The organism is Pandoraea commovens, assembly GCF_902459615.1.
In the GTDB taxonomy this organism is placed as follows: Bacteria; Pseudomonadota; Gammaproteobacteria; order Burkholderiales; family Burkholderiaceae; genus Pandoraea; species Pandoraea commovens.
On sequence record NZ_CABPSA010000002.1, the window covers coordinates 346,029 to 460,630 of the forward strand.

Here is a 114,602-nt window from a genome sequence, read left to right on the forward strand (position 1 = left end):
TTTCAGGGAATCATCCCAAATGTTGATGAATCGACGAGGTTGGGCGATTTTCCGAAGCGAGGGGATGTGGACTGTGTCTCAAACAAAAAGCCCCTCGAATCCTGCGACCCGAGGGGCTATCACCCGTCAAACCGGCATCAAACCAAAAGCGCTAATGACTGATCATCCACGGCCTGCCTGCCGGACGCTTAAGCCCCTCTGACGCCGCTGCCCCAGCGAGAGCAACCTTCCCTCCCGAGCAACAGCGACACCCCGCCCGATGTCTCGGTGCGGCGCCATCCCCAGACTGACGCGGCGCATTCGCAGCGCGTTCATTCGTCGCATGCGCAGAACGGCTTGCATTCCCCATCAGCGCCAACGCTGGCGCGGTGATCACTCTCGACCCTTCCCCTCCACACTCGGGGCAATGACACGGGTCATCCCGATCTGCAATCCGTCGCATCACCGCAAACGTCCCGCAGTCCGCACATTCGAAGTCGTATATCGGCATTGCTATCTCCGTCACGTTCGACGCATCAGGACTTCGCCAAATCCGGCGAACACGGCATATCGACGCCACCCTTCACGTGCTTCACCGGACCATCCGCGTTCGGGCGGATATCGAAGTCGAAGATCTGCGTGGGCAGCCAGAGCGTTGCGCAAGCATTCGGAATATCGACGACACCACTGATATGCCCTTGCACCGGCGCGCATCCCAGAATCGAATACGCCTGCGCACCCGAGTAGCCGAACTTCTTCAGATACTCGATGGCGTTCAGACACGCCTGGCGATAGGCGACCGTCACATCCAGATAGTGCTGGCCGCCCTTCTCATCGACGGAGATGCCTTCAAAGATCAGGTAGTCGTTGTACGTCGGCGTGATCGGACTCGGCTGGAACACCGGATTCCGAATGGCGTACTTCTCCATTCCGCCTTTAATCACGTTCACGCGCATGTGCACCCAGCCAGCCATTTCAATCGCGCCGCAGAACGTGATCTCTCCATCGCCCTGGCTGAAGTGAAGATCGCCAACAGACAGCCCGGCGCCATCCACATACACCGGGAAGAAAATCTTCGAGCCGCGTGACAAATCTTTGATGTCGCAGTTGCCGCCATGCTCGCGCGGCGGTACTGTCCGCGCACCGGACGCCGCCGCTTTCTCCTTCGCCGCACCCGACAATTTCCCCATGTGCGCGGTCGCGGCAAACGGCGGGTTCGCGAGCGGCGGCACCCGCTGCGGTTCCTTCGCGATCAAGCCGGTCTCACGCGCATTCCACGTCTCAAGCAACTTCGGATCCGGCAAACAACCGATCAATCCCGGGTGAATCAGCCCCGCGAAATTCACACCCGGAATGTGGCGCGAACTCGTGTACAGCCCGTGAAAGTCCCAGATCGATTTCTGTGCGTGCGGATAGTGATCCGTCAGAAATCCGCCGCCGTTCGTCTTCGAGAAGAAGCCGTTGAATCCCCACTGACTGTCCGCCTTCGCGCCGATGTCCAGCAGATCCACCACGAGCAAGTCGCCCGGCTCCGCGCCTTTCACACCGACAGGACCGGACAAGAAATGGACGATGGAAAGATCGATGTCGCGAACGTCGTCCGCGCTGTCATTGTTCTTGATGAAGCCGCCGGTCCAGTCGTAGGTTTCGAGAATGAAGTCGTCGCCGGGTTTGACCCAGCAGGCCATTGGAATGTCCGGATGCCAACGGTTGTGGACTTGCTCGTTTTCGTAGGCGGATTGGTTCAGGTCGACCTTGATGAGAGTTTCTGCCATTGCGCTCGCTCCTGGTAATGGGCCAGTGGGGGACACCAGCGATCAAACAGACGCCTGATGGCGTCGGATTCACACAGAGAGGTATTCGAGAACTGCGGACATCAACAACACAGCCAAAGACTGATGCGAAGAACGGACGTGAAAAATCGATGTATGGAGATAAATAGGTAAATTGCCATCGGGCAGCACAATTACTTTGCACTACGTCGAATAACAGCACAAACCACCGTATTTCCCCTGATATTTTTGTTTTCCGATCATATCGCGATCCTAATTGGTGCAAAATACTTTCTCTGCACAAGAATAAGCACCATCGATGGGCATCCGAGATGAAATATCAATCACTTGACGATTTTCTGCGCTCCACCGCCGAGCGCAACCCCGGCCAACCGGAATTCCTGCAAGCTGTCACAGAGGTGATGGAAAGCCTCTGGCCATTCATATCGCAACATCCCAAATACGCCGAGCATGGTCTGCTGGACCGTCTGGTCGAGCCGGAGCGCGCCGTCATGTTCCGTGTCTCGTGGGTTGACGATCATGGCGACGTGCAGGTCAATCGCGGGTATCGCATTCAGCACAGCTCCGCCATCGGTCCGTACAAAGGTGGCCTGCGGTTCCATCCGTCCGTCAATCTCTCGATCCTGAAATTCCTGGCCTTCGAGCAGACTTTCAAGAACGCGCTCACCACGCTGCCGATGGGCGGCGGTAAAGGCGGCTCCGACTTCGATCCGAAGGGCAAGAGCCCCGGCGAAGTCATGCGCTTCTGTCAGGCGTTCGTCACCGAACTCTTCCGTCATGTCGGCAGCGATACCGATGTGCCTGCGGGCGACATCGGCGTCGGTGGTCGCGAAGTCGGCTTCATGGCGGGCATGATGAAGAAGCTTTCGAACCGCGCCGATTGCGTCTTCACCGGGAAAGGGTTGTCCTTCGGTGGCTCGCTGATTCGTCCTGAAGCTACCGGCTACGGCACCGTGTATTTCGCAGAAGAAATGCTCAAGCAGACGGGCCGCAGCTTCGAAGGCTTGCGCGTGAGCGTCTCCGGCTCGGGCAACGTCGCGCAGTACGCCGTGGAGAAGGCGATGGCCCTTGGCGCGAAGGTCGTCACCGTGTCGGATTCGAGTGGCACGGTCGTGGATGAAGACGGCTTCACCAGTGAAAAACTCGCTGAGCTGATGGATGTGAAGAACCATCACTACGGACGCGTGAGCGACTACGCTAAACGCACCGGGAGCAAGTTCCTGGCGGGCGAGCGCCCGTGGCACATTCCGGTCGACGTTGCGCTGCCCTGCGCCACGCAGAACGAACTCAACGCTGACGATGCCGAAACGCTCATCGGAAACGGTGTGATCTGCGTCGCGGAAGGCGCCAACATGCCGTCGACGAACGAAGCGGCGAAGCGCTTCGAGAGCAAGGGGATTCTGTACGCACCGGGAAAGGCCAGCAATGCCGGTGGTGTCGCGACGTCAGGGCTTGAGATGAGCCAGAACGCCATGCGCATCTCGTGGCCGCGCGAGGAAGTCGATGCGCGTTTGCACGACATCATGCGAAGCATCCACGAAGTCTGTCTGCACCATGGCCGTCGTGCGGATGGCTCGGTGAGCTACGTCAACGGGGCCAACGTCGCCGGCTTCGTGAAGGTCGCCGATGCCATGTTGGCGCAAGGCGTGATCTGATCGGGACGTTCGTATCGCAACACAAAAGCGCTGTCGTAAAAGGCAGCGCTTTTTCATTTGCGGAAGATGTGGCGTAACATACGCGACATCCCTTCCTTTCGGCCGGAGTCCATCAGAATGAACAAGTAATGCCGGATGTGCTTTTGCATCACGTCCTCTCGCTGCCTGTCACGCGAGCGCATTGCTTTTAGTTTTGATGATCGAGTTTCGGCCGAAGACTGACGCCCTCATTGTCAGTCCTGTCGCCTTCGCGCATCGTCTGCGTTTCGCGCTTTCAACGGCAGTTTTCCGTCCTTTCAACTGGAAGACACCATGCCTGAATCATCCCCCCACCTCCCCGACGTCGCAGAATACAACCGCACTGCATGGGATCGCCAGTCGGCGAAGCAATGCGAATGGTCGCGTCCGGTCAGTGAACACGTTATCGCCGCTGCACGCGAAGGCGACTGGCGCGTGCATCTCACGCCGTCGCTGCTGCCCGACGGATGGTTGCCGAACAACGTTCGCGGACTTCGCATTCTGTGCCTAGCGTCTGGCGGCGGTCAGCAAGCGCCTGTGCTTAGCGCTGCCGGTGCAGACGTCACCGTGATGGACATCTCGTCAGCGCAACTCGCCCAGGACGACATGGTCGCGCAACGCGACGGCCTGACGCTCACGACGCTGCAAGGCGACATGCGTGACCTTTCGATGTTTGAAGACGCTTCATTCGACATCGTCTTCCATCCGATATCGAATCAATACGTGCCGGATATTCGCCCTGTCTGGCACGAATGCTTTCGCGTGCTTCGCCCGGGCGGTCGACTGCTCAGCAGCTTCTTTAATCCGGTGGTCTTTGTCGCTGACCGAAATCCCGAGGACGCGAAGCAGGGCATCATTCGCCCGCGCTTCAAAGTGCCGTATTCGGACGTCCGCGATCTGACGCCCGACGAACTCGCCGCGAAGCAATCCGCTGGCGACGCGCTCGTCTTCGGTCATAGCCTCAGCGAGCAGATCGCCGGACAACTCGAAGCGGGGTTTGTATTGAAGGGCTTTCTGGAAGACGAGCAACCGAATCCACGCTTTGTCATCGACCGGTTCATGCCGACATTCATCGCGACCTACGCGATGAAGCTCTGACGTCGATTCGCCCCCACATCACCCCTGCACCGGTATCCAGATCTCCAGCGTTCCCGTGCCGGTGACGGGGTCGAAATCGGCGCTGTAGCGCTCGAAGTCGGGCGCGTCGGCGGCTTGTAGTCCCGACTGCGGCAGCCACTGGTGCCAGATCGTGTAGACGGTCTTGTGAATCGTCGAGATGTGCCCCTTGTGTTCGAACACGGCGAAGCGTACCGACGGAATCTCCACACAGCGGAACGACGCGGGCAAACGATCGCGACGCGTCACTTCCACCCCAGCGATATATTCGAATCCACCGTCGCCATCGGGGTTGCAGCACACCCCGTACGTCACATCGTTCACCTGATCCGGCACGTGACCGATATGAGGGCCGAAGGCTTGCCAAAGCGCGGGAATGCCCTCGTTGGTCGCGAACGTAAAACGGTCGCTCATGCCTGCAATCAACATGGGCACGGGTGTCTCGAAGCGCGGCGCGGGCAAGGCGACGAACTCAATCTCTTTCATGCGAAGGGCCTCCACGAGTCTCAAACCATCAAGGTGACGACGCGCGCGCAACCGCTCGGGCGTGATGCCGAAAGCGTCGGAGAACGCGCGTGTGAACGCCTCGTGAGAGCCATAACCGGCATCGAGCGCTACGCCGAGAATGTCCGGTGCACCGTCGGCCAGCGCGTACGCCGCACGCGTCAGACGACGGGCGCGCACATATCGCATCACCGGCCATCCCGTCGTGACGGAGAACAGGCGCGAGAGCGAGAAGCGAGTCATCTCGCTCGCGTCGGCGATGTGATCGAGCGTCAGCGCGTCACCCAACCGGACTTCGATAAACCAGAGCGCTTTGGCAACCGGATGCATGGTAATTCCGAGAACGTGTCGGCGTGACTATAGGGCAACGCTAATGCGCTGATTTGATCGTTCTTGCGTGCCAAGCTCATTCGCTGGATTTCATCAATCGCCAGAGCGTCGTGCGGCCGATCCCCAGCGCGCGGGCGGCGGCGGCGCGATTGCCGCTGGCGGCTTGCAAGGCGGCAAGGGCGGCTTCGCGCGAGACGGCTTCACGTGGGCCAGCGTCCGCCGATGAGGATGCCAGCGACGGGTCATCGCCCCTGCGCTTCTGCGCACCGAGTCGCGCCAACTCCGGAAACACCTCGTGAAGCGTCTGTGCGTGACGCGCGACGTCGGTATCGAGGTAGATGGCCGCACGCGCCAGCAGATTTTCCAGTTCGCGCACGTTGCCCGGCCAGTCATAGCGATCGAACAGCGGTGCGAGCACGTCGAGAATGGGCTTCGACGCTCGCGCGTCCAATCCGTAATGCGCAGCGCTTCGCGCAAGCAATGTCTGCGCGAGCAGACGAATGTCGTCGCGACGCTCCCTCAGTGCAGGCAACGTCACTTGCAGAAGATTCAGACGGAAGTAGAGATCGGCACGGAAGCGTCCCTCGGCGACCAGCGCGTTGAGATCTCGATGCGTGGCGGCGATCACGCGCACGTCTACCGGCACCGGACGCCCCGAGCCCAGCCGCATTACCTCGCGCTCCTGCAATACGCGCAGCAGTCGGCTTTGCATCGCCGCTGGCATCTCGCCGATCTCGTCGAGAAAGATGGTCCCCGTGTGCGCGATCTCGAACAGCCCGGCCTTACCACCGCGGCGCGCCCCCGTGAACGCCCCCTCATCGTGCCCGAACAACTCGCTCTCGATCAGTCCCTCCGGTAACGCCGCACAGTTGAAGGCGACGAACGGATTGCCGCGTCTTGCGCTCGCGTTGTGAATCCCCTGCGCCACCAGCTCTTTCCCTGTGCCGCTCTCGCCCGTCAGCAGTACCGTCGCGTCGTGCGCGGCCCCCGCGCGGGCGAGACGTCGCACCTTCTCGATCTGCGGCGAGTCGCCGACCAGTTCGACAAGCTCGTGCTTCGCCACGAGATGCTTCGGACGCTGCGTCGTGCGAAGCGACCGGTCGATGCGCTGCGCCATCTGTGCGTCCTGCACGGTGACCACTGCCCCCGAGCGCATGCCGTGCTCGTAGATCGGCACGCAACTCGTGATTAACGCGCGCCCGTCGATATGCGCCAGCCGCTCCTCGACGGCAACGCCATCGTCCGACAACTCGCGGAGCAACGGTCCAAGCTTGCGCGTGAGTTCGAACTGGCGCGCGCCGTGCGTGGCGACCCGCTCGGCGTCGACCCCCAGCAGCGTGAACATCGCCGGATTCACCGCTTCGAGCTGACCGTTGTCGTCGAACGCCGCGACGCCGTCGCGCATATGCGCCACGATGGTGTTCAGACGCATGCGTTTCGATTCTTTCTCGCGACTCACGCGGGCGAGTTCCACCGAGCGCTCGAAGGCTTCTTCCACCGCGCCGAGCGAGTAGAGGAAGACGTGTTCAAGCCCGGCCTCCTGCGCGAAATCGCACGCCATGCCGGGGCCGATGATGACCTTGCAGCCCTGCGCCGCCAGCGTGTCGACGGCGTCCTGCACCTCGTCGACGGAGCGGTACGCGCGCTGACGGATCTGGATCCTGAGCAACTGCCCGAGGTCGTCCAGTTCGCGTGAGACGGTCTCGTGCAGCACGAGACCGAGCGGCTGGTCGGGCCAGGTCGTCGTCGCACGCGTGATGGCGCTGAGCACGTCGAAGCCGTTGACCTTGACCGTCACGACCGGCACGGCGAGGTTCTCGCGCAGATACGCGCCGTTCGACCCGGCGGCGAGCACCACGTCGACCGCCCCCGACTCCACATACGACTGCAACGCCGTGACCGCCGCGCCATAGCCTTCACGTACGGAGTAGAAGCGCGCGCGGTCGGTGTAACGCGGGGCGACCGTTTCGCAAAGCGTCTGCAAGCGGCTGATGCTCACGAGCGCGATGCCCGGGCGACGGGATCGAGGATCGAGTGGCGCGGGCGCGACGTGGTGTGGCGGCACCGCACCGGAATGGCTGGGGGGCATGACGTTGTCTCCGGACTGCTCTGACGGCTCGATGGAACGTTTCAAAAAGTGTTTCATGAAACGTTCCAAATTTTGTTCGCCGATTTTGCCACATCCGCAGAAAACGGACTTCCTAGCGCAAGTCGCTGATTCGACGACGGAATTTTCGGCATTCTCAAGTGATGCCGCGCCTGGCACGCAGATTGCGAACGGTATCTCCATTTACCGATAACTCACACGGAGACCGTCATCATGACTACTGCGACTGCACAACGCCGCGCCGAATTCCGCCGTAAGGTCGAGGCCCGACAGGGTCTGCTTGTGCCCGGCGCTTTCAATGCCCTTTCGGCACGCGTCATCGAAGACGCCGGTTTCGAGGCGCTTTATCTGACCGGCGCGGGCGTCACCAACATGTCGCTCGGTCTGCCCGATCTGGCATTCGTCGGACTGTCCGAGATGGCCGAACACACGGCGCGCGTGCGCGATGCCGTGTCGCTGCCGATCATCGTCGACGCCGACACCGGCTTCGGCAACGCGCTGAACGTGCGTCACACGGTGCGCGTGCTGGAGCGCAGCGGTGCGGATGCCATCCAGTTCGAAGATCAGGTGCTGCCCAAGAAGTGCGGCCATTTCAACGGTAAGGCCGTGATCTCTGCCGACGAGATGGTGGGCAAGCTCCACGCCGCCGTCGATGCTCGCGAAGACGGCAACCTGCAAATCATCGCGCGCACCGATGCAGCTGCCGTCGAAGGGATCGAAGCGGCTATCGAGCGCGGCCGTCGTTTCATCGAAGCCGGTGCCGACATCCTCTTCATCGAAGCGACGGAGACGCTGGCCGACATCGAACGTCTGCCCGCCCTGTTCGACCGTCCGCAACTGATCAACATCGTCATCGGCGGAAAGACGCCGACGCAATCGCAGCCGCGTCTGGCCGAACTGGGCTACGGCATCGTGCTGTACGCGAACGCCGCGCTGCAAAGCGCCGTGCTCGGAATGCAGAAAGCGCTCGGCACGCTGCGCGACAGCGGGCGTCTGGACGAAGACCCGTCGCTCGTGGTGCCGTTTGCGGAGCGTCAGCGTCTGGTGAACAAGCCGTTCTACGACGCCCTCGACAAAAAGTACGCCGCCGACTGACCGGTACCGCTTTCGACATTCGCAAGTAGGTGACGCATCGATTCGGGTGCGTCGCCGGTTCTATCCCAAGCCGCACCGCAATGCCGCAATTCCGCATCACTGCAAGACGGCATCAAACAAAAAGTATCGGAGACAGATTGTGACGCCCCCCTCGGATTCCCTCACCGCACGTCAACCGCATTCCCGCAACGCTTCCACCGCCACCACTCGCGCCCCCGTCAAGATAGGCTCCATCGTCGGCGGCCTTGCGGGCAACCTGATCGAGTGGTACGACTTTCTCGCCTACAGCATCTTCTCGATCTATTTCGCGAAGGCCTTTTTCCCCGGCGACAACCCGACCGTCCAGCTGATGAACACGGCAGCCATTGCGGCGGTCGGTTATGTGGCGCGTCCGTTGGGTAGCTGGCTCATCGGCCTGTACGCCGACCGTCGCGGCCGCAAGGCGGCCCTCACGGGCTCGGTGCTGGCGATGAGCGTCGGCTCGATGATGATCGCGCTCACGCCCGGTTACGCGACTATCGGCATCTTCGCGCCTATCGTGCTGATCGCGGCACGCCTGCTGCAAGGTCTGTCGATGGGCGGCGAGTACGGCACCAGCGCGACGTATCTGAGCGAAGTCGCGCCGGAGAACCGCAAGGGCTTCTTCCTCGGCTTCCTGCAAGTGAGCGTGGTGGCGGGGCAACTCGTCGCACTGGGGCTCATGCTGGTGATGCAGCGCTGGTTGCTGACGGCCGAGCAGATCGAACACTGGGGATGGCGTATTCCGTTCGTGCTGGGCGGCGTGCTGGCGCTGTTCGCGTTGTACATGCGTCGCAACGTGACGGAGAGCGAGGCGTTCGTCGACAGCGCGAAGAAGCGCGAGACGTCGATTGCACGCGAGGTGTTCGCACACTGGCGTCAGATTCTGCTTGCCATCGGTATCACCATCGGCGGCACGGTCGCGTTCTACACGTTCACCGTCTACATGCAGAAGTTCCTGGTGAACTCGGTCGGCCTCACGAAAGAGACGTCGACGTTCGTCTCCACGCTCGCCCTGCTGCTGTACATGCCGCTGCAACCGCTGTTCGGGCTGCTGTCGGACGTGATCGGCCGTCGCAAGGTGCTGATGATCTTCGGCGTGAGCACCACGCTCTTCTCCGTGCCGCTCTTCACGGCGCTCGCCCACACGAAAGACCCGCTGGTGGCGTTTGCACTGTCGTTCGCCGGACTGGTGATGCTCTCGGGCTTTACATCGGTGCACATGCTGGCGAAAACCGAACTGTTCCCGCCGCGCATTCGTGCCCTTGCCGTGGGCTTCCCGTACGCGCTGACGACAGCGATTCTCGGCGGCACGACGGAGTTCGTGGCGCTGCGCTTCAAGGCGAGCGGTCACGAGTCGTATTTCTATTGGTACGTGACGATCTGCGCGGCGATCTCGCTCGTCGTCTATCTCAAGATGCCGGAGACGCGCGGTCGCAAGTTCGACTGAGACCTTTCCCGCGCGTTTTGACGGGCAGATTCCCAGCTTCCGCCGGATTCGCGAAATCCGGTGACGGATCCGCAAAGTGCGTTGGCCCACGCGTGGCATCGTGGGCCGACTATTGCTGCGGAGTTCCGCCCATGATGCCGTCGCCGATCCTCGACCTCAGTCTTGTCCTGCCCTCCGATGCGGAGGAGTTGTGCCGCGGGAGTCTGACGCCAGATGTGGCGTGCGATCTCGAAGGTGCGTTCAATGTCCCCGGACCGTCGTGGTCACTGCCATTTCCGACCGTGCCGCCTGACACCGACACGGCGTTTCGATTCCAGACCGATTTTCTGGGACTGGGCGACGATGCGTACAACGACATCATCACGCAATGGATCTGCGCCGTGCAGCACGGGAGCGGCACGTCAGCCTGGCGCGCGTTCGTTGCCCGATGGCAAATGCGTATTCCGGGCGAGCATGGCCGCTACACGCTGTTCGGGTTTCTGATGCAGAAGTTCGGCAGGATCGACATGCGCCTTCGCCCCGCCGCGCTCGAATGCTTTCTGACGGATGGCCCCGACGGGCGTGCGGCGGTGCAACGTCACTGGCACCGGGTCGGCCTGGGGACGTTCTCGCGCGAGCACTGGCCGCGGGTGCAACGGCTGCTGCGCCGGGCAGGCATGCTGCGGTGACTGGCACCGAAGAAGCGTGACGCAGAAAACGAAAAAGGCAGAAGACCTTTCGATCTTCTGCCTTCTGAAACCTTGGTGCCGACGGCGAGACTCGAACTCGCACAGCTTTCGCCACTACCCCCTCAAGATAGCGTGTCTACCAATTTCACCACGTCGGCTTTGTCCTGCAAGGGAGCGCGATTGTAACGGGAAAATTGGATTTTGTGAATGCTTCGCGCGCCGCGCAACCGTCTTGCGCGCGCGACGCGCTCACTACCGACACACCGCCTGGGGAGATATACGTGCGGTATATCTCAGGCCGCCAGCCGTTGCGACCCGCTGACAACCGTCAGCGCCGGTGTGTGGATGCCGCCGAAGCCGTGCGAATCCATGGCGTGTCCTTCGCGCAGACGGAAGCGGGCCACCGTCTCCGCCAGCATGCGCGCCTGCTCGCTGAGCATGGCTGATGCGGCCGCCGACTCTTCCACCAGCGCGGCGTTCTGCTGCGTCGCCTGATCCATCTCCGACACCGACCGGTCGATCTGGCTGATGCCCGCGCTTTGCTCGGTCATCGCGCCGTGAATCTCGCTCACCAGACGCTGGACGCGCGTGATGCCGTCGACGATCTCATGCATCGTGGTGCCGGCCGCCTGCACGCGTTCCGTGCCGCTCTTCACGTTCTGAACCGACGTCTCGATCAGGCCCTTGATTTCCTGTGCGGCGGCGGCGCTGCGTTGTGCCAGCGTACGCACTTCGCCCGCGACCACGGCAAAGCCGCGGCCCTGCTCGCCCGCGCGTGCCGCTTCCACGGCGGCGTTGAGCGCCAGGATGTTCGTCTGGAAGGCAATGCCGTCGATCACGCTGATGATTTCCGTAATGCGCTCCGACGACTGCGTAATGGCGGCCATCGTGCCCACGGCGTCGGTGACGACCTGGCCTCCGCGTGCGGCGGCGGCGCTCGCGTCGTTGGCCAGTCGCGTCGCATGCTCGGCGGTGTCGGCCGTCTGCTTGACGCTCGACGTCAGTTCGGTGAGCGCGGACGACGTCTCCTGCAACGATCCGGCCGATGCTTCGGTGCGCTGCGACAGATCGCGGTTGCCCATTTCGATCTCGCTCGTGGCCGACGTCATCGACGATACGCCGGTGCGCACATCGAGCATGACCGTGCTGATCTTATCAACGAAGGCGTTGAACGACTTCGAGATCTGCGCGACTTCGTCATGACCGGTGACGTCCAGACGTTGGGTCATGTCGCCGTCGCCCGAGCCGATGGTGTCCATCGCATCGCGCACGATCGACAGGCGCTTGAAGGCGCGCGACGTGAAGATCGAGGCGATGAGCAGGGCGACGAGCGTGAGCACCACCAGCGTGACGATGGTAGCCGTGAGCACGTGCGTGAGACCCGACGTGGCTTCCGCGCGGTCGAGCGCGACCACCAGATACCAGTCGGTGCCGGGAATGCGCTTGGCCTTGAGCAGCTTGACCGCGCCGGACAGGTCCATCGATACCGGCGCCGCGCCGTCGGCGGCCATGCCGGGCAGCGAGTCGGCGGTGAGCGTGGCGGAGACGTCGGTCGACGGCTTGAGCGAGTACTTGCTGTCCGGGTGAGCGATCACCTGACCGTCGCTGGCGACGACCAGCGCGAGGCTCGACGGCGTGGGGTGAACGGCCTTGATGATGTCCTGCACGCCGGTAAGCGCAACCGCACCGCTGATCGCACCGGTCGTCTGACCGTCGCGCACGAGCGGCGCAGTGAAGGCCACGTAAGGAATGCCCGTCGACGAATCGCCGTACGGCTTGGTGACGGTCAGCTTACCGGCTGCGACCGCGCTCTTGTACCAGGGGCGCGCGGTCGGATCGTAGTCCGCCGGGGTGGGCGCGGTGGAGAAGAACGTTTTGTCCGACCAGCCGATGCTGGTGATCGGGAAGTCGTTGGTCTTGCCCATGAGCTTCACGAGGCCGGTGGGGTCACCCTTTTCCACCACTTGCGACGTGGCGACGACCGCCTGCGCCTTGTCGGCCGCCCAGCGCTCGACGGTGCCCGCGTTGCCGTTAGCCACGGCCGAGAGCGTGTGCTCGATGCTGGACATCATGCTGTCGCGCACGATCACGTAGGTCGTGACGCCTGAGAGGATCAGCGCGCCCACGACCGTCAGACAGGTGATGAGCAGAATCCGGGTTCGCAACGAAGTGACTTTCATGGGCTTTCATCGGTAGGCCCGCGTGCGAGCCGTTGATTGGGGGCGGCCGCTCAGGCGATTTGGGGGCACCCGAGCAGCGAAACAGTGATTCCATTACGTCCTTGCTCTCTGGGCTTACGGCTGGGTGGCGCAATAACTTTAGTGAGCAGGAATCAACGCCCGTGTGCTGCGCTTCAACGGCGGGTCCGATGCCCTTCAACGGTGCTTTCTACCGGTAGCTTTCTATTTCTCATTTCGGTCGTTGAAACGTAGATGACTTTGCGTTTGTGTCACCGTCCTCGTGATCGCCTTCATCGATGAATGGCGAATCGGTATCGGGGGTGCCCTTTCGCAACGCAAGGCGCGCGTCGTTCGCAAGCGCTTCGTAGCGCTTGCGGAAGCGGGTCAGTTCCTTTTCGTCGAGTTCTTCGAGATCGAGCAGGGCGTTGTGTGCGCCTTCCATTGCACGGATCAGCTCGTCGAGTTTGATGTGCATGGCCGCCGTATCGCGGTTCTGGGTGTTCTGAATGAGGAAGACCATCAGAAAGGTGACGATGGTGGTCGAGGTGTTGATGACCAATTGCCACGTGTCGCTGTAGCCGAACAGCGGTCCGGTCACCGCCCAGATCAGCACCAGTGCGACCGCCAGGACAAACGAGGCCGGACGCCCGGTCAGTGTGGATAGGTAGCTCGAAAACTTCGAAAACCATTTGCCATTCATGACCGTCTCCCGTGGATTGAAGCGATAGACGGATGATGGCATAGGTGCGTCGGGCGTTGAATTCGCAATGCCTAAGCGCGTTCGCAATATCCAAGGGTTTCCCCAGACCGCTAACGCGCCAATGTCACAAGCGACTCCCTACGGCTTCAGGTTGCCAAAGGCACGGGGCATAAAGCGAAAGTGCGCCGCGCTATTGGTGCCAATCTGAAACTCCCATCTGTACGAGGAGTTGAGTCATGCCAATGGTTGAAAGCGCGAATGCGAATACGGCGGCTTATGCCGCGCAAGTGTCGTCCCAGCCCGTCAAGTCGGAGGCCAGTCCACAGGAACATCCAACGATGGCCCGTGATCTGTGTTTTGTGTGTCACGGGCAGTGTCACTCGATTCTGTGCCCGCCCTGCGGAACTGGAGACATCCAGCTATTGGTGACGACGCACTCAGTCGGGATTCGCCACCTTGCTGTGTCGATGAAGATGGATCCGAACCCGACTGGCACAGACGAGTCGGGGAAGGCGATCGATGAGACGAAAGAAGGTCAGGATAGCGGCCACATAGAAGATTCGTACGTCGACATTGAAACTGCAAAGACAGAGATGCAGAAGGTGATTCATCGGCGATATGGACACATCGATAGTGAAAGTGCCGAGACGACCGAGGTGCCGGAATCGTTTATCACGTTGACTGAAAATGGGAAGCGAGCGGTTTTCGCGTCCACCGTTGATTGGGTGCTTTCGAACTCCAGTGAACTAACGCCAAAATGGTTTGCAGTGATTCTTGACCTCGCTGCGGAAGAGGGGCTCGTTGGCCACTTCGCCAACACCGTTTCACAGCACACGTATGACAAGCTGGACGAGCTAGCGGAAAACCAATTGGTGAAATCCGTGATCAATACGTTCGGTATGCGAATCAAATAATTTCAAGTCTATTCCTGGTTCGCCACGTGGTTACGTCGGCAAACCTTGTCATGCGCCCAATCCCGATCTATCGCCAAGGAGTCAAATCATGCAACAGATTTCCGTGAATTCAGCCGCCTACGCTGCACCACTTGTCCCCCAGGATGCCGACCCAAACAAGGTTGGCACGTCGATTTCGCAAATAGGAGCCGACCTGCGTCGGGCAGGCCACGGAGTGAATGAGTCGATGAAGATATTGCCCGGAGATACGGATGTCGTTGTCGTAATACCGGTGGATCGGCTAGGAAGTAGAGAACTCTCCTTCAGGATACTCCTGGGCCAGGAGGGCAATGGCGCAGGAAGCGTGCTGCAGGACGAGAAGAAAGCGAACGAAGGTGACGAAGTCAGTGATGCCAAAGACTCGAATGAGGCAATCGAACTGGCGAAAGAGGACGTGAAGAAGGCAATTCGAGAGCGCTATTACGGAAAGGACGTCAGGTCGGACCCCGCTTCGGTCCGGGGTCTGAGCGATGACGGAAAGCGGCAAGTTTTCGAGGCCATTGTCAATTGGACGTTCGAAGGCTTTGACGACAATACGAATGCCTGGGTGGCCGCGTTGGCCGAGCTTGCCGCCGATAGTGGCTTGTGCGAATACCTGAGCAATACCGTGCCGCAATCCACGTACAACGAGCTGAGCGGCACCCAGCAGTTTGCGTTAGCGAAAGCCGTCGTCGACGCGGCTGGGATGGTCGTGAAGTAAGTCGGAGCGCGTGGGCGAAGAATCGAAAAGCCCCGCGGCTGTAACCGAAAGTGCGGCGTTTTCGCCGTCACTTACTGGAACTCCCAATCACTTAGGAATCGAATCATGGAAAACGCCATCAATTCAGGCCTCTCGCCGATTCAGCCCCATTCCCCGCCAGAGGACGTGCAGAGATCATCTTCCGAGGGGGCCGGTGTTGCCGGAAATCTTGTCGGGGCGAAGCAGGCCTCGTCAGATGCGGCGCTGCGACCGGGCTCAACGTACATAGGGGATCCGTTGCCGCTTCAGAACGTAGATTTTTCGAAAATCCTCGACGTATGGAAGCAGGTGTCCGATCGACCGACGAAGGGGAGCCTCGAGTCGCAAGTCGCCGAGCTCAAGGCCGCCATTGGCGCTGAGCTAGCTTCGTCACAAGACATGAAGGCATCGGCCAAATCGCTGATGAGGGAACTGTTGTGGCGCATCGACGAACTCCCCGAGAACCTCCGAGGCAGGGGGCTGGAGACGGTCCTGGAATCCTTTGAGCAACTGATGTCGAAAGCCTGGTTTGACGACGTACTGCCGCAAGTCATCGCTAGTTTCGACGGACCGGAATGGCTTGAAAAATTTCCGGAGAGCGCGCGCAGGACCGTTCAGCTCTTTATGGACAGTGTTGAGAACAGCTGACGGCATCATTCGCGCACCGTAGTTCTCGCAAGACGGCGCCATACGCATGGCGCCGTTCTCGCGGCGATTGGTGTACGTCACAGGTCGCGACACTGGCGCGACGTGAAGCTGGTGGAGCTCCCATGCAACCGGGGCTCCCAATCTCTCAGGAGTTGAATCATGGAAAACGTCACAAGTTCGGGCCTTTCGCCGATTCAGCCCCCCTGCGAGCCGGATGCCGCGCAGGGGCCGTCGTTCACACGAACGGGCGTTGCCGGAGACCTTGCCCGGGCGAGGCAGGCATCGTCGGATGCGAAGCTGCAACCGTACGCATCGTCTCTACGGGAGCCGCCGATCCTTCGGGATGTCGATTTTTCGAAGATCTATGACGTATGGACAGAAGTGTCCGAAAGGCCGGAGCAGGAGAGCACCGAGTCGCAGATCAGCGAGCTTAAGGGCGCCATTGGGGTTGAGATCATTTCATCGCAGAACATGAACGCAACGGCCAAAGCGGTCATGGCGGAACTGTTGTGGAACATCGACAAACTCCCGGAGCACGACCGTAGCAGAGGGCTGGAGATGGTTCTGGACGCGTTTGATGAGCTGTTGGAAAAATCGTGGTTTGACGCCTTGATTTTGGAAGTTCTCGCCGACTTCGACGGACCGGAATGGCTCGGCAAATTTCCGGAGAGCGAGCGCAAGACCGTTCAACTCTTTCTGGATGCCGTCAAAGAGAGCTGAAGCCGTAAGTCGCGAGAGGTATGCCGGGGTCCTGTGACCTATCGCGCGAATGCTGCGGGAAATGCGAGGGTCGTCGCCCGACATCCCTCGGCCAGTTCATCGTCGTGTGTCGAGAACAGAACGCAGTGATCTTTGCCGAGCATAGAAAACAAATCGATCAGCACCGCGCGTGAAGGGCCGTCGAGGCCACCGGTAGGTTCGTCTGCCAGGATCACTCGCGGTGTACCGAACAATATCGCCGTCAGATAGAACTTGCGACGCGTGCCCGTCGACATCTGCTCGAAGCGCTTCTCCATGTGCGGCATCAGGCTGAAGCGCTCGGCGAGATCAAGGACGCCTTCGCTCACCGTCACCTGACGTTGTGCCGCACGTTGCTCAAGGAAGCCACGTCCGGTTTGCATGGGTTCCGTCATGCAATCGAACGGCACCACGGCGAGCGCGGCCTTGGCAACGTGCGGCGCGCTCTGCATCGAATGCCCATCGATCCACACCTTGCCACAGCCCGTATCCACTGTGCCTGCGAGCATGCCGAGCAGCGTGGTCTTGCCACCGCCGCCTTCATCGCGCAATGCGAAGCAACCGGGGCCAGCATCGAAACGCAGGCTCTCGAAAAGCGTGAAACCGTCGAAACGTTGGGTGAGCCCTTCGAAGCGAAGCAGTGACGCGTGGTGCATGACTTCGCTCATTTCAGATAAGCCTTGATGACGTGAAGTAAGGGGGCCAGTTCGGCTTCGCGCTGCGCCTGATCCGGTTCGTTGATGACGTGATCGACGAGATGTCCCTCGATGACAGCGCCCATCAGCCCGTTGATCGCACCGCGAATTGCAGCGATCTGCTGAAGGATTTCGACGCAGTCGCCCTCTTCGCTCAACTGCCGCTCCAACGCCTGCGTCTGCCCTTGAATGCGACGCACCCGTGCCAATAGCTTGTTCTTGTCCCGAATCGTATGCACGGCTTGTCGCGCCCCTGTCCAATGAAAATCGAATGAAAAAATCCTAACACAAATATACTGGTGGGGGGTATATTGCGAGACATCGCACAACCCTACCGAGTTTCCTGAAATGGCTGATTTCCCAACCCTTCTCCAGCAAGGCAGTGCCTGGCTGTTCATTCCGAGCGCGATATTGCTCGGCGCGTTACACGGTTTGGAGCCTGGCCATTCCAAGACGATGATGGCGGCGTTCATCGTTGCGATTCGCGGCACCGTCGGACAGGCGGTGTTGCTCGGTCTTTCGGCAACGGTGTCACATACGGCGGTGGTCTGGCTCGTCGCCATGGCGGGCATGTATTTCGGGCGCAACTGGAACCCCGAAGCGTCCGAGCCGTACTTCGAAGTGGTCTCGGGCGTTCTGATTCTCATGGTTGCGGGATGGATGCTGTGGCGCACATGGCGCGACGGTCATCGTGCGCACGCGCATCATCATGCCGACCATGACCACGACCACGACCACGACCACGACCACGACCATCGGCATGCTCACCCGCAGGTGCTGACAGCCATCGGCGACGGCTATCAGGACGCCCACGAGCGTGCACACGCCCGCGACATCGAGAAGCGCTTCGCCGGACGCGAAGTCACGACAGGCCAGATCGTCATGTTCGGTCTGACGGGGGGGCTCGTGCCCTGTCCTGCGTCGATCACCGTGCTGCTGCTGTGCCTGCAACTCAAGCGCTTCGCACTGGGTGCGGGATTGGTACTGTGCTTCAGCATCGGACTGGCGATGACGATGGTGGCGTCCGGCGCGCTGGCAGCGCTGAGCGTGCGCCATGTGTCGCGCCGCTGGAGCGGGTTTGGCGAGTTCGCGCGCAAAGCACCGTACTTCTCGGGCGCGGTGATCGTGTTGGTCGGTGTGTACGTCATCTATCGGGGCGCGTCGCACCTGCTGCTGAACGTTTGATTTGCGCAGCTTGAAGCGATCGACAGGCGAACGCATCGAGAAGCGCAATCGGGATTGGGCGAAGTATCGGCAATCATCAAGGCGAAGGCCCCAACGTGGATTCGCCGCAAGATGAATCCGACAGGCCCATGTCGGCAACCCAAAGAGCGTAGACCAATCGGAACCACTATGAAATCTCCATTCACCGAAGGAGATAGATCATGGAATCGATTTCATCTGATTTGGGCCCCAACAAGACATTGTTGGCGGCCGAAATCGTCAACGAGCGTGCCGATGGCCACTCCGCCACGGCACAGACAGTCCCCTCGGATCTGACGCTCGCCGCCCCAGCGCCGCCGGATGTGGCGAAGGGCGAATCGCCGGAACTGGTTTCCCGCTACTGGATGTACGACAAATCAAGCAGTGAGTACGAAGGCCTCAAGGCCGATTTTCAGAGGGCTCTAAAGTTAAGTGGAAATGCGGCAGACAAAAATGAAGTGCGAGACGGATTGGAGCTGATGCGCAGCAGTCCAGCGCTGTTTCGAGGCTTCCCTGCAGGTGACTATCATGAACTGTTGCGCAAATCATGCGATCGCGGGGAGAGTCGATTGAGTCGGTTGATGGAATTTTCCGCCATCACAGGATCCGATTCACAGTGGCCGATGCGTCGAGAAATTTTTTACGAACTCGATTATTCCCTTCGTTATGAAGACCGGCCGGAGATGAGGGAAATTCTGGCGCGAGACTTAAAACGTTCTCTGGATGAGTGCTTCAGAACGATGCGGGGCGTCGACGAAGATTCATTGCGCAAATTTGTATTTGGTCTGCTTACCGATATCATTGAAATTAGGAGGCATCAACGTCTTAACGCTCTGATGAAATATTGCGAAATTATTCCGGATAAAATCAAGGAAATCCCCCAGTCGGATCTTCAGGAGTTACCGGAAATTCTCGCGCTTAACGGAGCGGATGCTTCCGAAGCAATCAAATGTCTTGGAAAAGCTACCGGTTACGTTTTTCTACCCCACGGGATATTGGTGGGTTGGAAGGAAATTCCAAGTCTGAACCCGGATATTCCCGAAGATCAAAGAAAGCGAACCGATTTTGCTGACGAACTGAGGCAAAGAATTGACAAGATTGTTGGCGACGGACGAGACGCGAATCTTGTTCTGAGGGAGGTCGTTCTGAAGCTGGCCCACATGGACGAAGAGACTCAATCGGCCGGTGTCAAACTGCTATGCGAATTCTTCAAAAATGATCTTTCAAGTATGTTTGCTGCATCTGGAGATAGAAAATCGCTTGGAATAATCGCAAGTTATTGTGAAAAAGCCAGGTCGGAGTTCGATGAAATATCAGAAGAAATTAATGATAGATTGAGATCGAATGGGCAGATGGGTTTGCAGGAGAGTTTCAAGGATTCTGTGCAGGAAAGGGTCAGAGATTATAGTAATTGGAGTCGCAATAGAGATCGATATTTAAGGGAAATTAGATTTAACCTAGGAAGTTTGTTATACGGCAAGAGCGACGATGAGAAACGCGCCGCCGGAATAGACGTTCTCCTTGGTTTCAGTGAGTGGGCGGACGGTTATGAAAAGCTCTTATGCCTACAAGATTTCGCAAGAATCCTGTCCGCAGACCATCGAGGAACCATTGTAGATATTGTCGGCGAGAATGCGGCGAAGGAATGGTTGTTGGGGAATTTCCCGGTGTCCAACAGAGACTTCGAGTTTGCCAGGATGCAGTTAGGTCTCGACGAGAAAGAAACGGCGCCGGAGGAGGTTGGTGAGGAGTTTGTCATTCCGTATAACCCCTCGGAAAGAGTGAAATGGGCCGAAAGAGAGCTTATGTCAATTTGTAATAGGGGGATGAACGGCAGCGGTACCGCGTTTCAGATGCATTCTTCCTTCAACAATATGTCGTGGCAGGACAGAGCGGATGCGATGCAGTTGACGGTCAACTGGACAATGCAGCCGTTGAATAACGACACCCTCAAGAAGTTGAAGGCGATGGCGGCTTCGGTGGACCTTCGGGGGCTCATGGCCAACACGGTCACGAAGCGGAAATTTGCAGAAGTAACGGATGAGAACCTTAGGTCGTACATGCAGCAGCGCAACATGGTGCGGTCGAACTAAAACGCACGCAGCGTTCGTCGGCTCGCTTGGCGTCAGCACAGTGGAGTCGGCGTATCCACCGCATTCGATTCGTGCAGTCAACGCACAAATGCTGTGCGCGGCGCCCTCTGGTTCGACGAAGGGCGCGTATCTACACTGAGCTCCTCTCAAACACCGATGGAGGACTCTCATCATGATGCAGCCCCTGCTCAAAGCCCTGAAACTCGCGACGATCGGACTGTCGCTCTCGATGGCGGCTTCCGTCGCCACTGCGGGCGAATCGAAAAAATCGCCCGCACCGACGATCCGCGCCATGCTCGGCGCGACGCCCGTCGATCATCTCGATCCGAAGCGCACGGCAGTGCTCGTGATCGACTTCCAGAACGAATACTTCACCGGCCGCATGCCGATTCGGGACCGCGCGTCGGCGCTTGCCAATACGCAGAAGTTGCTAGCGCTGGCGGATCGCACCGGTATGCCTGTCATCCAGATTCAGCACGTCGCCCCTGCTGGCGCCGCTGTCTTCGCCAAGGATGGCAAGACGGTGGGCTTCGCGCCGGGCGCTGCGCCGCGCGCTCGCGACATCGTATTGCAAAAGACGTCCGTCAGCGTCTTCGCGAGTACGGATATCGATGCGCAGCTCAAGAAGCTCGGTGTCGATACGCTGCTGATCACCGGCCTGATGACGCATGCGTGCGTCGCAGGTGCGGCACGTGACGCGGCCCCGCTGGGCTATCGCGTCGTGGTAGCATCGGACGCAACGGCAACCCGTGACATCGTGCGTGCCGACGGCACTCGTGTGAAGAGCGACGCACTGCATCGCGCGGCCCTCGCGGAGATCGAAGATACCTTTGGCGACGTTATGACGACCGGGCAGATCCTTAAGCTGCCGGTGCGCTAAACCCGGTCCCAGCGCCAATCCCTTGCTTCAGCGGCTCGACGGCTCGACGACATGGATCAATTGCTGGCAATGCGCATCTTTCACGCACTCGTCGAAGCACGCAGCTTCTCGGCGGCGGGTGAGATGCTGGGCATGTCGCATTCGAGTGTGTCGCGTCAGTTGAAGCAGACGGAAAGTGCGCTGGGTGTGGCGCTGGTCAATCGCAGCACGCGTCAGTTTTCGCTCACGCCCGCCGGTGAAAGGTATCACCGGCATTGCATCGATATCATCGCGCGCGTGGACGCCATGACGCACGCCATGACCGACGAGCGCGAACAGCCCAGCGGCCCGTTGCGCGTGACGGTGCCGCTGGCCATCGGCACGCTCGAACTTCCCTCATGGTTGCCTGCGTTTCGTCTGCGCTATCCGGATATCGAGCTGATGCTGTCATGCAGCGATCAGTACGTGGATCTGCTCGCAGAAGGGTTTGACGTCGCGCTGCGGATCAGCGGCACGCCGTTGGCCGACAGCAGCCTTCAGGCAAAATTACTGACGGCATCGGAGACGGTGCTCGTCGCGTCTCCCGGTTATCTCGCGCAAGCGGGACTACCGCGCACGCCGGAAGCCTTGGCGTCGCATCAGTGTCTGCGCTTTGCAAGGGCCAATTCGCCCGACGCCTGGACGATCACCGCGCCGGACGCGCAGATACATCGTGTATCGCTCTCTGACGCATTCGCCACCGACGCCATCACCGCGCTCTTCGCCGCAGCGCTCGCAGGGACGGGCATCGCGGCATTCACCGAGCGCACGGTGCGCGCCGAACTCGCGCGCGGCACGCTCGTGCGCGTGCTGCCGCAATGCACGCTCGGTCGCAGCCACTATTACGCGCTTTATCCGCAAACACGCCACGTCAATCCGAAGGTGCGCGCGTTCATCGGCTTCATGGCCGAGCACTATCGCGAGTCGTGAGCGCACCAGTGGCGCGCTGAGCGCGACGGCCAGACAAACTTGCGCACCTCGTGCAAGAATCCGGGAATTCGCTCCGATCCCGCGAGGCTGTTCTCATGACCGATCCGAAAGACATCGCCCCCGAAAGCACCGCCGCACGTGTGGCGCTGTGGCGCGCGTTGCATCTCGAAGTCGACGCCGAGCCACCTGTGCTCGCCGATGACGTCGGCCTGCGTCTGCTCGCGCCCCCGGACGACTGGCGCGAGCGCGGCGACATGCATCCGGCGTTCACACGGCCGTTTCGCGCGTCCATCGTCGCGCGTGCACGGTACATCGAAGACCTCGTCATCGCCGAAATGAAGCGCGGTGTGCGGCAGTACGTCATTCTCGGCGCGGGGCTGGACAGTTTCGCGCAACGTCATCCCGAACTCGCCGGATCGCTCTCGATTTTCGAAGTCGACAAACCGGGACCGCAGCGCTGGAAACACGACCGTCTCGTGGCTTTGGGCTACGGCGTGCAGGACTGGCTGCATTTCGTCCCCGTGGATTTCGAGGCGGGAGAGTCGTGGCGCGACGCGTTGTTGCAGCATGGCTTCGACGCGAGCCAGCCCGCCGTGATCGTTTCGACGGGTGTGAGCATGTATCTGACGCGTGAAGCCAACGGGGCGACGTTGCGCGAGGTGGCGTCGTTCGCGGGCGACGGATCGACGCTGGCGATGACGTTTCTGTTACCGCTGGAAATGGCGGATCCGGAGGTGCGTCCCGGGTTGGAGATGGCCGAGAAAGGTGCGCGCGCGAGCGGCACGCCGTTCATCAGCTTCTTCACGCCGGACGACATGATGGCGTTCGCTCGGGAGAACGGCTTTGCCGACGCGCAACACGTGTCTGCCACCACACTCACAGCGCGGTACTTCGCCAACCGTACCGACGGCCTGCATCCCCCGGCGAACGCCGAGGAGTTGCTGATCGCCACGACGTAGTGCGAAGGTCGAGCAGTTTTTTCGATGTCCTGTACTGCGAAACGTGCGTGTTCGCGATATGCTGCCCCGGCGGTGCGGTTTGCCGCACATATTCAGAAAAGTCCACCGGAGGGACCGCATGACGCTGACTGAACTTCTCATCCCTACATTCCTGCACATGCTGCGTGGCCAGTCCGCGTGGCTCGACAAGGCGGCCGCGCACGAGCAAGCGCAAGGCAAGGACGCCGATGCGCTGATGACGCTGCGTCTCGCACCGGACATGTACCCGCTCGCCGCGCAGGCGCGCTTCGCGAGCTACCTGTCTATGGAGCCGGTGCATCGTCTGCGTGGCGAACCCATTCCGGAAGCGACGAAGGAGATTCAACGCGAGGGCTGGAACAGCGCCCAGCGTCCCGGCACCTTCGCCGAAGCCAAGGCGCGCCTTGCCACCGCCATCACATTCCTCGAAGCGCTGCCGGGCAACGCGCTCGACGCCGGTGAATACATCGATATCGCGCTTGAGTTGCCCAACGGCGTAGTGTTCGACATGACCGGCGAGCAATACGCGCGCGACTGGGCGCTCGCGCAGTTCTACTTCCACACCAATACGGCCTACAGCATCCTGCGTCAGCACGGCGTGGAACTCGGCAAGGGCGAGTACGTGGCGCATGCGCTCGCGTACCTGCGTCCGGGCACGCTGCCCAAGGGCTGAGTACTCCCTGGCGGAATGGACAAAGGGCGGAAGCTTCTCCGCCCTCCGCCCTCCGCCCTTCTCGCTTCTCACGTCCTACTTCTCGCGATACTCAAAACACACAACGCAGCGCGATCAGCGCACCTGCCTGAACGCCAGACGAAGATCATGAGTCAGCGCGTCCGGTTGCTCCCACGCAGCGAAGTGCCCACCCTTGGCCGGACGGTTGTAATAGATCAGGTTAGGGAATGCCTTTTTCGCCCAGCTCTCCGGCGCTTGATACAGCTCGTCCGGGAAGGCGCTGACGGCGACCGGGATCTTGATGCCCTTCGGCGCGAAGAACGCAAACTTGTTCTCCCAGTACAGCCGCGCTGACGATACCGCCGTATTCGTGAGCCAGTACAGCGTGATGTTGTCGAGTACGTCGTCGCGCGTCAGACCTTCCTGCTTACCGTCGAATACGCGTGCAATGAGTTCGTAGCTGCGCGCATCGTGGTCCAGCATCCATGCCGCCAGACCGACGGGCGAATCCTCGATGCCGTACAACGTCTGCGGACGTGCCGTCATCTCCTGCGCATAGGCGAGGCCATGCGAGTAGAAGAAATCGAGTTGCTCGTAGGCGCGCTTTTCATCCGCCGACAGATTGGCCGGTGCCGGTTTGTGGGCGTCGAGCGAGCGCTGGATCTCGTCGGGCACGGCACCGGGCATGTTCGTGTGAATCGCCAGGAGTCCCGCCGGCGCTTGCACGGCCATCTGCTCGGTCACGGCATCGCCCCAGTCGCCACCCTGCGCGACGTAATGCTGATACCCAAGCCTGTGCATCAACTCCGCCCATGCTCGGGCAATGTGCGCCGGGTCCCAGCCCAGTTCGTTGGGTTTGCCCGAGAAGCCATAGCCCGGCAGCGAAGGAATCACGACGTCGAACGCGTCGTCGGCGCTGCCGCCGTGTGCCGTCGGATTCGTGAGCGGATCGATCAGCTTCAGTTGCTCGATGACCGACCCCGGCCACCCGTGCGTCACGATGATGGGTAATGCGTTCTTGTTCTTTGAGCGCACGTGGATGAAATGGATGTCCACGCCATCGATGTTCGTCACGAACTGCGGCAACGCATTCAGCTTCGATTCCACGCGACGCCAGTCGTAGTCGTTCGCCCAGTACTGCGCCAGCTTCTTCATCGTCTCCAACTGCACGCCCTGCGTGCCGTCGTTCACCAGTTCGCGGCTCGGCCATTTGGTGGCGGCGATGCGCTGGCGCAAGTCCTTCAACGATTGCGCCGACGCATGGAACTGGAAAGGACGGATCGACGTGTCGATGGCTTGTGTCGACGCGCCTGCCGCAGGCGTTGTCTGCGTCACTTCAATCGGCTGCGCCGCATTCGCCCATGCGGGCATGGAGAGGCCGATGGACGCGAGCGCAGCCGTTACCGCCAGCGCACGCATCGAACGCGCAGGACCGGCGCGACGGGGGAGTTTTGCTGAATGCATTTTCTGTGTCTCGGGGGGAAGAGGCGTCAGACGAGATTGAGTTCGACGTCGATGTTGTTGCGCGTGGCCTTCGAGTACGGGCACGTCTGGTGCGCAGCGTCGATGAGCGACAGGGCGACGTCGCGCTCAAGTCCCGGCAGGCTGACGTTCAGGCGTGCCTTCAGGAAGTACGCGCCGTCTTCATTGGCGAGATCGACTTCGGCGTCGACGGCCGTGCCGACCGGCAGTTGAATCTTCAACTTGCCAGCGGCGAGCCCCATCGCGCCAATGAAGCAGGCGGACCAGCCCGCAGCGAAAAGTTGCTCAGGGTTCGTGCCGGGACCGCTCGATCCGGGCGACGACAGTTGGACGTCGAGCTTGCCGTCGGAACTGCGGGCCGAACCGTCGCGGCCGCCGGTGGTGTGGGTTTTGCCGGTGTAGAGGATCTTGCTAGCCATGATGTTTTCCTTTCGATTTGGGTTGAGATTGCCTGCGAATCTTATTTTATTCGCATCCGATTTGATCGGATGCGATGAATAATGCGATAGGCGAAATCAAAAGTCAACACCTTCCGATTAAATCGGATGCGATGTATATTGTGACGAAATCGAACGAACCCACGAGAACTGAACATCATGAGCAAATCGAAGCCCACCGAGACCGCGTTGCCAAACCTCAGCGACTTCATGTGTTTCGCGGTGTACTCGGCCAATCTGGCCTATGGGCGTGCCTACAAGTCCATTCTTGACGAGCTGGGTGTGACCTATACGCAATGGATTGCGATCGTGGCGCTGTGGGAGGAAGACAATGTTTCCGTCAAACGGTTGGGCGAGAAGCTGTTCCTGGAGTCGAACACACTCACGCCTATCCTGAAGAAGCTCGAAGAACTCGGCTATCTGCGTCGTCGGCGCGATCCCGCCGACGAGCGGCAGGTCATCGTCAGCCTGACCGAAGAAGGGAAGCAACTGCGCAAGAAGGGTGCACAGCGCGATCTGATTGCGGCGACCGGTCTCGATCCCGAGGAATTCGACCGCACGCAAAAGACCATCGCGAAAATGCGCGACAGCCTGCTCAAACACGCTAACGGCGATTGACCGGCCGAGCGTCGTCGGCCCCGCATCGCGCTTGCATCACTCGCCGATCAAAAACGGCGGCCCGAAGCGCGTCGCAATGTGTTCCGTCGACTCGAACAATTCGCGCAAGACCTGACTGGTGCACGTCGGTTGTACGTAAAGATAGAACGCGACGTCGGGCAGACGCGGCAGCCCGTCGGCCTCCGAGAGCACGCGCATGTTGGCGTCGAGCAATTCGGTGGTGCGCGCTGTCACGCCAAGGCCTGCGCTGATCGCAGCCTTGATGCCGGTGAGCGTCGGTGAGATGAAGCTCGTGCGCCACGCAATGCCCGCCGCATTCAGCCGTTCGATGGACAGACGTCGGAACAGACTCAGCTCGTCCGCCATCACGAGCGGCACGGGGGCCGACGAGTTGAAGATGAAGTCGTCGGCGCAGATCCACACCATCGGCGAGGTGCGCAACTTGATGCCGGGAAAGCCTTCGTCGTAGCGCGTCGAGATCGCGAGATCGAGTTCGTTGTCGCGCAGCGCGTCCATCAGATGCGGGCTGCGTCCGACGATGATCTCCAGCTGCAATTCCGCCGAGAGTTTCGACAGCCGTCGCAGCATGCTCGGCAGAATCGACTCCGCCACATCGTGCGGCGAGCCGATGCGCAACTTCTCCGCCGGTCCACGCGTTTGCATGACCTGCACCGCCTGATCGTTGAGCGCGAGAATCTTGTTGGCATACGCGACGAGACGCACGCCGTCCGTCGTCATCGTCTTCTGCCGCCCCTGCTTTTCGAACAGCGGGCAACCCATTTCCTGCTCAAGCCGCTGCATCTGCTGCGTGATGGCCGATTGTGTACGACCCACGCGCGTGGCCGCCGCCGCAAACGTTTCATGCTGCGCAATTGCGACGAAAGTCCGCAGCAGATCGATATCGAGATTTCGCATGGTCGTCCGCCCAGATACTTCAGAAACGTTAATGTTTCCCGGATAAAAATTAAATTGTTCTGAGCAATTTTGGTGGATAACCTGCCTGACACTCAAGCAATATTTATGTGACCGGGGGTGGAAGCCGGCATTGATCGGTCCCCCGCTAATCGATTCGCGTCATTTGCTTTCGCGCATACGACAATGAATCGACACCCTTCGGTCAAACCCAAGGAGACTCAGGATCATGTGGCAACGACACCTTGCTGGCGCGCTGTTCGCAACACTCGCCATGACGGGCATCACGAACCTGGCACACGCCGACCAGTTGGCTGACATCAAGGCGCGCGGCACGCTCGTTTGCGGCACGCAAAACGCCAGCGAACCGTACGCCTTCCCCGATGCCGCCACGCGCAAGATCGTCGGTTTCGACGTCGACGTGTGCACCGCGCTCGCGAAAGGCCTCGGTGTGAAGCTCGAACACCGCGCCCTGTCGACCGACGCCCGTATCCCCGAACTCAAGACGCGTCGCGTCGATGTGCTTGCCGCTGCCGTCGCCTGGATGCCTGCCCGCGCCGCGCAGGTCGACTTCAGCGATCAGTACTTCGTCGCCCCGATTCGCGTGTTGGTGCGCGCCGACTCGCCGGTGCAGACACTCGATCAGCTCTCGGGCAAGAAGATCGCCGCCTCGGAAGGCTCCAGCTCGGCGGCGGTGTCGGTGACGCGCCTGCCCGACTCGAATCTGCTGACGTTCCACGACATCTCGTCGGCGTTCCTCGCGCTGCAACAAGGCAAGGTCGAAGGGCTGGTGGCCGGACAACTGATCCTTGCGCGCTTCGCCAACGAAGCGGCAGCCAAGGGCGGACAGCAATACCGTCTGCTGACCAAGCCGGTGTTCGAAGAGCGCTGGGGCGTGGTGATGAACAAGGGCGAGCCGGCGCTGCGTGACGCCGTGAACAAGATTCTGGTCGACTACGACAAGACGAACGGCTTGCAGGACAGCTTCGAGAAATGGCTCGGCAGCAAGTCCGTGTACAAGTTCACGCGCGACTACAAGGTCGAGCCGATCAAGGTGCAGTGAGCGAGACGTCGCACAATGTTCGATCTCTCGTTTCTGCTTGAAGACGGTTACCTGAAGCTGTTTCGCGACGGCGTACTGACCACGCTCAAGCTGTTCGTGGTCTCGGGAATGCTGGCCATCGTCGTGGGCATCGTGCTCACGACGTTGCGCGCCCTGCCGGTGAAGCTCTTCAAGGGCTTCGTGATCGTGGTGGTGGAGTATCACCGCAACGTGCCGGTGCTGGTGCAGATTCTCGTCTGGTACTTCGGCGTGCCGCAATTGCTGCCGGACGGTCTGCGCGACTGGATCAACGCGGGCAACACCGAGTTCTTCTTCGCGACGGTCGCGCTGGCGCTCAACGCCGGTGCGTTCATCTCGGAAGACCTGCGCTCGGGCCTGCGTGCGATTCCGCATACGCAGCAGGAAGCCGCGTGGTCCATCGGTCTCACGTACTTGCAGTCGTTCCGCTACGTGATCCTGCCGCAAGGCATTCGCGTGGCGCTGCCTGCGTTGCTCAACCAGTCGTTGCTGCTCTTCAAGAATAGCTCGCTCGCGATGGCGATCGGTGTGCATGAGTTGCTGTATCGCACGCGTCAGATCGACAACCTGACGTTCCGTACCTTCGACGTGTTTCTGGTGGCCACGATTCTGTATCTGATCGGCACGCTCGCGCTCATGGCGCTCTCCGAGCACTTCTCCAAGCGCCGCACGGCGCCCTCGGGAGTCTGACGATGTTCGAGATTCTTCACGACTATCTCGCACTGTTCCTCGTCGGCAGCTGGCCCAACGGACCGCTCGGCGGTGTGGCAATCACGCTGATTCTGTCGGCGCTGGGTTTGGTGATTTCGTTTCCGATTTCGGTGGTGATCGGTCTGGCGCAGGTCTCGCCGTGGCGCTGGATGCGACGCCTCGCCGGTATCTGGACACGCTTCGTGCGTGGCATTCCGTTGCTGATGATCATCTTCTGGGCGTACTTCGCGGTGCCGTTGCTGGTGGGCGCCGAGGTCTCGGCGTTCACTACGGCCGTGTGCGCGATCATCGTCTACGAAAGCGCGTTCCTGTCGCAGATCGTGCGCGCAGGTCTCGAAGGGCTGCCGCGCGGACAGATGGAAGCCGCGCGCTCGAACGGCCTGTCGTGGCTGCAAAGCATGCGTTACGTGCAACTGCCGCAGGCGCTCGCGAATATGCTGCCGTCCATCGTCAACCAGTTCGTGTCGATCATCAAGGCGACGTCCCTCGCCTACGTGATCGGTGTGCCGGAACTGACGTACTCGGCGGCGCAGGTCAATACGATCACGCTGACCAAGCCGCTGCAAACATTCCTCGTGCTCGCAGCGTTCTATTTTGTGTTGTGTTTCGCCATTTCCCGATTCGCAGGCTGGCTGGAGCGACGTATCGCCCGCCAGCGTGCGGGACTGGCGTAAGCGCAGGATTCAAGACGGTTTAAGAAGGAGAGCGCGATCATGACCATGCTCGCATTCGAAAAAGTCGACAAGTTCTACGGCGAACATCATGTGCTCAAGGGCATCGACGCGACCATCGGGCGCGGCGAAGTCGTTGTGGTTTGTGGCCCGTCCGGCTCCGGCAAGTCGACGCTGATTCGCACGGTGACACGACTCGAAGCCATCCAGAAGGGACGCATTCTCTTCGAGGGCAAGGACGTCAATGCCCGCGACATGAAGATCAATCAGTTGCGCGCACGCATCGGCTTCGTCTTCCAGAGTTTCAACCTGTTTCAGAACCTGTCGGTGCGACAGAACCTGATCCTGGGGCCGACGAAGGTGCTCGGCATGTCGCGCGACGAAGCGGTCGCGCAGGCCGAAGCGCTGCTCACGAAAGTGGGCCTCGCCCACAAGATTGACGCGATGCCCGCGAACCTCTCGGGCGGCCAGCAGCAGCGCGTGGCCATTGCGCGAGCGCTGGCGATGAAGCCGCCGCTCATGCTGTTCGACGAACCGACGAGCGCGCTCGATCCGGAGATGGTGCAGGAAGTGCTGCAAGTCATGCGCTCGCTCGCGGACGAAGGCCTCACGATGATGATCGTCACGCACGAAATGGGCTTCGCACGCGACGTGTCGAGCCGCGTGTGGTTCATGGATCAGGGCCAGTTGCTCGAAGACGCACCGCCGTCGGAGTTCTTCAGTCAGCCGAAGCACGCGCGTGCGCAGAGATTCCTGCAAGACGTGCTGCGGCCGTCGCCGATGATCAGCGTGCCGCGCGATGCGGTGCCTGCCTGATCGCGTCCCCTCACATAACAAAGCAAAGCACTACGGAGAAGACTTTCATCATGTCCACGACTCAACTTCCCGAACAACGTCAGGCCGCTGTGAGCGACGCCATTGCCGCCATGAAGGCCGCGCTGGCCCCGGCGGGCGAGACGCGTCCCGCACTGGCCGAAGTGCTCGAACAGGTCAAGGCGCTCGCCGCACGCACCGCGCTCTGGAGCGAAGCCGACTTCCCGCCGCCGACCGACGGCGAGCTGCAAGCGCGCTATCTGATTCATGAAGATGCCGACAAGACCTACGCTCTGTATCTGAACGTCATGCGTCCGGGCAAGAAGATCACGCCGCACAACCACACGACGTGGGCGTGCATCGCGGCGGTCGATGGCGTGGAATACAACTACGTCTATCGCCGTACCGACGACGGCAAGACGCCCGGCGTCGGCACGCTCGAAGTGAGCGACACCGTCGTGGTCGACCCGGGCCACGGCATTGCGCTGGCGTCGGACGACATTCACGCGGTCGAGATTCAGGGCGACGCGCCGATCCGCCATCTGCACATGTACGGCCGTGCGCTGGAGACGCTGACCGAACGCATCACGTTCGATCTCGCCAAGGGCACGTACCAGGTGATGGACATCGGCGTGAAGACGCGCCGCTGATTCCCTGGCTTCGTCACCTCTTGACCTCCTGACCTCTTGATGCAGCACTGACCGTCGGCACACGTATCGCCGACGGCAAGCGACAAGACTCACCGACGGCGCGACTCTGTTCGCGTCACCCGAAGCACACCGCCCATGCCACTGGCACGAGCGGTGCGGGCCTGCTCATGCCTACGTTTTCGCGTGCCTTCGCGCGCGCTGACATGCGGCAGGCGAAATTGATCAACGACCTAACGTTACGACACCGGCTATGACTTCGTTCACCCCTCATTTTGTGTCGCCAGCCCTGCTCAAGGACTGGCTGCACGACGGCACCGAGATCGCCGTGTTCGACGTGCGCGAGCACGGCCAGTACGGCGAAGCGCATCTCTTCTACGGCGTGACGCTGCCCTACAGTCGTCTTGAACTCGACATCGTGCGTCTGGCGCCGCGTCGCGACGCACGCATCGTCGTCTACGACACCGACCAAAGCGTGGCGGTGCTGGCGGCGCAGCGTCTCGATGCGCTGGGTTATTCGGATGTGTACGTACTGGAAGGCGGCACGCAAGCGTGGCAAGCGGCGGGTTTTACGCTGTTCGCCGGGGTGAACGTGCCGTCGAAGACGTTCGGCGAACTCGTCGAGATGGCGTATCACACGCCGCGTGTCACGGCGCGCGAGTTGGCGGCCATGCGTGAGCGCGGCGACAACGTGGTGATTCTCGACGGACGTCCCGTCAACGAATATCTGAAGATGACGATTCCGTCGTCCATCTGCTGCCCGAACGGCGAACTGGGTTATCGCATTCGCGATCTGGTGCCGGATACGACCACGCCCATCGTCGTGAATTGCGCGGGTCGTACGCGCAGCATCATCGGCGCGCAGACGCTCATCAACCTCGGCATCCCCAATCCGGTGATGGCGCTGGAGAACGGCACGCAGGGCTGGTATCTGGAAGACCTCCCGCTGGAGCATGGCAGCACGCGTCGTTATCCCGACGCCGTGTCGCCGGCCAGCGTCACGCAAATGCGTGAAGCCAGCGGTGCGCTCGCCGAGCGCTTCGCCGTGCCCGAAGTCGATGCGTCGACGTTCGCACAATGGGCGAAGGATACGTCGCGCACGCTGTTCCTGTGCGACGTGCGCACCCCCGAGGAATATGCCGCAGGCACGCTGCCGGGGGCGCAGCATACGCCGGGTGGCCAATTGATTCAGGCGACGGATCAGTACGTGGGTGTGCGTCATGCGCGCGTGGTGCTGTTCGACAACGACGGCGTGCGCGCACCCATCGTCGCGAGCTGGTTGCGTCAGCTGGGTCACGATGCTTACGTGTTGCGCGACGGTCTTAACAGCGGGGCATCGCTGGCTGCGCCGACGCCGGGTGTTGAGACGACGCTGCCGGAGATCGACGTCGCGACGCTGAAGACGGCACTGGCCGATGGCAGCGCGACGGTGATCGACGTGCGTCCGAGCATGAGCTTCCGCCGTGAGCACGCGACGGGTGCGCGATGGGCGATTCGTCCGCGTCTGCCGAAGCTGCCCGCGTCCGGCAATGTGGTGCTGATCGCCGACGAGCGCGGGGTGGCCGAGTTGTTCGCGGCGGATTGGCGTCGTGAAAACGCGCAGGATTCGCGCACGTTCTCGTTGCTTGCGGGTGGGTTCAAGGCATGGGCTGCTGCCGGACTGCCTGTCGAAGCGACGCCAGACTCGCCGCCGGACGCCGATTGCATCGACTACCTGTTCTTCGTGCATGACCGTCACGATGGCAACAAAGCGGCTGCGCGTCAGTATCTGGCGTGGGAAACCGGCCTGCTCGCGCAACTGGACGAGCATGAGCGCGGTGCTTTCCGTATTGGTGACGCCGCCGTCGCCAAGTAAGCTGTGACTTTCGGCGCGCAGGTGACCGCCCCGGTCCTGCGCGCCAGTGCTGCTTGACCTGAACCGTCCGAACCGCTCTCTCTAAGCCAGACCATGTCCCGACAATCCCCCCCGTCTTCCTCGCCTGATTCGTCCACGCCTTGCGCTGAACACGATGCGCCGCAGCATGGCCGCTCGGGTCGCGTTGCAACGCGCCTTGTTAAGGGCGGTATGGATACTGCCGTCATTGGTGGTCGTGCCGTCAACCCGCCTGTGGTGCGTGCGTCCACGGTGCTGTTCGAATCGATGGATGACCTGAACGATGCGCGTCGTCGTCGTGGCACCGAGCGCATGTTCACGTACGGCGCGCGTGGCAACCCGACGGGCTTCGCGCTCGAAGATGTCGTCGCCGGGCTGGAGGGCGGATATCGTGCGCGACTGTTCCCGACGGGGCTGGCGGCGATCTCGATGGTGTTTCTTGCCTATGTGCGTCCCGGCGACCATGTGTTGATCGCGGATTGCGTGTATCAACCGGTGCGCCATTTCGTCGAGACGTTCCTCAAGCCGTGGGGTGTGCACGTCACGTTCTTTCGTGCGGACGGTAGCGACGCCGCCGAGCACATGACCGCGCGCACGAAGATGATCTACGTGGAAGCCCCCGGCTCGCTCGTCTACGAGATGTGCGACATTCCGGCGCTGGCCGATCTGGCGCATCGCCACGGGGCGCTGCTCGTTGCGGACAACACGTGGGGATCGGGCGTGCAATGCCGACCGCTGATGCTCGGAGCGGACATCTCCGTGATGGCCGCGACGAAGTACCTGAGCGGCCATTCCGACGTGATGATGGGCACTGTCACCACGACACAGGAAGTCTGGCAGACGCTCTCGACGATGGCCGACGCGCAAGGCGTGGCCGTGAGTCCCGACGATGCTTATCTGGTGTTGCGTGGCACGCGTACGTTGGCGGCGCGTCTGGCGATGCACGAGCGCAATGCGCTGGAGGTGGTGCATTGGCTGGATGGATTGCCCGATGTCGCGCGTGTGTTCTGTCTGGCACTGCCGACGGACCCGGGGCACGCGTTGTGGCGTCGGGATTGTCTGGGCACGAACGGGCTGGTGTCGTTCGAGTTTGCCAACGCGACGCCCGTGCAGGCGGACCGCTTCGTCGATTCGCTGAAGCTTTTCGGCATCGGTGCGTCGTGGGGCGGCTTTGAGAGTCTGGCGACGGTATCGAACGTGGTCGGCACCCGCACGTGCGAAGACTGGTCACATGCCGGTCCCATCGTCCGTCTGCACATCGGTCTGGAAGATCCGCAGGATCTGATCGATGATCTCGCTGCGGCGTTTGAGACGGTGTTTGGGAAGTGATGTACCGGTCGCGCGCGGCGGGTTGGCGCGCGACCTAACCGAGCTGCGCGATTACTTCGCAGGTGCTGCCGGTGCGGGACGGCTGCCGTCGAGCGTCGTCAGAATCTGATGGGCGGCGCGCAGCCGTTCTTCCATCGGGTAATTCTTGTTGGCGAGTAACACGATCGCCATCTGCTTCGACGGGACGAAGGCCACATACGTGCCGAACCCGCTCGTCGATCCCGTCTTGTTGACCCACGACACCGGCGCCGGTGCCATCGGTGGCGTGAGTTCGCGCGCAGGGGTCGATTCCGTCGACATCCGCGTGGAGTTGCCCTCGATCAGCGCTTCGATCGTGACGGGATACGGATACTGTTCCCACGCGAGGTCTTGCGTCATCGGCGCATCGAAGAAGTAACTTGTGCGCGTCGCGTAGATCGCGTGACGCAGACGCCGGTCATAGACCGCCTCGCCGAGGTTGGCGTTGACGAAGCGCAACAGGTCGGAGGCGGTTGTCTTCACACCGTATGCCTCCTGCTCGAACACACCGGGCGAGACGCGAATCGGCTTGCCGTTCTTATATCCCCACGCGTAGTTTGCTTGCTGATCTTCCGGCACCTTGATGAAGGTGTGCTTCAGGTCGAGCGGCTTGAAGACGTGATCCGACATGAGCGTGGCGAAATCGCCGTGCATGGCCCGAGCGGTAATCCAGCCGAGCGCGCCGATGCTGATGTTCGAGTACGTGCGCGCGGTGCCGGTCGGCTGGGCGGGCTTCCACGCTTTGAGGTATTGCGTCATCTCCTCGATGTTGGTGACGTTGTCCGGCACTTGTTGCGGCATGCCGCCGGTGGTGTGCGTGCCGAGATTCAGCAGTTTGACGTCGCCGAACGGCGTGCCCGCGAACTCGGGGGCGCGACGGCTGACTTTGTCGGTCAGGGAGAGTGAGCCCGCGGCTTGCGCGTACGTCGCGAGCGTAGCGGTGAACGTCTTGCTGACGGAGCCGATCTCGAACAGGGTGTCGTCGGTGACGGGCTTGTTGGCGGCCTTGTCTGCGACACCGTAATCGAAGACATAGGACTGCCCGTCGAAGATGATGCCGACGGCCATGCCGGGAATGTCCTGACGCGTCATCAGCGGCGCGATGGTCTTATCGACGAGCGATTTGATCTCGTCTTGCCGGGGATTCGTCTGAACTTGCGCACCGGCCTCGGCGGCATAACTGCGCGCACTGAAAGCCATCCAGCTAATAGCGGCGGTCGCCGCAAGGGCGGCAAACAGGGTGATATGGGGTTTGGTCATCGACGCTCATCTCCGTTGAGGGCTCACCGGGGCGTACATTCTGCATCGCCGTGAGCTGTGGACGAAGCGTAAACCCAAAGGGGATCGGGTTTGTGGTGGTTGCATGTAACCGTTGTAACGGTTGCAACGCTCTGTTGAACTTACGTTCGTGCTCGACGGCATTTCTCAAAATGCCTAAGTTGTCGTTTGACAACCGTTGACGTCCTGACTAACCTTTCGCAGTTGCCAATGATTCGCCCGAGACACTCCAACAAGGATATAGAGAAAGCCATTTGCTACGCCGAGGCGCGTGGCTGGGCAGTGAAGGTACGCCCCGGAAGGGGGCACGCGTGGGGGTCCTTGTTTTGCCCCGACAACGATTCCACCTGTCGCAACGGTCGATTCTGCATCAACAGTATTTGGTGTACGCCGAAGGATGCTGACGATCACGTCAATCAATTGAAGCGCGCAATCGACAACTGCGTGAGAACCAAGAATCTAGAAGCTCCGCAAGATACGGAGTCGGCCAAGTTCTTGAGTGAAGCTTCTTGAACGAGATACCCGATGAAATACGAATTCACATTGACGTACAAATTAGATCCGGCGGATTCGGATCTGGATGATTTGATCGAGCGTTTAGGCGAAGCGAGATGCACCGATGCACTGGTAGGAATGGGACTCGCCGGGCATTTGTGTCTTGATTTCACCCGTAATTCCACATCTGCCGAACAAGCGATGCTAAGCGCGATCTCCGATGTAAATCGCGCGATTCCGTCCGCGAAACTCGTTGAGGCGGGGCCGGACTTTGTTGGACTGACCGACGCCGCCGATCTTGTCGGTGTGACACGACAAAATTTGCGGAAACTCATGGTTATGCATTGGGCTGCATTCCCTTCGCCAGTCCATGCCGGGAGTACGTCGATTTGGCACCTTGCTCTAGTCCTGCAATTTCTTGAGGCGCGCAGGTACAAGTTCGGGCGCCCTTTGATTGATATCGCAGTAGTCGCCATGCAGGTGAACCGCGCCAGAGAAGCCGTGCTGATGGGACAGCCCGTCGACGCCAGATTCGCCACGGCCAACCTTGGATTCAAGGCGTGAGCGCCGACCTTGACTCGAAGGCCTCAACCGCACTCCCGATTGATTTTGGAAAGACGAAAAAAAACCGCCCTCAAGGGGCGGCAACACGCTGAAATCAAACAGGGGGAGGGGGGAACTACTTTTCAGCGCGCGGGTATGAACGGTAGAAAGTGTGGCGTGCGATTACAGCGCCGGTTCGGGTTCGCGGTTCTCGGCCTCGCGCATGACGCGGATCGCTTCGGCGGAGATCATCGCATCGGCGTTGAGCGGCGGGATGTCGCCGAACAACGGGCGATAAACGAAATCGCCCACGTCGATGGTCTCGTTCGTCAACGCGCATACGCCCGGATGGTGCGCCTTGCGGATGCGCCAGATCTGCGCGCCGTAGTTGCCGCCGGTGGCGTCGTTCCACGACACCGTGATCGTCAGCTCGCTGGAAATCTCCAGCACGCGCACGATAGGCGCGCGGCGCGTGTACGGGATCACCGGTCGGCAGACGACCGGCTCGGCGTCGAGCATGGCAACGGTGTGCTGCCACACGCCCTGATCACGCGATGCACGTGACGAGCGTGAGGCACGAGACATCGGTGCGGACACCGACGAAGAAGAGGACGCTGCGGTCCCAGAGGCGCGGCTGCTGCCGCTTCGGTTCGGGCAATTGGTTCGATCGCTTCGCATGTTCAGGCCAGCCGGATGCGCGGCCCGCGAAGGCCGCCGAGTTTTTCCGCGCCCAGCAACACCGTCGCGCGGGCGAACCCGTGCAGCGCGTGCTGATGACGCCGGTACAACATGGCGTGGCTCCACTGCGCAAAGCGTCCGCGCACGATGCCACCTTTGAAAAAGCCGAATCGCCCGAGGGCGCCAGACGCGTTGTAGCCAGACAGCGACAACGACGCGCCAGGGTCGCGATAAGCGAACGGCGGAATTGCGCGGCCTTCAAGCCACGCGCCCAGATGACGGCCGAGATGCGCCGCCTGTTGCGTTGCCACCTGTGCCGTCGGCGGCAATGCATACTCGTCCTGCCCCACGCCCGACGACGTGAACGACGCACAATCGCCCAGCGCGAAAATGCGTTCGTCCTGTGCCGTCTGCAACGTGGCGCGCACGACGACCTGATTCGCTGCGTTGGTCGTCAGTCCACCGATGCCGCGCAGACAATCCGGCGCTTTCACGCCCGCCGCCCACACCAGCAAATCGCCGGGAATGAGCTGGCCGTCGTCGCGGTAAAAGCCGTCACGGTCGGCGCAAACGACGCGCGTATCCGTCAGCACACGAAAACCGAGTTGTTCGAGTTGATCTTGCGTCGAAGCGGAGACGTCGGGCGGAAACGCGCCAAGCAGACGCGGCCCGCGCTCGATCAGCGTGAGCTTCAGCCGCTCGCAAATCTGCGGATCGCCGTAACCGGCCGCCATCGCGAACGTTCGGCTGAGTTCTGCCGCCAGCGCAACGCCTGTGGTGCCGCCACCGGCGATGACAATGCGCAACGCATCGTCGTTCACGGCGCTGCGCAGCGATTCGCAATGCAATGCAGCGTTGAATGCCGTCGCCTGCGGCTGGCTGTCGATGAAGTGACAAACGTCACGCACACCGGGTAGCGAGGCGTCGTCCGCTTGTGAGCCCAGCGCGAGCACCAGCGCGTCGTAAGGCACACGGCGCTCGCTGAGCAAACGCTTGCCGTCGTGGCCTTCCATTTCCTCCAGCACAATCTCCCGGCGCTCGCGGTCCAGACCGCTCATGCGTCCCGCCTGATACGTGAAACCGTTGCTGCACGCATGCGAGAGGTACGCCACCTGGCTGTGCGCGACGTCGCACGTGCCTGCCGCAACGGTGTGCAGCATCGGCTTCCAGAGATGGGTGGGATGACTGTCGACGAGTGTCACGCGCACAGCACCGGCACGGCCGAGCGTTCTGCCCAGACGAGTTGCCAGCATCAAGCCGGCGATACCGCCACCGACAATCACGATTCGGTTTGCGCGAGACATTTGGGGGGGAAATGTCCAATTCAACAAGTGATGAATAAGCGCATAATAGCGAGCGTGTACCCGGCATGTCAAATAGGACGTGTCTGGGGAGGCAGGTACGTTCGGGTCGGGTAGACTTGGCGTATTGCTGTCGCGAAATCCGTCCCACCCCATCGCTCAATGACTCCTGATAAAGCCCTTTCGCAAGCCGAACCGCCCCGCAAACGCACGCGTGGGCGTCCTACGTGCGACTGCACGCATGGTGCCGACGCGTTGCTTCTGAACGCCCGTCGCATCTTCGCGCAACGAGGGTTCTATGCGAGCAGCGTGCGGCAGATCGCCGAAGCGTCCGGGGTCGATGCTGCGTTGATTTCGCACCATTTCGGTTCGAAAGAAGCGCTTTGGGTCGCGGTTGTCGATCAGATTGCGGCACTCACGCATGCAATGGTCGAAGAAACGCATGCCCTGCGCGACGCGCCGGGCGACGCGTCCGAGCGAATCGAAAAGGCCGTGCGTGTATTCGTGGAAGCGGTGTTCGATAACCCGGACGTCGGTATGTTCTTTTCGACGGCGGCGACCGAGGAAGGCGAGCGGCTCGACATTCTCACGCAGCGGCTCGTGCGTCCGTATCGCGACGCGATGGTGCCGCTCGTTGCCGACTGGCTCAAGGCGCAGAATCGTCCCGTATCCGACGCCGACGTGATGTTCTTCATGCTGACGTCGGCCATCAGCAAGACCGTCTCTTACCGTCACATGATGGGACCGTTCCTGCCCCCGGAAGGCATGGCCGATCTCAAGCGCACGGTGCTCGATTGCGCGATGGCGTTGATCCGGCAATGAGGCAACGCTGAGAAGATGGACGTCCCAACGCGGGAAGTCCGCAAGCGTCGTATAAGATAGCGGCACCCGGGCCGACTCCCGGCCCGCCTTTTTCTTTACGGTGCCCCCCTATGTCGAACGAAATCAAGCGTCTGCACACCAACGCTCGCATGAGCCAGATCGTGATCGCCAACGGCGTCGTGTATCTGGCCGGTCAGGTCCCCGACACCGCCAACGTGTCCGTCACGCAGCAAACCACCGAAATTCTCACGCGCATCGATTCGCTGCTCACTGAGGCGGGTGTGAACAAGTCGCGTCTGCTGACCGCGAACATCTGGCTGTCGGACGCCAAGCACTTCGCCGAATTCAACGCCGTGTGGGACGCCTGGGTCCCCGAAGGTCACGCCCCGACGCGTGCCTGCGTGCAATCGCCGCTCATGCGTGCTGGCCTGGAAGTCGAAATCGCCGTGACCGCGCTGGCGTAATTCCGCCGTTCGTCACCTGTCCGTGCGCGCGCAGCGCATGGATGTCGGGCTCATTCGCGCGTCGTGTGATGCGCATGAGCCCGCTCCCCCTCCTTCTCTGATGGTCTGACGGCTCGTCGGACACCCGCTCATGACGTACGACGCCCTAGTGCTCGGTGCCGGTATCGTTGGTGTTTCCGTGGCTGTGCATTTGCAGCGACGCGGCATGTCGGTCGCGCTCATCGACCGCAAGTCGCCCGGCAACGAAACCTCGTTCGGCAACGCCGGGCTGATTCAACGCGAAGGCGTCTATCCGTACGCATTTCCGCGCGACCTCGGCACGCTGCTGCGCTACGCGCGCAATCGCTCCACGGACGTGCGTTATCACCCGTCCGCCATGGGGACCGTCGGGCCCTTTCTCGCGCGCTACTGGTATCACTCGGAACCCGCCCGTCATGCGGCCATCGCGCGCGACTACAGCACGCTGATTGCGCATTGCGTGACGGAGCATCGCGACCTGATCGCGGCGTCACGCGCCGGGGCGTTGCTGCGTGAAGGCGGTTGGGTGAAAGTGTTTCGCACGGCGTCTGCGATGGACGCTGCACAACGTGACGCCGAGCGTTGGCGCAACGAATACGACGTGCCGTTCGAGCGTCTCGATGCGACGCAATTGCGTGCGGACGAGCCATCGCTCACGCACACGTTGGTGGGCGGATTGCGTTATACGGCGTCCGATTCGGTGAGCGACCCCGGCGCGCTGGTCGCCGCCTATGCGCGTTACTTCGAATCGCTCGGCGGGCGCATTTTTACCGGCGACGCGACCACATTGCAGCCGCACTGGTCGGTGCAGACCGAAGTCGGTCGTATCGAAGGCCGTCGCGCGGTCGTTGCATTAGGACCGTGGGCGGACACCGTGACCCGAGCGCTCGGCTACCGCTTCCCGCTCGCCGTCAAACGCGGTTATCACATGCACTATCGCGCCCAGCCGGATGCGAAGCTGAGTCAACCGGTGCTCGATGCCGAGTACGGCTTTCTTATCACGCCGATGACGGGCGGCATTCGTCTGACGACGGGTGTCGAGCTCGGCCTGCGCGACACGCCGCCCACGCCGGTGCAACTGGCGGCCGTCGAACCGCTGGCGCGCGAGACGTTCCCGCTCGGCGAGCGCGTCGATCCGGTGCCGTGGCTCGGACGCCGTCCCTGCACACCGGACATGAAGCCGATCATCGGCCCCGCGCCGGGGCATCGCGACCTGTGGTTCGCGTTCGGTCACGCGCATCACGGCCTTACGCTCGGGCCAGTGACGGGACGCCTCGTCGCCGAGATGATGACGGGCGACACGCTGGTGGTCGATCCCGCGCCGTTCCGCGCCGAACGTTTCTGATCACTGCGGCATCTCCTCCGGGGAGTCGACGCTGGGCGATGGCGTCGACTCGTTCGATGCGCTACCGTCGATTAGGCCTATCACGCTGATCTCGAACAGCGGCTTGCCAGCGAGCGAACGCACCGCCGGGTCTTCCGGATAGGTCTTGAGCAACGGCAGGATCACCGATCCGCCAATGACATTGCGACGGCTGTTATCTGCTGGCGATAATCCCCACACGTTCTGATACGTCATCGGCACGCTCACGCCGTCACGCTCGGCATTGCCCAGATACAACATGATGTGACCGTTGATGTGGATCAGCGTCATGAGCGGCCGACCGCGCTCGGCGAGCGTGCGCAGGCGTGTGTCGATGTCGGCATTGCGCAGATCGGTGCGCCGACCTGCACGCAACTGATCGGACGAATGCCGCGGTAGCCACACGCCGAACGGCGCGAACAGACTGCGCGTCTCGGCCGAGCAATCGTTATAGAAGAGCGTGTTGCCCCATCCGTACGGACGTCCGATCTGTTGCTTCATCACCTGCGCCATATGACGCGGCGTCAGCGTCCACGGCATCCGCACGAAGGCCGATGCATCGAGCGCAGCCATGCGGACTTGCGCTTGTCGCTGCGCGTCGGCGATGGGGAACATCGCCATCTGACGTCCGTCGCGCGACTGCACAAGCGGCAACACCGTGCCGATGGGGGCGAACGTCCGGTAGAGGGCCGTGGTGGTGCCCGGCACCGTGTCGCTCAATGTCGCATCGCCACGCACGATGGCACCGAGACTGCGCTGTGCGGCGTCACGCCAGGTGGCAACGAAGCGCGCGTCGACGGACGCCACCGTGCGTGCGTCGATCCAGCCGATGAGGTCGGGCGAATACACGAGCAGCCACGCGCCGTCCTGACTGCGCGCGAGTGTGTAGACCGGCGTGCCGGGGCGCAGCGCGGAGTCCTGCAAGGCGTCGAACGGATAGCCTTCGCCCGCTTCACGGAAATCGTAGAACGCGGGATCGTTCGTCGGCAGCAGGCGCACGAGCGCGTTGTCGACGGTGATGCCACGGCGGCGCGGGTCGTATTGCCAACTGGCGTGATCGGCGTCGAGTTGCGCGAGCGCCATGTTGGACTCGATTGCGCGGATCCACGCCTGCGTATGCGGCTGGAAGTTCTCACCGTAGGTCTTGCGAATACCGGGGCGGCTATTGTCGAAGCGGCTAACGCGACGTGCCTGCGAATCGGCGAGCTGCGCTGCGCCGCCCGCATTCAGGAGCGACGTAGAAAGCCATGTGCCGTTCCACGGCGACGGATCGCGCGGTGCGGTGCCGAAGTAGCGAGCGCGGAATACGTCGAACCGGCGGGTCTGTTCCTGCGCGGAAAGCAGCGGCTGATCGTAACCGGGGGCGTCAGGCCGAATCCAGTGATCGACGTCCTGATCGTAATGCTCGATGGGGAAGCGGCTGACGTTGTACTGCGCGGGAGGCGGCGCTGATGCCGTGTGCCCCGCCGCAGGCGGCGATTGGGGGGCGGGAGCGCTGGCGCACGCCGCAAGCATGATGAGCGGCAGGAAGGCAGCCAGCCATGTGAAGCGACGCTGGCTGTCTGAAGAGACGGCGGTGCGGGACGAGAGCGCGCGCTGCAAGGTGCCGCGCGCCGCGAGAATTGCGCCCATGTCGTGCAAAGGAGAGCCCGGATGCCGCCATGCTACTCCATTGACGCGAGGCAACTCCCGAGACGACTGCGCGTTGGGGAAGCGGCTTGCGCGACGCCTCGTCCCCAACGCGTCGGTGACTTACCAGCGCGCCGTCACGCTGCCGATGACCGTGCGGCCCGTGCCGTAGTAGCACTGCACGGTGGTGTTGCAGCCCGCCACGTAGGTGCGGTCGAACAGGTTGGTTGCGTTCAGTTGCAGACGCCAGCGCCAGCCGATGTCGGCGTGCAGCGACGCGTCGACGAGCGTCACACTGGGCACCGAGAACGAGTTCACCGAGTCGCCCGCCGTCTGGCCGAGATAGCGGATACCGGCCCCCGCGCCGAGCTTGGCATCGCCCACACTGCCGAAGTTGTAGTCGGCCCACAGCGACGCCATATTGCGCGGCACGCCATACGGACGCTTGCCCAGATCGGTGTTGTTGCTGCGCGTGACCTCCACGTCCTGATATGTGTAGCTTGCCACCATGTTGAGCTTCGACGTGAGGCTCATGCGGGCTTCGAGTTCCACGCCACGCGAGCGCACTTCGCCCGTCTGAATTGTGTTGCGCGTGTTGGTCGGATCGGCAGTCGAGACGTTTTGCTGCGTCAGGTTGAACAGCGACGCCGTGAAGATGGCATCGGTGTTCACCGGCTGGTACTTCACACCGATTTCGTACTGCTGACCCGTGGTCGGCTCAAGCGGCGTGCCCGCGAGGTTGGTCGAGAGCGTGGGCAGGAACGACGTCGAATAGCTGAAGTACGGCGACAGACCGATAGCCGATTCGTACAGCAGGCCCGCGCGCCACGTGAACTTGTTCGGCGTTTGCTTGACCGACGATTTGTTGAGGTTGTTGTCGGTCGTCGACCACGTGAAGTCTTCCCGGCCACCCAGCGTCAGATACCAGCGGTCCCAGCGCATCTGGTCTTGCAGGTACAGGCCGAGTTGCGTTTGCGTCTGGTCGGTGCTGGTCGTGGGGTTGGCGGGCAACACGCCCTTCACGCCATAAACCGGCGCGTAGAGATCGAGCGACGGTGCGGAGCCCGACCACACGCGGTTCAGGAAGCGCTGCGTCTGGAAGTCCGCGCCGCCGACCACTTTGTGCGCGACGGGGCCGGTCGTCGTGTCGTACTGCACGTTGTTGTCGAGCTGCCAGCCGTTCAGGATCGGCGCGGCCTGATAGGCCGTGCGTTGCAGTGTGCGTTGATCGGCCAGCAGCGCGGTGCCATAGATCGACTTGTAGTCGAGATCCATGTGCGTGAAGCGCGCCGTCGAGCGGAATTGCAGCGCGTCGTTCACGCGGTGTTCAAAGCGGTAGCCGGTGGCGACCTGCGTCTTGCGATAGCGGTCGAACGACGGATCGCCGGTGAGCAGATCGCGGTCGATGCGGCCCCAGCGGGAGTCCTTCACCATGCCCAGCGCCGGGCCATAGCTGACCGATGAGCCCATGTTGTCCTGCATGTAGTTGACGAACCACGTGAAGCTCGTCTGCGCGTTCGGACGCCACGTGATCGACGGCTGAATCATCAGACGGTCGTCGCTCACATTGTCGGTCTGCGCGTTCGACATCCGACCAAGGCCGGTGATGCGATAGAGCAGCGTGCCGTCTTCGTTGGCGGGGCCGGTCATGTCCACACGCAGTTGACGACGGTCGAACGTGCCGTAGTCGACGCCGATCTCGCGGTAGGCTTCCGCGCTCGGTGCCTTGCTCACCAGATTGACGAGACCACCGAGGTTGCCTGCGCCATAGAGGATCGAGCTGGGTCCGCGCAGCACTTCCACACGCTCGAGCGTGTACGGATCGACGCGAACGGCGGCGTAGCTGCCAGGGCGATTCGCGATCTGCGGCACACGCAGGCCGTCCCAGTAGACATCGGCGTTGAAACCGCGAATGTAAAACCAGTCGGCACGGGTGTCGCTGCCGTACGGATCGGCGTTCACCCCGGCGGCGTACTTCAGCGCGTCCGTCACGGTCTGGACGGCCTGATCGTTCATCTGATCGCGCGGGATCACGCTGATCGATTGCGACGTCTGCATGATCGACGTATCCGACTTGGTCGCCGTATCGCTGCGTGTGGCCACATAGCCGACCACTGGACCGCGTGCGACGTCGCGCTCGGCGCGGGCGGTCACGTCGGTCTGCGGCAAGGCGACGGCCGCACCGGTGGTGGTGGCGGCCGATGCGTTCGGAACGGGCGCGACGATGTAGCCGCCGTTCGGCTGGCCGGTCGCTTGCAGGCCCGTGCCTTCGATCAGGATCGCGAGGGCGAGCGACGGCGTGTACGTGCCGGAGGCGCCTGCCGTGCGCTTGTCGGCGATCTGGGCGGCGTCGTACGAGATCATCAGGCCTGTCTGCTGCGCGAAGGCGACCAGCCCTTGTTGCAGCGAACCGGCGGGGATGTGCAGCGACTGCGCGGCGCGTGCGGCGGTGGCCGCTTGTGCCGGTGTCTGTGCATGAGCGTCCGTCGTCGTGAGGACGGTCAGTGCCGACAGGGCGGTCAGCGTGAAGAGCGCCCCGGCGGCGAGGGTGACGGCGCGGTGTGTGTGACGGGCGGGCGCGCGGGCACGTGCGGCACGCGAGAGCGTGTGGCTGACGTGAGAAGACATGACGGCGGTTTCCTTTCCTGGGAGCATCGAAACATCGAATTGGGCTTTCCTGTCTATGCCCCGCGAGATTCGAAAACCCCTCAGTCCGACGTCAAAAAATTTTCGGTGCGTGGGTGACGGCCGTTTCAGGTGTGCGTGCGGTCGCCGCCGATGGCGCGGCGCGTGGGCACTTCGGTGGGTGAACGGCCAGTGTTTGCGCTGGCGTTGTTGCCCGGCTGAACGCGCACGAACCAGCGGGTGTAGCGCTGGACGTCGACGGGCAAGGCGCGCGAGAGCATGTCGAGCACGCGATCGGTGTCGTCGACCGGATAGATGCCCGACACCGGCAAGCGGGCGATCTCCGGCGCGCAGCCGAGATGCCCGCGTCGATAGCGACCCAGTTCGGCAAGGAACGCGCCGAGCGGCATGGCGTGCACGACTAGCATTCCTTGTGTCCACGCGGCAGCTGCATTGGCGACACCGACATCGTCGAAGCGTGAGCGCAGGGCCGTGGCGTCGAAGGTGGCGCCCTGTCCGGCCGTGAGAACGACGGCGGCGTCGGTCGCGTTGGCCGGGACCACGCGCACCGCACCTTCGAGCACGGCCACGGCGGCGCTGTCGTCGTGCTGACGGACGGCGAAACGTGTACCGAGCGCCTGAAGACTGCCCTGAGCGGTGTCGACGAAGAACGGGCGATGCCCGTGATCTGCGTCCGCGCCTGTGGTGACTGCGATTTCCCCGCGCACGAGTCGCAGACGCCGCACGTCCTGCGAGAAGTGCAGGTCGACGGCGGAATCGGTGTTGAGCGCGAGGACAGTGCCGTCAGCAAGCTGTACCGTGCGGCGCTCGCCCACGCCGGTGCTCAGATCGGCACGCCAGGCGTGCACGGTGTTCGAGTCGCTGGCCGACCAGACCGCGCCCGTCACACCCGCGACCGCGATGAGGCCGAGCACGCGGCGTCGACCCTGATTCGCGTTGGCCCGCACGAGCGTGTTGTGCGCAACCAGCGGAGGAATTGTCCGAAGATGTGCGCCGAAGTCCACCAGACGTTGCCACGCGAGCGCGTGTCGTGCGTCGGCGTCATGCCAGCGTTGCCAGTCGGCGTGCGTGTCCGCGTCCGCCTTGTCATTTGTCCCGACAGCTTGCAGGCGGACGAACCATTCGGTGGCCGCAAGCGTGACGGCTTCCGGTAATGACGTGGTGGCTGCGAGGCGGGCGGAGCTCTCGTTGGAGGGCATCGGGCGGATCATGCGGCATCTCCGAAGCAGCAGGCGTGCAGGGCTTTGACGATATGGCGTTGCACGGTCGCGATGGAGATGCCGACGGTCTCGGCGATGTCACGCTGTGCGAGGCCGTCGAGTTGCGACATGAGGAAAACGCGGCGCACGACAGGCGGCAGGCCGTCGAGGCGACGATCGATGTCGATGAGTGTCTGGAGCAGGATGGCGCGGGTCTCGGGGTCGGGCGCGATGGCTTCGGGCTGTGCGGCGAGCGCGTCGAGATAAGCAGCTTCGATCTTGCGATGGCGATGCAGATTGGCGACCAGTCCTTGCGCGACCACAGTGAGAAAGGCGCGGGGTTCGCGCGGGCAGACGGGGGTGTCCTTGCTGAGCAGACGCACGAAAGTGTCGTGCGCGAGGTCGGCGGCGTCGCCGTGATTGCCGAGTTTGCGATGCAGCCAGTTGCGCAGCCAGCCGTGGTGATCGTGATAGAGCGCGGCCACGCCGGACGCGTCCGCGCGTGCGTGATCTTTGCGTCCCCCGTTGTCGTCACGCATCATGATGTTGGCTTGGTCGCCCGAACCGGCAACCGTCGCTGATCTAGCAGCTTTTGAGGTTAATGATAATCATTCGCATCATATCATGACCTATCGTGCGGTGACGGATGGAGGGGGGATTAAGACCACCGCGAATGGGGGATTGGGTTGATGCTGTACAAATGTACAGTACAATCGCAGCGTGCCAGCGACGTCTGGATGCTGCCAGCGGCTGTCGCATCGGCCTGATACAGTAGTTCCCCCGAGGCGCTTATGCGCTCTGTCGTTTTGTCGCTTTGTCCTTTTCGCACTGATACGGCTCTGATACCCAGTGGACAAGTCCTCCTCGAAACCCGACCCGTCGGCCAGCCACGCCATTCGTATTCGTGGCGCCCGCCAGCACAACCTCAAGAATCTCGACGTCGATCTCCAGACCGGTGAGATGACCGTCGTGACCGGTCCGTCCGGTTCCGGCAAGTCCAGTCTGGTCTTCGACACGCTGTTCGCCGAAGGCCAGCGCCGCTATGTCGAGACGTTCAGCGCTTACGCGCGCCAGTTCCTCGACCGCATGGATCGTCCGCAGGTCGACCACGTGGAAGGCGTGCCGCCCGCCATCGCCATCGATCAGACCAACCCCGTGCGCAGCTCGCGCTCGACGGTCGGCACGATGACCGAACTCAACGATCACCTCAAGCTCCTCTTCGCCCGCGCGGCGGCGCTGTTCGATCGCGAAACCGCCCAGCCGGTGCGTCACGACACGCCCGAGACGATCTACGCGGACCTCATGGCGCGCACCGCCCAGAGCGATCCGCGTCTGGTCGTCACCTTCCCGGTCGAGTTGCCCGGTAGCGTCACGCCCGACGAAGTGGAGCAATGGCTCTCGGCGTCCGGTTACACACGCGTGCAGGCTGAGCGCGAAATCACGACCACCGAGGGCACGCGAAAGGTGCTCGACGTTGTCGCCGACCGCTTCCGTCTTCAGAACACGGAGAAGGCGCGCGCGATGGAAGCCATCGAGTCTTCGCTCAAGCGCGGCCGTGCCCGGGTGAACGTCTATGTGCTGGCCGAAGAAGGCGAGCCGGACATCTGGCGCTATTCGCAGGACCTGCATTGCCCCGACAGCGATCTGCATTACGCCGATCCGCAACCCGCGCTCTTCTCGTTCAACTCTGCGTACGGCGCGTGCGAAGCGTGTCGCGGGTTCGGTCGCGTGATCGGCGTCGACCTCGGTCTGGTGATTCCCGACGAACGCAAGACGCTGCGCGGTGGTGCGGTCAAGACGATTCAGACGCCCGCGTGGAAAGAGATTCAGGAAGACCTGCTGGAGTACGCAGGCAAAGCGGGCATCCCGCGCGACACGCCGTGGTCGAAGCTCTCGCCCGAACATCGCGAATGGGTCATCGAAGGCGACCCCGACTGGCAAGGCGAGTGGAACAAGCAGTGGTATGGCATTCGCCGCTTCTTCGGCTATCTGGAGTCGAAGGCGTACAAGATGCACATTCGCGTGCTGCTCTCGAAGTACCGCAGCTACACCACGTGCGACACATGCGGTGGTGCGCGTCTGAAGACCGAAGGTCTGCTGTGGCGACTCGGCTCGAAAGAGAATGCCGACGCCGTGCTGCCGCCCGCCCAGCGCTTCATGCCGCGTGGTGTGTCGTGGTCGCGCGAGCAACTCGAAGCGCTGCCCGGCCTGACGATGCACGATCTGATGCTCATGCCGATCACGCGCGTGCGTCAGTTCTTCGATTCGCTGACGTTGCCGTCCAGCCTGCTCGATGACGCGCTGAAGTTGCTGCAAGAGGAAGTCGGCACGCGTCTGAAGTATCTGTGCGATGTCGGCATCGGCTACCTCACACTCGACCGCCAGAGCCGCACGCTCTCCGGCGGCGAAGTGCAACGTATCAATCTGACGACGGCGCTCGGTACGTCGCTGGTCAACACGCTGTTCGTGCTCGACGAGCCGAGTATCGGTTTGCATCCGCGCGACATGGACCGCATCGTCGCCGCGATGCATCGGTTGCGCGATGCGGGCAACACGCTGGTCGTCGTGGAGCACGATCCGGCTGTGATGCTGGCCGCCGATCGCGTCATCGACATGGGGCCGGGGCCGGGCGAGCGCGGTGGGCAGATTGTGTTCGACGGTACGCCCGAGGAAGTGCGTCACGCCGACACGCTGACCGGCAGCTATCTCGGCGGTCGCAAACATGTGGCGAACGCGTCGAACTGGCGCGCGCGTCCGGTGGACGAGGCGACGCCGCGTCTGACGCTGACCGGTGCCCGCGAGCACAACCTCAAGCACGTCGACGTCGACATTCCGCTGGGACGCCTCGTGTGCGTGACCGGCGTCTCCGGTTCCGGTAAGTCGACGCTGGTGCAGGACATCCTCAGCCCGGCGCTGGCGCGTCACTTCGGTGACCCCACCGAAGCACCGGGTGCGCACGACGAACTGATCGGTGCCGAGCAATTGTCGGGCGTCGTGTTCGTCGACCAGTCGCCTATCGGCAAGACAGCGCGCTCGAATCCGGCAAGTTACGTCGGCGCATTCGACGAAATCCGCAAGCTGTTCGCTGCTGAGCCAGTCGCGCTGCAACGCGGTTACAACGCCAGCACGTTCAGCTTCAACTCCGGTAATGGCCGTTGCCCGACGTGCGGCGGCTCGGGTTTCGAACACGTGGAGATGCAATTCCTGAGCGATGTGTATCTTCGTTGCCCGGATTGCGACGGCAAGCGCTACCGCGCCGAAGTGCTGGACGTGAAGATCCAGCGTGCCATTCCCGGCGAAGCGATGCGCGAACTGAGCGTGTCGGACGTGCTGGAACTGACCGTCAACGAGGCCGTGAAGCTGTTCTCGTCGGATCGCGACGTGCTGCGTGTGTTACAGCCGATCGTGGACGTCGGCCTCGAATACGTGAAGCTCGGCCAGCCGGTGCCGACGCTCTCCGGTGGCGAAGCACAACGTCTGAAGCTCGCCGGTTTCCTTGCAGAAGCGGCGCAGAAGAAGACGGCGAGCGGGCAGAAGGTTGCGCATCGTGGCCGTCTCTTCATCTTCGACGAACCGACGACCGGGCTGCACTTCGACGACATCGCGAAGCTCATGCGCGCGTTCGGCAAGTTGCTCGACGGCGGCAATTCGCTGCTCGTCATCGAACACAATCTGGACGTGGTGCGTGCGGCGGACTGGATCATCGATCTCGGGCCGGAAGGCGGCGAAGGCGGTGGTGAAGTGTTGTGTGCGGGGACACTCGCGCATGTCGTGGCGTGCGAAGGGTCGCACACCGGGCGCGCACTCGCCGAGTACGAACGCACGGTGGTCGCACCTGCACAGGCCGTGGCAGCGGGCAAAGCGTCGAGCGATGTCGGGATGCCGCTGCAAACGGCGTTGCGTACCGCGCGCGCACATCGTAAGCCTGCGGGCGGCGACGACATTCGCATCGTCAATGCGCGCGAACACAACCTGAAATCGCTCGACGTCGCGATCCCGCGTGGCAAGTTCAGCGTCATCACCGGTGTGTCGGGCTCGGGAAAATCGACGCTCGCGTTCGACATTCTGTTCAACGAAGGACAGCGGCGTTACCTCGAATCGCTCAACGCGTATGCGCGGTCCATCGTGCAGCCAGCGGGGCGTCCGGAAGTCGACGCCGTGTATGGCATTCCGCCGACGGTCGCTATCGAGCAACGTCTGTCGCGTGGTGGACGCAAGAGTACCGTCGCGACGACCACGGAAGTCTGGCACTTCCTGCGTCTGCTGTACGTGAAGCTCGGCATCCAGCATTGCATCCACGACGGCGCGCCGGTGACGGCACAAAGCCCCGACTCCATCGTCGCGCAACTCATGCGCGACCGTCGCGGCCAGCACGTGGGACTGCTCGCACCGCTCGTCGTGGGACGTAAGGGGATTTACACCGATCTGGCGAAATGGGCCAAGGCGCGTGGACATTCGCATCTGCGTGTCGACGGCGTTTTCCTGCCGGTCGATCCGTGGCCGAAGCTCGACCGATTCCGCGAACACACCATCGAGTTGCCGGTGGGCGATGTCGTGGTGACGCCTGAGAACGAAGGCTTGCTGCGCACGTTGCTGGCGGCGGCGCTGGAATTGGGCAAGGGCGTGATGCATCTGCTCGCCCCGCTCGACGGTCTGGGCGACACGATGACCGACGAGCAACCGGGCGAAGGCGTAGGCGAGATCGAGGTGTTCTCGGTCAAACGTGCGTGCCCGGTCTGCGGCACGAGCTACCCGGATCTGGATCCGCGCATGTTCTCGTTCAACAGCAAGCACGGCTGGTGCACGACGTGCGTCGGTACGGGGCTCGCACTCACGCGCGAACAGCGTGAAGCGTTCGACGACACCGTCCTCAATCAGGACAATCGTGGTCGCGAGCACTCGCTGCCGTCGCAGGATCAGGAGCCGGAAGATGTGGGCGATCAGCCGTGTCCGGATTGCCACGGCGCGCGCCTGAACGGTGTGGCGCGTGCGGTGACGTTCGACGAACACGCCATCTCCGACGTCGCGCAATGGACCGTGACGGACGTGCGCCAGTGGATTCAGGGCCTCGAACTGCAAGGGCGCGATGCGAGCATCGCCCGCGATCTGATCAGCGAGATTCAGGGGCGTCTGGAGTTTCTGGAAGAAGTGGGCCTCGGCTACCTCACGCTCGACCGCGCCGCACCGACGCTCTCGGGCGGCGAGTCGCAACGTATTCGTCTCGCGGCGCAACTCGGCAGTAACTTGCAGGGCGTGTGCTACGTGCTGGACGAGCCGACTATCGGCTTGCATCCGCGCGACAACGGCATTCTGCTCGGCGCGCTGCGCAAGCTTGGCGATCAGGGCAACACGCTGGTCGTGGTCGAGCACGATGAGGACACGATTCGTCGCGCGGATCACATCATCGACATCGGTCCGGGGGCAGGCAAGCGCGGCGGCACGCTCGTCGCGCAGGGCAATGTGGAGGATCTCGCCTCGCATCCCGATTCGCTGACCGGCAAGTTCCTCGCCCATCCGTTGCAGCATCCGCTTCAGCCGCGCCGCGAAGTCGTTGCACCGGCAAAGGGGGCAAAGGGGGCGACGGGTGCTGAAGCCGTTCCGCCGAACTGGCTGACGGTGCACGGCGCGACGCTTCATAACCTGAAGAACGTGACGGCCTCGCTGCCGTTGTCGCGACTCACGGCGATCACTGGTGTGTCCGGTTCCGGCAAGTCGACGCTCGCGCGCGATGTGCTGATGACGAACCTGCTCGATGCCGTGGGGCGTTCGGTGTTGTCTTCGCCTGCGGAGCGTCGTGCGCGCAAGGGCACGGTGCGCCATGCAGTGAAGGCGGACGGCAAGCCGCGCGCGAAGTCGGAAGCGACCGCAGAGCCGCGTCGTCCGGTGGTGCATGCGTGGCACGGGTGCGAATCCGTCACGGGCTGGGAGACGATCGATCGTGTGCTCGAAGTCGACCAGACGCCTATCGGCAAGACACCGCGCTCGTGCCCGGCCACCTATATCGGGTTCTGGGACACCATCCGACGTCTGTTCGCCGATACGCTCGAAGCCCGCGCGCGTGGCTACTCGGCCTCGCGCTTCTCGTTCAACACGGGCGAGGGCCGGTGCCCGGCCTGTGAAGGTCAGGGCGTGCGGACCATCGGCATGAGCTTCCTGGCGGACGTGAAGGTGCTTTGCGACGTCTGCCACGGGCAGCGCTTCAACGCCGAAACATTGGCGGTGACGTGGCGCGGCAAGAGCATCGGCGACGTGCTGACGATGGAAGTCGATGAAGCCGTGGAATTCTTCGCGTCGATGCCCAGCATTGCGCATCCGCTGCAACTGATGAAGGACGTCGGGCTGGGGTACCTCACGCTGGGGCAGCCGTCGCCGACGTTATCGGGCGGCGAAGCGCAGCGCATCAAGCTGGTGACGGAACTGACCAAGGTGCGCGACGACATTACGCGTCGCGGACAGAAGTCGCCGCACACGCTGTACGTCCTCGACGAGCCGACCGTCGGGTTGCACATGGCGGACGTGGCACGTCTGATCAATGTGCTGCACCGACTGGTGAACGGGGGGCATACGGTTGTCGTCATCGAGCACAACCTCGACGTGATTGCCGAAGCCGACTGGATCGTCGACATGGGACCGGAGGGCGGCAAGGACGGCGGTACCGTGGTCGCCTCGACGTCGCCGGACGAACTGGCGAAGGTCAAGGCTAGCCACACCGGCATCGCACTCAAACCGGTGCTCGCTCAGACGGCTGGAACCGGTGCCACGGTGGTGACGCCGGAGGAAGTGACCGCGAAGTAGTAGTAAGCGGCTGCGACCGAGCGCCATTCGGCATTTGCCAGCGAGTCAGACGGGACGCCTGCATCAGGCGTCCCGTTTTCATTTGCGGCTTTCAATGGGGAATATCGTATACGATTTCATGTATTAATAAATCTTCCGATATGCCTGGATTTTAAAAGAGGCGTGCACTTACTTCCGGCGCGATTGATGCTTCATCGGACTTAGCCATAAGTTCCTAATTATTTCTAAAATAGAAATTAGAAATAGACAATTATAGACTTTATTGCGATAGGTGCGACTAATACACTTCAACTGTCGACGATGAATTGAACATCGCCTCTTTCAAACAGACAGGAGAAATACCATGAAGCGCACTCTTATTACCTCGGCCCTCGTTTCCGCAATGCTGGCTGTCTCGGCTGGTTCGGCTTTCGCTAGCGACGCTTTCGACGGTCCCTCGGAATTCTCGTGGGTTCCGCAAACCAGCGTGCTGACCCGCGCTCAAGTTCGTGAAGAACTGGTGCAAGCGCAAAAGGCCGGTCTCGTGGTCCAACACGACACGGTGTACCCGAAGGCAGCCCCGAGCGCACAACCGGCAACGGCCAGCGCCCCGGTCACGATGGGTTCGGTTGGCGGTCTGCAACAAGCCGGTACGACCTACTTCGGTAACTAATCGCACTTGCGAATCGCTGTACTTGCCGTAACCCCGTGAGCCAGCGCTAATTCAGCGCGACGCGACTCCGGGAAAGCAGTCTCCGATACCAAATCGGCCGCCTTGTTTGCGGCCGATTTTGTTTTGGGCGCTCGCTTTTCACTTCATCCTCTTCTGCCAGACAGCGCAGCACCTGTGGACAAGCCTGTAGATAACCTTGTTATCAAGCTGTGTCAGGGTTGTGGGTAAGCCTGTGGATACCCGTGGGATATGCGGTGGAAAAGCGGGGTGAAAGTCGGCAAAAAGACGTGGATAACCCGTGAGTATCCGGTGGATATGTGGTGAATATCCTGTGCATGACCCCGGGGCAATCCTGTGGATTTCCTGTGGGGATCTGCGAAATTTCTGTGATTAAGCTGTGGATGGCCTGTGAATAGATTCGCGCGAGCGAGTCGCAGATGCCCGCCTGACGTGCCTCTGCGGCAAGACGTCCATCGTCCGGTCGGAAAAACCGCAAAACTCACTTCCCAAAAGCCATCGCCAAAAATTCGGTAACGCGTTTTATCGCGTCGTCGCGTGCTTCGAGCTGGGTGCCCGTAATCGGCACGACGTGGGTTTTGGGATTGGTGAACTCCGGGCGTGAGTGGACCGGGAGATTCGGATAATCGAAGTCGTGATACGCGCCCGGATAGATGTGGAGCGTAATCGGTGCGCCTTGCGCGGTAACGTCTTTCACGAACGCGTCGCACGGGGCCGCTTGGGTCCAGACGTCCTCCGCGCCCGTGAGTATCAGCAGCCGAATCGTTGTCGACCAGTTCGCGCCCTGCGCGCGGGCATTGCACCAGCCGGGATAGAACGCAACAGCGGCCACGAAGTCGGGCGCGGCTGTCGCATCCTGCGTGCGACCGAGGCTTTTCGGGCCGATGGCGAACAGCGTGGTCCCGCCACCATGCGACCAGCCCATCAACGCGATCCGGTCCGGCCGGATACCCGGTATCGATTGCAGGTAACGCAACGCGCCATAAGCGTCGCGTGGGCGCTCCTCCCACGGGCGCACCGGCCCGCCTCTCGCACATTCGCTGCCTTGCCCCCGCGAGGTGAAACTGTCGACCATGAGCACCGCATACCCTTGCGCATTGAACCGCTGCGCCCAGTCCAGTTCGCGACGGTCGATGGTGCCCTTGCGCGAGAACATGCCGTTGCAGCCATGCATGAAGACCACGGCCGGTGTCGGCGCGCTGGCATTGGCCGCAAGGAACAGATAGGCGTCGATCATCACGGGGCGCCATTGGCATCCTTATCGAGCGACGGGATGCTGAGCTTTTCCTGCGCCTCGGCGTTATCGGCCCAGGCGAAGGCGAGCGCGGACATCGCTACGAGGGCGATGGCGAACGACGCGACAGCGCGGCTCGCGCGAGCGGCAAAAGGCAGTGACGTAGCGGGCATAGGGAGTCTTCGCCAGGACGTGCGGCCGCCGGTATCGGCACCGCTCTTTGCCGGACTTTAGCGCGTGTTCTCGCCACCGTGTCGCTCGCCATATTACGAACGGTTGCAACCCCTTCGGCCGTTCCTCGCTAAGCATCCATGCATCCGAGATAAGGCGGCGCGGTGCTGCAGATTAGAATGCCATCGGAGACCTAAGCAATGCATCGATCCGTTCCGTCACTGGAACGTCCTATCTTCCCGGAGACTTTCGACATGGCAGACAACAACGACAAACGCGACACCACGTCACAAACGCCGCAATGGCGACTCGAAACACTGGCCGTGCACGGCGGCTACCGTCCCGACCCGACCACGCGCGCCGTGGCCGTCCCGATCTATCAGACGGTGGCGTACGCCTTCGACGATACGCAGCACGGTGCGGACCTGTTCGACCTCAAGGTGCCGGGGAACATCTACACACGCATCATGAACCCGACGCAGGACGTGCTGGAACAGCGCGTCGCGGCGCTCGAAGGCGGGGTGGCGGCGCTGGCGCTCGCGTCCGGTCAGGCGGCTGTGACCTATGCGATTCAGACGATTGCCGAGGCGGGCGACAACATCGTCGCGGCCAGCACGCTCTATGGCGGCACCTACAACCTGCTGGCGCACACGCTGCCGCTCTCGGGTATCACCACGCGCTTTGCCGATCCGCGCGAGCCGGAATCCTTCGAGCCGCTGATCGACGAGAAGACGAAAGCCATCTTCGCTGAGTCGGTCGGCAACCCGCTGGGCAACATCACCGACATCGCGAAGCTCGCCGAGATCGCGCATCGTCACGGCATTCCGCTCATCATCGACAACACCGTGCCGTCGCCTTACCTGCTGCGTCCGTTCGAGCATGGCGCGGACATCGTGGTGCATTCGCTGACGAAGTATCTCGGCGGGCACGGCACGAGCCTCGGCGGCGCTATCGTCGACTCCGGCAAATTCCCGTGGGCAGAGCACAAGACCCGCTTCAAGCGACTCAACGAACCGGACGTGAGCTATCACGGCGTGGTGTACACGGAAGCGTTCGGTCCGGCCGCTTACATCGGCCGTGCGCGTGTGGTGCCGCTGCGTAACACCGGTGCGGCCATCTCGCCGTTCAACGCGTTCCAGATTCTTCAGGGCATCGAGACGCTCGCGCTGCGCCTCGACCGCATCACCGACAACGCGCTGAAGATCGCCCAGTATCTGAAGATGCATCCGAAGGTGGAGTGGGTGAACTATGCGGGTCTGCCGGAGCATCCCGACCACGGGCTGGTGAAAAAGTATCTGTCGGGACGTGGCCCGGGCATCCTCACCTTCGGGGTAAAAGGCGGCCACGCTGCCGGTGCCGCGTTCCAGGACGCGCTGCAACTCTTCACCCGTCTGGTCAACATCGGCGACGCCAAGTCGCTCGCCACGCATCCGGCATCGACCACGCACCGTCAGTTGTCGCCGGACGAACTGCGCAAGGCCGGGGTGAGCGAGGAAACGGTGCGTCTATCGATCGGCATCGAGCATATCGACGACCTGCTCGCCGATCTGGATCAGGCGCTTCGCAAGTAAGCGGGCTCTGTTTCGACAGGCGTAACGAAGATCGTTGCGCCTGTCACTGCGAAATACCGCGAAATGCGGCAAGAAGCCGTGCGTTATCGCCCGGATTCGCGGCCTCTCTTCAACCTCATTTACCGCCAATTCTGACGGAGTATGATGCGCGGCAGCCGGTTGGGGGCAGGTGACCGGCACCGCTGCCATATGACTGTCACAAGAACGTCATTTTGGCGGCGTACTGTCCTTGCCCATTTCTCAAGGATCGCGCATGGACTATTTGCAAGTGCTGGTGCTCGCCATCGTGCAGGGCGTGGCAGAGTTGCTCCCGGTGTCGAGTTCGGCACACGTCATCATGGCCGAGAAGCTCATGGGGCTCGATCCGTCGACGCCCGCCATGACGCTGCTGCTCGTGATGCTGCACACCGGCACCATGCTCGCCGTGATCGTGTACTTCTGGAAGTCGTGGCGCGAACGTTACTTCTCGTCGAAGCACGATTTCGTTCACAACGCGAAGCAGGTCATCATTGCGACGGCCTTCACCGGCGTGATCGGTCTGGCGCTGATGTTCTTCATCGAGAAGGTGCTGATGCGCGGCTCGGAGCATGCCGAGATCGAGCATCTGTTCGGCAATCTGTACATCATCTCCGCTGGCCTCGCGATGGCCGGCATTCTGATTCTGATCTCGGGCCGCAAGCGTCCGCCGATGGGCGACCGTCCGATGCGCGGCAGCGACTCCGCATGGATCGGCGCCGTGCAGGGTGTCTGCCTGCCGTTCCGTGGTTTCTCGCGCTCGGGGTCGACCATCTCGACGGGCATGCTGCGCGGTCTCGACAAGGTGCGCGTGGAGGAATTCAGCTTCGCGCTGGCGGTGGTGCTCACGCCGCCGGTCATCGTCAAAGAGGCTTACCGTCTGTACAAGTCGGGCGGCGCACAGACGCTCTCCGGTCACTTCATGTCGGTGCTCACGCCGAGCCTCGTCGGTATGGTGTTCAGCTTCCTCGCGGGGCTGATTGCGCTGCGCTGGCTGTCGCGCTGGCTCGAACACGGTCGCTGGTATCTGTTCGGCATTTACTGCCTTGTGGCGTCGGCCGTCGTGCTGGCCGCCAGCCAGTACCTGTAATCACACCAGCCCGGCGACGACGTCCAGAAAGGCTGCGATGGCGCGCGATTCGCGCCGCTCGGCCAGACAGACGATGACGGTGGTCGTCTCGACACGTGCGTCGCCGATGGCGACCGTCGCCAGCCGCTCGTCCGGCGTGTGTTCGCGTGCGGACACCGCCGCGATCCCCAGCCCGAGGATCACCGCTTCGCGGATCGCCTCGCGGCTGCCGATCTCCATCGCCACGCTCGGCATCACGCCCGCCGCCTGCATGGCCGCTTCGAGCGCGTGACGCGTCGTCGACCCCGGTTCTCGCATCAACATCGGCTCGTCCGCCAGATCGGCGAGTTTGACGCTGCGACGTCGCGCGAAGCGATGCGTACGCGGCACCAGCAGCACGACCGGATGCGTGCGATACGGCACGGCGTGCAGACGCGCGTCGTCGTGATAGCGCGCCAGCACAGCGACGTCGGTGCGGTACGCCAGTAAGCTCTCGATCATCTCCTCCGAATTGCCCGGTCGCACTGAGATGCGAATCCCCGGAAAGCGTGGCTGAAACGCCGCGACGATCTCCATCGCGTGATGCGGCCCCACCGCCCCCAGACGTAATTCTCCAGTACGCAGCCCGCCGTGCTCCTTGAGCAGGCTGAGCGCTTCCGCTTCGTCCGAGAAGATGCGCAGGCTTACCGAGTACAGCGCGCGGCCGGTCGGCGTCAGCGTCAGCCCGCGACCGTGGCGATAGAACAGCTCGACCCCGTACGTTTCCTCCAGCGCCCGGATCTGCGTCGTCATCGTCGGCTGACTGACGTGCAACGCCTGCGCAGCACGCGTGACGCTGCCGTGGTGCGCCACCGCGTGAAACGAACGCAACTGGGTAATCCGCATCGATGTCGCTCCCGTGACGAGGTATAGGTTTTATCAATAGATTGACGAAAAAATGTGAATTGGAAGTATAGGACGGCGCTCACCATAATCCAGCTCAATCTTCGCCAATCGATCGCAACGTCATCCGGCGCGGCGGCCCAAACACCATCATGACTGCACGTTCGCGTTTCCATAATCCGGTCGACGTCCACTTCGGTCCGGGCGCGCTCGACGCTCTGCCCGAGCTCGTCGGCAACCGTCGCGCGGTGCTCGTCACCATGCCCGAGGCGCGTGCGCTCGGCATGACCGGACGTATCGAAGCGCTGTTGGGCCAGCGACTCGCCGGGGTGATCGATCAAGTCAGCCCGAACCCGGACGTGCGCGAACTCGCGCCGATGTACGGCGACTTCTGGCGGCGCTACGGGCAATGCGAAGTCATCGTGGCGCTGGGCGGCGGCAGTGCGCTCGACACGGCCAAGCTGCTGATGGTCGCGGGCGACGACGACCGATTCGCCACGCTGGTGGACGCGCTCGATGCCGGTGGCACCTTCTGCCCGACGCGCACCAAACGGCTCATCACCATTCCCACGACGGCGGGCACCGGTAGCGAAGTCACGCCGTGGGCCACCCTGTGGGACCGCCATGTGAAGCGCAAGAAGTACTCGCTGCATCTGCCCGAGACGTGGCCCGAGGCGGCCATCGTCGACCCGGTGCTGACGCGTTCCCTGCCGCGCAGCATCACGCTGCAAAGCGGTCTCGACGCCCTCTCCCACGCGCTCGAAGCGATCTGGAACGTGAACGCCAACCCCGTCTCCGACACCTTCGCCGTGACGGCGGCGCGCGACATGATGCGCGTGCTGCCGAGTCTCATGGCATCGCCGGGCGACATGACGCTGCGCTCGCAGGCGGCGCTCGCTGCGCTTCAGGCGGGCATGGCGTTCTCCAATACCAAGACGGCGCTGGCGCACTCGATCTCGTACGACATGACGATTCGTCACGGCCTGCCGCACGGCATTGCTTGCTCGTTCACGTTGCCAGCAGTGATGCGCCTGGCCATCGGCCGCCGCGCCGATCGCGACGCGGTGCTGGCGCAAGTGTTCGATGGCGATATCGCAGGCGCACCCGACAAGCTGACGACCTTCCTCAACGGTCTGGGCGTGGCGACGGAATTCTCCGCGTACGGCGTGAGTGAGCCGGAATCGACGGCCATGATCGCGGCCGCCCTCGATGGTCCGCGCGGGCGCAACTTCATCGGTGCTGCTGCCTGAACCTTGAACCCTATTCGAACGGGCGGCGTCGCGTTCGTCGCCCGGTGTTGTCGACGTTGTCGCTGTCCCAGTAGTCCCCGCATGCGTGTTTTCGCGTCTTACCCGCAGTCCCCGCAGCATCCATTATCAAAACGATAGCCGTCCACCGGTCACCGGCATGGGCGGCACCGAGACATCCAGGAGACAGACGCCCGGCAAAGACCGGTGCGTCGTAGCGCGCCGCCGGGGCGCGGCGCATCAACAGGAGGCGCAATGGAACAGGTTCTCACCGGCGTTGGCGCGCGGGACGCCGTCAACGACGAAAAAGCGGTGCGCACGGTCGCGCTGGCCAGCCTGATCGGCACGACCGTCGAGTGGTATGACTTCTTTCTCTACGGGACCATCACCGGTCTCGTGTTCAACAAACTCTTCTTCCCCAGCGGCGATGCCTTCGTCGCCACGGCACTCGCCTACACGGTGTATGCAGTGGGATTCGCGACGCGACCGCTCGGCGGCATTCTCTTCGGGCATTTCGGGGATCGACTCGGACGCAAACCGCTGCTGATCGTCACCCTCACCATCATGGGTGTGTCGACGTTCCTCATCGGACTTGTACCGACCTACGACAGCATCGGTATCGCCGCGCCGTTGATCCTGCTGTTCCTGCGGTTGCTGCAAGGCATCGGCCTCGGCGGCGAATGGGGCGGTGCAGTACTGATGGCGTTCGAATACGCGCCACGCGACAAGCGCGGTCAGTTCGCGGCGTATCCGCAGATCGGGCTGGCCGTCGGACTGTGTCTATCGACGGGCGTCGTCGCCCTGCTCTCGTCGACGCTGACCGACGCGCAATTCATGTCGTGGGGATGGCGTCTCGCGTTCATGCTGAGTCTGGTGCTTGTGGCTGTGGGTATGTTCATTCGGTTGCGCGTGCTGGAGACGCCCGAATTCGCACGCATCAAAGACAGTCAGCACGTGGCGCACGTGCCGCTCTCCGAGATCGTGCGCGACTATCGTCGCAACGTGTTGCTCGGCTGGGGTGCGCGGTATATCGACGGCGTGGTGTTCAACGTCTACGCGGTGTTCGCGATTTCGTACCTCGTCGGCACGCTGCATTTTCCCAAGACACCGATTCTGCTGGCCGTCACCCTCGCTGCGCTCGTGCTGATCGTGACGATTCCCTACGCGTCGAAGCTATCGGATCGCGTCGGGCGTCGTCGTGTGTTTGCGTGGGGGGCGCTGGCTTGTGGCGTGTCGTCGATTCCCGCGCTCGCGGTGATGCACTTCTCGTCGAACGTCTGGTGGGTGTCGCTTGCCGTGATCGTGCCGTTGGGCGTCGTGTACGCGTTCGTGTACGGCCCGGAGGCGTCGCTGTTCTGCGAACTGTTCGACACACGCGTGCGCTACACCGGCATCTCGGTCGTCTATCAGGTCTCGGGCATCGTTTCGAGTTCGATCACGCCGCTGATTGCCGCGACGCTGCTCGAATACGGCGGACACAAGCCGTGGTGGATTGCGGTGTACGTGCTGGGGGTGGGATGCCTGTCGGCCGCGTGCGCGAAGGCGATGAAGCGGACTTATTGAAGCGGGCTTATTGAGGGGAGAGGGTCAAGCTTGGGGGAGGAAGGATCCCGCGCTGCGGGAGCACGGCAGGCCGGTGGATGGCTCCCCGGCTTGCCGATTTTTTGTGCTGCGCGGATTACTGACCGAAGTAGATCGAACCGGCGCGGTTCACGCGACCCGGCACTTCATACACCGGCGAGACCACCGAACCGGCTTGCGCAGCGACTGCGCCCGATTGCGCCTGCACCTGCGTCTGTGCCTGAGCTTGCTGTTGAACTTGTTGCGGCTGGGCGGGCGGCTGCGTGTTTTCTGCAGCGCTCGCGCTGGTCATGACGCCTGCGCTCAGCAGGACGGCGGCAAGGGTCGATGCGAACAGAGCGTGTTTCATTTTCATTTCTCCTGTCTGGCGAGACGTCCACCATGGGCGCCGTCATTGCCGCCAATCTACGCTCGCGGCACAAGGAGAAAAACGCGGTCCTGGATAAGGACGCATTGCTGAAAATGAAATAATCAACCGCCATTCACGCCGATACGTTTCGGTCGCCGTGCAATCGACGGCCGACGGACCGGTCAACGGTCCATTAGCGACGCGTCACGCGCACTTCCTGCTGACGGCGCGAACGGGCGGCACGGCTGCGAAGATACGACGCGGTAAGCAACGAAGCGCTCGCCAGCAAAAGGAAAGAACCGAGGGCAGCCATGGTAATGCTCCTGTACTGACCGGCATCGTCCGCGGTGCGGCGCACCCTGCGAGCCACGATGTCGGCTGACTTCATCATGTTGTCACTCTACTGCTGACGCACTTCGCGATAAACCCCATCGCGCTAAAGACCCTGTTGCGCACAGCGGCATGCTGGTCGAAAACGGCTCAAAAACACGCCGAAATCACCTCACATATCCTGCTTAACGGCATTAAGCAGTTGATTTTCAATAGTTTTTTCGAATCGGACGATCGGTTGCATTTCGTAGACGCTCAGTTGCGAAAAAACCACGGGTTTTCCCTAAGATTCAGTCATGCCAACGCGACGGACACCGCAACGCAGCAAAACGAAGTGCCCCCCGGCCTCGACGCTGATGATGCCCCGAACGCTAGCTGAACCCGAAGTATTCAACCAAATTGACAGGAGTCTCACCATGAACACCCGTATCCTTGCTGCCGTTGTTGCCGCCGCTTCGTTTGTTTCTGCCTCGGCTTTCGCAGACGCTCGTTACAACGACAACACGCCTGACGTCGCCGCCGCAACGCAAAGCCAGGTCAGCCGCGCTGAAGTCCGCGCCGAACTGGTTCAGGCCGCCGCAAACGGTCAACTGCTGCAAAGCGAAGCCGGCGCACCGCTGGTGGCCGCTGCCCAAACGCAAGGCGCCGCTCCGGTCGCCGCAGCGCTGACCCGCGCCGACGTCCGTGCGCAACTGAGCGACCGCAACGTGTTCGCACAGGACAGCCGTTCGTAATCTGACCGTCTCTGTAGTACAGCAGCACAGCAGCACCCACGCATCGTCCCCAAGCGATGCGAAGCCGCCGACCGGAATCAGGTCGGCGGCTTTTTTCATGGCGTCTGGGAAAGGACGCAATGGGCATGCGACGCATCGAGCGCCCGCTGGTTACGGACGTCACGCAACAACTTCGGTATCAAATGCAGAAGCAGCGCAAACGGGCCTCCGTAGAATCCAGCGTCGCTGGCATCCGACACAACCCTTCCCGGATTTCCCCGAACCATGCCCACCGCTAATTGCTTGCGAACCTCGCAGGGCGCCGCCTGTCGTCCCGAACCGATCAACGAGGCGACGGGAACAGCCACCGCCGACACGCTCGCCCACTCGCTTCGCAACGCGCACGCAATGCCCGAGTACGAAGCCTCGGCGCTCGACGCGGCCATCTCGCGTGGGGTCGCCACTCATTGCGCGCCGCAGACGTACCCCGCTCGCTATTACTTCCTCAGCTCGTCCGACGTGTCGCGCATTGCACGCCGTCGCATCGATCCGCCCGCACCCAAGCGCTATCTCGGCTTCGACCGCGTCACGCAGTCGCTGCGGCATATCGCCATCGCCGTGAACATGACGATGCGTGCGCGCTTCGACATCGATCCGCTGGAAGTTCAGGTGAGCGTGTTCGGCGGACGAATGCACATCGCGTCGAATTTTCACGCCGGACGCATTCGCGAGGCGCTGCATCTCGCGCTGACGGACGACAGTCTGATGACGGGCGCGCCACGGCGTCCCGCACGTGAGGACATACACAACTGGGACGCTACGGTGATGTCCCGCCGCGTGCGCGATATCGCCAGATTGCGACACCACTACATCGACGGTCACGGGTTGGCGGACATGCGCGCAGCGGCGCGTGCCGAAGTGACGGCGGGCATCGGACGGCCATCGGAAGGGGCGTTGCCGGTGGACAGCGCGTTACGTCAGCTCGACGATGCTTTCGACACTCTGCACCGTGTGGTGCATGACGCTGCGAGCGCAACACCGACGTTCCGTGATCTGATCGTGCACACTCCGATGCAGGACGGCACGCCGAAGCTGACCTCATTGCCGGACGGCGTCACGCAAACCATGCACGCCGAGCAATGCATCGAGTCGGCCATCGCCCAGCATGCCGAGGAATGGCACCGCGAGGCGACCACACGTCTTGGCTTGCCAGACGACGCATTGATCACCGTACCGATGGCCGGGCGCTTCGTGCCATGCGCCGCATGCGCCGAAGTCGAAGCGGAGAGTCGCACACAGGGCGGGCTGTTCGATCCGGCAAACGGCAAGTTCGTGCTTCACCGCAGTAGCCGACGCATCGGCATGGCGTTCGCGAACGAAGTGCAGCACATCGCGCAGCCGACATTGGCGTCGACGCCGGAAGTGTCTGCACGTCGTGCGCAGGCCATTGCCAAGCGCTTCGTCGACGCGCCGCAATCGCTGCGCGCCTACGGTGAACCGGTAGTGCTCGACTACTCACTCGATACCGAAAGCGAAAGCTCGGGCGACGAGTCGTGATGCTGGCTGACGTCACGCCCGTCCCCCGCCGCTTCGAATCGCTCCGTTAGGCTTTCACCTGCGCGTCGGCATGCATATGACGCGCTTCGTCCTTCAACTTCGATAACAACTCGGCACCGAGCGCCGTATCGTTCAGATCCGCGTACGTGGCGCGGTCGCGATAGTGAAGCATTTCCATGCCGTCCGAGACGCCAATCGATGCGGACATGATCTCGTGATACGAGTGGTGGTTCTTCGGTGGCATGAGGTTTGCCATCATCACCATGCGGGCGTCGGCGAGCGACGGCCAATCCGAAACGTCACCCGAATACGCCGCTATCTCACGGCACTGCGCATAGTGATTCAAATAGCGCAGCGTATGTCCGCTCGGTCCCGAGATGACCGGCTTGTCATGCAGGATGGCCCCTAGCGCCCAGGTACCGATCGCCGGATCGTTGCGGTCCGACGTCCTGACCATATTCGAGCGGTCGCCCGTGCGATGTTGCCGCACATGCGAGCCAATGGGATTCAGCCAACGCCCGTTGTCTTCGTCGTTGATGTATTCCGCCGTGCTCCACGTGATGTCCAGCACACCATGGAGCAGCTTGCGACGCTCATCCAGGTCGCATCGGAACATGTAGTCCACGACATCCCGACATGCTGAGAAGCCGTCTTCACGCATCACACGGTCTGCACCCGCATGCGAGAGAACTTTGAGGAACGTGTCTTCACCCTCTGGGTTGTGTCGCAACGTTTCCCAGCGCGATTGCATGACGTCGCGGATACGGTCGGGCAACTGGACCGGCGACTTGATCTCAGCGATGGGCACGTCGAACTCGCGAAGATTCCACGGATGCATGGGATTCTCGGGATGCGGCGCGGCATTGAACATGTTGCGGCGGCGCTTCGCGTCGGGTGCGTGCGGATCGTCGTAATGCGAGGCTTCGGCCTTGATCAGCGTGGCGAGCACATGGGCATCGAGCGTATCGCGGGAGTTCAGACATTCGTCTGCGCCGCCGATCCCAACCTGCTCGTCGATGATCTTCGCTTGCGCCTTGGCGTCGAAGTCCTCGAACCGCATCGGTGCACCGGTTAGCTCACGGATGCGTCGCGCAATGTCGCGAATCTCCGGGGCGTCGCACAGCGTCTGCCCAAGCTTGCGCTCGAACTCCACGCGTGCCGAGGCCTTCGTGTAGTAAGGCGCGCAATCGAAGAGATTGCGTCCCGCGTCGAGGCGCCGAAAGTCGTCGAACGCCTTGGTGTCGGGCAACGAATCCACAGAATCCGTCGAATCGGTGCGTGTGCCCAGACCGAAGCCCAGCTTCAGGGCGGGCATGGGCTGCTCCGGCGCCATTTGTACGTGCCGCTCCAGTGCGCGATTGTCGAATTCGCTGGTGACGCGTGCGCGGCGTAGAAACTGCGCACCCAGCGCCAGTTCCAGCAGGGTGCCGGTGGAACGGACGCGCGCAACGTTCGAATGAACTGTCAACATAATGACTTAATAAACCTCGTTTCTTAGAAATTGAACCAGCTTTCGGTACTCGGAGAAAAGGTCGTTGATCTGTCCTTCAACATTTTTATGAACATCTTCATAATCGATGCCCGAGAATCTGAGCAATAAAATGCCCTCCGTCGCTTCGATAAAAATCATCGGCGGGCGGGTGATATCAGAAAAACAGTTTTCCGATATCAGATGAATTAGATGGGGCTGACCCAGCATCGCGGGCGGAACGTCGACACGGAAATAGACGTCGAACGTATCGACCGATTCGTTAGCGCGGAAATAGAGTGCGTCGCCGTTCTCGAGCGTGATGCCTGCACCCGGAAGCGCTTGTGCCTGAAGGCCATGTAGGCCGAAACGCTGGGAAATGACGTCGAGTATTTCGTTCAGCCGACGCTGTGGCATTACCGGGAGTGGCGAATGTGGCGGGGAGCTGTCGGTGCGTTCCGTGCCGTGTGGCAGCGCGCGGAATGGGTGTTGCATGATGTAGTCGTCCGGTCAATGTTTTAACCGGGACGCATGTTAAAGAATTGCTGTCACGTCGAATAGACAAGTGCGCGGATTTGGGGTGAATCATGTCAAATGATTCTGAAATTTCCCGACTGGCGGATTCGCGCGAATCGAATTGAAATTTTTTAGCGTCAGGCGGGTCGCCGGGAAAATCGTCAGGCAAAAAAAAGCCGCCCGAAGGCGGCTGAAGGTCGGGTGAGACCAAGGAAATGGGTTGCTGCGGGGTGTCAGCCCGCCAACGAATCGGTGAGCGCACTGCGCGCGACATCGAAGTCCACAGCGAAGCTTCGGTGCCACTCGCGTCGTGTGCTGTCGTCGATCCACGCACCATCCAGACCGTTGTGCATGAACTCGCGCAGGTCGCCCAGCGAGAAACCGAAGTGGCTGAACATCAGCTCCCAGGCTTGCGCGGGGTTGACCTTGTGCAGGGTCGGGTCGTCCGTATTCGGATGAATCTTCAGGCCGAGGCCGGGCATGCGCCGGATCGGGTGATCCTTGGCCCAGCGCTCCGGCGTGAGCGTGCGCAGGTAGTACGAATTCGTCGGCACGACCGTGAAGACGATGCCGCGCTCGGCGCATTCGCGTGCGAAGTCCGGCGCGTCGACGATGGTGTAGCCGTGATCGATGCGGTCGCACTTGAGCAGCTCGACAGCGGTTTCGACGTTCGTCCACGGCATACCGAATTCGCCCGCGTGCGCCGTCGTCTTGAAGCCTGCAAGACGCGCGTTGCGATACGCCTTCCAGAACAGTTCGGGCGGACGGTCGTTCTCGCGATAGTCGATGCCGATGCCGATGACTTCGTCGGCGCGATGCGCGCGCATCCACTCGACCATTTCGACGGCTTCGCCCGGATCGGCCTCGCGGTCGATGCTGGGAATCAGACGGCCGACGATGCCGTGGTCGCGCTCGGCGTCACGAATCGCAGCGACGATGGCATCCTGCGCCATCGCGTAGGGAATGCCGGACGTGCGCACGGTGCCCGTCGGGTTCCAGAAGAACTCGCTGTAGCGCACGTTGTACGCGGCGGCGTCCGCCAGATATTCGTAGGCGATGCGGTGCAGATCGTCGGGCGAGGTCAGGAGATGTTCGTCGAGCGCGCGCAACACACGCAGCACGCCCACGGGCTTTTCACCACGGGTGTAGAAGCCGTCGATCTCGGCGCGATCGATCGGCGCGTTCGATTTTTCGGCGAGCGCCACGAACGTGTCGTGACGCACTGCGCCGAGCAAATGGCAATGCAATTCCACCTTCGGCATCGCATGGAAGAACGTGCGATGCGCTTGCTGAATCTGCACGCCGGTGCGTGCGACGGGCACGTGGCCCGGTGTCTCTGTCATAACGTCTTGTCTTGGTGAATTCATCGGCATGGGGGGCGGCACAACGCATGTCGTTCGCCGCCAGGTCGATCAGTGACGCCCCACGACCGTCCAGAAGTAATACGCCAGCGGCAGCGCCAGCACGTAAAGGCCCCACGGCAATTCCTTGAAGCGGCCCATCAGTGCCTTGACCAGCACGTAGCACAGCAGGCCGCCAGCGATACCGGTGCCGAAGCTGTTCGAGAGCAGCGTGAGCAGCACCATGGCGAGCACGGGGAACGCGTCGCTGAAGTCGTCGAAGGGCACATGACGGATGGTGCTGAACATCGACAGGCCGATCAGGATCAGTGCGGGGGCCGTGGCTTCCTTCGGAATGGCCAGCGCCACCGGCACGAAGAAGCACACCAGCGCGAACATCACGGCGGCGGCCACCGACGTGAGACCCGTGCGCCCGCCCGCTTCCACACCAGCGGCAGACTCGACCAGCGCGGTCAGTGCAGGAATGCCCAGCAGTGCACCGCCCGTCGCGGCAATCGAATCGACGAGGAACGGACGGTTGATGTTCTCCATGTTGCCGTGCTCATCGAGCAAACCGGCCTTGCCGCCGACGGCGAGCGTGGTGCCCAGCGTCGAGAAGAATTCCGCCGCGAAGAAGGCGAACAGATACGGCAGGGCGGAGATCGTCAGTGCGCTCTTCAGATCGAGCTGGAACGCCACCGGCGCAATGCTGTGCGGCAGCGAGATGAACGACTCGGGCACTTTGGTCACGCCGAGCGGTACACCGGCGAGCGCGGCGACCAGGATCGACCAGAGGATCGCGCCCGGCACCTTGCGGCCTTGCAGCAGCACGGCCACGCCCAGGCCGATCAGCGCGACGATGGTGCCCGGCTTGCTGAAGTCGCCCAGCGCGAAGGCATTCGTCTTGGCATTGGCGATGACCATGCCCGCGTTGCGCACGCCCAGCACCGCAATGAACAGTCCGATGGACGCGCCAAGGCCCAGCTTGATGGCTGTCGGAATCAGACGCGCCACGACGCTGCGCGCGCCGATCACCGTCAGCAGCAGGAACAGCAGGCCGGAGAGGAACGCAATGGCGATGCCCGTCTGCCAGGCGACGTGTTCGGTGGCCGCAAGCGTGACGCCCACGATGACCGAGCCGCCGATGCCGGGGCCGACGACGAACGGCAGGTTCGCGTAGAAACCCATCAGCAACGAGAACAGCACGAACACCAGCATGACCGACGTGGTGGCCGCGCCGCGATCCATGCCACCCGTAGCGAGCAGCGACGGAATCACGACGAGCAGATAGGCTGCCGCCAAAAATGTCGTGATACCGGCGAGCACTTCGGTGTGCACGCTGGAGCCGCGTTTGCCGATAGCGAAACGGCGCTCAAGCCAGCCGCCTTGGGCGGTGACTGTATGGGATTGGCCGTGCCCGGCCGGCGCTACGCGCTCGTTGTGCTCAGGAGAAGAGGTCTGCATAAGCCAAGAATAGAAGGTCTTTGCGTGGCACTTTACGTGCGTGCGACTATAAATAAAAAATGAAATTACTTATGATTCGATAATTCGAATCTATTCTTCGCGACGCTGGCGGATTCCTGGGCTTCCCCGGGGCCCCCCCGGCTGGCTGACGTCGCAAAACTGTTGTGTCCGACACACTGCTGGTACCTCTGGAGCGCGCCATGGCGACTTCGTCCCGTCGTAACGAAAACACTGCAAGCCGTGCGGGCGAGACGCCCACGTCCAAAACGCCCGTCGCGTCCACGGCTTCCTCCGCTGCCACCGCTGTTACCTCTACGCCGCAGGTGCCACCACTGCCCGCGCTGACGCTTCGGCAGGTGCAGTACTTCGTCGCCCTCGCCCACTCGCGCAGCTTCACGCAGGCAGCGCAGGCGCTCTCAGTCACGCAACCGGCGCTCACGGCCGCCATCCGTCAGATCGAGTTCCTGCTCGGCGGACGTCTCTTCGAGCGCTCGGCCCATCGTCTGACGCTGACCGAAGCGGGCACTACCATCCTGCCGCTGGCGGAGCGTCTGCTCAACGCCGCACGCGGTACGTTCGACGACATGACGAGCACCTTTACGCTGCAGGCGCAGACGGTGCGCATCGGTTTCATTCCGTCGGTCGCCGCCCGCCTGTTGCCGGTGCTCGGCAGCTTGCGGGACGCCCATCCGAACGTGCGCTTCGCCCTGTCGGATCTGCCGAACAGCGAACTGGTCGCGGCGCTCGCCCGAGGCGAAATCGACCTCGGTGTCGGCATTCGCGACGAAGCCGACGAGGCCGGTCATGCGGCCAACACCGAGGGCTTTCGCTGCGACGATCTGTTCGACGACGAGATCGTGCTGGTGGCGCGTCGCGACGATGCGCTCGCGTCCGCCGAGTCCGTCAGCTGGTCGCAACTCACCGAACGCGATCTGGCCGTGTTCGTGCGCGGCAACGTCAGCGATTCCTTGCAACGCACGGGCGGGTCGCAAAACCTGCGGCTCGAACCGAAGTACCGCATGGAGTACACCGAGCCGCTTTATGCACTCGTGCGAAGCGGCCTCGCGCTGGCGATACTGCCCAAGCTCTACACCCTGCACCTGCACGACCCTGCGCTCGTGGCGCTCGACGTCATCGCCCCGCGTGTGACGCGCACCGTCGCGCTGATGTCGCTCGTCGGCAAGGAGCGTGGCCCGCAGGTGAGTGCGTGCCGCGACTGGATCGCGCAACATCTGGCGACGTGAATCGAATGCGCTTCGCGCGCGTCCCTCGTGCGTCCATACGTACGAACACGGCGGCCGATCTTTTCGATGGGCCGCCGTGTTCGCTTGCTTCTACCGCCGTCCTGCGATGCCGCGCGATTACGGCAGACGCGAAATGCGCTCAAGCAGCGTTGCGTAGAAGCGGTCGGCGTCGATATCGGTGAGCCACAGGGCGTTCACCGGACGTTTCGTGCGACCGTTCCAGTCCACCACCGTCTCACCCAGCGTGAGTTGGCCCGTCGTCTCCACAGCCACGTTCACGCGACGGCCGCCATACATCGTCGGATCGATCAGATAGCCGATGGTGCACGGGTCGTACATCGGGGCTTCGTCCACGCCACGGCGGCGCTTCTGATATGCCAGCGCGGCGTTGAAGATGTCGCCAACGATCGGGCCGCAGCGATTCTTCAGCGCATAGAACGGGGCGACGCGCTCAGGCGTAATCAGCGTCTTCAGGCTGACGTCGCGCGGCACGATGGTCACGGGCACGCCTGCGCCGAGCACGATGCTCGCGGCTTCCGGGTCGACGAAGATGTTGAATTCGGCGGCCGGGGTGTAGTTGCCGCGCTCGAACCACGCGCCACCCATCAACACGATTTCACGGATGGCCTTCGCGCCTTCGGGCGCGGCCGTCAGTGCCGTGGCGATGTTGGTGAGCGGGCCGATAGCGACAATCGTGATGCTGCCCGGTGCCGCTGCGCGCAGCGTGTCGATCAGATACGTGACGGCATGCTGTGGTGCGAGCGGCGCGCGCGGGTCGTGCAGCGGCGCACCTTCGAGACCTGAGCGGCCCATCACGTTCGCTACCGTCACCAGTTCGCGCATGAGCGGCTTCGGGCAACCGGCGTACACCGGCAGCGTTTTGGTCTTGTCGGCCCAGTCGCGCACGATGCGCGCGTTGCGCTCGGTCAGGCTCAGCGGCACGTTGCCGCCGACGACGGTCAACGCCTTGAGGTCGATCTGGTCGCTCGCGCCCAGGGCCATCAGGATCGCGACGGCGTCGTCCTGACCCGGATCGCAGTCGATGATCACCGTGCGACGCGGCGAGCCTTCCGCAGTGAGCGGCGACGCGCCTTCGGTTTTCGTCATTTGGGCGAAGGCGCTACCGGCCATTGATGCACCGACGGTGGCCATCGATGCAGCCAGCGACGTGCGCAGGAAGCTGCGGCGGCTGTGCTGACGGTTGTCGGTGGTCGTATCGTTGTTCAGTTCGGTCGTTGTCGTCATGTTGTCGAACCCGCTTGAATTAGAACGTGTGACGCATGCCCAGCGTCACAGCCATCTGACGCTTGGTGCTCGACGCGGCGTAGCCGAAGAGCTGCGCGTACTTGGCGTCGCCAGCGGCTTGCTGTGCGTTGAGCGTGAGTGCGACGTCCGTGCGCTTGGACAGCCAGTAGTCGGCTTGCAGGTTGACCTGATGCCATTGCGGACGCGTATTGATCACATCGTACTTGCCGGACGTAAAGCCGTACGCCGCGCCCAGCACCAGCGCCGGGGTGACGTTGTAGTTCAGCGTCAGGTTGTAGTTTTGGAGATGCAGGTGCGAGTTGTCGATGTACGTGTAGTGCACGTCCGAGAACATGGCGCCGATGAGTGCCGGGCCCCAGCGGTAGAAACCGCCCGTGGCGAAGATGCGTTGCTGGTTCGCGAAGACGTTCGCGGGCGTGGCGCTCTTCGAGAAGATCAGCAGCGGGCTTGCGTAGTCGTTGGCGATGGCGCCGTCGTTGTTGGTGCCGCTGAACGGATTGTTGTACTGCGCGTAGGCAGCGTTCCAGTCGAAGTCGCCGTACTTGTAGCCGAGGCCGAAGCTGTAGGCGTTGTTGTTGCGAAAGCCCGTGGCCGAGTTCGAGAAGCCGTATTGCGCCGTGCCGTGGAAGCCACCGACCGTCGGGCTGACCCACTTGACCGAGTTCTGCATGCGCAGGTCGTTGTAGCCGTTGTCGTTATCGCCGATGTTCACGCCGTTGCTCGAAATGATGATCGGGCCGACGTAGTCGTGAAGGGTGTCGTACTGGCGACCCAGCGTGAACGTGCCCCACGTCTTGTCCGAGAGGCCGACGAACGACTGACGACCGAACGCGCGACCGTTCTGTGCACCCGTGCCGTTCACGATGCTGAAGCCCGCTTCGAGCGTGAAGATGGCCTTGGTGCCGTTACCGAGGTCTTCCGAGCCACGCAAGCCCCAGCGCGGATTCTGGTTGGTGCCCGAGAGTGCCTGCCAGTTCTTGCTGCCGCCCTGATTGCTCACATACCCCACGCCGCCCGAGATCAGGCCGTAAATCGTGACGTTGCTTTGTGCGTGTGCGGCGGTGGCGGCGACGCCAATGGCGGCGATAAAGCTGGCACGGCCCAGGCGGGCCAGAATCGTGGTCTTCATGAGGTGTGCTTCTCTAAGGTCTAAGTCCGCGCGCTTGCGAGAGTTGGCGCGATTCGGACCGAACTATAGGGAAGGGTCTTGTATAAATATAATTTTGATTTTTTATATATCGATAAATTCTATCGATATTAGCGCGACGACCGCGTCAGGGCTTGCTGGGCAGGGAGGATGCCCCAAAACAGGGCTATGCGCCGGGCGTTGCGTGCGGCAGACACTTGCGTCTGACGCACAAGCGATGTGATGAGCGGTAACTGCAAGTTTGCCAGCAAGCGCATGTCCATGATGCCAGCGTGCGAGTCTTTCTATCCGGACGCAATGTCCGAAAGCTCGCGCGGCATGATTCGCGCCAATAAAAACCACAGGAACGTTACGAACGCAGAGTGCTGAGTCACGCCCGAGTGAATCTTCCCTAAACGTTTGAAAGGAGCATTGCCATGCTTTCTTCTATTGCGAATGCCGGAGCGACTCAGCAACTCAATGCCAACGCCGTTTCACAGACGGGCGGACCCGTTGCAACCGACGGCGCCTATCGCGCGACGCTGGCAGAGGCCATTGGATCGAAATACCTCATGGTGCTAGGCGATTACGGAACAGGTTCCGATGAGGCGACGCTGAATCGCCAAACGGAAACTTTCACCCGGATGCTAACGCTATTGAAGACGCGCTTTCACGAGTCCGAAGGTGGACGAGCGAAAGATGGAAAGCGTCCGTATCCGACCGACCAGCTTGTGCTGCTGACGTATGGCAATAGCAACCGGGTAAGTGCGTTCATCCGCATTGCCAACGACCTCGCGAATCAGCCTGGCAAGCCCATCGAATCCATCGGTATCGTGTTTCCCGGCGATCCGCAGCGGGTTCGCGATCTCCCTTGCTCGCACTTCATCGAGGTCGCGCATGCCCCCGCAGCCGGCGAGCCGGCGCGCTTACCGGAATCAAAGGAACCGCTCGTAGTTGAAGCGTTGAAGATCGCGGTTGAAGAATGGCAAAAGGCATATCCCGGCGTGCCAGACCCCGGCGACAAATTCCACGGCATGTACGCGACCCTCGATCACAGCAACGTGGAAGCACAGGAACACGCGCTGATCCAAGGCAAGTGGGGCTGGATGGATATGAGCACACGCTGAACCGTCAACGAGCATGAAGCGAGCGTCGCTTGTCGGCTCCTTTGAGGGCAACCTGCCATCCGAATCGGAGCCGACGCGAACGCGCAAACTGCCAGCGTGCGAGTGTCTCGAGCCCGATGCAATGTCGGAATGCTCGCACAGCGTGATTGCCGCCGACACGAACGATAAGAGAAGGATAAGAGAACGATACGAATGCATGGCGACCAGTCACGGCGAAGTGAATTTTTCACAAACGCTTGAAAGGAGAATTGCCATGTTTTCAGTGACGAACACCGGGGCGGCTCTGCCACCGAATGTCAGCGCCGTTTCTCAGGCGAACACCCCTATCGCTACCGATAGCGCTTATCGCGGCGCATTAGCGTCGGCCATCGGGTCGAAATACCTCATGATGCTTGGCGATTACGGCGCACCTTCCGATGAGCCGGCGTGCTTGCCGGAATCAAAGGAACCGCTCGTCGTTGAAGCGATGAAGATCGCGGTCGAAGGATGGCAAAAGGCAAACCCCGGCGTGCCAGACCCCGGCATCAAATTCCACGGCATGTAGGTGACCTCGATCACAGCAACGTGGAAGCGCAGGAACATGCGCTGATCCAAGGCAAGTGGGGTTGGCAGGATATGAGCTTGGCCTGAATTGCCCCGTACCGTCCCATCAACACCGGCGCCTGTGCCACCAGATACAGCACGGCGCCATGCGCTCGGCGACATCTCTGAGTTGTGCGTCGAGCGCCTTTCGTAACGATTCGCTGCGGTCTCTTGTCCTATATCTCGCCCCAAGCGGGTTTTCGCCGAATTGGAACCGTGCCGAATAACGGTGGCGCTTGTAAAAGAGGAGGGCGAAAACGCAGCGCGGCAAGAGCGGATCCTGCAAGTTTCTCAAGTGCGAGGGGACAACGATAGGCCCGTGCGTTGGCGATCCAAGGAACGGCGACCACGTCGCGGCTTCGACAGATTTCCTGATTCTGCGCGGTCGCTCTCCGAAACCCAATCTCGTTAGGAGCATCAACATGGAGTCGATTCAAAGCAGCACCCAGCAAGTTTTAAATCATGATTCTCATCCGGTGGAGCAGACTGAAGCTCGCTTTGAGCCGTTGGAATCCGTACTGTCTGAGCACGTCCGCGGAAAAGAAGTCGTCATGGTACTTGGGGATCGAGGAGTGAGAAATGCTGAAGGCGACTTGCTTAAAGAAATGCAGTCGGTTTTGTCTGCAAAGCATATCTTTGGAAATCGAGAGATTGTCTTCATCGGAGGGGGCAAAGACAAAGGCGGATCGCTTGCGTCGAGTCTTGCCTCGAGCATTCGCGATAGTTCATGCATTCAAGTCGGATTTGTCCCCGGTGAAATTTCGGATGAGTCGGAATTCGACATTAATGCAGCCAATTTTGAGATCAACAGCGAAGCACCTGGCGATGTGCGCCCCACAATATATAGTGATGTTATGAGGAACATTGATAACGAAATAAATGGGGGGAAACTCAGGCCGATATTGCTGGTATTTGGCTCGGATTGTGGAGAAGTTTCTGAGAGTGTGATTGCAGAGGCAAAGCGAGGAACCCAGGTTGTATTGATGACTGAAGCGTTGCCCGATGGTAGTGCTGCGGATAACGGCGCCAGCTTTAATCGTCTCTTCACCGAGCTTAAGGAACTCTCGTCCAGCCCGAAGACCAATATTCACATTGTCAAAGCGGGTCTGAACAAGGGGTGCTGCACATCTGAATGTGCTTCAGATAATGAGGTGGTCATGGCGCTCAGTCTGGACTTAAGCAACCTGCGCGCTTCTATTACGGCGGCCGATATTCGTCGTGCACACTTGAGCGCTGTAACAATCTCAAAGGAATGTATGACGCCGTGTAACCTCAAAGAGATCTTGGCTCAGCCAAACGATACGGTGCCCCCGTCGATCGAACCCCCCCGGAATCAGTCGCAGTCGTCACCGACGTTGCACTGATTCGACAACCTCAGCATTACCGATTCAGCAACACCGGCGCCTGCGCCACCAGATACAGCACGGCGCCGATCAGTCCCCCGACGAGGGTGCCATTGATGCGAATGTACTGAAGGTCCTGCCCGACGCTCAGGCGGATCTGTTGCGACAAGTGCTCTGCGTTCCAGCCATGCACCGTCGCGCGGATGTGGTCCGTCACAAAATCGGCAAAGCCCGGGGCCATGCGCTCGGCCGCATCTCTGAGTTGTGCGTCGAGCGCCTTTCGCAATGACTCACTGCGCGCGAGTTCCTGTCCGATCCACGCCGCCGCGCCCGTGATCTTCGTGCCGATCACCGAATCTTCTTTCGCGAGATCCCGCTTTACCCAACTGCGCCATTCGTTCCAGAGACCGCCCACGTAAGCGTTCAACGCGGTGTCGCCCTTCAGCTGCGCTTTGAAGCCGTCGAGCTTCGCCTGAAATTCGGCGTCATGTTTCAGACGCTCTATCAGCCCGGCCACTGCGCGGTCGAACGCCTGCCGCAACTGATGGGTTTCGTCTGCTTCCATCTGCGCAAGCAGCCGTGTCACGGCCGCCGAGATCATGTCCGAGCCTTTGTTGCCGATCCATTCCGACGGCAGCACCTTCTCCTTCTTCGGATGATCGGATTTGAGCCATTCGACGATACGGGCCGAAATGAATTCGCGCGTTTGCGGCTCGTTGAGCAATTCGACGAGATAGTCGAGTGTTTCGTCCAGCAGTGCCTGATGACGTCCGTCGCGCGTGAGCGTGTCGAGAATCGCTGCTGCCGATTGCGAGAGATCGAGGCGGTCGATCATCGTGTCGAGCGCGCGGCGGATGAAGGCCTGCACGTTGCGCTCGTCCATCACATCGAGCACACCGCTCGTCACCTTCACCAGCACAGCGCTCAACTGACGCGTGTTCTCGTACGAGCCGAGCCAGCGCGTGAGCGCATCGGCGGGATTCTGCTGTTCGATGAGACGCACGACGGACGGCGTGTCGAGAAACTTCTCGCGGACGAAGCGGGCGAGGCCATCGCCGAGGGCGTCTTTCTTGCGGATCAGGATGTTCGTATGCCGTGCGAGTCCAGGGATCGGAATGCGACGGAACAGCGCTTCGACCGCGAACCAGTCCGCCAGCCCGCCGACCATCGCCGCTTCGGCCGCAGCGCGAATCCAGCCGGTGAGGAAGTGAACGGGCATAAAAAGCGTGGCGATGAAGATCGCCAGCGCGACGAGAAGGAATGACAGCGCGCGCCGTTCGGCACGTTGCAGAGCGATGGCGGGGTCCATGCGTAGCGTGCTTTCGAGTGGACGGGGAGGTCTTGCAAACAAGTGGAAAGACTACCTCATTCCGCGCTCGACTTCGATACGAGGCGAAAAGTGGAAGTCTGTGCTTCGACACTGCGCGCACGATGAGTGCCGCACTCATCTCCCGCTCCCTTATGTTCTCTCCTTCTGCATTGCCTTCGCCTGTCTTAACGTCTGCTTTGCGCCAAACGTTGCCCTCGGACGATATCCACGCGCCGGTCAGACAGGCGCTATACAACGTACTCGCCGACAAATACACCGTACTGATCGATTGCGCGAGCGAGAGAGGCGTCTTGCCGCCGGACGTTCGGGAGCGCGTGTGCGGCGATTTGGGCAGGGCGATCCTGCGTGCCTGTGTCAAGGACCCAACCCGATTGGAGAGCGCCGTCGTCCTCCTATATGGCGACGCAGAGGCGTGTGCGTCGACCCGGGCGTTAATCAATGAAGCATTCCCGGTCATTGTCATGGTGCCCACGGAGCGCGATGTGACGTTGTATCGCGACGATGAGGTCATTGCGACCTTCGGCAAGGTGCCGCATAAGCCATGGACGTTTCTTCGCGTGGCGCTCGACATCGCAGGCGAGGCCGGGAAGGGTGCCGAAGTCCTCTCCTACGCCGGGCCGTACGGCGATGCCGCCATGCACGACGCCATACCCGTGAGCTTTCCGCTTCAGGACCGCGTTGGCGTATCGACCCACCCCGCTCGCCTGACGACGTGACGACATCACAACGTAAACGCGAAACGGCACATTCGTCATGTGCCGTTTCGCTGGGTATCGCCCTATTGGGTGACACCCGTTCGCGCGACTGAGCCGCGCTACTTGCTTACCCGCGCTGCTTTGCCTTCAGTTCCAGACGGTACTTGTGCAGCAACGGCTCGGTGTAGCCGTTCGGTTGCGTCAGACCTTCGAACACCAGCGCGCTTGCAGCCTTGAACGCCAGCGAGTTGTCGAAGTTACCCGCCATCGGCACGTATTGCTTGTCACCGGCGTTTTGCTTGTCGACGACGGCAGCCATGCGCTTCATGGTCTCTTCGACCTGTTCGCGCGTGATCACGCCGTGACGCATCCAGTTCGCCAGATGCTGGCTCGAAATACGCAGCGTTGCGCGGTCTTCCATCAGGCCGATATCGTTGATGTCCGGCACCTTCGAGCAGCCCACGCCCTGATCGATCCAGCGAACGACGTAACCGAGAATGCCCTGCGCATTGTTCTCGATTTCCTTGCGGATTTCTTCGGCGCTCCACTCGGCCTTGGCCACGACCGGCACCGTCAGCAGACCGGTGAGCAGCGCGTCGCGCTCCTTCGCATAATCGATCTTTTCGAGTTCTTGCTGGACGGCCTGAACGTCGACCACGTGGTAGTGCAGTGCGTGCAGCGTAGCAGCCGTCGGCGACGGCACCCACGCGGTGTTCGCACCGGCCTTCGGATGCGCGATCTTCTGTTCGAGCATGGCGTGCATCAGGTCCGGCATGGCCCACATGCCCTTGCCGATCTGTGCGCGGCCACGCAGGCCCGCAGCCAGACCGACCAGCACGTTGCTCTTCTCGTACGCGGTGATCCATGCCGACGACTTCATGTCGCCCTTGCGCATCATCGGACCGGCTTCCATCGCGGTGTGCATTTCGTCGCCCGTGCGATCGAGGAAGCCCGTGTTGATGAACGCCACACGTGCGGCAGCCGCTGCGATACAGGCCGAGAGGTTCACGCTGGTGCGGCGCTCCTCGTCCATGATGCCCATCTTGAGCGTGTTGCGCGGCAGGCTGTACAGGTCTTCGACGCGACCGAACAGTTCGTCGGCGAACGCGACTTCGGCCGGGCCGTGCATCTTCGGCTTGACGATGTAGATCGAGCCGGTGCGCGAGTTCAGGCGATGCTTGCGGTCGTGCAGCGAGGCGAGCACGGTCACCACGCCGTCGAGAATGCCTTCCGGAATCTCGTGGCCTTCACGATCGGTGATGGCGGGGTTCGTCATCAGATGGCCGACGTTGCGGATGAACAGCAGCGAGCGGCCATGCAGCTTGAGCGCGCGGCCGTCGGCGCCGGTGTACTCGCGGTCGGCGTTCAGGCGACGCGTGAAGGTCTTGCCGCCCTTGGCGACTTCTTCCGTCAGCGTGCCTTGCATCAGGCCGAGCCAGTTGCGATAGAGGTCGACCTTGTCGTCGGCGTCCACGGCGGCGACCGAGTCTTCGCAGTCGATGATGGTCGTCACCGCGGCTTCGACGAGCACGTCCTTGATATGGGCGGCATCGGTCTTGCCGATCGGGTGATTCGCGTCGAACTGGATTTCGAAGTGCAGGCCGTTGTGCTTGATCAGCACGGCGGTCGGCTTCGCAGCGTCGCCTTGATGACCGGCGAACAGCGCCGGGGTGGCGAGCGTCGTTTTGCCGCTCTTGGTCGTCACGACGAGCTTGCCGTTCTCGACGGCGTAGCCGGTGGCGTCCTTATGCGAGCCGTCGGCCAGCGGAGCGGCCTGATCGAGGAAGCCGCGCGCGAAGGCGATCACGAGTTCGCCGCGCTTCGGGTTGTAGCCGGTGCCCTTCTCGGCGCCGCCGGTCTCGGGGATGGCGTCGGTGCCGTACAGCGCGTCGTACAGGCTGCCCCAGCGCGCGTTGGCGGCATTCAGGGCGTAGCGGGCGTTGGACAGCGGCACCACGAGCTGCGGGCCGGCCTGCTCTGCGATTTCGTAGTCGACTTGGGCCGTCGTGGCCTTCACGCTTGCCGGGGCCGGCAGCAGGTAGCCGATCTTTTCGAGAAAGGCGCGGTAGGCGGCAGCGTCGGTAATCGGGCCCGGGTTGGCGCGATGCCAGCCGTCGAGTTCGCCTTGCAGGCGGTCGCGCTCGGCGAGCAGTGCGCGGTTCTTCGGGGCGAGGTCATGGACGATGGCGTCGAAGCCTTTCCAGAACGCGTCGACATCGACGCCGGTGCCCGGCAGGGCTTCCTTTTCGATGAACGCGATCAGATTGTCTGCGACCGTCAGGCCGCCACGCTTGGAAGTGGAAGTCATGATGCTGTACTCGAGTTTGAAAACCAGGTTGACGCGACTCCGTCCGGCCGCTTGCCGGTGCGCCGACGCTTTTCGCGACGGTCACATCGTCAGGAGAACGGACGTTATGGGGCAATCGGGGTCAGTCTTATATAAGACTCTGAGTGTAATCCTTCTCAGGTCACTCGGAAACCCGGTATTTCGCGTCCTCACACCCGCGCGGCTTATAGGTGGGATAAGGGTTTGCGTATGACATCGACGCCATAAGGCTTTGCGGCCGATGCCCGATTTTTCGTGTGCAGTTGCAGCATTCGGTATGGCGTTTCACTTTATGAGAAATGAAGGGGTGACGTCGAGAATGCGGCGTGGCGTTTCCTTTCGATATGAATTTGATTGTTCGTGCGACGGGTACACTCGATATTTCCCCCAAAAAGACCATCTGCCCGGGAGGCATGAAGTCGTGAAACAGATCTTGATGATGAGCAGCTCGCGCAAGGGCGTGTCGGGCTATCTGGAGCATGCAGAGGATCAGGTGCATACGGTGCTCAAGGGGCGCGCGAAGCGGGTGCTGTTCGTGCCGTACGCGGGTGGCATCACGTTCAGCTTCGACGAGTACGAATCGCGTGTGAAGCCGTCGTTCGAGCGATTCGGTTACGAGTTGACGTCGATCCATCATCACAAGGATGCGCGGGCGGCGGTGGAACAGGCGGAAGCGGTGGTCGTCGGCGGTGGCAATACGTTCGTGTTGCTCGACCGGATGTACAACGCGGGCATCGTGGGGTTGCTGCGTGAGCGGTTGAACGCGGGCATGCCGTATGTGGGATGGAGTGCGGGCGCGAACGTAGTGTGTCCGACCATCCGCACGACGAACGACATGCCGATCGTGGAGCCGCCGACGCTCAAGGCACTGGGCGTGGTGCCGTTTCAGGTGAACCCGCACTTCATCAGCGGCAAGCCGTCGGGACATAACGGCGAGTCGCGCGAGGAGCGTCTGGCGGAGTATCTGGCGATCAATCCTGATGAAGGCGTCGTCGCGATTCCGGAGGGCGTGGCGCTGCACGTGCACGGCGACAATGCGACGGTCCTCGGCGAATTCGACGCCCTTCATTTCCGTCAGGGCGGCGCCGTCGACAAGATTGCCACGGGCAGTACGTTTGCGCTGGCGTCGATTTGAGTTTTTAGGGGCGACGTTGCGTCGCCTTCGTTGAAGGATGACGCACCGCGCGCAGCGTCATCCGTAAATTCCGAAATCGCTCATTCGGTGCTGAATTGGTCTCAGCGAATGGGCATCTGCTGGCACAATCCCGACTCGAATTTTCTGGCAACGCTTTCCCCCCGAAGCGCACGGCTTATCGAGGGGATCGTGGAGCAAAGAGATATCAATATCAAGCCGACCGAAGCGCCCGAAGCGCCTGAAGCGCGATTCGGCTCAGAAGCTTGCGCGCTGGTGGCGGCCGGTCTGAATGGGACGATCGGGGTGTTGACGCGCATCGGGTTCGAGCAAGGGGCGACGTCGGCGTCGCTGGCGTTCTGGAAGTGCTTCGGGGCGTTCGTGCTGGTGGCCGCCCTGTGCAGCCGTACGCACGCGCTGCGCAGGCAGACGGCGGCGCTCGCTTCCCGATGGCCGCGCTTTGCCTGTCTCTCGTTCCTCGGCATCTTCTGTCTTTATTTCTTCGAGACCAAGGCGTTTGCGCAGGCGTCGATTCCACTCGTCTCCTTTCTTACCTACGCCGCCGGTGGGGCCACCATCGTGCTCTCAGGGCTTTGCCTCAGGGAGCGCATCACTCGCCAGAAATGGGTGGCTTTCCTGGCCATTGTCGCGGGCGTCGGTGTGATGAGTTTCGCTGAGGGCGGTGTGACGGGTACCTTGGACGGTATCGTTCTGGCATTGGTCGGCGGATGCGGCTACGCCCTCTTCATCTTCTTTTCGAAATGGTTTCGCATCGGTGCCGGGCTGCCGCAGTTGGTCTGGCTGTTCGGGTTCGGAAGCGCTTTTCTGTCCGTGCCGCTGATGCAGGAGGGATTCGCGCTGCCCGTCGGCTGGCAATGGTTGACGTTGAGCGCCCTGATTCTGCTACCCACGATTGGCGGCTTCTATTTCACGACGCGTGCCGTGGCACACGGACAAGCGAGCAAGGTGCAGATCATCGAGACGAGCGATCCCTTGTTCGCCACGACGTTCGGCTTCCTCGTCTTTGGGGATGCGCTCAGCCAGACCGGCCTACTCGGTGCTGCGGCGATTGCGACAGGACTCGTGATTGCCGTCTGGCAACGACACCCACGTACGAGGCGGCGCGATGCGGTACAGCGTCAGTAACGCCCAAACGAAACCGCCGCCCCGGCGTGAGCCTCGGGCGGCGGTTTCAGGTGCGTGCGACGCGAGGGATGGCAGTGATGCCATCCCTCGTTTGCATCGATGCAGCGCTTAAGCGTCGTCGTCGAGCCAGGGCACTTCGACGTCGGTCAGGAACGCAACCATCGCGAGCGGACGCGCTTCCTGGCGGCCGATCTTGCCGTCCGCACGGTGCCACACCGCCACGAACGTCTCAGGATGCTTGTCGGCGATCAGTTGCACCGTACGCAGTTCTTCTTCGTCCATCTCTTCGATGGGGCCGTCGAACGACACCACGAGTGCCTGCGGCCAGACGCCGTCTTCCGGATCGTAGACCTTGTCGCCGTTCGGCACATCCACCGTAGCCTCGACGCCGATCGTCGCCGACGCCGCCACGATCATCTCGCCAAGCGAGCGCAGCAGCGCGGTTGCACGGGCGGAGTTGATCTGGCGCATGGCGAGGTCGCCGCGCGTCAGGGCCTGTTCAAGCTTGGGGTCGGTTTTTTGTTTGGGCATGCGGGGTCCTCGGTAAAACGTTAGCCACCTCGCGGCAGCCGTGCCATGTGACTGCGACACCGGCCCGCACGCGGGGTTCCGATGCTACCACCGTCGCGCTCGCCGGGGCGCATTACAATGCGGGTTTTCTTCACCGGCCGCTGTAATGAACCCCGCCAAGCCCACCGATTCCGCCGACGCAAACCCCGCCACGCCGTCCGATGCGTCCGCGCAGCCCAGCGAGGTCTATCTGCGCCTGCTCGGCGAAACCGCCAAGATCGACTGGAAGGATCTGGAGTCGTTCTTCGCACGCGGCGTTCTGTTGTTCGTCACGCCCGGCGTCGACCTCGTCTCCGTCGCCGAAGCCGTCGCCAACGACGACAAACCCACCGTCACGCAATGGCTGACGTCCGGCATGGTGCAACGCATGCAGGCCGACACGGCCGCCGATTTCGCCGCACGTACGCCCGAACTGTGGGCCGTCGTCGTCGCGCCGTGGGTGCTCGTGCAAGAGCGCGGTATCAAGACCTGACAACGTATCCGGCCGTTCTGCGCGCAAATGGCGGCGCTTTCGTGGGCGATCGGCTTATTCCGTGATGCCCGCTTCAACGAGGCGTCGCGTGCAATCTTCCAGCAGATCCTGCGCCACCACCGACGCGTACGCATAGTCCGCGTCAAGCGATTCCGTCATTTCGTGCGCCGTGTACAGCCCGGCTTCGCGTGAGAGCGTGCCCGCCAGCTCGCGGGCGAAATCGTCGCTCAACGACGACAACAAACGGCGCTCATCCAGCGGCAATTGCAACTTCGAACGCGATAGCCACATCTGGGCGAGCGTCGCGCCCTGCTTGTCCGTCATCCATTGCCCATGCTCGTAAAACGCCGACAGACGCTCTGCCGTCAGCGCGAACAGCAATGCGCGACGAGTGTTGAAATTCAGACGAATCGGTTGATTGGGCGTGGGTTCCGACATGACGACAACCGCAAATAGCGGACAAGAACGAGATCAGCGGCAAAGGTATCACGCGAACAGCCGCAGCAGCGCATTGCGCGCATGCCGGATCAGGTCGGTTTCATCGGCGCGTCCCGGCAGCAGATGGAATTCGGCGCGCGGCAGCGGCGGCAGCCCGAGCGACGGCGGGCAGACGATCAGCTCGGGCGTGAGCGCTGACTCATTCAGACAGGACACACCCAAGCCTGCGGCCAATGCTAACTGCATGCCCGCGACCCCAGCCGCCGAATGCGATACCCGGTATGCCACCTTGTGCCGTTCCAGCACGCTCGCGACGAGCGTTTGCAACGCGCACGTGCGAGGGAGCGTGACGAGCGGCAGCGGTATGTCGACGGGTGCCGTCTGCGTCGCGGCCATCGCCCACACGAGCCGCTCGCGGCGCACCAGTGTGGCCGACGCCACGCCGAGGTCATCGTGGGGTGCGGTGCCATCGGCGACATCCTCGTTCATCAGCCGTAACGCCAGCCCGACGTCGAAATGCTCGCCCGTCATGGCTGAGCGCTCGATCTGCGAACTCTGCATGGCGCTCACGTGCAGGCGCAGACGCGGATAGAGGCTCGTGAATCGTTTGAGGACACGGGCGACGTCGTGCGGACGGTAATAGTCCGTGATCGCGATGCGCAGCTCACCGTCGAGCAACACCCCCTGAAGGTCCTCGAACGCGGCTTCCGACAACGCCGCGATCTGACGCGCGTACGCGAGCAGCCGCGTACCGGCGGGCGTGGCGCGCATGCCCTTTCGCGAGCGGACGAGCAGCGGCTGTCCGGCGCGCTCTTCGAGCTTCTTCAGTTGTTCGCTGACGGTCGATTGCGACAGGAAGATCTGTTCGGCGGCGGCCGAAATGCTGCCGGCATCGTGAATGGCGATAAACGTACGTAGCTGGGTCAGATCGAAGGCGCGGACATTCATGGCAGCACTCGGTAGAACGACAATTCGTGGGGCGGACACCTAACGAACGAGGAGAACGAGGACGGATGGCGCGTCGGCAGGCCATCGGAGTTAATCCGGAAAACACGATATATGTCATCGCGTTTTCCCGCTTTTCCGAAGGATTGTACCTCCGTAGGATGCGGAGCATGGCATCCGGATTTACGCGCAAGCGCGACCCCGGGATAAGGCCTTTCCCCCTCCCCCTTTCAGAGCCGCGTGTTGACCGCCCGCGCACCGTGTCACTTATGAACGAACGTCTTTGCTCTGCCTCTGCTGCGGCGAATCGTCTTCCGGCCACCGCTGTGCCTCGTGCCCCGGATGTCGCCGTCCCACAACTCAATCGCGACCATCGCTGGAAGGTGCTGGGCGTTGGCGTGGCGGCCAATGCGAGCTTCGCAGCGGCGATGGGCGGTATTCCCGCCACGGCCGTACAGATGCGAAGTGCCTACGCGCTGGCCAACGGCGACCTCGGCCTCGTGCTCGGCATGATCGGTCTGGGCATTGCCGTCTCGGAATTGCCGTGGGGCATGCTCACGGATCGATGGGGCGACCGACGGGTGTTGCTCGTCGGGTTGCTGGTGACGGCGGCGGCGCTGCTCGGCCTCGGCCTGTGGGTGGTGCCGACGACGCACTTCGTCCCGTCGATGCCGATGCTCGCGGCCGGGATGCTGGTCATCGGCGTGCTGGGCGGCAGCGTGAACGGTTCGAGCGGACGCGCCGTGATGCGATGGTTTCACGACAGCGAGCGTGGTCTTGCGATGAGCGTGCGGCAATGCGCGGTGCCGATGGGCGGAGGGATCGGAGCGCTGCTGCTGCCGGGCACGGCGGTCCACTTCGGCTTCAGCGGGGTCTTCATCGGCCTGGCAGTGGCGTGCGTGGCCGCAGCGGGCATGGCATGGCTGTGGTTGCTCGAACCGCCGGACGAGCTGCATGAAGCGGCGCGCCCGGCAACGGCTAGCGCTGGCGGCCGTCCTGCTGTCGCCTATACGCCGTTGCGTGATGCACGCCTGCTCAGCACCGCGCTCGGCATGGCCGTGCTCGCCATGCCGCAAATCGCTGTGCTCACCTTCGGCACGGTCTTTTTGCACGACTTCGCCCATGTGAGCGTGCTGACGATTTCGCTGACGCTGGGGGCGGTGCAGACGGGCGCGGCAATCACCCGTGTGTGGAGCGGACGTTTCACCGACAAGCGCCGCAACCGTCCCGCCTATTTGCGCGTCTGCACGCTTGTGGTTGGCGTGGTGTTCGCGATGTTGGGCGCGCTGGTGGGATTACTTTCGATGCGTCCCGAGTGGCTCGCTCACGGCACGCCGGTGATGATCGCACTGCTGATTGTCGGCGGGGTGGTCGCCTCGGCATGGCATGGCGTGGCTTTCACGGAGCTGGCCACGCTCGCCGGGGCGTCCCGCGCGGGCACGGCGCTGGGCATCGGCAACACCGGTGTCTTCATGACGATGTTCCTCACGCCGTTGGTGATTCCACTGCTGCTCTCGCTAGGCGGATGGGGACTGGTCTGGGCCGGGGGCATGATCTGCGCAGCACTCGCATGGCCATTGTTCGTCTGGTCGCATCGCGCAGTGAAGACGGCATGAAGACGACGTGAAGCGAACGTAAGCGCGCGCCGCTTCAAAGACATCAACACGGCAGGTGCACGTTCTCCACAAGGAAGTCGAGAAACGCACGGACGCGGGCGGGCAAGTGGCCGCCCTGTCCCACATAAACGGCGTGCACCGGCTCCAGATCGCCGGGGTTGTAGTCTTCGAGTACGGTCACGAGACGGCCGTCGCGCAGATCGGCGTCGACGTGATATCGCGAGTGACGCGCGAGTCCCAGCCCTTCAAGCGCGAGTTTGCGCATCGTTTCGCCGTCACTCACCAGCACGTTGCCCGCAGGCGGATACAAAGTGACACCGCCCGCGCCGTCGAGGAACGGCAACCCCTGAATCTGACGCTCGAAATTGAACGCCATGACGTTGTGACGGATCAGGTCGGCCGGCGTCTGTAACGGCGCATTGCGCGCCAGATACTCAGGCGACGCCACCACGTGTACGCGACTCTCGCCGAGCTTGCGCGCCACCAGCCGTGAATCTCGCAATGCGCCAGCGCGCACCGCCACATCGGCACGTTGTGACAGCAGGTCGACGACCGTGTCGGTGAGTGTCAGGTCGAGCCGGATCTCGGGGTACTTCGCGAGGAATGCCGGGAGCACCGGCAGCAGATACAGCGTGCCGATGGGCACACTCGAATTCACCCGCAGCAAGCCGCGCGGCACCGCGCCCGCCGCCGCTTCGCGCTCGGCAGCGTCGATGTCGGCGAGCACGCGCAACGCACGCTCGTGAAATGCGGTGCCTTCGGGGGTAAGTTGCAAGCGGCGCGTGGAGCGATTGAAGAGTCGTGCGCCCAGCCGCCCTTCGAGCCGCGCGACGAGCTTGCTCACAGCCGACGGTGTCATGTGCAACGCGCGTGCCGCTGCCGAGAAGCCGCCCAACTCGACCACCCGCGTAAAAACTTCCATGTCGCCTGAGCGGTTGACGTCCTGTCGGCCCATCGGAGGTGTCCTCGACTGTTGAGGTGATGACTTTCGCGCAGTCTTGTGATTTGAAGTCACAAATGATTTTCCTTCGCGCAGTCTATTTCATCAATGAAGGGACGTCTATATTCCGCACATCGGTTCACGCGCGTCGGATGGCCTGAGCATTCGGTCCACATCCGGTCCATCGATTCGACGGCGGAACCCGCCCCGATATTCAGTCTTCAAGACAGGAGTTTTCCGTGCCTATCGCCCTCTATGCCCTGACCGCCGGTGCCTTTGGCATTGGCGTGACGGAGTTCGTGATCATGGGCCTGCTGCTCAACGTCGGCGCCGATTTCGGCGTGTCGATCGCGGCCGCTGGCCTCTTGATTTCCGGCTACGCGCTGGGTGTCGTCGTCGGCGCGCCGATCATGACGACCGCCACCGCCCGCTGGCCGCGCAAGACCGTGCTGCTGGTGCTCATGGCCATCTTCACCATCGGCAACGCCGCCTGTGCGCTCGCGCCGAGCTATGGCGCGCTGATGGCGGCGCGTGTGCTGACGTCGTTCGCGCACGGCACCTTCTTCGGCGTCGGCTCGGTCGTCGCGACGGGCCTCGTGCCGCGTGAGCGCCGTGCGTCGGCGATTGCCGTGATGTTCATGGGCCTGACCGTCGCCAACATTCTCGGCGTGCCGTTCGGCACGTGGCTGGGTCAGCACTTTGGCTGGCGTGCCAGCTTCTGGGCCGTGACCGTCATCGGTGCCCTCGCGTTCCTCGTGATCGCCCGCTTCGTGCCGAAGATCGCGGCCCCGGCGGACGCTGGCGACTGGCGTGCGGATTTGCGAGCGCTGGCACGTCGCCCGGTGCTGCTCGGGTTGCTGACGACCGTGCTGGGATGGGTGGGGGTGTTCGGTGTGTTCACGTACATCGCGCCGTTGCTCACGACAGTGACGGGCTTCTCCGAAGGCGCGGTCTCGCCGATTCTGCTGATCTTCGGTGGGGGTCTGGTCATCGGTAATCTGCTGGGCGGCAAGCTCGCGGATCGTCATGTGGTGCGCACGGTGCTGGGCAGCCTGCTGTCGCTCTCGGTTGTGCTCGGACTGATGACGTTCGCGCTGCACTCGCAATGGCTCGCCATCGTGTTCGTGGCACTGCTCGGTGCGACGGCGTTCGCCACGGTCGCGCCGCTGCAAATTTGGGTGATGGAAAAGGCATCTGGGGCGGGCGAAAGCCTCGCGTCGAGCTTCAATATCGCCGCGTTCAATCTTGGCAACGCCATCGGCGCGTGGCTCGGCGGCTTCGTCATTGAACATGGCCCCGGGTTGACGGCCGTGCCCTGGGTGGCGGCGCTGGTGCCGCTGGTGGGGGTGGGCGTCGCGCTGCTGAGCCTGCGTCTGGATCGCCGGGATGCGGGTCGCCAGCCTACGCCGGTTTGTGAAACCCCTGCAATGTAAAGACGACGCAGCACAATGAAGAAGGCCCGGCGCGTCGATGCACGCGCCGGGCCTTCGTGTTTTGGCGTCAGGCCGTCAGGCCATCACGCCGATGATCACACTGACGGCGGCGAATGCGGCTGTCGCGCCGATGCCCGCCGTGAGGCCGCGCGCGGTGAGTGTGTCCTGCGGCATCACGGCCGCGAGACGGCTGCCGCCGGGTAGCGCCAGAATCACTTCTGCCTGCCCTGAATCGTCGCTGACGGCGTCCACGATGCCGGACAACCGGTTCGCCGTGGGCAACCCCGCGAGATCCGCGCCGCGCGCAATCTCGATCCACGGCGCTTTGATCAGAGCGAACGCTTGTCCGCCGACCGCGAGCCCGAGTGTTTGGGTACTGTGGTGGGTGAGCGACGCGGTGATCGCTTCGCCGCCGGGCAGCGTCAACGTCACTTCGTCGTTCACACCGCAGTGCCGAACGGCCGTGATCGTTCCGTGCAACTGATTGCGCGCACTGGTCTGAAGCCCGAGCCGCGCGATGACCGGCCACTGCTCGTCGAAATGTTCGAGATCGTTCGCGACGCGCGCGAGAAACTGCTGCTGCGCCGCTTCCACGGCACGAAATGCCGCGACCAGCTTCGCGCCGCGGGCGGTGAGTCGCGTGCCGCCACCGCCGCGTCCGCCGGTGCTGCGCTCGACGAGCGGTTCACCGGCGAGCTGGTTCATGGCGTCGACGGCGTCCCACGCCGCCTTGTAGCTCATGCCCGCCGCCTTGGCGGCCGCCGTGATCGAGCCTTGCGACGCAATGTGTTCGAGCAGCGCAATGCGTGCCTGTCCGCCAAGCGACGAATTGCCACGATGCAGCCACAACGAGCCGCTCACCTGGAGGGCATCACCCGTTCCGTTGCGTAAAACACTGTCCGGCGTTGAAGAAGGTTCGGAAACCATAATGATTTTTTCGATCAAACACAGCAGGTGGCCGCATTGTAGAGGGTGGGCGAACCAGCGGGTACGAGGGCTGGACGGGGAACTGTTGCGGCGCACCAACGAAGCTCGCTTCGAACGCCCATTTGGGGGACGAATGGGGGACGTTTCTCCACTACATTGATTTTTGCCGCATGCCCCCCCCAAAGCCGGTTCGTATTGCTTCAGACCTGAAATACTCAAGTCTTCAACAAGTCTCAAGCGGGATGACCGGGAATGCGACGTTTACCGAAGTGAAGTGCCTACTCACCTGACACAACAGAAACGGGGTGAAATGATGCGCGTCAGGAATATCAAGGAAACGGTTGACGGGGCTCGATACTATCGTCTGGTTCGCACGCTGCCCAACGGCAAGCGACATCAGATGCAAATCTCTTTCTCCGCAGGTGAAATGCGCTTCAGACGTTTCGTCGCGCAGCGATTGTGGCTGTTGCGTGCCGAAATGCGAGATAGCACACGCGCGGCGGCCGCACCTGCGCCACGCAGCAACATGCCGCAGTTGGTCTTCTGACCGGTTGCGGTGCCGTCTGGCAGAAACGCCTGACCGGTGACGACCGGCGTCAGCCGTCATCTTCACGGGTCCGGCGTTTTTGTACTGCATGACGGCTCAGCCTGCCTTGCGGGGCGTCAGCGACGTCGTGGGCGTGCGTGCCGGCGCGCCGGTCTTCACCGCCGTCAGTCCCGTGCCCGCATGCGCAATCGCGTATTGCACCAGCTCATCGAACGCAATCGGCCGCGCAAACAAATAACCCTGTGCATACGTGACGTTGCGCCCGCGCAGGTAATTCGCCTGCATCTCGTTCTCCACACCCTCCGCCACGATCGTCATATCCAGCCGCTCGGCCAGATGAATGATGGAATCGCAGATGTTGCGCGTGACCACATCGTCTTCCGTGACGGGCAGGAATTCCTTGTCGATCTTCAAATAGTTGAAGTCGTAGCGCTTCAGATACCCAATGGAGTTGTTTTCGGCCCCGAAGTCGTCAAGCGCCGTTTCGATGCCGCGCCGCTGTAACTCAGCCATCACGTTGCGCGCGGCGGCCGTGTCGCGAATCACGTAGCGCTCGGTGATCTCGGCCACCATCGGGTACGTGTCGTTCAGTGTGCCGTAATACCGCTCGATGTCGTGAATGATGGTGGTGTCGCGCAGATGCCGTTCCGCGAGGTTGATGCCGATGTGAAAGCCTTGCGGCAGCGCGCCCTTGGCGACGTCGTTGCGAATCTGGCGCAGTAGCGAACGCGTCAGATCGATGATGAGCCCGTTGTCTTCGGCAATGGGGATGAAGGCGTCCGGGCGCACCAGTCCGGCCACGGGATGGTGCCAGCGCATCAGCGCTTCGGCCCCCGCGCAACGGCCGGTGGCCAGCTCCATGACCGGCTGGTAGTACACCTTGAATTCGTTACGCTTGATGCCGTGCGCGATCTGACGCTTCATGAATTGCGCCGGCCCGAAATGGCGGAAGGTCAGCACGCCGAGCAAAAAGGCCACGATGCCGCCAAACGACAGGAAGATCGGTGCCTGACTGCCGGCGAGCGAGCGCATCAGCGAGGGGCTGCCTGCGAGCGACGTCGTGAAGTGCTCCGACGCGAGCGAAATCTGCGCCCCGCGCGTCGCGATACCTGCCGATTCCAGACGCGGCCCTTCCGAGGTTAGCGCGACGTTGCCCACCGTCATGGCCGTCCACGCCAGATCGCTGCTCTTGACGCTGTGCAGCGTCTCGGTGAGGTAAATGCCATCGACGAACCCGAGCACGCCGTCCGTGGCCGAGGTCGGCACGTAAAGGGCCAGCGCGGGGGTCTCGCGTACATAAGGCGTGCCGCTGACAAGCAACGTGCGAGTCCCCGTCAGCATCGGCACGAGGTCGGCTGGGAGAGGCATATTGAGCGCCGCGTTCGAACGAATGACCGACGAGCAATAGAGCTGGCCGCGCGAGACGAGCCAGATGGAACGGAAGTAGGGACTGAGCGTGCCAGCGGCCTGGAGTGAGGTACTCACTTCGCTGCACGAGCGGCCGACCCACGGGGTGGCGCCACGCAGCGTACTTTCAGCTTGCGCGACGATGCGTTCGAGCGCGTCGCGCTGACGGACCGCTTCTTCCTGAAGAATCGACTGCGACATGTGATAAATGCGCAGCCAGCCCAGGAAAAGGACGACAGCAAGCGTGACCGCCACGACAAGTCCGGTCACCAGCCACTGCACGACTCTGGAGTGTTGAATCATGTTTGCTGCCAACCAAGGAAAGAGTGGGGCCCTACGTGTGCTGCGGTGCATTTTTTGGGTGCACGCGTGCTGCACGGCACAACTCGTCAATTGACTCTACACGAATCCCTGACGGTGTCCGACCCCCGATAAACCCGCACAACGCCCGGCAGATGGGCGTGAGCGGCGCTTGCCGATCCTGCACGCGGCCTGCTTCCGGTGGGCTTGTGAGGCGTCGTCAGCGGGCGTTCTGACCGCAATTTGCGTGACACTGGGATGGCGTAATCGCGACAAAAGTTGGCGCAACGACGATTTACGCATGCTCTACACTTCACTCATTAAATTTCTGGCAGAAATTGGGATTAATCCCAACTTTCCTGCATAGGTCGGTCGATTCGCATCCATTTGCCCGAATGCCGACTCTCAGCACCCGTTTTCTTAAGCCTTAGACGTCAATCCAACCCATGTCGAGTCAACCTGCAACGTCCATTCCCGGTGCCCAGACACCGGCGGCGCAGGGCACAGCGTTCCGCGTGCTGTCTGCGATCAGCTTCTCCCACCTGCTCAACGACATGATCCAGTCGTTGATTCTCGCGATCTACCCGCTGCTGAAGTCCGGCTTCAATCTGAGCTTCGGGCAGGTCGGCCTGATCACGCTGACGTACCAGATCACTGCGTCGCTACTTCAACCTGTCGTGGGCCTGTACACCGACAAGCATCCGAAGCCGTATTCGCTGCCAGTCGGCATGGGTTTCACGCTCGTGGGTCTGCTGCTGCTGGCTGTCGCCCCGAACTACGGCATGCTGCTGGTCGCGGCGGCGCTCGTGGGCATGGGCTCGTCGGTGTTCCATCCGGAGTCTTCGCGCGTGGCGCGTATGGCCTCGGGCGGACGCCACGGCATGGCGCAATCGTTCTTCCAGGTCGGCGGTAATGTCGGCTCGTCGCTCGGGCCGTTACTGGCGGCGCTGATCATCGTGCCGAACGGCCGTGGCAGCGTGGCGTGGTTCTCGGTGGCGGCGCTCGTCGCGATTTTCGTGCTGTATCACGTGAGCCGCTGGTACGCCGTGCAGCGCGCCGCGAATCAAGGCAAGAAGGCCGCGCGCCGGGGCGGCACTGCGCACTTGTCGCAGGGCAAGGTGCTGTTCGCCATTGGCATCTTGCTGGTGTTGATCTTCTCGAAGTACTTCTATCTCGCGAGCATCAGCAGCTACTTCACGTTCTATCTGATCAGCAAGTTCCACGTCTCCGTGCAGAGCGCACAGGTGCATCTGTTCGTCTTCCTGTTCGCCGTGGCGGCGGGCACGATGATCGGCGGCCCGCTGGGCGACAAGATCGGCCGCAAGTATGTGATCTGGGGCTCGATCCTCGGTGCTGCGCCGTTCACGCTGATGCTGCCGTACGCCAACCTGTTCTGGACGGGCATTCTGACGGTGCTGATCGGTCTGATTCTGGCGTCGGCGTTCTCGGCCATCCTGGTCTACGCGCAGGAACTGATGCCCGGCAAGGTCGGCACGGTGTCGGGTCTGTTCTTCGGCTTCGCGTTCGGGATGGGCGGGGTGGGCGCTGCTGTGCTGGGCCAACTTGCCGACACGACGAGCATCGACTTCGTCTATCACGTGTGCGCCTATCTGCCGCTGCTAGGCATCGTGACGATCCTGTTGCCGGACGTCGAAGGGCACAAGAAGACAGCCGCTGCATAACGGGGTGCTCTGGCTGACGGTGTGGCAAGACGCCGTCAGCCAGCATCGTCCGCCATAGAAAAATCGCCGGTCCGACATCTCGGAACCGGCGATTTTTTTATCCGGCAGCGTCTGTCGCGGGCGACAGATCGAGACCGATCAGGGCGTGCCGCGCTTTTGCAGCTTCCATTCGGCCTTGTCGTTCGCCTTGCAGGCCGGGAGCTTGAGCGTGACTTCCTGACCCTTGGCCGTGAGCAGCACGACCAGATCGCGGCAGGTGCGCTCGCCGTCCTTTTGCGTGTTCGTCGGCGTGATCTGCGCAGCGATGGCCACCGAATTGCCGGTGCCTGCGTTGGTCCAGTCGGTGGTCTCGTTGTCTTGCTTGTCCGTCAGCACGGTGCGTGCGGCCTTGGCGAACGACGCGGTGTCGCGTTGCTTCCAGTAGGCCAGCGGCGAGTTGCCCATGAAGGAGAGGTTCGACGCAGCGAACGCGGGGGCGGCCAGGGCAGCGCCGACGACGAGCGCTGTGCCAAGCGCGAGCGAACGGGCGCGGGAGAAGTGGATGAGCGACATTCGGAGTCCTTGGTATTGTCGACAGGGGACGAAGCCTGCGCGACGCCTGGCGATGGCGCACCGGATGTTGCGCCGGGCGTGCGGCCGCAGGAAGCAGGTCGATCATAAAAGAAACCGGCAGCGGCGTCATCTCAGCGCGTCGCCGTGTGACGTCAGTGATTTCAGAGACGCCCGGCTGTCCTGACGACATCGGCTACCTGCATGAGCGCAGCCCGTAGCGTCTCGTCGCTGCCCGGCGAACCGAGGGCGACGCGAATGGCCGACGGTGCGGTCTGGCCTGGGGCAGCGAACGCATCGACCGGCGTTACCGCAACGCCACGCGCTTGTAGCGCGGCCACGATGTCGTCGCAGCGCAGGGCGGGCGTCGACGTAGGGATCGGCACCAGCCGGTGGAATGCGCCGGGATACCCCGTCGACTCCAGCCCGGACAGGCATTGCATGGCAATCGCCTGCCGCTGGGTGGCCAGTGCGCGTTTGTGGGTGATCCAGCGGTCCATCGTGCCGTCCGAGAGCCAGCGCGAGGCCAGTTGCGCCATCAACGGCGCGGCGCTCCACACACTGGCTCGCATCGCCGCGTGCACGCGCGGCAGCAGGGTGGACGCGGCGATGAGATAGGCGATGCGCAGCCCCGGTGCGCCGGGCTTGGACAGGCTGCACACTTCGAACGTCCGTTCCGGTGCGAGCAGCCGAAGCGGCGGCGGGGCGTCCTCGACCAGAAAGCCGTAGGCGCTGTCTTCGACGATCAGCAGGTCGTGACGCCGCGCGACTTCCACCAGCGCGAGACGCTGTGCGAGCGGCATCACGCTGCCCAGCGGGTTGTGCAGCGTCGGCATGGTGTAGACGACGCGCAGCCGTCCTGCATGGTGGCGGCAGAGCTTGTCCAGCGCTGCGGGATCGAGTCCATCGGCCGTCATCGAGACGGCGGCGAGCGGCACGTCGCGCATGGCCGCGAGCGCCTTCCAGCCGGGGTACGTGAGGGCCTCGACGGCGACCGGTTCGCCCGCGCGGCACAACGCCAGTTGCAGCACGTCCAGCGCATGCTGCCCGCCCGCGCAGACGACCAGCGAGTCGGGCGATACCGTGACGCCGTCGCGACGCGACAGCCATTGCGCCGCTGCACGTCTGTCGGCCGGTGGCCCGTCGTGCGGTGAGTGGGCGAGCAATGCGCTCAAATCTCCGCCGGACGCCATCTCACGCAGCGCCTGGCGCAACGCCTCGGTTTGCTCCGGCAGCACCGGGTAGTTGAACGCCAGATCGACGCCGCCCAGCGCGCCCGGCGCAGGTGCCCACTGCGCGAAGGCAGCGGCTGCGCCCACGGCAGGCGAGCGCACGAAGGTGCCGCGTCCGATCTCGCCCACGGCGAGGCCGCGTCGTGCGAGTTCGGTATAGATGCGTGTGACGGTGGACGTGGCGAGCCCGTGTGCGTCGGCGTAGTCGCGCTGCGGCGGCAGGCGCGTGCCCGAGGCGAGTTCGCCGGACGCGATGGCGGCGGCAAGTCGTTCGACGTGTTCGAGATACCGGGCAGGGGCTGACATGGAGGCGAAAATTGATCTCAGGACAATTCAATAATTGCACTGCATTAAGGTGCTGGCAATACTGACCACTGCGCTGAGCCCTGCGCAGTCTCCCCCCGATGTTCTCTTTCCGATCATGCTTCCCACGACCTCTTCGTCGCCCCGCTGGGCGATCCCGCTCCTCGCCGTACAGCTCTTCCTCGTGACGTTCTCCGTCAATCTGCAAGCGCCGCTGGTGCCGCACTACGCGGCGGCGAGCGGTTATGGCACGGGGGCGCAGGCGCTGGCGTTTGCGTGTTACGTCGGCGCGCTGGTGCCAACGTTATTGTTTCTCGCAGGGCTGTCGGATCGTGTCGGGCGTCGGGTACCGCTCGCCGCCGCGCTCCTGCTGGGTCTCGTCGGCACATGGCTGACGCTGGAGTGGCCTACGCTGGTCGCGCTTGGTGGCGCACGCGCCTGCTACGGACTGGCGACCGGCCTCGTCGCGGGCAGTGGCACGGCTTATATGACGGAGTTGTACGGAGATCGCGAAGACGCTGCCACGCGTGGCGCAGCGCTGGTCGCGGCGGCGACGTCGCTCGGCTTCGGCACCGGCGCGCTCGTCACCGGCCTGTGCCTGATCGTCGCGCCATCGATGTTGCCGCCGCTGAGCTTGTGGACGTATCTGCCGCTGGCGCTTGTTGCGGCACTCGCCGTCGCCGCGTTGCCTGCACCAGCGCGTCACCCGAACGTGCCGTGGTTGCGCTGGCCGGTGCTTGCCCCCGGGACGGTGCCGCTGGGCATGGCGATCCTGCTGGCGTGGGCAGCGGTGGGTGTTGTGATCGGTGTAGTGCCGTCGGCGCTGGCCGCGCACGGACATGCCGCCTGGGCGGGATTCGCAACGTTCTTCGTCGTCTCGACGGGCCTGCTGTTTCAGCCAGCGGCTCGCCGCATGGCCCCGGTGCGTGCCGTTCGGGTCGGGTTGGCGCTGGTGCCGCTGGGCTTCGTCGTGCTCGCGCTGGGGGTGGTCTACGTCAGCCTGCCCGCGATTCTCGCCGGGGCAGCCATCGCCAGTTCGGCGTGCTATGGCTTCACGTATCTGGGGGGACTGGCCGCCGTCAATTCGGCGGTCGCGCCAGCATTGCGTGCGCGGGCGGCCGCCGGGTACTTCCTGTTTGCGTACTTCGGCTTTTCGGTGCCGGTCGTCACCAGCGGCTGGCTCGCCGATCGCTTCGGCATGCCCGTCGCCCTCGCTTTGTTCACTGCCGCGTTGATCGCGGGAAGTGCAGCGCTCGCAGTAGTGCTGCGTCGCGAGCGCGCGGCGCTTACGCGTCCGGTTTGACCCGAGGGGCGGGATTGCTTGGGTTGTTCGTGCCGCTCCCCGACGGGCTGACGTAAGCCCCGGTGCCGTGCAACTGGTCTTCGGCCAGTTCCAGCGCGCGCACGGCGCCGCGTCCCTTGCGGGCGAGCAGCATCTCGACGAGCGTCTCCACCACGGCAATCCCCGCCGTGATCGATGGGAAGAACGACGGGCTTTCGTGCGAGAACAGCACCGTCACGTCCGCATCGAGCGCGAGCGGCGAGACCGTCGAATCCGTGAGTGCCAGCACACGGGCACCGGCGGCGCGCGCTGCGCGCGTCACGATCAGCGCTTCGTTCGAATACGGGGCGAAGCTGATCACCACCACCACGTCGCGCGCCGAGAGCGCCCGCAATTCCATTTCCAACGTGCCCGCTTCGCCACGGATGAGGTGCACCGTAGGCCGGAACAGCCGGTAGATGTACTGGAACGTGAAGGCGATCGGAAAGCACGCGCGAAAGCCTGCCACGTGTACCGTCCCCGCATTCGCGAGCAGATCGACGGCCGCGCTCAGCGAGTCGTTCGCACCGGCTTCCGTCAGATCGAGGTTGTTGTGCTGCACGCGGAACATCTCGGGCACCATGCGCGCGGCGTCGCCCTCGCGGATCACCTGTCGCGCGCGGCTCGCGTACGGCTGCGGTCCGAGACGAATCGATTCGAGGAACAACTCGCGAAGGCCGTGCCATCCGTCGAAGCCGAGATGCTGAGCGAGTCGCACGAAGGTGGCCGGTTGCACGCCCGCTTCGGCGGCAATCGCACGCATCGAGCTGATTGGCACACGTTGCGGATGGTCGAGAAGAAAGCGCGCGCCCGCCTGAAATTGCGGACTTAATTGGGAGTAGCGCTCACGCAGCAGAGCGTTGAGCTGGTCGAGCGTCTGCGGCAGCGCTGTGGCTTGTGTCATTGGGGGATGGCAACACGGCGGCGAAAGAATGTAACGATTGTTGCATGAAATGCCGCAAGCGCGCACGCCCTTTCCTCTGGGCCTGTGGCCTGCGGTGAAACATCAAGTGTGGTAATGGTCTTGAGCGAAGTGTTGCGTCCGCAAAACACGTGAAACATATGTTGCAAACGATGGGCGATGCGCCTACACTGAGCGGCATCGTTCGCGAGACCGATGGCCCGGCGGCCACCCGCCGGTCAGTCTCGTTTTGCACCATCTTTTCGTCAGAGGTTCAGGCATGACTCACGTGTTTCATCGCAATCCGCGCCAGACGTTGCCCGTCGCGGTCGGCGGTCAGGGAATCGAGTTGATCGACAGCAACGGCAAGCACTATCTCGACGCCTGCGGCGGCGCTGCCGTCTCGTGTCTCGGTCACGGACATCCCCGCGTGATCGAGGCGATGCAGCAACAGGCGGCGCAACTGGCGTATGCCCACACGTCGTTCTTCACGACCGAAGTGGCCGAGCAGCTGGCCGACACGCTTGCTGCCAGCGCGCCCGGCGATCTGAACCACGTGTACTTCGTGAGCGGCGGTTCCGAGGGCGTGGAGGCGGCGCTCAAACTCGCGCGTCAGTACTTCGTCGAGATCGGTCAGCCGCAGCGACAGTTCTTCATTGCGCGTCGTCAGAGCTATCACGGCAACACGCTCGGCGCGCTCGCCATCGGTGGCAATGCCTGGCGACGCGAGCCGTTCCTGCCGTTGCTTGTCCCGGCGCATCACGTCTCGCCGTGCTTCGCCTATCGCGAGCGTCTCGACGGCGAAAGCGACGCCGCGTATGTGCAGCGTCTGGCGGACGAACTCGAAGCGAAGATTCTCGAACTCGGCGGCGACACGGTGATCGCATTCGTTGCGGAAACGGTGGTCGGCGCGACGGCCGGCGCGGTGCCGCCGGTGGGCGACTACCTCAAACGCATGCGCGCCGTGTGCGACAAGTACGGCGTGCTGTTGCTGCTCGACGAAGTGATGTCGGGCATGGGCCGCACCGGCTATCTGTTCGCTTGCGAAGAAGACGGCGTGACGCCGGACATCCTCGTTATCGCCAAGGGCCTCGGCGCGGGCTATCAGCCGATTGGCGCGATGCTGTGCTCGGACAAGATCTTCGACGCCGTGGTCGGTGGCTCGGGCTTCTTCCAGCACGGTCATACGTACCTCGGACACGCGATGGCGTGCGCGGCGGCGCTGGCGGTGCAGCGCACGATTGCCGACGAGAATCTGCTGGATAACGTGAAGGCGCGCGGCGAGCAATTGCGTGCCCGTTTGCGCGAAGTGTTCGCCGATCACCCGAACGTGGGTGACGTGCGCGGACGCGGGCTGTTCGTCGGCGTCGAATTCGTGGCCGACCGCGCCACGAAGCAAACGCTGCCGACGGCCGACAAGACACACGCGCGTTTGAAGTCGGCCGCCAAAGAACGCGGCCTGCTGATCTACCCGATGGGCGGCACGGTCGATGGCGTTCACGGCGACCATGCGCTGATCGCGCCGCCGTTCATCTGCCAGCCGGGCGACATCGACCGCATCGTCGAGCGACTGGCGCTTGCCGTGGCGGACGTCACCGGCGTGAAGGCCGGAGGCGTGGCATGACGAGACCTTATGCGCTGGCCGTCGCACCGAACGGCGCGCGGCGCACGCACGCCGACCATCCGGCGCTGCCGATGACGCCGACGGAACTCGGCGAATGCGCCAAGGCGTGTCTGAATGCAGGCGCGGCCATGATTCATCTGCATGTACGCAAGGCAGACGGCACGCACAGCCTGGAAGTGGCGGACTACGCGGCGGGCATTGCGGCCGTGCGTCGCGCGGTGGGCGACGCGCTGGTGTTGCAAGTGACGACCGAGGCGGTCGGCATCTACACGCCCGAGCAGCAGATTGCGACGGTGCATGCGCTGCATCCCGAAGCGATTTCGGTAGCGTTGCGCGAAGTGTTGCCCGATGCGGCGCACGCGAGCGCTGCCGAGGCGTTCTTCGACTGGTTGTGGCGCGAGCAGATCACGACGCAATACATCCTGTACGACACCGAAGACGTGGCGCACTACTGGCGCTTGCGCGCGAGCGGCGCGATTCGTCCCGGCCGCCATTGGGTACTGTTCGTGCTCGGCCGCTATAGCAAGGGGCAGTTGTCGTCGCCGTCGGACTTGCTGCCGTTCCTCGCCGCCTGGCAAGCCGGTGCGGACGGCGTGGGCGAAGCCACCGACGTCACGCCGTGGGCGATGTGCGCCTTCGGGCCGCGCGAGGCCGAGTGCGCGCTGGCCGCAGTGTTGCAGGGCGGCCACGCCCGCATCGGCTTCGAGAACAACCTTTACCTGCCGGACGGCAGCGTCTCTCCGGGCAATGCCGCGTCGCTGGGTGCGCTGACGGCCGCCGCCACCCCGCTCGCCCTCGCGCCCATGACGGCGGACGCTCTGCGCGAACTGACCCGCTGATCGCCGGGACATCCGGCGGCATCCGGTGACATCCGGACAGCGGTCCACCCGGGCGCAAGCCGTGTCCGGGAGAGCGCGACAAATCAGAAATAAACCCAAATACACGGCCTGACCGGCGTTGCCCGGCCGGGCCGCTGTAATAGAATCGGCGTAACCTCAAAAAGGCCCGCGTCGCCCTCCCCGGCACCGGGCGTGAACACGAACGGGAGCGCGGCGTGAAACACTGGTCGATCCGACATCGCATTCTGGCCAGTTTTGGCCTGATCCTTGCCCTGATGGCCCTGATGGCTGGCATCGCTTACACGCGACTGTCCGCCATCGAAGTGGAGGCGCACAGTGTGGAAGACGACTCCACGCCGGGCCTTTACTACAGCACGATGCTGCGCGGCGCGTGGTTCGAGAGCTATCAATTGCTCCAGCAGGTCGTCGCCATCGACGACAACGACAAGACCCGCGCAATCGACATCGATACCTTGCGCTCGGCGGATGCCCGCATCGACGGCTGGATCAAGGATTACGGCAAGACCGTCAATCGCGCCGTCGACCGGATGCAATACGACGAGGTGCGCGGCGTGCGCACGCAGTACGGGCGCATCAGCAATCAGGTGCTCAAGCTCGTGGCCGACGGTCAGTTGCCCGCCGCCCGCGCCATGCTGACCGACCAGCTTTACCCCGAATGGGGTCGCGGCCGTTCGGCGATTCAACGCCTGGTCGATACCAACAAGGCCTATTCCGACGAGTCGACCCACAATATCGGCGAAGCCGTTGCCGCAGCCAAGGCCACGCTGCTCATCACGTTGTGCGTGACGCTCGCGGCAGCCATCCTGGCTGGCTGGATGCTGTTCCGCGCGATCAGCGTGCCGCTCGCGAGTGTGATGCAGATTCTGGAAGTCATGCGCGCGGGCGATCTGACCAAGCGCCTCGATCTGGCGCGTCGCGATGAGTTCGGCGCACTGGAGTCGGGCTTCAACCGAATGACAGACGAACTGACGGGTCTCGTCGGGCAGGCACAGAAATCGGCCTTGCAGGTGACGACGTCGGTGACCGAGATTGCCGCGACGTCGCGTCAGCAACAGGCTACGGCGTCGGAAACGGCGGCCACCACGACCGAAATCGGCGCGACCTCGCGCGAAATCTTCGCTACGTCACGCGATCTGGCGCGCACCATGACCGAAGTGGCGGGCGTGGCCGATCATGCGGCGTCGCTCGCGGGCACCGGCCACGTGGGCCTCACGCGCATGGAAGATGCTATGCGTCATGTGATGGACGCGGCAGGCTCGGTCAACGGCAAGCTCGGCATCCTCAACGAGAAGGCGGGCAACATCAATCAGGTGGTGACGACGATCACGAAGGTCGCGGATCAGACCAACCTGCTTTCGCTAAACGCGGCCATCGAAGCCGAGAAGGCGGGCGAGTACGGTCGCGGCTTTGCGGTGGTGGCGACCGAGATCCGGCGTCTGGCCGATCAGACGGCCGTGGCGACCTACGACATCGAGCAGATGATCAAGGAGATCCAGTCGGCGGTGTCGGCCGGGGTGATGGGCATGGACAAGTTCGCCGAGGAAGTGCGCCGCGGCATGGACGAAATGCGTCAGGTCGGCGATCAGCTCGCGCAGATCATTGCGCAGGTGCAGACGCTGCCGCCGCGCTTCCAGGTCGTCAACGAAGGCATGCAGGCGCAGGCCACCGGCGCGGAGCAGATCAATCAGGCGCTGGTGCAGCTCTCCGAGGCGGCGCAACAGACGGCCGAATCGTTGCAGCAGTCGAGCCAGGCGATCGAAGAGCTCAATCACGTCGCCAACGGTCTCAAGAGCGGGGTGTCGCGCTTCAAGGTGCAAGCGTTGCCGCCCACGGGTCTCGTCTGACGTCGTTTATTTCGCGGACACCGCCATGTTGTTCCTGCGTTTTGCCATCGCGACCGATCATTACGTCATCGAAGCGGGCCACGTCGCCGAGGTGCTGCCGTGGCTGGCGCTCAAGCGTCTGCCCGCCGCACCGGCATGGGTGGCGGGCGCGTTCAGCTATCGTGGCGAATCCGTGCCGGTGATCGATCTGACGCGGCTCGCGACAGGCCGTGATGCGCCTGCACGTCGCTCCACGCGGCTGGTGCTCGTGCACTACCCCGCGCCCGGCCCGAACGCCCGGCGTCTGGGGGTGCTTGTCGAGCGCGCGACCGATACCCTGCGCGCCGATCCGGCCGCGTTCCAGACGAGCGGCGTCGACCTGCCCGAAGGCCGCTATCTCGGTCCGGTGCTCGATACCGACGACGGACTCGTGCAGTGGGTGCGCGTCGACCAGTTGCTGACGGCCGAGGCGCGCGCCATGCTGTTCGACGCGGCGAAGGACGTACTGGCCGATGAAGCAGAGGGCGCAGGTGCGGCGAACGCAACGGAGGCGTCGTCATGAGCCACGTGCGAGACATCGAACGCTTGCTGTACGACACGATGGGGCTGGACGCCGAGACGCTCGGCGCGAACGCCATCGAACGTGCGATACGCGTGCGTCTTGCCGCTCTTTCCACCACATCGCCGGACATGCAGGACGCGCCGCCGTACTCGCGTTACTGGCAGCGCTTGCAGCAATCGCCGCAGGAATTGCAGGCGCTGATCGAGGCGGTGGTGGTGCCCGAGACATGGTTCTTCCGGCATCGCGACGCTTTCAACGCACTGACGCAGATGGTCCGTGATGAGCGTGAATCTCGCCGGGGCACCGCGCGCGAAGGACAGGCGCTGCGGCTGCTGAGCTTGCCGTGTTCCACCGGCGAGGAACCGTACTCGATGGCGATGGCGATGTTCGACGCGGGCCTCGGTGCGAACGACTTCACCATCGACGCGCTCGACATCAGCGAACGCGCGCTGACCGTTGCCCGCGAGGGACTTTACGGACGCAATTCGTTTCGCGGCCCACCGGGCACGTTGCTGTTCCGGGATCGCTACTTCACGCCCGAGGAAGAGAGCTTTCGTGTGATCGGTGCGCTGCGTACGCAGGTGCGCTGGCACGCGGGCAATCTGTTCGATCTGTCGCTCGTCGATCGGCTGGGCACGTTCGATTACGTGTTCTTCCGTAACGTGCTGATCTACTTCGACCGCGACGGGCAACGTCGTGCCATCGCCGCGCTCGAGCAACTCATGCGCATGGGCGCGACGCTCTTCGCCGGACCGGCCGAGGGGGGAACGCTGACCAGCAACGGGCTGGCACCGACCGGGCACGTGCAGGCGTTTTCGTTCCGCGTGGCGGGGCCGGTGCGCGATGTGCGGACGCCGGCAAGTCTGTCGCGGCCGACGGGCACGCTCGACGCCTTCCGTCCCGCGCCGCCGGTGAGTGCCTTCGACGCAGTAGCGCAGCATCGCGCTGCGTTGCCGCACATTTCGCACGTGCCACCGTCGCCCGCGCAAGCGCAGTCCCCGCTCCCGCCTGCGACCGGCGCAGGCCCCTCGCGCACGTTTGCGCCGATGACGCCCGTGGCGTCGGGGACGCCGCCGCCCGATTCCGCGCGTCCCGGCGTTTTTCAGCAGGTCGACGCCACCACCCGAACGGACATCGCTGTGCAACTAACGCAGGCGCAAACCGCTGCCGACGCAGGCGACCTTGTGGGCGCAGTGGCGTTGTGTCGCGCGGTGCTGGCCGTCGACCGGGCCAATGCGCAGGCTGAGTATCTGCTGGGGCTGGTCGAAGATGCGCGGGGCGACGCACAGGCCGCACTCATCCATTACCGTCGCGCGCTCTATCTGGAGCCGGGGCATTACGAAGCGCTGGTGCACTGCGCTGCGCTGCTCGACGCGCGCGGTGACGCTACCGGCGCACGACGTTTGCTCGAGCGTGCCGAACGCACCGAACGCACCGAGCGCGCGAGCACTTCGCGCACGACCACCGAATCGCATGATCAGACGCATCGCCACGGGAACCGACATCGATGACCTACCGCGAATCCGCGCCTGAGACCGGTCCTGTGTCCGGTGAGCGCAAACCTGCTTCGCAAGCGAACGGCAACACGCTGCATCGGCAGGCGGCCGAATTGCTCGACCGTCTGCCCGTGGTGCCGGTCGACCCGGCACCGTGGCGCGCCATCCCCGGCGAGCAGGAGCGCGAGCGCGGTGCGTCGCTGCTGCTTTTCCGACTGGCGGACGAATGGCTCGCCCTGCCCGCCTCCACCATCGAAGAAGTCGCACCGATGCGCGGCTGGCATTCCGTGCCGGGCCATCGGCAACGGGCGTTGCTGGGGCTCGTCAATCTGCGTGGTGCGCTTGTGCCGTGTCTGTCGCTCGGTGAACTGCTCGGCGTGCAGCCCGCACCGCAAACACAAACGCCGACGACGAATAGCCTGCGTGCGAGCACGTCGCGACTGCTGGCGTTGCGTCATGGACATCATCTGAGCGCGTTTCCTGTGACGGAAGTGCATGGTACGGTGACGCCCGCACGCGCATCCATGGGCGCAGTGCCCGCGACGGCGCTCGGTGCGTCGGACGGCTTTGCCGTCGCCGTGCTGCCGTGGCGCGACCACATCGTCGGTGTGCTGGACCCGCTGCGCGTCGGCGCGGCGTTCGATCGGAGCCTCGCATGAGCGACGATCTGCAGAACGCCACACTGCTCGACCTGTTCCGCATGGAGACGGAGACGCAGGCACAAGTCCTCGGCGACGGTTTGCTGGCGCTCGAACGCGCGCCCACCGACGCGGCGCGACTCGAAGCATGCATGCGCGCCGCGCATTCGCTCAAGGGGGCGGCGCGCATCGTTGGCGTCGAGGCGGGTGTCTCGCTCGCTCACGTGCTGGAGGACGCATTCGTCGCGGCTCAGCATGGTTCGCTTGTACTCAACGTATCGATCATCGATCGCCTGCTGCAAGGTGTCGATTTGCTCATGCGTCTCGCGCACCCGCCCGGGCGTGATCCGAACTGGGTGCAAGGCGCAGGCAAGGCAGAGATCGACGGGTTCGTCTCATCGTTCGCCAGCGAGCTTTCGACATTGACGGGCGATGCGGCGCAAGCGCCCGGGGTCTCGGGCGAACTCACGGCGTTCGATTACGCCAGCTATGGCATGGCGACGGGGGATAGCGACGCTGCGAATACCGAAGCGCCTGTCTCTCACGTTTCGCCTGCAACTCCCGCGTCTGACGACGGCCACGTGCAGGAGGGTCTCGCACTCCCACGCTTCGTCGAGCACACGGTGCGGCTGACGCCTCCCGATACACGCGACGCGTACATCACCGAGCCGGGCGTACACGCGGACACCGGCGACGGCGCTTCGCGTGCCTTGCGTGTCTCTGCCGACAACCTCGACCGGCTGCTGCGGCTGTCGAGCGAGGCGCTGGTGGCGTCGCGCTGGTCGCAACCGTTCGCGCAATCGTTGCAGCGGCTGAAACGTCATCAGCACGACGCGGGCGACGCGCTCGACCGCGTGAGTTCGGCGCTCGCACAAGTGGCCGACCGCTCCGACGATGATCGTCAGTTGTTACTCTCGGCGCTTGCAGACCTGCGGCGCGCGCTCGGTGTCGGCGGTCAGTTGCTGGCTGAACAGATTCACGAACTGGACGACTTCGACCGGCGTTCTACGCAACTGTCGCAGCGCCTGTACGACGAGGCGCTGGCGTGCCGCATGCGACCCATCGACGACCGCCTTGGCGGATTTGCCCGCATGGTGCGCGATCTGGGTCGTGCGCTTGGCAAACCGGCGCGGCTGGAGATTCGTGGCGCGGATACGCAGGTCGACCGCGACATCCTCGATCAGCTCGAGGCGCCGCTGGGACATTTGCTGCGCAATGCCGTCGACCACGGGCTGGAGCGCCCGGAAGTGCGTGCGGCGGCGGGCAAGCCTGGCGAAGGCGTCATTACGCTCAGCGCTCGCCATAGCGCCGGGCTGCTGCTCGTGAGCGTGTCCGACGATGGCGCAGGTATCGATATCGAGCGTGTGCGCGAGGCGGTGGTCAAGCGTGGGCTCGTTGCGCAAGAGACGGCTCGTCATCTCGACGATAACGAGTTGCTCGAATTCCTGATGTTGCCGGGCTTCACGTTGCGCGACACGGTCACGGACGTTTCCGGGCGAGGTGTCGGTCTCGATGCGGTGCGCGCGATGGTCGCGATGGTGCGGGGCACGGTGCGCATCGAACACACGCCCGGGCGTGGTACGAAGTTCATCCTGCAACTGCCGCTCACGCTGTCGGTGGTGCGCAGCCTGCTCGTCGAGATCGCGGGCGAGCCGTACGCGTTGCCGCTTGCCAGCCTGTCGCGCACGCTGGCGCTGCCGCAGGAAGACATCGACATGCTCGAAGGGCGTCCGCATTTCACGCTCGACGGCAGACAGATCGGACTCGTGAGCGCGCAGCAGGTGTTGTGCGGCACCGAACCGGCAGGCACCTCCGGCGATCAGCCGGTCGTGGTGTTCGGCGACGGCGAGGCGCGCTACGGGCTGGCCGTCGATAAATTTCTCGGCGAGCGTATGCTCGTCGTGCAACCGCTCGACACGCGGCTCGGCAAGTTGCCCAACATCGCCGCCGGCGCATTGACGGAAGACGGCTCGCCGCTGCTCATCATCGATACATCCGATTTGGTGCGCTCGATTGCGAAAGCCGTGGAAATGGGTTCGTTGGAGCGCTTGCCGATGCGCGCCGCCCAGACCAGCGGACGCGGTCGCAAACGTTTGCTGGTGGTGGACGACTCGCTCACCGTGCGCGAGCTTGAGCGCAAGCTGCTCGCCGCGCGCGGCTACGACGTTAGCGTCGCGATCGACGGAATGGATGGCTGGAACGCAGTGCGCAGCGAAACGTTCGACATGGTGATCACCGACGTCGACATGCCCCGCATGGACGGCATCGAGCTGGTGACCCTGATCAAACGCGACCCGCGCACGGCGGAATTGCCCGTCATGATCGTTTCATACAAGGATCGCGAGGAAGACCGGCAGCGCGGACTCGATGCGGGTGCCGATTATTACCTCGCGAAAGGCAGTTTCCACGATGACACGCTGCTGCGCGCTGTCGTGGATCTCATCGGGGAGTCGGGGGCATGAAAATCGGCATCGTGAACGATTCGGTCATCGCGGTGGAGGCGTTGCGCCGCACGCTCGCGCAGCGTCCGGGCCTGGAAGTGGCGTGGGTCGCGCACGACGGCGCGCAAGCCGTACAGATGTGCGCGCCTGTGCCACCCGATCTCGTGCTGATGGATCTCGTCATGCCGGTCATGGACGGCGTGGCGGCGACGCGCGAGATCATGCGTCGCACACCGTGCCCGATTCTGATCGTGACGTCGGACGTCGGCCATCACGCGAGCCTTGTGTTCGATGCGATGGGTGCCGGTGCGGTCGATGCCGTCGATACGCCTGTGCTGGGGGCTGCGGAACTGGCGCGCCCGGCGTCGTCGTTGCTCGCGAAGATCGAAGCCGTGGCGGCGCAGCAGGCCGACGCTCGCATACCGCAGACGGTCGTGGTGCCGCGCGTCGTGCCCGAAACGGACGCACTGGTGGCCATCGGCGCGTCGGCGGGCGGCCCGGCCGCGCTGGCGACCCTGCTCGGACGCCTGCCTGCGAACTTCGCAGCCGGTGTGATCGTCGTACAGCATGTGGACGATGCCTTCGCGCCCGGCATGGCGGCGTGGCTCGATCAGCAGACACCGCTTTCTGTGCGGCTGGTGGAGGCGGGCGAGCGTCCCACGGCAGGGGTGGTGCTGCTCGCGGGCGGCAATCGTCACCTGCGGGTGGACGCCAGCGGCCGCTGCGTGTATACCGACGAACCCAGGGATGCGGTGTATCGTCCGTCCATCGACGTCTTCCTGCGCAGCGTGGCCGAGAACTGGCGCTCGCGCGCGGTGGGCGTGCTTCTGACGGGCATGGGCCGCGACGGCGCCGCAGGGCTGGGCGCCATGCGCACGCAGGGCTTCATGACCATCGCGCAGGATCGCGCGACGAGCGCGGTGTACGGCATGCCCAAGGCGGCAGCCGAAGCCGGCGCCGCGTCGCAAATCCTGCCGCTGAACATCATCGCGCCACAATTGGTGACGCTGTTCGGCACCGTATGACTGTGGGACAAGAACAGAGGGACGAATAACGATGACGACAACCCCGCGCCAACCCAAACCGGCCACGCCGCCCATCGGCACAGAAAGCAGCCTGAGCGAATCGTCGGCGATGGTATTGCTCGTCGACGATCAGGCGATGGTGGGCGAAGCGATTCGCCGTGCGCTGACCGGCGAAGCGAACATCGATTTTCACTATTGTGCGAATCCGGACGACGCGCTGCGTGTTGCCGAACAGACACGCCCGACCGTGATCCTCCAGGATCTCGTGATGCCGGGCACCGACGGGTTGTCGCTGGTGCGTCAGTACCGCGCAAGTCCGCTTACGCGCGACATTCCGATCATCGTGCTCTCGACCAAGGAAGAGTCGACGATCAAGCGCGAGGCGTTCGCGGCGGGGGCGAACGACTATCTGGTCAAGCTGCCCGACACCATCGAGCTGGTCGCACGCATTCGCTACCACTCGCGCTCGTACATGAACCTGCTGCAACGCGACGAAGCGTACCGGGCGCTGCGCGAGAGCCAGCAACAACTGCTGGAGACGAATCTGGAGTTGCAGCGTCTGACGCATTCCGACGGCCTCACCGGGCTGGCGAACCGTCGTTACTTCGACGAGTACTTCGGTGCCGAATGGCGTCGCGCCTTGCGTGAGCAACGCGAGATGGCGCTGCTGATGATCGACGTCGACAACTTCAAGATCTACAACGACACCTACGGCCACATTGCGGGCGACGACGTGCTGCGTCGCGTGGCGCGCACCATCGCCGAAGCGGCGGCGCGTCCGGCCGATCTGGCGGCGCGTTTCGGCGGCGAAGAGTTCGTGATGGTGCTGCCGAACACATCGGCCTCTGGGGCGGCGGCGATTGCCGAGAAAGTGCGCGCGCAGATCGAAGCGATGGCAATTCCGCACGTAGGGTCGGCCAACGGTCGGCACGTGACGATCAGTCTCGGCGGCGCGGCGCTGGTGCCGCGCACGCACATGGCGTCGACCTCGTTGATCGAGTCGGCGGATCTGGCGCTCTATCGCGCCAAGCAACAGGGCAAGAATCGCGTGGAGATGCAGCCAGGCGCTTCCTGAGCCTGAGGAGGGAGCATGACCTTCGAGCTGTTCTATTGGCCGGGCCTGCAAGGGCGCGGCGAGTTTGTCCGCCTCGCCTTCGAGGCCAGCGGCACGCCGTATGTCGAGATCGTTCAGGAGGATGGCCCGGGTCAGGGCATGGACGGTCTGCTGCAAACGATGGACGATCCGGCCTGCATGGATCCCCCCTTCGCGCCGCCTTTTCTTCGTGTCCGGCACCCGTCCGGCGACGAACTGATCGGACAGACGGCGAACATCCTCGCGTATCTCGGACCGTTGCTGGGCCTTGTCGGTGAACCGCCACGTGCGCGACGCTGGGTCAATCAGTTGCAGTTGACGCTGGCCGATCTCGTCGCGGAGGTGCACGACGGTCATCATCCCATCGCCAGTCGTCTCTATTACAGCAATCAGAAGACGGAGGCGCGCAAGCGCACGGCGGACCTGATCGACTACCGTCTGCCCAAATTCTTCGGGTATTTCGAGCGCGTGCTGGCGAACAATCCCAACGCCGGGGGATGGCTCAGCGAAGGCGCGCTGTCGTATGCCGACCTGTCGCTGTTTCAGGCGATCGAGGGGTTGTATTACGCGTTTCCCCGTGCCATGTCGGGATTTGCGAAGGCGTTCCCGCGCTGTCAGTCAGTGCGTGACGCCGTCGCTCGCGAGCCGCTGGTTGCCGCCTATCTGAAGTCGTCGCGACGCATTGCGTTCAACACCACGGGCATCTTCCGGCACTACAAGGAGCTGGATCGTGCGTCTCCGTTTTGATGCCGTTCTGACGGTCTGCCTTATTCCGGCAGCGAGGTATCCCCGGCGTTGAGCGGGCGCTGCATCAGCACGGTGTCGATCCAACGGCCGAATTTGAAACCGACGGACTTGAGCGTACCCGCATGCTCGAAACCGCATGCGATGTGCAGCGCGAGCGACGCCCGGTTGCCGCTGTCGCCGACGTTCGCAATCAGTTGTCGCCACGGACCGCCTTCACATCGCGCGATGAGTGTGAGCAGCAGCGCACGTCCGACCCCTTGTCCAATGGCATCGGCGGCGATGTACACCGAGTCTTCCAGCGTGAAGCGATAGGCCGAGCGCGGGCGGTAATGCGTGGCGTACGCATAGCCGAGCACCCTGCCCTCATGTTCCGCCACGAGATACGGCAGACCTGCGTCGCGAACCTTCGTGCAGCGCGCACGCATCTCCGCTTCGTCGGGCGGTACTTCTTCGAACGATGCCGACCCGGTGAGCACGTGATGGGCGTAGATGGCCGTGATGGCGGGCAGATCGTCGTCACGCACCGGCCGCACATTGCAAGCGCAGCGTGTGAGTTCGGTGCCGACGCATCGCGATTCGGCCGATGCCGGTGAGACGGGCGCCGTCGACGACGAGCGGCAGGAATGAGCAGGACGGGACGACGACATACCAAAGAACCAGTAGCGTTGAAATTCACAACGGGCCGGTCTTCCGGCCCGTGACTGTCGGCAGTTTGCGCCGCTACTTGCTATAAGAAAAGCTTGTGAAAATTATGCGTTGCATAAGTCATTCTTTGAGGTGACGTTCAAGTCTCTTTCGACGTCTTCTCTGTCGCTGCGTCACCTGCCGAATCATCTGCTTGCGGCGGCACGCCACCGGCTCGCTGGACGGCATCGCCGCCCGCAACTCCTGACGCATCCGAGGCACCCGGTTCGGCATTCATCGCGTCGAGCCGAGCGCGCACGAAGCCGATGTGTTCGCGAAGCACGTAAAACTGATCGGCATACGCGAGCGGAATTTTCAGGCGGTTGACGGCGGCTTCGACGGCGTCGAGCCGGTGCCGCAGGTTCTTGTATTCCGTATGAGCGTCGTCGGCCAGCGCCTCGCGCTCCAGCGCGATGAGCGCACCGTACCAGCGATATAGCCGCGACTTCACACGCCAGCTATACAGCGACGGCACCAGCCGGAATGCCGGAATCAGCACCACGATGATCGGCACGAGCAGTACGACGATCCGGTCCGCGAGGCTCGCAATCCAGAACGGCAGGTGCCGGTACAGGAATCCCTTGCCTGACTTGTAGTAACGCGCGGCGTCGTCGGAAATCGGGAACTCATGCACTTGTGCGGACGGGAATTCGCCCGCGCGTTGCAGCAGGTTGGCCTTGCCGTGGACCTCGCGCGCCGCTTCGATGAGCAGATCGGAGAGCGCGGGGTGCAGACTTTCGCGCGCCACGAGTTCGACCGTCGGGCTGATGACGTGCACCGGCTGCGCCGGTAGATTGCGGCCGAGATCGAAGACCCCGCGCGGCAGCGTCAACTGATTCAGATAGGTGAAGCGACGCGTGTAGGCGTCGGCTTGCGCGAAGTCCATCAGCCGCACGCCGGGGGTGCGAATCAGCTTGCCCATCGTGGGGCCGGTGGCAGTGTCGCCGGTGAGCATCGCGGCATCGACACGTCCATCGATCAGCGCTTGCGCGGCTTCCTGCCCGTCGTAAGCGGTGAGCGTCGTCGGGCCGCCGGGCTCGATGCCGTTCGCCTTGAGCAGCGTGAGCGACAGCGCGCGTGCCCCGCTGCCTTCGCGGCCGATGGCGATGCGCTTGCCCGCGAAGTCGGAGAGCTTCGTCACGCGTTCACCGCGATAGAAGACGGAAATCGGTGCGTAGAACATGCTGCCGAGCGAGACCAGCCCCTCGGTATCGAGACCTTGCGATACGCCGCCCTGCACGAGGCCGAGGTCGACATTCTCCTTGTCGTCGGCCAGACGCTCGACGTTCTGACGCGAGCCTTCGGAGGTCAGCACATTAAGCGTGATGCCATCGCGCGCGAGGATGGTCTTGTAACGTTGCGCGGCGGTCCAGAACGAACTGCCTTCCGGTCCGGCGCTCAGCGTGACGGTGCGCGGCGGGGCCGGTTGTACGAGCCAGACAGCGAGCCAGATGGCCGCAATCGCGATGAGCACGACAGGGCCGAAGGAGACGGCGAGATCTCGCCAGGAAATCGCGACAAAACGCGCGCGGAGTCGCCGGTGGGCGGGTTGGTTAGAGTCAGTCGTCATGAATTGATCGGGCGGGCTTAGCCAACGGGTCCAACATTCGGCCGATCATACGCCATCTACGGCGTCGATCCCGAGGCTGGACCCAAGCCGTCCCCATCCAACGCAGACATCGTCAACTCATCGATTCGCGAGACTCTGCGCGAGTTGTTTCCACAGATGGTCGGCAGCAGGCGAGAGGCGGCGTCCCACGCGGGTCATCATCTGGCTGGAGAAACCGGCGGCAATCGGGTGGTCGATGGGCACCGCGACCAGTTCGCCGAGTTCGATGCCGCGCCGCGCGGTGATGGCCGACATGAAGGCGACACCCAGACCGGCTGCGGCGAGCGTCTGCGCCGTATTGAACAGGTCGACGCGATACGCGGGCGTTACGTTCAGACGCGCTGTGTCGAGCACCGAGTGCACGAAGTGCTGCACGCCGTGGGCTTCGGTCATGAAAATGAGCCGCTCGTGCACCAGTTCCGAGGGCGGCACGCTCTCCATCTTCGCGAAGCGATGCGTCGGTGCGACGACGGCACACAAGGCCTTGGCGGCAAACGGATGGATGCGCATGGCGGGATCGTCGTCCGAGCGGGCGCACAGGCCGATGTCCACCACATCGTCGCGCACCAGCGAGAGCACGGCCGGTGTGGGGCCAGAGCGGATTTCCACGAGGATGTCCGGATAGCTCATCGAAAAGCGCTGTAATGCCTGCGCGATCAGGCGGCCGATAAACCCTTCGCCCACGCCGATGGCGACACGTCCGCGCTTCAGATGCCGGTACTCCTCCAGTCGCGCCGACAAGTCACGCTGACGCCGTTGGCCGTCGCGGTAATAGTCGATGAGCACCTGACCGATTTCGGTGACGATCACGTTGCGTCCGCGTCGTTCGATGAGCGGAAATCGCAGCCGCCGTTCCAGCGCCGCGATCTGTCGGCTGACGACGGAGGGATTCACGCCGAGCGACTCGGCGGCCATGCGCACGCCCCCGGTCGAGGCGATCTCGGCGAGATATTTGAGCGGA

100 protein-coding genes and 1 tRNA gene (1 of these 101 only partly in view) are annotated in these 114,602 nt (G+C 62.8%); 58 read left to right on the plus strand and 43 right to left on the minus strand.

From position 1 onward, the window contains the following. Positions 1–151 precede the first annotated feature (151 nt). Positions 152–490, minus strand: a complete 339-nt coding sequence (locus PCO31010_RS07745) for an FmdB family zinc ribbon protein (RefSeq protein ID WP_150663747.1) — start codon at positions 488–490, stop codon at positions 152–154. A 25-nt stretch (positions 491–515) separates the two neighbouring features. Further along, positions 516–1,754 (minus strand): formamidase, encoded by a 1,239-nt coding sequence (fmdA, locus tag PCO31010_RS07750; protein WP_150663748.1) that lies wholly within the window; start codon positions 1,752–1,754, stop codon positions 516–518. Between the two features lie 329 nt (positions 1,755–2,083). Here fmdA and gdhA point away from each other — a divergent pair, with 329 nt between their 5' ends. Both gdhA and PCO31010_RS07760 read left to right on the plus strand, forming a co-directional pair. Continuing rightward, complete coding sequence (gdhA, locus tag PCO31010_RS07755) at positions 2,084–3,427, plus strand: NADP-specific glutamate dehydrogenase (RefSeq protein WP_150663749.1); 1,344 nt, start codon at positions 2,084–2,086, stop codon at positions 3,425–3,427. Between the two features lie 312 nt (positions 3,428–3,739). After that, on the plus strand, positions 3,740–4,543 hold the full coding sequence (locus PCO31010_RS07760) for a class I SAM-dependent methyltransferase (RefSeq protein ID WP_150663750.1): 804 nt from the start codon (positions 3,740–3,742) through the stop codon (positions 4,541–4,543). A gap of 18 nt (positions 4,544–4,561) precedes the next feature. Here the strand turns inward: PCO31010_RS07760 and PCO31010_RS07765 are convergent, their stop codons facing one another. Further along, positions 4,562–5,395 (minus strand): AraC family transcriptional regulator, encoded by an 834-nt coding sequence (locus PCO31010_RS07765; RefSeq protein WP_150663751.1) that lies wholly within the window; start codon positions 5,393–5,395, stop codon positions 4,562–4,564. Positions 5,396–5,471: 76 nt separating this feature from the next. Further along, complete coding sequence (gene prpR, locus PCO31010_RS07770) at positions 5,472–7,484, minus strand: propionate catabolism operon regulatory protein PrpR (RefSeq protein ID WP_150663752.1); 2,013 nt, start codon at positions 7,482–7,484, stop codon at positions 5,472–5,474. Between the two features lie 231 nt (positions 7,485–7,715). Between prpR and PCO31010_RS07775 the strand changes: the two genes are divergently transcribed. The 3 genes from PCO31010_RS07775 (at position 7,716) to PCO31010_RS07785 (ending at position 10,733) form a co-directional block, all read left to right on the plus strand. Continuing rightward, positions 7,716–8,597, plus strand: coding sequence for an isocitrate lyase/PEP mutase family protein (locus tag PCO31010_RS07775; RefSeq protein ID WP_150663753.1), 882 nt, complete (start codon positions 7,716–7,718; stop codon positions 8,595–8,597). A gap of 139 nt (positions 8,598–8,736) precedes the next feature. Further along, a complete protein-coding gene (locus tag PCO31010_RS07780) occupies positions 8,737–10,065 on the plus strand; it encodes an MFS transporter (protein ID WP_150663754.1) in 1,329 nt (442 codons plus the stop codon). Positions 10,066–10,196: 131 nt separating this feature from the next. Next, entirely contained in the window at positions 10,197–10,733 is a 537-nt protein-coding gene (locus PCO31010_RS07785; RefSeq protein WP_150663755.1) for a hypothetical protein, read from the plus strand. A 73-nt stretch (positions 10,734–10,806) separates the two neighbouring features. On the opposite strand, the gene PCO31010_RS07790 is transcribed toward PCO31010_RS07785, so the two are convergent. From PCO31010_RS07790 to PCO31010_RS07800, 3 genes are all read right to left on the minus strand, one after another. Further along, positions 10,807–10,891, minus strand: a tRNA-Leu gene (locus PCO31010_RS07790). 135 nt (positions 10,892–11,026) lie between these two features. Beyond that, on the minus strand, positions 11,027–12,913 hold the full coding sequence (locus PCO31010_RS07795) for a methyl-accepting chemotaxis protein (RefSeq protein WP_150663756.1): 1,887 nt from the start codon (positions 12,911–12,913) through the stop codon (positions 11,027–11,029). A gap of 229 nt (positions 12,914–13,142) precedes the next feature. Continuing rightward, positions 13,143–13,613: a low affinity iron permease family protein gene (locus PCO31010_RS07800; RefSeq protein ID WP_150663757.1), complete on the minus strand. Its 471-nt coding sequence runs from the start codon at positions 13,611–13,613 to the stop codon at positions 13,143–13,145. Between the two features lie 236 nt (positions 13,614–13,849). Here PCO31010_RS07800 and PCO31010_RS07805 point away from each other — a divergent pair, with 236 nt between their 5' ends. The 4 genes from PCO31010_RS07805 (at position 13,850) to PCO31010_RS07820 (ending at position 16,652) form a co-directional block, all read left to right on the plus strand. Next, on the plus strand, positions 13,850–14,527 hold the full coding sequence (locus PCO31010_RS07805; protein ID WP_150663758.1) for a hypothetical protein: 678 nt from the start codon (positions 13,850–13,852) through the stop codon (positions 14,525–14,527). Between the two features lie 88 nt (positions 14,528–14,615). After that, positions 14,616–15,266: a hypothetical protein gene (locus tag PCO31010_RS07810; protein WP_150663759.1), complete on the plus strand. Its 651-nt coding sequence runs from the start codon at positions 14,616–14,618 to the stop codon at positions 15,264–15,266. A gap of 105 nt (positions 15,267–15,371) precedes the next feature. Further along, complete coding sequence (locus tag PCO31010_RS07815; protein WP_150663760.1) at positions 15,372–15,932, plus strand: hypothetical protein; 561 nt, start codon at positions 15,372–15,374, stop codon at positions 15,930–15,932. A gap of 159 nt (positions 15,933–16,091) precedes the next feature. Next, positions 16,092–16,652 (plus strand): hypothetical protein, encoded by a 561-nt coding sequence (locus PCO31010_RS07820; RefSeq protein ID WP_150663761.1) that lies wholly within the window; start codon positions 16,092–16,094, stop codon positions 16,650–16,652. 38 nt (positions 16,653–16,690) lie between these two features. On the opposite strand, the gene PCO31010_RS07825 is transcribed toward PCO31010_RS07820, so the two are convergent. Together PCO31010_RS07825 and PCO31010_RS26935 are read right to left on the minus strand one after the other, a co-directional pair. Then, positions 16,691–17,338 (minus strand): ATP-binding cassette domain-containing protein, encoded by a 648-nt coding sequence (locus PCO31010_RS07825; RefSeq protein ID WP_343039120.1) that lies wholly within the window; start codon positions 17,336–17,338, stop codon positions 16,691–16,693. Further along, positions 17,335–17,604 (minus strand): metal/formaldehyde-sensitive transcriptional repressor, encoded by a 270-nt coding sequence (locus PCO31010_RS26935; protein ID WP_246184500.1) that lies wholly within the window; start codon positions 17,602–17,604, stop codon positions 17,335–17,337. Before PCO31010_RS26935 ends, PCO31010_RS07825 begins: the two co-directional genes overlap by 4 nt. 109 nt (positions 17,605–17,713) lie before the next feature. Here PCO31010_RS26935 and PCO31010_RS07835 point away from each other — a divergent pair, with 109 nt between their 5' ends. The 6 genes from PCO31010_RS07835 to PCO31010_RS07860 all read left to right on the plus strand — a co-directional run bounded on the left by PCO31010_RS07835 (position 17,714) and on the right by PCO31010_RS07860 (position 24,139). Next, positions 17,714–18,550 carry a nickel/cobalt efflux protein RcnA gene (locus PCO31010_RS07835; protein WP_150663763.1) on the plus strand — a complete coding sequence of 279 codons (837 nt, stop codon included), beginning with the start codon at positions 17,714–17,716 and terminating at the stop codon, positions 18,548–18,550. 200 nt (positions 18,551–18,750) lie between these two features. Further along, positions 18,751–20,661, plus strand: a complete 1,911-nt coding sequence (locus PCO31010_RS07840; protein WP_150663764.1) for a hypothetical protein — start codon at positions 18,751–18,753, stop codon at positions 20,659–20,661. A 229-nt stretch (positions 20,662–20,890) separates the two neighbouring features. Further along, complete coding sequence (locus tag PCO31010_RS07845) at positions 20,891–21,541, plus strand: cysteine hydrolase family protein (protein ID WP_150664180.1); 651 nt, start codon at positions 20,891–20,893, stop codon at positions 21,539–21,541. Positions 21,542–21,592: 51 nt separating this feature from the next. Further along, positions 21,593–22,489 (plus strand): LysR family transcriptional regulator, encoded by an 897-nt coding sequence (locus PCO31010_RS07850; protein WP_150663765.1) that lies wholly within the window; start codon positions 21,593–21,595, stop codon positions 22,487–22,489. A 95-nt stretch (positions 22,490–22,584) separates the two neighbouring features. Beyond that, positions 22,585–23,448, plus strand: a complete 864-nt coding sequence (locus PCO31010_RS07855) for a class I SAM-dependent methyltransferase (protein ID WP_150663766.1) — start codon at positions 22,585–22,587, stop codon at positions 23,446–23,448. Positions 23,449–23,566: 118 nt separating this feature from the next. Then, the gene (locus PCO31010_RS07860; RefSeq protein ID WP_150663767.1) at positions 23,567–24,139 is read left to right on the plus strand and encodes a DUF1993 domain-containing protein; all 573 of its coding nucleotides are present in this window, start codon (positions 23,567–23,569) and stop codon (positions 24,137–24,139) included. A gap of 114 nt (positions 24,140–24,253) precedes the next feature. Here PCO31010_RS07860 and PCO31010_RS07865 read toward each other — a convergent pair whose 3' ends face one another. Then, a complete protein-coding gene (locus tag PCO31010_RS07865; RefSeq protein WP_150663768.1) occupies positions 24,254–25,603 on the minus strand; it encodes an epoxide hydrolase family protein in 1,350 nt (449 codons plus the stop codon). 26 nt (positions 25,604–25,629) lie between these two features. Beyond that, the gene (locus PCO31010_RS07870; protein ID WP_150663769.1) at positions 25,630–26,040 is read right to left on the minus strand and encodes an organic hydroperoxide resistance protein; all 411 of its coding nucleotides are present in this window, start codon (positions 26,038–26,040) and stop codon (positions 25,630–25,632) included. Between the two features lie 177 nt (positions 26,041–26,217). Between PCO31010_RS07870 and PCO31010_RS07875 the strand changes: the two genes are divergently transcribed. After that, positions 26,218–26,676, plus strand: coding sequence for a MarR family winged helix-turn-helix transcriptional regulator (locus PCO31010_RS07875; protein WP_150663770.1), 459 nt, complete (start codon positions 26,218–26,220; stop codon positions 26,674–26,676). Between the two features lie 36 nt (positions 26,677–26,712). Here the strand turns inward: PCO31010_RS07875 and PCO31010_RS07880 are convergent, their stop codons facing one another. Continuing rightward, positions 26,713–27,591: a LysR substrate-binding domain-containing protein gene (locus PCO31010_RS07880; protein WP_039394366.1), complete on the minus strand. Its 879-nt coding sequence runs from the start codon at positions 27,589–27,591 to the stop codon at positions 26,713–26,715. 226 nt (positions 27,592–27,817) lie between these two features. On the opposite strand from PCO31010_RS07880, the gene PCO31010_RS07885 reads away from it, so the two are divergent. The 7 genes from PCO31010_RS07885 (at position 27,818) to metC (ending at position 34,713) form a co-directional block, all read left to right on the plus strand. Then, positions 27,818–28,651 (plus strand): transporter substrate-binding domain-containing protein, encoded by an 834-nt coding sequence (locus PCO31010_RS07885; protein WP_150663771.1) that lies wholly within the window; start codon positions 27,818–27,820, stop codon positions 28,649–28,651. 15 nt (positions 28,652–28,666) lie between these two features. Beyond that, on the plus strand, positions 28,667–29,359 hold the full coding sequence (locus tag PCO31010_RS07890) for an amino acid ABC transporter permease (RefSeq protein WP_150663772.1): 693 nt from the start codon (positions 28,667–28,669) through the stop codon (positions 29,357–29,359). A gap of 2 nt (positions 29,360–29,361) precedes the next feature. Further along, positions 29,362–30,054, plus strand: coding sequence for an amino acid ABC transporter permease (locus PCO31010_RS07895; protein ID WP_150663773.1), 693 nt, complete (start codon positions 29,362–29,364; stop codon positions 30,052–30,054). A 45-nt stretch (positions 30,055–30,099) separates the two neighbouring features. Beyond that, positions 30,100–30,867, plus strand: a complete 768-nt coding sequence (locus PCO31010_RS07900; protein WP_174984595.1) for an amino acid ABC transporter ATP-binding protein — start codon at positions 30,100–30,102, stop codon at positions 30,865–30,867. Between the two features lie 50 nt (positions 30,868–30,917). Next, on the plus strand, positions 30,918–31,514 hold the full coding sequence (locus PCO31010_RS07905; RefSeq protein ID WP_039394382.1) for a cysteine dioxygenase family protein: 597 nt from the start codon (positions 30,918–30,920) through the stop codon (positions 31,512–31,514). 250 nt (positions 31,515–31,764) lie between these two features. Further along, positions 31,765–33,366, plus strand: a complete 1,602-nt coding sequence (locus tag PCO31010_RS07910) for a rhodanese-like domain-containing protein (protein WP_150663775.1) — start codon at positions 31,765–31,767, stop codon at positions 33,364–33,366. A gap of 93 nt (positions 33,367–33,459) precedes the next feature. Further along, on the plus strand, positions 33,460–34,713 hold the full coding sequence (gene metC, locus PCO31010_RS07915; protein ID WP_150663776.1) for a cystathionine beta-lyase: 1,254 nt from the start codon (positions 33,460–33,462) through the stop codon (positions 34,711–34,713). A gap of 51 nt (positions 34,714–34,764) precedes the next feature. Here metC and blaPNC read toward each other — a convergent pair whose 3' ends face one another. Continuing rightward, positions 34,765–35,991: a PNC family class C beta-lactamase gene (blaPNC, locus tag PCO31010_RS07920; RefSeq protein ID WP_150663777.1), complete on the minus strand. Its 1,227-nt coding sequence runs from the start codon at positions 35,989–35,991 to the stop codon at positions 34,765–34,767. Between the two features lie 543 nt (positions 35,992–36,534). On the opposite strand from blaPNC, the gene PCO31010_RS07930 reads away from it, so the two are divergent. Further along, positions 36,535–37,068, plus strand: coding sequence for a DNA-binding protein (locus PCO31010_RS07930; RefSeq protein ID WP_150663778.1), 534 nt, complete (start codon positions 36,535–36,537; stop codon positions 37,066–37,068). Between the two features lie 162 nt (positions 37,069–37,230). Here the strand turns inward: PCO31010_RS07930 and PCO31010_RS07935 are convergent, their stop codons facing one another. Together PCO31010_RS07935 and PCO31010_RS07940 are read right to left on the minus strand one after the other, a co-directional pair. Continuing rightward, a complete protein-coding gene (locus tag PCO31010_RS07935) occupies positions 37,231–37,632 on the minus strand; it encodes a DUF3331 domain-containing protein (protein WP_174984488.1) in 402 nt (133 codons plus the stop codon). A 95-nt stretch (positions 37,633–37,727) separates the two neighbouring features. Beyond that, positions 37,728–39,029 (minus strand): NAD(P)/FAD-dependent oxidoreductase, encoded by a 1,302-nt coding sequence (locus PCO31010_RS07940; RefSeq protein ID WP_150663780.1) that lies wholly within the window; start codon positions 39,027–39,029, stop codon positions 37,728–37,730. A 159-nt stretch (positions 39,030–39,188) separates the two neighbouring features. Here PCO31010_RS07940 and PCO31010_RS07945 point away from each other — a divergent pair, with 159 nt between their 5' ends. From PCO31010_RS07945 to PCO31010_RS07955, 3 genes are all read left to right on the plus strand, one after another. Then, positions 39,189–39,848, plus strand: a complete 660-nt coding sequence (locus tag PCO31010_RS07945; protein WP_150663781.1) for a TetR/AcrR family transcriptional regulator — start codon at positions 39,189–39,191, stop codon at positions 39,846–39,848. Between the two features lie 110 nt (positions 39,849–39,958). Continuing rightward, positions 39,959–40,312, plus strand: coding sequence for a RidA family protein (locus PCO31010_RS07950; protein WP_150663782.1), 354 nt, complete (start codon positions 39,959–39,961; stop codon positions 40,310–40,312). Between the two features lie 130 nt (positions 40,313–40,442). Next, positions 40,443–41,675 carry an NAD(P)/FAD-dependent oxidoreductase gene (locus PCO31010_RS07955; RefSeq protein ID WP_150663783.1) on the plus strand — a complete coding sequence of 411 codons (1,233 nt, stop codon included), beginning with the start codon at positions 40,443–40,445 and terminating at the stop codon, positions 41,673–41,675. Here PCO31010_RS07955 and PCO31010_RS07960 read toward each other — a convergent pair whose 3' ends face one another. The 4 genes from PCO31010_RS07960 to PCO31010_RS07975 all read right to left on the minus strand — a co-directional run bounded on the left by PCO31010_RS07960 (position 41,676) and on the right by PCO31010_RS07975 (position 47,709). Beyond that, entirely contained in the window at positions 41,676–43,325 is a 1,650-nt protein-coding gene (locus tag PCO31010_RS07960; RefSeq protein ID WP_150663784.1) for a C40 family peptidase, read from the minus strand. It abuts the gene before it with no gap. A 120-nt stretch (positions 43,326–43,445) separates the two neighbouring features. Next, entirely contained in the window at positions 43,446–45,950 is a 2,505-nt protein-coding gene (locus PCO31010_RS07965) for a TonB-dependent siderophore receptor (protein WP_174984491.1), read from the minus strand. Between the two features lie 125 nt (positions 45,951–46,075). Further along, a complete protein-coding gene (locus PCO31010_RS07970; protein ID WP_150663786.1) occupies positions 46,076–47,179 on the minus strand; it encodes a FecR domain-containing protein in 1,104 nt (367 codons plus the stop codon). Further along, positions 47,176–47,709: a sigma-70 family RNA polymerase sigma factor gene (locus tag PCO31010_RS07975; RefSeq protein WP_246184503.1), complete on the minus strand. Its 534-nt coding sequence runs from the start codon at positions 47,707–47,709 to the stop codon at positions 47,176–47,178. The genes PCO31010_RS07970 and PCO31010_RS07975 overlap by 4 nt, the downstream gene beginning before the upstream one ends. A 307-nt stretch (positions 47,710–48,016) precedes the next feature. Here PCO31010_RS07975 and uvrA point away from each other — a divergent pair, with 307 nt between their 5' ends. Then, complete coding sequence (uvrA, locus tag PCO31010_RS07980) at positions 48,017–53,962, plus strand: excinuclease ABC subunit UvrA (protein WP_150663787.1); 5,946 nt, start codon at positions 48,017–48,019, stop codon at positions 53,960–53,962. Between the two features lie 343 nt (positions 53,963–54,305). After that, complete coding sequence (locus PCO31010_RS07985) at positions 54,306–54,614, plus strand: DUF4148 domain-containing protein (RefSeq protein WP_150663788.1); 309 nt, start codon at positions 54,306–54,308, stop codon at positions 54,612–54,614. A 499-nt stretch (positions 54,615–55,113) separates the two neighbouring features. Here PCO31010_RS07985 and PCO31010_RS07990 read toward each other — a convergent pair whose 3' ends face one another. Both PCO31010_RS07990 and PCO31010_RS26940 read right to left on the minus strand, forming a co-directional pair. Beyond that, entirely contained in the window at positions 55,114–55,869 is a 756-nt protein-coding gene (locus tag PCO31010_RS07990) for a dienelactone hydrolase family protein (RefSeq protein WP_246184504.1), read from the minus strand. Further along, complete coding sequence (locus tag PCO31010_RS26940) at positions 55,869–56,039, minus strand: hypothetical protein (RefSeq protein WP_246184505.1); 171 nt, start codon at positions 56,037–56,039, stop codon at positions 55,869–55,871. The genes PCO31010_RS07990 and PCO31010_RS26940 overlap by 1 nt, the downstream gene beginning before the upstream one ends. 252 nt (positions 56,040–56,291) lie before the next feature. Here PCO31010_RS26940 and PCO31010_RS07995 point away from each other — a divergent pair, with 252 nt between their 5' ends. Continuing rightward, the gene (locus tag PCO31010_RS07995) at positions 56,292–57,608 is read left to right on the plus strand and encodes an O-acetylhomoserine aminocarboxypropyltransferase/cysteine synthase family protein (RefSeq protein WP_150663789.1); all 1,317 of its coding nucleotides are present in this window, start codon (positions 56,292–56,294) and stop codon (positions 57,606–57,608) included. A 253-nt stretch (positions 57,609–57,861) separates the two neighbouring features. After that, the gene (locus tag PCO31010_RS08000) at positions 57,862–58,713 is read left to right on the plus strand and encodes an undecaprenyl-diphosphate phosphatase (RefSeq protein WP_150663790.1); all 852 of its coding nucleotides are present in this window, start codon (positions 57,862–57,864) and stop codon (positions 58,711–58,713) included. Here PCO31010_RS08000 and PCO31010_RS08005 read toward each other — a convergent pair whose 3' ends face one another. After that, positions 58,714–59,577 (minus strand): LysR substrate-binding domain-containing protein, encoded by an 864-nt coding sequence (locus tag PCO31010_RS08005; protein ID WP_150663791.1) that lies wholly within the window; start codon positions 59,575–59,577, stop codon positions 58,714–58,716. It abuts the gene before it with no gap. Between the two features lie 149 nt (positions 59,578–59,726). Here PCO31010_RS08005 and psrA point away from each other — a divergent pair, with 149 nt between their 5' ends. Beyond that, the gene (gene psrA, locus PCO31010_RS08010; RefSeq protein ID WP_150663792.1) at positions 59,727–60,824 is read left to right on the plus strand and encodes an iron-containing alcohol dehydrogenase PsrA; all 1,098 of its coding nucleotides are present in this window, start codon (positions 59,727–59,729) and stop codon (positions 60,822–60,824) included. Between the two features lie 252 nt (positions 60,825–61,076). After that, positions 61,077–62,384: an MFS transporter gene (locus PCO31010_RS08015; protein ID WP_150663793.1), complete on the plus strand. Its 1,308-nt coding sequence runs from the start codon at positions 61,077–61,079 to the stop codon at positions 62,382–62,384. 115 nt (positions 62,385–62,499) lie between these two features. On the opposite strand, the gene PCO31010_RS08020 is transcribed toward PCO31010_RS08015, so the two are convergent. After that, complete coding sequence (locus PCO31010_RS08020; RefSeq protein ID WP_150663794.1) at positions 62,500–62,751, minus strand: hypothetical protein; 252 nt, start codon at positions 62,749–62,751, stop codon at positions 62,500–62,502. Between the two features lie 746 nt (positions 62,752–63,497). On the opposite strand from PCO31010_RS08020, the gene PCO31010_RS08025 reads away from it, so the two are divergent. Then, on the plus strand, positions 63,498–63,815 hold the full coding sequence (locus PCO31010_RS08025; protein ID WP_150663795.1) for a DUF4148 domain-containing protein: 318 nt from the start codon (positions 63,498–63,500) through the stop codon (positions 63,813–63,815). Positions 63,816–64,079: 264 nt separating this feature from the next. Continuing rightward, the gene (locus tag PCO31010_RS08030) at positions 64,080–65,351 is read left to right on the plus strand and encodes a hypothetical protein (RefSeq protein ID WP_150663796.1); all 1,272 of its coding nucleotides are present in this window, start codon (positions 64,080–64,082) and stop codon (positions 65,349–65,351) included. A 46-nt stretch (positions 65,352–65,397) separates the two neighbouring features. Here PCO31010_RS08030 and PCO31010_RS08035 read toward each other — a convergent pair whose 3' ends face one another. The 4 genes from PCO31010_RS08035 to PCO31010_RS08050 all read right to left on the minus strand — a co-directional run bounded on the left by PCO31010_RS08035 (position 65,398) and on the right by PCO31010_RS08050 (position 70,139). After that, positions 65,398–66,822 (minus strand): aldo-keto reductase family protein, encoded by a 1,425-nt coding sequence (locus tag PCO31010_RS08035; protein WP_150663797.1) that lies wholly within the window; start codon positions 66,820–66,822, stop codon positions 65,398–65,400. Positions 66,823–66,828: 6 nt separating this feature from the next. Next, entirely contained in the window at positions 66,829–67,314 is a 486-nt protein-coding gene (locus PCO31010_RS08040) for a hypothetical protein (protein ID WP_150663798.1), read from the minus strand. Between the two features lie 254 nt (positions 67,315–67,568). Next, positions 67,569–68,678, minus strand: coding sequence for an adenosine deaminase family protein (locus tag PCO31010_RS08045; RefSeq protein WP_150663799.1), 1,110 nt, complete (start codon positions 68,676–68,678; stop codon positions 67,569–67,571). Positions 68,679–68,747: 69 nt separating this feature from the next. Continuing rightward, entirely contained in the window at positions 68,748–70,139 is a 1,392-nt protein-coding gene (locus tag PCO31010_RS08050; protein WP_150663800.1) for an NCS2 family permease, read from the minus strand. A gap of 200 nt (positions 70,140–70,339) precedes the next feature. Here PCO31010_RS08050 and PCO31010_RS08055 point away from each other — a divergent pair, with 200 nt between their 5' ends. Beyond that, positions 70,340–71,383 (plus strand): LysR family transcriptional regulator, encoded by a 1,044-nt coding sequence (locus tag PCO31010_RS08055; RefSeq protein ID WP_150663801.1) that lies wholly within the window; start codon positions 70,340–70,342, stop codon positions 71,381–71,383. Between the two features lie 117 nt (positions 71,384–71,500). Here PCO31010_RS08055 and PCO31010_RS08060 read toward each other — a convergent pair whose 3' ends face one another. Together PCO31010_RS08060 and PCO31010_RS08065 are read right to left on the minus strand one after the other, a co-directional pair. Beyond that, on the minus strand, positions 71,501–72,628 hold the full coding sequence (locus PCO31010_RS08060) for a nucleoside hydrolase (protein WP_425495005.1): 1,128 nt from the start codon (positions 72,626–72,628) through the stop codon (positions 71,501–71,503). 19 nt (positions 72,629–72,647) lie between these two features. After that, positions 72,648–73,778, minus strand: coding sequence for a porin (locus PCO31010_RS08065; protein WP_373275347.1), 1,131 nt, complete (start codon positions 73,776–73,778; stop codon positions 72,648–72,650). Positions 73,779–74,212: 434 nt separating this feature from the next. On the opposite strand from PCO31010_RS08065, the gene PCO31010_RS08070 reads away from it, so the two are divergent. The 3 genes from PCO31010_RS08070 to PCO31010_RS08080 all read left to right on the plus strand — a co-directional run bounded on the left by PCO31010_RS08070 (position 74,213) and on the right by PCO31010_RS08080 (position 76,848). Then, positions 74,213–74,902 carry a hypothetical protein gene (locus tag PCO31010_RS08070; RefSeq protein ID WP_150663802.1) on the plus strand — a complete coding sequence of 230 codons (690 nt, stop codon included), beginning with the start codon at positions 74,213–74,215 and terminating at the stop codon, positions 74,900–74,902. Between the two features lie 196 nt (positions 74,903–75,098). Continuing rightward, a complete protein-coding gene (locus PCO31010_RS08075) occupies positions 75,099–75,446 on the plus strand; it encodes a hypothetical protein (RefSeq protein ID WP_150663803.1) in 348 nt (115 codons plus the stop codon). A 460-nt stretch (positions 75,447–75,906) separates the two neighbouring features. Beyond that, positions 75,907–76,848 carry a hypothetical protein gene (locus PCO31010_RS08080; protein WP_150663804.1) on the plus strand — a complete coding sequence of 314 codons (942 nt, stop codon included), beginning with the start codon at positions 75,907–75,909 and terminating at the stop codon, positions 76,846–76,848. 16 nt (positions 76,849–76,864) lie between these two features. Here the strand turns inward: PCO31010_RS08080 and PCO31010_RS08085 are convergent, their stop codons facing one another. Continuing rightward, positions 76,865–78,136 (minus strand): DUF445 domain-containing protein, encoded by a 1,272-nt coding sequence (locus PCO31010_RS08085; RefSeq protein WP_150663805.1) that lies wholly within the window; start codon positions 78,134–78,136, stop codon positions 76,865–76,867. Positions 78,137–78,618: 482 nt separating this feature from the next. Between PCO31010_RS08085 and PCO31010_RS08090 the strand changes: the two genes are divergently transcribed. Continuing rightward, positions 78,619–78,873, plus strand: a complete 255-nt coding sequence (locus PCO31010_RS08090; RefSeq protein WP_150663806.1) for a hypothetical protein — start codon at positions 78,619–78,621, stop codon at positions 78,871–78,873. Between the two features lie 106 nt (positions 78,874–78,979). On the opposite strand, the gene PCO31010_RS08095 is transcribed toward PCO31010_RS08090, so the two are convergent. Beyond that, positions 78,980–81,160 (minus strand): malate synthase G, encoded by a 2,181-nt coding sequence (locus PCO31010_RS08095; RefSeq protein ID WP_150663807.1) that lies wholly within the window; start codon positions 81,158–81,160, stop codon positions 78,980–78,982. A 439-nt stretch (positions 81,161–81,599) separates the two neighbouring features. Here PCO31010_RS08095 and pepE point away from each other — a divergent pair, with 439 nt between their 5' ends. Together pepE and PCO31010_RS08105 are read left to right on the plus strand one after the other, a co-directional pair. Beyond that, positions 81,600–82,313 (plus strand): dipeptidase PepE, encoded by a 714-nt coding sequence (gene pepE / locus PCO31010_RS08100; protein WP_246184506.1) that lies wholly within the window; start codon positions 81,600–81,602, stop codon positions 82,311–82,313. Between the two features lie 189 nt (positions 82,314–82,502). Continuing rightward, positions 82,503–83,456: a DMT family transporter gene (locus PCO31010_RS08105; protein ID WP_246184507.1), complete on the plus strand. Its 954-nt coding sequence runs from the start codon at positions 82,503–82,505 to the stop codon at positions 83,454–83,456. 108 nt (positions 83,457–83,564) lie between these two features. Here the strand turns inward: PCO31010_RS08105 and PCO31010_RS08110 are convergent, their stop codons facing one another. Beyond that, positions 83,565–83,987: a hypothetical protein gene (locus PCO31010_RS08110; RefSeq protein WP_039394462.1), complete on the minus strand. Its 423-nt coding sequence runs from the start codon at positions 83,985–83,987 to the stop codon at positions 83,565–83,567. A gap of 145 nt (positions 83,988–84,132) precedes the next feature. Here PCO31010_RS08110 and PCO31010_RS08115 point away from each other — a divergent pair, with 145 nt between their 5' ends. Then, positions 84,133–84,498, plus strand: coding sequence for a DUF2288 domain-containing protein (locus PCO31010_RS08115; RefSeq protein WP_150663808.1), 366 nt, complete (start codon positions 84,133–84,135; stop codon positions 84,496–84,498). A 54-nt stretch (positions 84,499–84,552) separates the two neighbouring features. On the opposite strand, the gene PCO31010_RS08120 is transcribed toward PCO31010_RS08115, so the two are convergent. Further along, positions 84,553–84,936: a hypothetical protein gene (locus tag PCO31010_RS08120; protein WP_150663809.1), complete on the minus strand. Its 384-nt coding sequence runs from the start codon at positions 84,934–84,936 to the stop codon at positions 84,553–84,555. Positions 84,937–84,984: 48 nt separating this feature from the next. Beyond that, complete coding sequence (locus tag PCO31010_RS08125; RefSeq protein WP_150663810.1) at positions 84,985–85,884, minus strand: LysR family transcriptional regulator; 900 nt, start codon at positions 85,882–85,884, stop codon at positions 84,985–84,987. Positions 85,885–86,150: 266 nt separating this feature from the next. Here PCO31010_RS08125 and PCO31010_RS08130 point away from each other — a divergent pair, with 266 nt between their 5' ends. Next, positions 86,151–87,497, plus strand: coding sequence for an MFS transporter (locus PCO31010_RS08130; protein ID WP_150663811.1), 1,347 nt, complete (start codon positions 86,151–86,153; stop codon positions 87,495–87,497). 43 nt (positions 87,498–87,540) lie between these two features. Here PCO31010_RS08130 and PCO31010_RS08135 read toward each other — a convergent pair whose 3' ends face one another. Then, a complete protein-coding gene (locus PCO31010_RS08135; RefSeq protein WP_150663812.1) occupies positions 87,541–88,452 on the minus strand; it encodes a LysR family transcriptional regulator in 912 nt (303 codons plus the stop codon). 224 nt (positions 88,453–88,676) lie between these two features. Here PCO31010_RS08135 and PCO31010_RS08140 point away from each other — a divergent pair, with 224 nt between their 5' ends. Further along, positions 88,677–89,870 (plus strand): MFS transporter, encoded by a 1,194-nt coding sequence (locus tag PCO31010_RS08140; protein ID WP_150663813.1) that lies wholly within the window; start codon positions 88,677–88,679, stop codon positions 89,868–89,870. A gap of 75 nt (positions 89,871–89,945) precedes the next feature. Here PCO31010_RS08140 and PCO31010_RS08145 read toward each other — a convergent pair whose 3' ends face one another. Next, the gene (locus tag PCO31010_RS08145) at positions 89,946–90,797 is read right to left on the minus strand and encodes a TOBE domain-containing protein (RefSeq protein ID WP_150663814.1); all 852 of its coding nucleotides are present in this window, start codon (positions 90,795–90,797) and stop codon (positions 89,946–89,948) included. A 400-nt stretch (positions 90,798–91,197) separates the two neighbouring features. Between PCO31010_RS08145 and PCO31010_RS26600 the strand changes: the two genes are divergently transcribed. After that, positions 91,198–91,344 (plus strand): hypothetical protein, encoded by a 147-nt coding sequence (locus PCO31010_RS26600; RefSeq protein ID WP_174984494.1) that lies wholly within the window; start codon positions 91,198–91,200, stop codon positions 91,342–91,344. A 96-nt stretch (positions 91,345–91,440) separates the two neighbouring features. On the opposite strand, the gene PCO31010_RS08150 is transcribed toward PCO31010_RS26600, so the two are convergent. Next, a complete protein-coding gene (locus tag PCO31010_RS08150; RefSeq protein WP_174984497.1) occupies positions 91,441–93,054 on the minus strand; it encodes an EAL domain-containing protein in 1,614 nt (537 codons plus the stop codon). 443 nt (positions 93,055–93,497) lie between these two features. On the opposite strand from PCO31010_RS08150, the gene PCO31010_RS08155 reads away from it, so the two are divergent. Next, on the plus strand, positions 93,498–94,733 hold the full coding sequence (locus PCO31010_RS08155) for an MFS transporter (RefSeq protein ID WP_150663816.1): 1,236 nt from the start codon (positions 93,498–93,500) through the stop codon (positions 94,731–94,733). Between the two features lie 138 nt (positions 94,734–94,871). On the opposite strand, the gene PCO31010_RS08160 is transcribed toward PCO31010_RS08155, so the two are convergent. Both PCO31010_RS08160 and PCO31010_RS08165 read right to left on the minus strand, forming a co-directional pair. Beyond that, a complete protein-coding gene (locus PCO31010_RS08160) occupies positions 94,872–95,285 on the minus strand; it encodes a hypothetical protein (protein ID WP_174984500.1) in 414 nt (137 codons plus the stop codon). A gap of 161 nt (positions 95,286–95,446) precedes the next feature. Next, positions 95,447–96,820 (minus strand): aminotransferase-like domain-containing protein, encoded by a 1,374-nt coding sequence (locus tag PCO31010_RS08165; protein WP_150663817.1) that lies wholly within the window; start codon positions 96,818–96,820, stop codon positions 95,447–95,449. 115 nt (positions 96,821–96,935) lie between these two features. Between PCO31010_RS08165 and PCO31010_RS08170 the strand changes: the two genes are divergently transcribed. Next, a complete protein-coding gene (locus PCO31010_RS08170) occupies positions 96,936–98,120 on the plus strand; it encodes an MFS transporter (protein WP_150663818.1) in 1,185 nt (394 codons plus the stop codon). Here the strand turns inward: PCO31010_RS08170 and PCO31010_RS08175 are convergent. After that, positions 98,104–99,042 carry a MurR/RpiR family transcriptional regulator gene (locus PCO31010_RS08175; protein ID WP_150663819.1) on the minus strand — a complete coding sequence of 313 codons (939 nt, stop codon included), beginning with the start codon at positions 99,040–99,042 and terminating at the stop codon, positions 98,104–98,106. The genes PCO31010_RS08170 and PCO31010_RS08175 overlap by 17 nt on opposite strands. 277 nt (positions 99,043–99,319) lie before the next feature. On the opposite strand from PCO31010_RS08175, the gene PCO31010_RS08180 reads away from it, so the two are divergent. From PCO31010_RS08180 to PCO31010_RS08225, 10 genes are all read left to right on the plus strand, one after another. Then, a complete protein-coding gene (locus tag PCO31010_RS08180; RefSeq protein ID WP_150663820.1) occupies positions 99,320–100,663 on the plus strand; it encodes an aspartate aminotransferase family protein in 1,344 nt (447 codons plus the stop codon). After that, positions 100,660–101,502 (plus strand): beta-keto acid cleavage family enzyme, encoded by an 843-nt coding sequence (locus tag PCO31010_RS08185; protein ID WP_150663821.1) that lies wholly within the window; start codon positions 100,660–100,662, stop codon positions 101,500–101,502. Before PCO31010_RS08180 ends, PCO31010_RS08185 begins: the two co-directional genes overlap by 4 nt. A gap of 215 nt (positions 101,503–101,717) precedes the next feature. Continuing rightward, complete coding sequence (locus PCO31010_RS08190; protein WP_150663822.1) at positions 101,718–103,367, plus strand: methyl-accepting chemotaxis protein; 1,650 nt, start codon at positions 101,718–101,720, stop codon at positions 103,365–103,367. Positions 103,368–103,392: 25 nt separating this feature from the next. After that, a complete protein-coding gene (locus PCO31010_RS08195) occupies positions 103,393–103,908 on the plus strand; it encodes a chemotaxis protein CheW (protein WP_150663823.1) in 516 nt (171 codons plus the stop codon). Next, the gene (locus tag PCO31010_RS08200; protein WP_150663824.1) at positions 103,905–105,419 is read left to right on the plus strand and encodes a CheR family methyltransferase; all 1,515 of its coding nucleotides are present in this window, start codon (positions 103,905–103,907) and stop codon (positions 105,417–105,419) included. Before PCO31010_RS08195 ends, PCO31010_RS08200 begins: the two co-directional genes overlap by 4 nt. After that, positions 105,416–106,063 carry a chemotaxis protein CheW gene (locus PCO31010_RS08205; protein WP_150663825.1) on the plus strand — a complete coding sequence of 216 codons (648 nt, stop codon included), beginning with the start codon at positions 105,416–105,418 and terminating at the stop codon, positions 106,061–106,063. Before PCO31010_RS08200 ends, PCO31010_RS08205 begins: the two co-directional genes overlap by 4 nt. Further along, complete coding sequence (locus PCO31010_RS08210) at positions 106,060–108,504, plus strand: hybrid sensor histidine kinase/response regulator (RefSeq protein ID WP_150663826.1); 2,445 nt, start codon at positions 106,060–106,062, stop codon at positions 108,502–108,504. Before PCO31010_RS08205 ends, PCO31010_RS08210 begins: the two co-directional genes overlap by 4 nt. Then, positions 108,501–109,508: a chemotaxis response regulator protein-glutamate methylesterase gene (gene cheB, locus PCO31010_RS08215; protein WP_150663827.1), complete on the plus strand. Its 1,008-nt coding sequence runs from the start codon at positions 108,501–108,503 to the stop codon at positions 109,506–109,508. Before PCO31010_RS08210 ends, cheB begins: the two co-directional genes overlap by 4 nt. A 31-nt stretch (positions 109,509–109,539) precedes the next feature. Continuing rightward, on the plus strand, positions 109,540–110,583 hold the full coding sequence (locus tag PCO31010_RS08220) for a diguanylate cyclase (RefSeq protein ID WP_373275348.1): 1,044 nt from the start codon (positions 109,540–109,542) through the stop codon (positions 110,581–110,583). 15 nt (positions 110,584–110,598) lie between these two features. Continuing rightward, positions 110,599–111,348, plus strand: coding sequence for a glutathione S-transferase (locus PCO31010_RS08225; protein WP_150663828.1), 750 nt, complete (start codon positions 110,599–110,601; stop codon positions 111,346–111,348). Positions 111,349–111,368: 20 nt separating this feature from the next. On the opposite strand, the gene PCO31010_RS08230 is transcribed toward PCO31010_RS08225, so the two are convergent. From PCO31010_RS08230 to PCO31010_RS08240, 3 genes are all read right to left on the minus strand, one after another. After that, positions 111,369–111,995, minus strand: coding sequence for a GNAT family N-acetyltransferase (locus PCO31010_RS08230; RefSeq protein WP_150663829.1), 627 nt, complete (start codon positions 111,993–111,995; stop codon positions 111,369–111,371). 137 nt (positions 111,996–112,132) lie between these two features. Then, the gene (locus PCO31010_RS08235) at positions 112,133–113,602 is read right to left on the minus strand and encodes a TAXI family TRAP transporter solute-binding subunit (protein ID WP_150663830.1); all 1,470 of its coding nucleotides are present in this window, start codon (positions 113,600–113,602) and stop codon (positions 112,133–112,135) included. A gap of 117 nt (positions 113,603–113,719) precedes the next feature. Continuing rightward, positions 113,720–114,602, minus strand: the 3' portion of a protein-coding gene (locus PCO31010_RS08240) for a LysR family transcriptional regulator (RefSeq protein WP_150663831.1). The gene runs 38 nt beyond the window's last position; only the last 883 of its 921 coding nucleotides appear in the window; its start codon lies off the right edge, out of view; the stop codon is at positions 113,720–113,722.

Excerpts from the sequence above, each read along its gene's own strand:
- PCO31010_RS07810 (WP_150663759.1), top strand. The coding sequence starts at position 14,616 with ATGCAACAGATTTCCGTGAATTCAGCCGCCTACGCTGCACCACTTGTC.
- prpR (WP_150663752.1), bottom strand. The coding sequence starts at position 7,484 with ATGCCCCCCAGCCATTCCGGTGCGGTGCCGCCACACCACGTCGCGCCC.
- PCO31010_RS08175 (WP_150663819.1), bottom strand. The coding sequence starts at position 99,042 with ATGACACAAGCCACAGCGCTGCCGCAGACGCTCGACCAGCTCAACGCT.
- PCO31010_RS08040 (WP_150663798.1), bottom strand. The coding sequence starts at position 67,314 with ATGCAACACCCATTCCGCGCGCTGCCACACGGCACGGAACGCACCGAC.
- metC (WP_150663776.1), top strand. The coding sequence starts at position 33,460 with ATGTCCCGACAATCCCCCCCGTCTTCCTCGCCTGATTCGTCCACGCCT.
- PCO31010_RS08005 (WP_150663791.1), bottom strand. The coding sequence starts at position 59,577 with ATGCGGATTACCCAGTTGCGTTCGTTTCACGCGGTGGCGCACCACGGC.
- PCO31010_RS08075 (WP_150663803.1), top strand. The coding sequence starts at position 75,099 with ATGGCGACCAGTCACGGCGAAGTGAATTTTTCACAAACGCTTGAAAGG.
- PCO31010_RS08045 (WP_150663799.1), bottom strand. The coding sequence starts at position 68,678 with ATGACAGAGACACCGGGCCACGTGCCCGTCGCACGCACCGGCGTGCAG.
- PCO31010_RS08120 (WP_150663809.1), bottom strand. The coding sequence starts at position 84,936 with ATGTCGGAACCCACGCCCAATCAACCGATTCGTCTGAATTTCAACACT.
- PCO31010_RS07760 (WP_150663750.1), top strand. The coding sequence starts at position 3,740 with ATGCCTGAATCATCCCCCCACCTCCCCGACGTCGCAGAATACAACCGC.
- PCO31010_RS07870 (WP_150663769.1), bottom strand. The coding sequence starts at position 26,040 with ATGGCTAGCAAGATCCTCTACACCGGCAAAACCCACACCACCGGCGGC.
- PCO31010_RS07965 (WP_174984491.1), bottom strand. The coding sequence starts at position 45,950 with ATGTCTTCTCACGTCAGCCACACGCTCTCGCGTGCCGCACGTGCCCGC.
- PCO31010_RS08230 (WP_150663829.1), bottom strand. The coding sequence starts at position 111,995 with ATGTCGTCGTCCCGTCCTGCTCATTCCTGCCGCTCGTCGTCGACGGCG.
- PCO31010_RS07985 (WP_150663788.1), top strand. The coding sequence starts at position 54,306 with ATGAAGCGCACTCTTATTACCTCGGCCCTCGTTTCCGCAATGCTGGCT.
- PCO31010_RS08225 (WP_150663828.1), top strand. The coding sequence starts at position 110,599 with ATGACCTTCGAGCTGTTCTATTGGCCGGGCCTGCAAGGGCGCGGCGAG.
- PCO31010_RS08170 (WP_150663818.1), top strand. The coding sequence starts at position 96,936 with ATGCTTCCCACGACCTCTTCGTCGCCCCGCTGGGCGATCCCGCTCCTC.
- PCO31010_RS08145 (WP_150663814.1), bottom strand. The coding sequence starts at position 90,797 with ATGGTTTCCGAACCTTCTTCAACGCCGGACAGTGTTTTACGCAACGGA.
- PCO31010_RS07785 (WP_150663755.1), top strand. The coding sequence starts at position 10,197 with ATGATGCCGTCGCCGATCCTCGACCTCAGTCTTGTCCTGCCCTCCGAT.
- PCO31010_RS07895 (WP_150663773.1), top strand. The coding sequence starts at position 29,362 with ATGTTCGAGATTCTTCACGACTATCTCGCACTGTTCCTCGTCGGCAGC.
- PCO31010_RS07970 (WP_150663786.1), bottom strand. The coding sequence starts at position 47,179 with ATGATCCGCCCGATGCCCTCCAACGAGAGCTCCGCCCGCCTCGCAGCC.
- PCO31010_RS07960 (WP_150663784.1), bottom strand. The coding sequence starts at position 43,325 with ATGGGCGCAATTCTCGCGGCGCGCGGCACCTTGCAGCGCGCGCTCTCG.
- PCO31010_RS08095 (WP_150663807.1), bottom strand. The coding sequence starts at position 81,160 with ATGACTTCCACTTCCAAGCGTGGCGGCCTGACGGTCGCAGACAATCTG.
- PCO31010_RS07875 (WP_150663770.1), top strand. The coding sequence starts at position 26,218 with ATGAGCAAATCGAAGCCCACCGAGACCGCGTTGCCAAACCTCAGCGAC.
- blaPNC (WP_150663777.1), bottom strand. The coding sequence starts at position 35,991 with ATGACCAAACCCCATATCACCCTGTTTGCCGCCCTTGCGGCGACCGCC.
- PCO31010_RS07805 (WP_150663758.1), top strand. The coding sequence starts at position 13,850 with ATGCCAATGGTTGAAAGCGCGAATGCGAATACGGCGGCTTATGCCGCG.
- PCO31010_RS08055 (WP_150663801.1), top strand. The coding sequence starts at position 70,340 with ATGGCGACTTCGTCCCGTCGTAACGAAAACACTGCAAGCCGTGCGGGC.
- PCO31010_RS07905 (WP_039394382.1), top strand. The coding sequence starts at position 30,918 with ATGTCCACGACTCAACTTCCCGAACAACGTCAGGCCGCTGTGAGCGAC.
- PCO31010_RS07890 (WP_150663772.1), top strand. The coding sequence starts at position 28,667 with ATGTTCGATCTCTCGTTTCTGCTTGAAGACGGTTACCTGAAGCTGTTT.
- PCO31010_RS07995 (WP_150663789.1), top strand. The coding sequence starts at position 56,292 with ATGGCAGACAACAACGACAAACGCGACACCACGTCACAAACGCCGCAA.
- PCO31010_RS08185 (WP_150663821.1), top strand. The coding sequence starts at position 100,660 with ATGACGAGACCTTATGCGCTGGCCGTCGCACCGAACGGCGCGCGGCGC.
- PCO31010_RS08030 (WP_150663796.1), top strand. The coding sequence starts at position 64,080 with ATGCCCACCGCTAATTGCTTGCGAACCTCGCAGGGCGCCGCCTGTCGT.
- PCO31010_RS07800 (WP_150663757.1), bottom strand. The coding sequence starts at position 13,613 with ATGAATGGCAAATGGTTTTCGAAGTTTTCGAGCTACCTATCCACACTG.
- PCO31010_RS07940 (WP_150663780.1), bottom strand. The coding sequence starts at position 39,029 with ATGTCTCGCGCAAACCGAATCGTGATTGTCGGTGGCGGTATCGCCGGC.
- PCO31010_RS07930 (WP_150663778.1), top strand. The coding sequence starts at position 36,535 with ATGAAATACGAATTCACATTGACGTACAAATTAGATCCGGCGGATTCG.
- PCO31010_RS08020 (WP_150663794.1), bottom strand. The coding sequence starts at position 62,751 with ATGAAACACGCTCTGTTCGCATCGACCCTTGCCGCCGTCCTGCTGAGC.
- PCO31010_RS07880 (WP_039394366.1), bottom strand. The coding sequence starts at position 27,591 with ATGCGAAATCTCGATATCGATCTGCTGCGGACTTTCGTCGCAATTGCG.
- PCO31010_RS08220 (WP_373275348.1), top strand. The coding sequence starts at position 109,540 with ATGACGACAACCCCGCGCCAACCCAAACCGGCCACGCCGCCCATCGGC.
- PCO31010_RS08070 (WP_150663802.1), top strand. The coding sequence starts at position 74,213 with ATGCTTTCTTCTATTGCGAATGCCGGAGCGACTCAGCAACTCAATGCC.
- fmdA (WP_150663748.1), bottom strand. The coding sequence starts at position 1,754 with ATGGCAGAAACTCTCATCAAGGTCGACCTGAACCAATCCGCCTACGAA.
- PCO31010_RS07820 (WP_150663761.1), top strand. The coding sequence starts at position 16,092 with ATGGAAAACGTCACAAGTTCGGGCCTTTCGCCGATTCAGCCCCCCTGC.
- PCO31010_RS07935 (WP_174984488.1), bottom strand. The coding sequence starts at position 37,632 with ATGTCTCGTGCCTCACGCTCGTCACGTGCATCGCGTGATCAGGGCGTG.
- PCO31010_RS07815 (WP_150663760.1), top strand. The coding sequence starts at position 15,372 with ATGGAAAACGCCATCAATTCAGGCCTCTCGCCGATTCAGCCCCATTCC.
- PCO31010_RS07990 (WP_246184504.1), bottom strand. The coding sequence starts at position 55,869 with ATGATCGACGCCTATCTGTTCCTTGCGGCCAATGCCAGCGCGCCGACA.
- PCO31010_RS08195 (WP_150663823.1), top strand. The coding sequence starts at position 103,393 with ATGTTGTTCCTGCGTTTTGCCATCGCGACCGATCATTACGTCATCGAA.
- PCO31010_RS07840 (WP_150663764.1), top strand. The coding sequence starts at position 18,751 with ATGGAATCGATTTCATCTGATTTGGGCCCCAACAAGACATTGTTGGCG.
- PCO31010_RS26940 (WP_246184505.1), bottom strand. The coding sequence starts at position 56,039 with ATGCCCGCTACGTCACTGCCTTTTGCCGCTCGCGCGAGCCGCGCTGTC.
- PCO31010_RS08130 (WP_150663811.1), top strand. The coding sequence starts at position 86,151 with ATGAACGAACGTCTTTGCTCTGCCTCTGCTGCGGCGAATCGTCTTCCG.
- PCO31010_RS07765 (WP_150663751.1), bottom strand. The coding sequence starts at position 5,395 with ATGCATCCGGTTGCCAAAGCGCTCTGGTTTATCGAAGTCCGGTTGGGT.
- PCO31010_RS08000 (WP_150663790.1), top strand. The coding sequence starts at position 57,862 with ATGGACTATTTGCAAGTGCTGGTGCTCGCCATCGTGCAGGGCGTGGCA.
- PCO31010_RS07950 (WP_150663782.1), top strand. The coding sequence starts at position 39,959 with ATGTCGAACGAAATCAAGCGTCTGCACACCAACGCTCGCATGAGCCAG.
- gdhA (WP_150663749.1), top strand. The coding sequence starts at position 2,084 with ATGAAATATCAATCACTTGACGATTTTCTGCGCTCCACCGCCGAGCGC.
- PCO31010_RS08015 (WP_150663793.1), top strand. The coding sequence starts at position 61,077 with ATGGAACAGGTTCTCACCGGCGTTGGCGCGCGGGACGCCGTCAACGAC.
- PCO31010_RS07900 (WP_174984595.1), top strand. The coding sequence starts at position 30,100 with ATGCTCGCATTCGAAAAAGTCGACAAGTTCTACGGCGAACATCATGTG.
- PCO31010_RS08155 (WP_150663816.1), top strand. The coding sequence starts at position 93,498 with ATGTCGAGTCAACCTGCAACGTCCATTCCCGGTGCCCAGACACCGGCG.
- PCO31010_RS08235 (WP_150663830.1), bottom strand. The coding sequence starts at position 113,602 with ATGACGACTGACTCTAACCAACCCGCCCACCGGCGACTCCGCGCGCGT.
- PCO31010_RS07795 (WP_150663756.1), bottom strand. The coding sequence starts at position 12,913 with ATGAAAGTCACTTCGTTGCGAACCCGGATTCTGCTCATCACCTGTCTG.
- cheB (WP_150663827.1), top strand. The coding sequence starts at position 108,501 with ATGAAAATCGGCATCGTGAACGATTCGGTCATCGCGGTGGAGGCGTTG.
- PCO31010_RS07910 (WP_150663775.1), top strand. The coding sequence starts at position 31,765 with ATGACTTCGTTCACCCCTCATTTTGTGTCGCCAGCCCTGCTCAAGGAC.
- PCO31010_RS08050 (WP_150663800.1), bottom strand. The coding sequence starts at position 70,139 with ATGCAGACCTCTTCTCCTGAGCACAACGAGCGCGTAGCGCCGGCCGGG.
- PCO31010_RS08165 (WP_150663817.1), bottom strand. The coding sequence starts at position 96,820 with ATGTCAGCCCCTGCCCGGTATCTCGAACACGTCGAACGACTTGCCGCC.
- PCO31010_RS08115 (WP_150663808.1), top strand. The coding sequence starts at position 84,133 with ATGAACCCCGCCAAGCCCACCGATTCCGCCGACGCAAACCCCGCCACG.
- PCO31010_RS08090 (WP_150663806.1), top strand. The coding sequence starts at position 78,619 with ATGGTGCCCACGGAGCGCGATGTGACGTTGTATCGCGACGATGAGGTC.
- PCO31010_RS08025 (WP_150663795.1), top strand. The coding sequence starts at position 63,498 with ATGAACACCCGTATCCTTGCTGCCGTTGTTGCCGCCGCTTCGTTTGTT.
- PCO31010_RS07855 (WP_150663766.1), top strand. The coding sequence starts at position 22,585 with ATGACCGATCCGAAAGACATCGCCCCCGAAAGCACCGCCGCACGTGTG.
- PCO31010_RS07775 (WP_150663753.1), top strand. The coding sequence starts at position 7,716 with ATGACTACTGCGACTGCACAACGCCGCGCCGAATTCCGCCGTAAGGTC.
- PCO31010_RS07825 (WP_343039120.1), bottom strand. The coding sequence starts at position 17,338 with ATGAGCGAAGTCATGCACCACGCGTCACTGCTTCGCTTCGAAGGGCTC.
- PCO31010_RS07945 (WP_150663781.1), top strand. The coding sequence starts at position 39,189 with ATGACTCCTGATAAAGCCCTTTCGCAAGCCGAACCGCCCCGCAAACGC.
- PCO31010_RS08035 (WP_150663797.1), bottom strand. The coding sequence starts at position 66,822 with ATGTTGACAGTTCATTCGAACGTTGCGCGCGTCCGTTCCACCGGCACC.
- PCO31010_RS08125 (WP_150663810.1), bottom strand. The coding sequence starts at position 85,884 with ATGAATGTCCGCGCCTTCGATCTGACCCAGCTACGTACGTTTATCGCC.
- PCO31010_RS08080 (WP_150663804.1), top strand. The coding sequence starts at position 75,907 with ATGGAGTCGATTCAAAGCAGCACCCAGCAAGTTTTAAATCATGATTCT.
- PCO31010_RS07865 (WP_150663768.1), bottom strand. The coding sequence starts at position 25,603 with ATGCATTCAGCAAAACTCCCCCGTCGCGCCGGTCCTGCGCGTTCGATG.
- PCO31010_RS08085 (WP_150663805.1), bottom strand. The coding sequence starts at position 78,136 with ATGGACCCCGCCATCGCTCTGCAACGTGCCGAACGGCGCGCGCTGTCA.
- PCO31010_RS07835 (WP_150663763.1), top strand. The coding sequence starts at position 17,714 with ATGGCTGATTTCCCAACCCTTCTCCAGCAAGGCAGTGCCTGGCTGTTC.
- PCO31010_RS08065 (WP_373275347.1), bottom strand. The coding sequence starts at position 73,778 with ATGAAGACCACGATTCTGGCCCGCCTGGGCCGTGCCAGCTTTATCGCC.
- PCO31010_RS08180 (WP_150663820.1), top strand. The coding sequence starts at position 99,320 with ATGACTCACGTGTTTCATCGCAATCCGCGCCAGACGTTGCCCGTCGCG.
- PCO31010_RS07955 (WP_150663783.1), top strand. The coding sequence starts at position 40,443 with ATGACGTACGACGCCCTAGTGCTCGGTGCCGGTATCGTTGGTGTTTCC.
- PCO31010_RS08200 (WP_150663824.1), top strand. The coding sequence starts at position 103,905 with ATGAGCCACGTGCGAGACATCGAACGCTTGCTGTACGACACGATGGGG.
- PCO31010_RS08160 (WP_174984500.1), bottom strand. The coding sequence starts at position 95,285 with ATGTCGCTCATCCACTTCTCCCGCGCCCGTTCGCTCGCGCTTGGCACA.
- PCO31010_RS07845 (WP_150664180.1), top strand. The coding sequence starts at position 20,891 with ATGGCGGCTTCCGTCGCCACTGCGGGCGAATCGAAAAAATCGCCCGCA.
- PCO31010_RS08135 (WP_150663812.1), bottom strand. The coding sequence starts at position 88,452 with ATGGGCCGACAGGACGTCAACCGCTCAGGCGACATGGAAGTTTTTACG.
- PCO31010_RS08150 (WP_174984497.1), bottom strand. The coding sequence starts at position 93,054 with ATGATTCAACACTCCAGAGTCGTGCAGTGGCTGGTGACCGGACTTGTC.
- PCO31010_RS26600 (WP_174984494.1), top strand. The coding sequence starts at position 91,198 with ATGCAAATCTCTTTCTCCGCAGGTGAAATGCGCTTCAGACGTTTCGTC.
- PCO31010_RS07860 (WP_150663767.1), top strand. The coding sequence starts at position 23,567 with ATGACGCTGACTGAACTTCTCATCCCTACATTCCTGCACATGCTGCGT.
- PCO31010_RS08110 (WP_039394462.1), bottom strand. The coding sequence starts at position 83,987 with ATGCCCAAACAAAAAACCGACCCCAAGCTTGAACAGGCCCTGACGCGC.
- psrA (WP_150663792.1), top strand. The coding sequence starts at position 59,727 with ATGACTGCACGTTCGCGTTTCCATAATCCGGTCGACGTCCACTTCGGT.
- PCO31010_RS07975 (WP_246184503.1), bottom strand. The coding sequence starts at position 47,709 with ATGATGCGTGACGACAACGGGGGACGCAAAGATCACGCACGCGCGGAC.
- PCO31010_RS07745 (WP_150663747.1), bottom strand. The coding sequence starts at position 490 with ATGCCGATATACGACTTCGAATGTGCGGACTGCGGGACGTTTGCGGTG.
- PCO31010_RS07850 (WP_150663765.1), top strand. The coding sequence starts at position 21,593 with ATGGATCAATTGCTGGCAATGCGCATCTTTCACGCACTCGTCGAAGCA.
- PCO31010_RS08210 (WP_150663826.1), top strand. The coding sequence starts at position 106,060 with ATGAGCGACGATCTGCAGAACGCCACACTGCTCGACCTGTTCCGCATG.
- PCO31010_RS08060 (WP_425495005.1), bottom strand. The coding sequence starts at position 72,628 with ATGACGACAACGACCGAACTGAACAACGATACGACCACCGACAACCGT.
- PCO31010_RS07885 (WP_150663771.1), top strand. The coding sequence starts at position 27,818 with ATGTGGCAACGACACCTTGCTGGCGCGCTGTTCGCAACACTCGCCATG.
- PCO31010_RS08205 (WP_150663825.1), top strand. The coding sequence starts at position 105,416 with ATGACCTACCGCGAATCCGCGCCTGAGACCGGTCCTGTGTCCGGTGAG.